At 56.2% G+C, this 115,343-nt stretch carries 99 protein-coding genes, 1 tRNA gene and 3 pseudogenes (2 of these 103 cut by a window edge); 68 read left to right on the top strand and 35 right to left on the bottom strand.

Annotated elements, in window-relative coordinates; translation table 11 throughout:
- From ada to mgtE, 4 genes are all read left to right on the top strand, one after another.
- Positions 1-851 carry the 3' portion of a bifunctional DNA-binding transcriptional regulator/O6-methylguanine-DNA methyltransferase Ada gene (ada, locus tag BJF97_RS20270; protein WP_014230212.1) on the top strand. It extends 214 nt beyond the left edge of the window, so only the last 851 of its 1,065 coding nucleotides appear in the window; its start codon lies beyond the left edge, outside the window; the stop codon is at positions 849-851.
- Positions 851-1,501, top strand: a complete 651-nt coding sequence (gene alkB / locus BJF97_RS20265; protein ID WP_014230211.1) for a DNA oxidative demethylase AlkB — start codon at positions 851-853, stop codon at positions 1,499-1,501. Before ada ends, alkB begins: the two co-directional genes overlap by 1 nt.
- Before the next feature lie 76 nt (positions 1,502-1,577).
- A complete protein-coding gene (locus BJF97_RS20260) occupies positions 1,578-3,221 on the top strand; it encodes a multidrug ABC transporter permease/ATP-binding protein (protein ID WP_014230210.1) in 1,644 nt (547 codons plus the stop codon).
- Positions 3,222-3,389: 168 nt separating this feature from the next.
- Positions 3,390-4,826: a magnesium transporter gene (gene mgtE, locus BJF97_RS20255; protein WP_014230209.1), complete on the top strand. Its 1,437-nt coding sequence runs from the start codon at positions 3,390-3,392 to the stop codon at positions 4,824-4,826.
- Here mgtE and BJF97_RS20250 read toward each other — a convergent pair.
- Positions 4,789-6,036, bottom strand: a complete 1,248-nt coding sequence (locus tag BJF97_RS20250) for a SulP family inorganic anion transporter (protein ID WP_014230208.1) — start codon at positions 6,034-6,036, stop codon at positions 4,789-4,791. The genes mgtE and BJF97_RS20250 overlap by 38 nt on opposite strands.
- A 279-nt stretch (positions 6,037-6,315) precedes the next feature.
- Between BJF97_RS20250 and mqo the strand changes: the two genes are divergently transcribed.
- Positions 6,316-7,950 carry a malate dehydrogenase (quinone) gene (gene mqo, locus BJF97_RS20245; protein ID WP_014230207.1) on the top strand — a complete coding sequence of 545 codons (1,635 nt, stop codon included), beginning with the start codon at positions 6,316-6,318 and terminating at the stop codon, positions 7,948-7,950.
- Positions 7,951-7,994: 44 nt separating this feature from the next.
- Here the strand turns inward: mqo and eco are convergent, their stop codons facing one another.
- Both eco and BJF97_RS20235 read right to left on the bottom strand, forming a co-directional pair.
- Entirely contained in the window at positions 7,995-8,486 is a 492-nt protein-coding gene (gene eco / locus BJF97_RS20240; protein WP_014230206.1) for a serine protease inhibitor ecotin, read from the bottom strand.
- A gap of 202 nt (positions 8,487-8,688) precedes the next feature.
- Positions 8,689-9,795 (bottom strand): AI-2E family transporter, encoded by a 1,107-nt coding sequence (locus BJF97_RS20235; protein WP_009653963.1) that lies wholly within the window; start codon positions 9,793-9,795, stop codon positions 8,689-8,691.
- 342 nt (positions 9,796-10,137) lie between these two features.
- Between BJF97_RS20235 and BJF97_RS34800 the strand changes: the two genes are divergently transcribed.
- The 23 genes and pseudogenes from BJF97_RS34800 to tssE all read left to right on the top strand — a co-directional run bounded on the left by BJF97_RS34800 (position 10,138) and on the right by tssE (position 35,390).
- Positions 10,138-10,464 (top strand): hypothetical protein, encoded by a 327-nt coding sequence (locus BJF97_RS34800; RefSeq protein ID WP_075208269.1) that lies wholly within the window; start codon positions 10,138-10,140, stop codon positions 10,462-10,464.
- A 312-nt stretch (positions 10,465-10,776) separates the two neighbouring features.
- Positions 10,777-11,274 (top strand): type VI secretion system contractile sheath small subunit, encoded by a 498-nt coding sequence (tssB, locus tag BJF97_RS20230; protein ID WP_014230205.1) that lies wholly within the window; start codon positions 10,777-10,779, stop codon positions 11,272-11,274.
- Positions 11,275-11,310: 36 nt separating this feature from the next.
- A complete protein-coding gene (gene tssC, locus BJF97_RS20225) occupies positions 11,311-12,861 on the top strand; it encodes a type VI secretion system contractile sheath large subunit (RefSeq protein WP_070082976.1) in 1,551 nt (516 codons plus the stop codon).
- An 18-nt stretch (positions 12,862-12,879) separates the two neighbouring features.
- Positions 12,880-14,217, top strand: a complete 1,338-nt coding sequence (gene tssK / locus BJF97_RS20220; protein WP_014839089.1) for a type VI secretion system baseplate subunit TssK — start codon at positions 12,880-12,882, stop codon at positions 14,215-14,217.
- Positions 14,214-14,867: a type VI secretion system protein TssL, short form gene (tssL, locus tag BJF97_RS20215; RefSeq protein WP_014839088.1), complete on the top strand. Its 654-nt coding sequence runs from the start codon at positions 14,214-14,216 to the stop codon at positions 14,865-14,867. Before tssK ends, tssL begins: the two co-directional genes overlap by 4 nt.
- Positions 14,868-14,870: 3 nt before the next feature.
- Positions 14,871-16,595 (top strand): OmpA family protein, encoded by a 1,725-nt coding sequence (locus BJF97_RS20210; RefSeq protein ID WP_171817012.1) that lies wholly within the window; start codon positions 14,871-14,873, stop codon positions 16,593-16,595.
- A gap of 4 nt (positions 16,596-16,599) precedes the next feature.
- Complete coding sequence (hcp, locus tag BJF97_RS20205) at positions 16,600-17,091, top strand: type VI secretion system effector Hcp (protein WP_014839086.1); 492 nt, start codon at positions 16,600-16,602, stop codon at positions 17,089-17,091.
- A gap of 341 nt (positions 17,092-17,432) precedes the next feature.
- A pseudogene (locus BJF97_RS20200) lies at positions 17,433-18,527 on the top strand (AAA family ATPase); the annotation flags it as partial.
- 174 nt (positions 18,528-18,701) lie between these two features.
- Positions 18,702-19,343, top strand: a complete 642-nt coding sequence (locus tag BJF97_RS20195; RefSeq protein ID WP_014230199.1) for a hypothetical protein — start codon at positions 18,702-18,704, stop codon at positions 19,341-19,343.
- Between the two features lie 291 nt (positions 19,344-19,634).
- A complete protein-coding gene (locus BJF97_RS20185; RefSeq protein WP_014839083.1) occupies positions 19,635-22,250 on the top strand; it encodes a type VI secretion system Vgr family protein in 2,616 nt (871 codons plus the stop codon).
- Entirely contained in the window at positions 22,243-22,782 is a 540-nt protein-coding gene (locus BJF97_RS20180; protein WP_014230196.1) for a hypothetical protein, read from the top strand. The genes BJF97_RS20185 and BJF97_RS20180 overlap by 8 nt, the downstream gene beginning before the upstream one ends.
- A gap of 8 nt (positions 22,783-22,790) precedes the next feature.
- The gene (locus tag BJF97_RS20175; RefSeq protein WP_014230195.1) at positions 22,791-24,695 is read left to right on the top strand and encodes a LysM peptidoglycan-binding domain-containing protein; all 1,905 of its coding nucleotides are present in this window, start codon (positions 22,791-22,793) and stop codon (positions 24,693-24,695) included.
- The gene (locus BJF97_RS20170) at positions 24,692-25,372 is read left to right on the top strand and encodes a hypothetical protein (protein WP_014230194.1); all 681 of its coding nucleotides are present in this window, start codon (positions 24,692-24,694) and stop codon (positions 25,370-25,372) included. Before BJF97_RS20175 ends, BJF97_RS20170 begins: the two co-directional genes overlap by 4 nt.
- A gap of 29 nt (positions 25,373-25,401) precedes the next feature.
- Positions 25,402-25,668 carry a PAAR domain-containing protein gene (locus BJF97_RS32875; RefSeq protein ID WP_014230193.1) on the top strand — a complete coding sequence of 89 codons (267 nt, stop codon included), beginning with the start codon at positions 25,402-25,404 and terminating at the stop codon, positions 25,666-25,668.
- Positions 25,669-25,671: 3 nt separating this feature from the next.
- Complete coding sequence (locus BJF97_RS20165; protein ID WP_014230192.1) at positions 25,672-26,832, top strand: hypothetical protein; 1,161 nt, start codon at positions 25,672-25,674, stop codon at positions 26,830-26,832.
- A complete protein-coding gene (locus BJF97_RS20160; protein WP_014230191.1) occupies positions 26,819-30,238 on the top strand; it encodes an ImcF-related family protein in 3,420 nt (1,139 codons plus the stop codon). Before BJF97_RS20165 ends, BJF97_RS20160 begins: the two co-directional genes overlap by 14 nt.
- Positions 30,238-30,594 (top strand): annotated as a pseudogene (locus BJF97_RS20155) (ImpA family type VI secretion system protein); the annotation flags it as partial. The gene BJF97_RS20160 and the pseudogene BJF97_RS20155, both read left to right, overlap by 1 nt.
- Positions 30,590-30,784, top strand: a complete 195-nt coding sequence (locus BJF97_RS20150) for a hypothetical protein (protein WP_014230189.1) — start codon at positions 30,590-30,592, stop codon at positions 30,782-30,784. The pseudogene BJF97_RS20155 and the gene BJF97_RS20150, both read left to right, overlap by 5 nt.
- A 64-nt stretch (positions 30,785-30,848) precedes the next feature.
- Positions 30,849-31,583 carry a hypothetical protein gene (locus tag BJF97_RS20145; protein ID WP_032693683.1) on the top strand — a complete coding sequence of 245 codons (735 nt, stop codon included), beginning with the start codon at positions 30,849-30,851 and terminating at the stop codon, positions 31,581-31,583.
- 23 nt (positions 31,584-31,606) lie between these two features.
- Positions 31,607-33,370: a type VI secretion system baseplate subunit TssF gene (gene tssF / locus BJF97_RS20140; protein WP_014839078.1), complete on the top strand. Its 1,764-nt coding sequence runs from the start codon at positions 31,607-31,609 to the stop codon at positions 33,368-33,370.
- The gene (gene tssG, locus BJF97_RS20135) at positions 33,325-34,428 is read left to right on the top strand and encodes a type VI secretion system baseplate subunit TssG (protein WP_032693684.1); all 1,104 of its coding nucleotides are present in this window, start codon (positions 33,325-33,327) and stop codon (positions 34,426-34,428) included. The genes tssF and tssG overlap by 46 nt, the downstream gene beginning before the upstream one ends.
- Positions 34,409-34,945: a type VI secretion system lipoprotein TssJ gene (gene tssJ / locus BJF97_RS20130; RefSeq protein WP_014230185.1), complete on the top strand. Its 537-nt coding sequence runs from the start codon at positions 34,409-34,411 to the stop codon at positions 34,943-34,945. The genes tssG and tssJ overlap by 20 nt, the downstream gene beginning before the upstream one ends.
- The gene (gene tssE, locus BJF97_RS20125) at positions 34,938-35,390 is read left to right on the top strand and encodes a type VI secretion system baseplate subunit TssE (protein ID WP_070082975.1); all 453 of its coding nucleotides are present in this window, start codon (positions 34,938-34,940) and stop codon (positions 35,388-35,390) included. The genes tssJ and tssE overlap by 8 nt, the downstream gene beginning before the upstream one ends.
- A 293-nt stretch (positions 35,391-35,683) precedes the next feature.
- Here tssE and BJF97_RS20115 read toward each other — a convergent pair.
- The 3 genes from BJF97_RS20115 to BJF97_RS20105 form a co-directional block, all read right to left on the bottom strand.
- Positions 35,684-35,760, bottom strand: a tRNA-Pro gene (locus tag BJF97_RS20115).
- A gap of 77 nt (positions 35,761-35,837) precedes the next feature.
- Positions 35,838-37,598 carry an LPS biosynthesis-modulating metalloenzyme YejM gene (gene yejM, locus BJF97_RS20110; protein WP_014230182.1) on the bottom strand — a complete coding sequence of 587 codons (1,761 nt, stop codon included), beginning with the start codon at positions 37,596-37,598 and terminating at the stop codon, positions 35,838-35,840.
- Between the two features lie 19 nt (positions 37,599-37,617).
- On the bottom strand, positions 37,618-37,845 hold the full coding sequence (locus BJF97_RS20105; protein WP_004133900.1) for a YejL family protein: 228 nt from the start codon (positions 37,843-37,845) through the stop codon (positions 37,618-37,620).
- A gap of 178 nt (positions 37,846-38,023) precedes the next feature.
- Here BJF97_RS20105 and yejK point away from each other — a divergent pair, with 178 nt between their 5' ends.
- Positions 38,024-39,031, top strand: coding sequence for a nucleoid-associated protein YejK (yejK, locus tag BJF97_RS20100; RefSeq protein WP_004122954.1), 1,008 nt, complete (start codon positions 38,024-38,026; stop codon positions 39,029-39,031).
- Positions 39,032-39,080: 49 nt separating this feature from the next.
- Here the strand turns inward: yejK and BJF97_RS20095 are convergent, their stop codons facing one another.
- Complete coding sequence (locus BJF97_RS20095) at positions 39,081-39,839, bottom strand: DeoR/GlpR family DNA-binding transcription regulator (protein WP_014230181.1); 759 nt, start codon at positions 39,837-39,839, stop codon at positions 39,081-39,083.
- 80 nt (positions 39,840-39,919) lie between these two features.
- Here BJF97_RS20095 and BJF97_RS20090 point away from each other — a divergent pair, with 80 nt between their 5' ends.
- The gene (locus BJF97_RS20090) at positions 39,920-40,513 is read left to right on the top strand and encodes an NUDIX domain-containing protein (RefSeq protein WP_032693687.1); all 594 of its coding nucleotides are present in this window, start codon (positions 39,920-39,922) and stop codon (positions 40,511-40,513) included.
- Positions 40,514-40,574: 61 nt separating this feature from the next.
- Here BJF97_RS20090 and rplY read toward each other — a convergent pair whose 3' ends face one another.
- Positions 40,575-40,859 carry a 50S ribosomal protein L25 gene (rplY, locus tag BJF97_RS20085; protein ID WP_004114143.1) on the bottom strand — a complete coding sequence of 95 codons (285 nt, stop codon included), beginning with the start codon at positions 40,857-40,859 and terminating at the stop codon, positions 40,575-40,577.
- 137 nt (positions 40,860-40,996) lie between these two features.
- Positions 40,997-42,754, bottom strand: coding sequence for a DEAD/DEAH box helicase (locus tag BJF97_RS20080; protein WP_032693688.1), 1,758 nt, complete (start codon positions 42,752-42,754; stop codon positions 40,997-40,999).
- A gap of 148 nt (positions 42,755-42,902) precedes the next feature.
- Between BJF97_RS20080 and rsuA the strand changes: the two genes are divergently transcribed.
- The 3 genes from rsuA (at position 42,903) to BJF97_RS20065 (ending at position 45,490) form a co-directional block, all read left to right on the top strand.
- A complete protein-coding gene (gene rsuA, locus BJF97_RS20075; RefSeq protein WP_014230178.1) occupies positions 42,903-43,622 on the top strand; it encodes a 16S rRNA pseudouridine(516) synthase RsuA in 720 nt (239 codons plus the stop codon).
- Positions 43,619-44,815 carry a Bcr/CflA family multidrug efflux MFS transporter gene (locus tag BJF97_RS20070; RefSeq protein WP_014230177.1) on the top strand — a complete coding sequence of 399 codons (1,197 nt, stop codon included), beginning with the start codon at positions 43,619-43,621 and terminating at the stop codon, positions 44,813-44,815. The genes rsuA and BJF97_RS20070 overlap by 4 nt, the downstream gene beginning before the upstream one ends.
- A 330-nt stretch (positions 44,816-45,145) precedes the next feature.
- Entirely contained in the window at positions 45,146-45,490 is a 345-nt protein-coding gene (locus tag BJF97_RS20065) for a YejG family protein (RefSeq protein ID WP_004122937.1), read from the top strand.
- A gap of 3 nt (positions 45,491-45,493) precedes the next feature.
- Here the strand turns inward: BJF97_RS20065 and yejF are convergent, their stop codons facing one another.
- The 10 genes from yejF to yeiP form a co-directional block, all read right to left on the bottom strand.
- Positions 45,494-47,083 (bottom strand): microcin C ABC transporter ATP-binding protein YejF, encoded by a 1,590-nt coding sequence (yejF, locus tag BJF97_RS20060; protein ID WP_014230176.1) that lies wholly within the window; start codon positions 47,081-47,083, stop codon positions 45,494-45,496.
- 1 nt (position 47,084) lies between these two features.
- Complete coding sequence (locus BJF97_RS20055; RefSeq protein ID WP_004852714.1) at positions 47,085-48,110, bottom strand: ABC transporter permease; 1,026 nt, start codon at positions 48,108-48,110, stop codon at positions 47,085-47,087.
- A complete protein-coding gene (locus tag BJF97_RS20050) occupies positions 48,110-49,204 on the bottom strand; it encodes a microcin C ABC transporter permease YejB (protein WP_004122930.1) in 1,095 nt (364 codons plus the stop codon). The genes BJF97_RS20055 and BJF97_RS20050 overlap by 1 nt, the downstream gene beginning before the upstream one ends.
- A 9-nt stretch (positions 49,205-49,213) precedes the next feature.
- Entirely contained in the window at positions 49,214-51,019 is a 1,806-nt protein-coding gene (locus tag BJF97_RS20045; protein ID WP_032693731.1) for an extracellular solute-binding protein, read from the bottom strand.
- Positions 51,020-51,089: 70 nt separating this feature from the next.
- Positions 51,090-52,652 (bottom strand): cyclic di-GMP phosphodiesterase, encoded by a 1,563-nt coding sequence (locus BJF97_RS20040; RefSeq protein ID WP_014839070.1) that lies wholly within the window; start codon positions 52,650-52,652, stop codon positions 51,090-51,092.
- A gap of 190 nt (positions 52,653-52,842) precedes the next feature.
- Positions 52,843-53,412: a bifunctional murein DD-endopeptidase/murein LD-carboxypeptidase gene (gene mepS / locus BJF97_RS20035; RefSeq protein WP_004122922.1), complete on the bottom strand. Its 570-nt coding sequence runs from the start codon at positions 53,410-53,412 to the stop codon at positions 52,843-52,845.
- A gap of 426 nt (positions 53,413-53,838) precedes the next feature.
- Complete coding sequence (locus tag BJF97_RS20030; protein WP_025106743.1) at positions 53,839-54,552, bottom strand: phosphatase PAP2 family protein; 714 nt, start codon at positions 54,550-54,552, stop codon at positions 53,839-53,841.
- Positions 54,553-54,587: 35 nt separating this feature from the next.
- Positions 54,588-55,565, bottom strand: a complete 978-nt coding sequence (locus tag BJF97_RS20025) for a CobW family GTP-binding protein (protein ID WP_014230172.1) — start codon at positions 55,563-55,565, stop codon at positions 54,588-54,590.
- 118 nt (positions 55,566-55,683) lie between these two features.
- Entirely contained in the window at positions 55,684-57,150 is a 1,467-nt protein-coding gene (locus BJF97_RS20020) for a mannitol dehydrogenase family protein (protein WP_014839067.1), read from the bottom strand.
- A 283-nt stretch (positions 57,151-57,433) separates the two neighbouring features.
- Complete coding sequence (gene yeiP / locus BJF97_RS20015) at positions 57,434-58,006, bottom strand: elongation factor P-like protein YeiP (protein ID WP_004122911.1); 573 nt, start codon at positions 58,004-58,006, stop codon at positions 57,434-57,436.
- A 148-nt stretch (positions 58,007-58,154) separates the two neighbouring features.
- Between yeiP and BJF97_RS20010 the strand changes: the two genes are divergently transcribed.
- Positions 58,155-58,406, top strand: coding sequence for a YkgJ family cysteine cluster protein (locus tag BJF97_RS20010; RefSeq protein ID WP_014230170.1), 252 nt, complete (start codon positions 58,155-58,157; stop codon positions 58,404-58,406).
- Between the two features lie 24 nt (positions 58,407-58,430).
- Here BJF97_RS20010 and setB read toward each other — a convergent pair whose 3' ends face one another.
- Complete coding sequence (gene setB, locus BJF97_RS20005) at positions 58,431-59,612, bottom strand: sugar efflux transporter SetB (RefSeq protein WP_014230169.1); 1,182 nt, start codon at positions 59,610-59,612, stop codon at positions 58,431-58,433.
- Between the two features lie 331 nt (positions 59,613-59,943).
- On the opposite strand from setB, the gene fruB reads away from it, so the two are divergent.
- The 6 genes from fruB to BJF97_RS19975 all read left to right on the top strand — a co-directional run bounded on the left by fruB (position 59,944) and on the right by BJF97_RS19975 (position 67,252).
- Positions 59,944-61,074 (top strand): fused PTS fructose transporter subunit IIA/HPr protein, encoded by a 1,131-nt coding sequence (fruB, locus tag BJF97_RS20000; protein WP_004852698.1) that lies wholly within the window; start codon positions 59,944-59,946, stop codon positions 61,072-61,074.
- A complete protein-coding gene (fruK, locus tag BJF97_RS19995) occupies positions 61,075-62,013 on the top strand; it encodes a 1-phosphofructokinase (protein ID WP_004103928.1) in 939 nt (312 codons plus the stop codon). It begins immediately after the preceding gene.
- Between the two features lie 16 nt (positions 62,014-62,029).
- Positions 62,030-63,718 carry a PTS fructose transporter subunit IIBC gene (gene fruA / locus BJF97_RS19990; RefSeq protein WP_014230167.1) on the top strand — a complete coding sequence of 563 codons (1,689 nt, stop codon included), beginning with the start codon at positions 62,030-62,032 and terminating at the stop codon, positions 63,716-63,718.
- A gap of 324 nt (positions 63,719-64,042) precedes the next feature.
- Entirely contained in the window at positions 64,043-64,978 is a 936-nt protein-coding gene (locus BJF97_RS19985; RefSeq protein ID WP_032693690.1) for a pseudouridine kinase, read from the top strand.
- Positions 64,971-65,906, top strand: a complete 936-nt coding sequence (locus tag BJF97_RS19980) for a pseudouridine-5'-phosphate glycosidase (RefSeq protein WP_004852691.1) — start codon at positions 64,971-64,973, stop codon at positions 65,904-65,906. The genes BJF97_RS19985 and BJF97_RS19980 overlap by 8 nt, the downstream gene beginning before the upstream one ends.
- 95 nt (positions 65,907-66,001) lie before the next feature.
- Complete coding sequence (locus BJF97_RS19975) at positions 66,002-67,252, top strand: NupC/NupG family nucleoside CNT transporter (protein WP_014230164.1); 1,251 nt, start codon at positions 66,002-66,004, stop codon at positions 67,250-67,252.
- A 31-nt stretch (positions 67,253-67,283) separates the two neighbouring features.
- Here the strand turns inward: BJF97_RS19975 and BJF97_RS19970 are convergent, their stop codons facing one another.
- From BJF97_RS19970 to BJF97_RS19960, 3 genes are all read right to left on the bottom strand, one after another.
- Positions 67,284-68,375: a sugar kinase gene (locus BJF97_RS19970; RefSeq protein ID WP_014839060.1), complete on the bottom strand. Its 1,092-nt coding sequence runs from the start codon at positions 68,373-68,375 to the stop codon at positions 67,284-67,286.
- Between the two features lies 1 nt (position 68,376).
- The gene (nfo, locus tag BJF97_RS19965; RefSeq protein ID WP_014230162.1) at positions 68,377-69,234 is read right to left on the bottom strand and encodes a deoxyribonuclease IV; all 858 of its coding nucleotides are present in this window, start codon (positions 69,232-69,234) and stop codon (positions 68,377-68,379) included.
- Positions 69,235-69,329: 95 nt separating this feature from the next.
- Complete coding sequence (locus tag BJF97_RS19960; RefSeq protein ID WP_014230161.1) at positions 69,330-70,379, bottom strand: YeiH family protein; 1,050 nt, start codon at positions 70,377-70,379, stop codon at positions 69,330-69,332.
- 173 nt (positions 70,380-70,552) lie between these two features.
- On the opposite strand from BJF97_RS19960, the gene yieE reads away from it, so the two are divergent.
- From yieE to cirA, 3 genes are all read left to right on the top strand, one after another.
- Positions 70,553-71,419, top strand: coding sequence for a DNA-binding transcriptional regulator YeiE (yieE, locus tag BJF97_RS19955; RefSeq protein WP_032693691.1), 867 nt, complete (start codon positions 70,553-70,555; stop codon positions 71,417-71,419).
- Positions 71,420-71,578: 159 nt separating this feature from the next.
- Positions 71,579-73,048: an amino acid permease gene (locus BJF97_RS19950; protein ID WP_004852681.1), complete on the top strand. Its 1,470-nt coding sequence runs from the start codon at positions 71,579-71,581 to the stop codon at positions 73,046-73,048.
- Between the two features lie 303 nt (positions 73,049-73,351).
- Positions 73,352-75,325: a catecholate siderophore receptor CirA gene (gene cirA, locus BJF97_RS19945; RefSeq protein WP_032693692.1), complete on the top strand. Its 1,974-nt coding sequence runs from the start codon at positions 73,352-73,354 to the stop codon at positions 75,323-75,325.
- Between the two features lie 119 nt (positions 75,326-75,444).
- Here the strand turns inward: cirA and fghA are convergent, their stop codons facing one another.
- Positions 75,445-76,281, bottom strand: a complete 837-nt coding sequence (fghA, locus tag BJF97_RS19940; RefSeq protein WP_014839058.1) for an S-formylglutathione hydrolase — start codon at positions 76,279-76,281, stop codon at positions 75,445-75,447.
- A 368-nt stretch (positions 76,282-76,649) separates the two neighbouring features.
- Between fghA and folE the strand changes: the two genes are divergently transcribed.
- The 6 genes from folE (at position 76,650) to mglC (ending at position 83,623) form a co-directional block, all read left to right on the top strand.
- Positions 76,650-77,318 carry a GTP cyclohydrolase I FolE gene (gene folE, locus BJF97_RS19935; RefSeq protein WP_004103895.1) on the top strand — a complete coding sequence of 223 codons (669 nt, stop codon included), beginning with the start codon at positions 76,650-76,652 and terminating at the stop codon, positions 77,316-77,318.
- A gap of 15 nt (positions 77,319-77,333) precedes the next feature.
- On the top strand, positions 77,334-78,491 hold the full coding sequence (gene yeiB, locus BJF97_RS19930; RefSeq protein ID WP_014839057.1) for a DUF418 domain-containing protein YeiB: 1,158 nt from the start codon (positions 77,334-77,336) through the stop codon (positions 78,489-78,491).
- Positions 78,492-78,646: 155 nt separating this feature from the next.
- Positions 78,647-79,669, top strand: coding sequence for an HTH-type transcriptional regulator GalS (gene galS / locus BJF97_RS19925; protein WP_014230155.1), 1,023 nt, complete (start codon positions 78,647-78,649; stop codon positions 79,667-79,669).
- A gap of 289 nt (positions 79,670-79,958) precedes the next feature.
- Complete coding sequence (mglB, locus tag BJF97_RS19920; protein WP_014230154.1) at positions 79,959-80,957, top strand: galactose/glucose ABC transporter substrate-binding protein MglB; 999 nt, start codon at positions 79,959-79,961, stop codon at positions 80,955-80,957.
- A 119-nt stretch (positions 80,958-81,076) separates the two neighbouring features.
- Positions 81,077-82,597: a galactose/methyl galactoside ABC transporter ATP-binding protein MglA gene (gene mglA, locus BJF97_RS19915; protein ID WP_014230153.1), complete on the top strand. Its 1,521-nt coding sequence runs from the start codon at positions 81,077-81,079 to the stop codon at positions 82,595-82,597.
- A 15-nt stretch (positions 82,598-82,612) separates the two neighbouring features.
- On the top strand, positions 82,613-83,623 hold the full coding sequence (mglC, locus tag BJF97_RS19910) for a galactose/methyl galactoside ABC transporter permease MglC (RefSeq protein ID WP_004122861.1): 1,011 nt from the start codon (positions 82,613-82,615) through the stop codon (positions 83,621-83,623).
- Between the two features lie 191 nt (positions 83,624-83,814).
- Here the strand turns inward: mglC and sanA are convergent, their stop codons facing one another.
- From sanA to BJF97_RS19885, 5 genes are all read right to left on the bottom strand, one after another.
- Positions 83,815-84,531, bottom strand: coding sequence for an outer membrane permeability protein SanA (sanA, locus tag BJF97_RS19905; protein WP_004852661.1), 717 nt, complete (start codon positions 84,529-84,531; stop codon positions 83,815-83,817).
- 124 nt (positions 84,532-84,655) lie between these two features.
- Positions 84,656-85,540: a cytidine deaminase gene (gene cdd, locus BJF97_RS19900; RefSeq protein WP_014839055.1), complete on the bottom strand. Its 885-nt coding sequence runs from the start codon at positions 85,538-85,540 to the stop codon at positions 84,656-84,658.
- A 127-nt stretch (positions 85,541-85,667) separates the two neighbouring features.
- The gene (locus BJF97_RS19895) at positions 85,668-86,363 is read right to left on the bottom strand and encodes a CidB/LrgB family autolysis modulator (protein ID WP_004122851.1); all 696 of its coding nucleotides are present in this window, start codon (positions 86,361-86,363) and stop codon (positions 85,668-85,670) included.
- Positions 86,360-86,758 carry a CidA/LrgA family protein gene (locus tag BJF97_RS19890; protein WP_014230151.1) on the bottom strand — a complete coding sequence of 133 codons (399 nt, stop codon included), beginning with the start codon at positions 86,756-86,758 and terminating at the stop codon, positions 86,360-86,362. The genes BJF97_RS19895 and BJF97_RS19890 overlap by 4 nt, the downstream gene beginning before the upstream one ends.
- Before the next feature lie 121 nt (positions 86,759-86,879).
- On the bottom strand, positions 86,880-87,797 hold the full coding sequence (locus tag BJF97_RS19885) for a LysR family transcriptional regulator (RefSeq protein ID WP_004852655.1): 918 nt from the start codon (positions 87,795-87,797) through the stop codon (positions 86,880-86,882).
- A 126-nt stretch (positions 87,798-87,923) separates the two neighbouring features.
- Between BJF97_RS19885 and mhbT the strand changes: the two genes are divergently transcribed.
- The 9 genes and pseudogenes from mhbT (at position 87,924) to ascB (ending at position 98,443) form a co-directional block, all read left to right on the top strand.
- A complete protein-coding gene (gene mhbT, locus BJF97_RS19880) occupies positions 87,924-89,282 on the top strand; it encodes a 3-hydroxybenzoate transporter MhbT (RefSeq protein ID WP_032693694.1) in 1,359 nt (452 codons plus the stop codon).
- An 11-nt stretch (positions 89,283-89,293) separates the two neighbouring features.
- On the top strand, positions 89,294-90,331 hold the full coding sequence (gene gtdA, locus BJF97_RS19875) for a gentisate 1,2-dioxygenase (RefSeq protein WP_014839053.1): 1,038 nt from the start codon (positions 89,294-89,296) through the stop codon (positions 90,329-90,331).
- A 23-nt stretch (positions 90,332-90,354) separates the two neighbouring features.
- Complete coding sequence (locus BJF97_RS19870; RefSeq protein WP_014230148.1) at positions 90,355-91,053, top strand: fumarylacetoacetate hydrolase family protein; 699 nt, start codon at positions 90,355-90,357, stop codon at positions 91,051-91,053.
- 8 nt (positions 91,054-91,061) lie between these two features.
- Positions 91,062-91,706, top strand: a complete 645-nt coding sequence (gene maiA, locus BJF97_RS19865; RefSeq protein ID WP_032693695.1) for a maleylacetoacetate isomerase — start codon at positions 91,062-91,064, stop codon at positions 91,704-91,706.
- Between the two features lie 8 nt (positions 91,707-91,714).
- Entirely contained in the window at positions 91,715-92,908 is a 1,194-nt protein-coding gene (locus BJF97_RS19860; RefSeq protein ID WP_014839052.1) for a 3-hydroxybenzoate 6-monooxygenase, read from the top strand.
- Between the two features lie 173 nt (positions 92,909-93,081).
- Positions 93,082-94,020, top strand: a complete 939-nt coding sequence (gene dusC, locus BJF97_RS19855; RefSeq protein WP_014230145.1) for a tRNA dihydrouridine(16) synthase DusC — start codon at positions 93,082-93,084, stop codon at positions 94,018-94,020.
- 152 nt (positions 94,021-94,172) lie between these two features.
- Positions 94,173-95,006, top strand: a complete 834-nt coding sequence (gene bglG / locus BJF97_RS19850) for a transcriptional antiterminator BglG (RefSeq protein WP_014230144.1) — start codon at positions 94,173-94,175, stop codon at positions 95,004-95,006.
- A gap of 53 nt (positions 95,007-95,059) precedes the next feature.
- Positions 95,060-97,031: pseudogene (gene bglF, locus BJF97_RS19845) on the top strand (PTS beta-glucoside transporter subunit IIABC).
- Between the two features lie 17 nt (positions 97,032-97,048).
- Positions 97,049-98,443, top strand: a complete 1,395-nt coding sequence (gene ascB / locus BJF97_RS19840; RefSeq protein ID WP_014230142.1) for a 6-phospho-beta-glucosidase — start codon at positions 97,049-97,051, stop codon at positions 98,441-98,443.
- A 63-nt stretch (positions 98,444-98,506) separates the two neighbouring features.
- On the opposite strand, the gene BJF97_RS19835 is transcribed toward ascB, so the two are convergent.
- Entirely contained in the window at positions 98,507-99,241 is a 735-nt protein-coding gene (locus tag BJF97_RS19835) for a class I SAM-dependent methyltransferase (protein ID WP_032693698.1), read from the bottom strand.
- Between the two features lie 119 nt (positions 99,242-99,360).
- On the opposite strand from BJF97_RS19835, the gene mdtQ reads away from it, so the two are divergent.
- Positions 99,361-100,800 carry a multidrug resistance outer membrane protein MdtQ gene (gene mdtQ, locus BJF97_RS19830; RefSeq protein ID WP_032693699.1) on the top strand — a complete coding sequence of 480 codons (1,440 nt, stop codon included), beginning with the start codon at positions 99,361-99,363 and terminating at the stop codon, positions 100,798-100,800.
- A 105-nt stretch (positions 100,801-100,905) separates the two neighbouring features.
- Here the strand turns inward: mdtQ and BJF97_RS19825 are convergent, their stop codons facing one another.
- Complete coding sequence (locus BJF97_RS19825) at positions 100,906-101,475, bottom strand: DedA family protein (protein WP_014230139.1); 570 nt, start codon at positions 101,473-101,475, stop codon at positions 100,906-100,908.
- Between the two features lie 155 nt (positions 101,476-101,630).
- On the opposite strand from BJF97_RS19825, the gene BJF97_RS19820 reads away from it, so the two are divergent.
- Both BJF97_RS19820 and pbpG read left to right on the top strand, forming a co-directional pair.
- Positions 101,631-102,218 (top strand): Yip1 family protein, encoded by a 588-nt coding sequence (locus tag BJF97_RS19820; protein ID WP_004122818.1) that lies wholly within the window; start codon positions 101,631-101,633, stop codon positions 102,216-102,218.
- A gap of 176 nt (positions 102,219-102,394) precedes the next feature.
- Positions 102,395-103,342, top strand: a complete 948-nt coding sequence (gene pbpG, locus BJF97_RS19810) for a D-alanyl-D-alanine endopeptidase (RefSeq protein WP_014230138.1) — start codon at positions 102,395-102,397, stop codon at positions 103,340-103,342.
- A gap of 94 nt (positions 103,343-103,436) precedes the next feature.
- Here pbpG and BJF97_RS19805 read toward each other — a convergent pair whose 3' ends face one another.
- Both BJF97_RS19805 and dld read right to left on the bottom strand, forming a co-directional pair.
- Positions 103,437-103,991 (bottom strand): GNAT family N-acetyltransferase, encoded by a 555-nt coding sequence (locus BJF97_RS19805; protein WP_004138576.1) that lies wholly within the window; start codon positions 103,989-103,991, stop codon positions 103,437-103,439.
- A 97-nt stretch (positions 103,992-104,088) separates the two neighbouring features.
- Positions 104,089-105,831, bottom strand: a complete 1,743-nt coding sequence (dld, locus tag BJF97_RS19800) for a D-lactate dehydrogenase (RefSeq protein ID WP_014839046.1) — start codon at positions 105,829-105,831, stop codon at positions 104,089-104,091.
- A gap of 194 nt (positions 105,832-106,025) precedes the next feature.
- Here dld and bglX point away from each other — a divergent pair, with 194 nt between their 5' ends.
- The 5 genes from bglX (at position 106,026) to BJF97_RS19775 (ending at position 112,233) form a co-directional block, all read left to right on the top strand.
- The gene (bglX, locus tag BJF97_RS19795) at positions 106,026-108,323 is read left to right on the top strand and encodes a beta-glucosidase BglX (RefSeq protein ID WP_071889449.1); all 2,298 of its coding nucleotides are present in this window, start codon (positions 106,026-106,028) and stop codon (positions 108,321-108,323) included.
- Positions 108,324-108,489: 166 nt separating this feature from the next.
- The gene (gene osmF, locus BJF97_RS19790; protein ID WP_032693700.1) at positions 108,490-109,407 is read left to right on the top strand and encodes a glycine betaine ABC transporter substrate-binding protein OsmF; all 918 of its coding nucleotides are present in this window, start codon (positions 108,490-108,492) and stop codon (positions 109,405-109,407) included.
- A gap of 7 nt (positions 109,408-109,414) precedes the next feature.
- Complete coding sequence (locus tag BJF97_RS19785) at positions 109,415-110,572, top strand: ABC transporter permease (RefSeq protein WP_032693701.1); 1,158 nt, start codon at positions 109,415-109,417, stop codon at positions 110,570-110,572.
- Positions 110,565-111,512 carry an ABC transporter ATP-binding protein gene (locus tag BJF97_RS19780; protein WP_014230133.1) on the top strand — a complete coding sequence of 316 codons (948 nt, stop codon included), beginning with the start codon at positions 110,565-110,567 and terminating at the stop codon, positions 111,510-111,512. Before BJF97_RS19785 ends, BJF97_RS19780 begins: the two co-directional genes overlap by 8 nt.
- Positions 111,496-112,233 carry an ABC transporter permease gene (locus BJF97_RS19775; RefSeq protein WP_014839042.1) on the top strand — a complete coding sequence of 246 codons (738 nt, stop codon included), beginning with the start codon at positions 111,496-111,498 and terminating at the stop codon, positions 112,231-112,233. Before BJF97_RS19780 ends, BJF97_RS19775 begins: the two co-directional genes overlap by 17 nt.
- On the opposite strand, the gene BJF97_RS32860 is transcribed toward BJF97_RS19775, so the two are convergent.
- Positions 112,208-112,321, bottom strand: coding sequence for a protein YohO (locus BJF97_RS32860; protein WP_004103838.1), 114 nt, complete (start codon positions 112,319-112,321; stop codon positions 112,208-112,210). The genes BJF97_RS19775 and BJF97_RS32860 overlap by 26 nt on opposite strands.
- A 179-nt stretch (positions 112,322-112,500) precedes the next feature.
- Here BJF97_RS32860 and BJF97_RS34310 point away from each other — a divergent pair, with 179 nt between their 5' ends.
- Positions 112,501-112,755 (top strand): hypothetical protein, encoded by a 255-nt coding sequence (locus BJF97_RS34310; protein WP_142394549.1) that lies wholly within the window; start codon positions 112,501-112,503, stop codon positions 112,753-112,755.
- A gap of 65 nt (positions 112,756-112,820) precedes the next feature.
- Here the strand turns inward: BJF97_RS34310 and BJF97_RS19770 are convergent, their stop codons facing one another.
- Positions 112,821-113,579, bottom strand: a complete 759-nt coding sequence (locus BJF97_RS19770; RefSeq protein ID WP_014839041.1) for a MerR family transcriptional regulator — start codon at positions 113,577-113,579, stop codon at positions 112,821-112,823.
- A gap of 210 nt (positions 113,580-113,789) precedes the next feature.
- Between BJF97_RS19770 and BJF97_RS19765 the strand changes: the two genes are divergently transcribed.
- Positions 113,790-115,343 carry the 5' portion of a sensor histidine kinase gene (locus BJF97_RS19765; protein WP_004852614.1) on the top strand. The gene runs 135 nt beyond the window's last position, so the window shows 1,554 of its 1,689 coding nt (coding positions 1-1,554); its start codon is at positions 113,790-113,792; its stop codon lies off the right edge, out of view.

Raw genomic sequence — 115,343 nt, 5'->3', positions numbered from 1 at the left:
GCCAGCCGGAAAAAACCGATCCGCAGCAGCAGAAGGTAGAGAAAGTGGCTGCCGCGTGCCGTCTGCTGGAGCAGGAGACGCCGTTAACGCTGGAAGCGCTGGCACGCCAGCTTGCGGTCAGCCCCTTTCATTTTCACCGCCTCTTTAAATCCGTCACCGGAATGACCCCTAAAGCCTGGCAACAGGCGTGGCGAGCTCGCCGTTTACGCGAAGCGCTGGGGCAGGGGGAGAAAATTACCGATGCGGCGCTCTCTGCCGGTTTTCCGGATAGTAGCAGCTACTACCAGCAGGCTGACGCCGCGCTGGGAATGACCGGCCGCCAGTTTCGCCGCGGCGGGGGGGATATTGATATTACCTGGGTATGCGGTGACGGTCCGCTGGGGCGCTGTCTGGTGGCTGAGAGTGAGCGGGGCGTGTGCGCCGTGCTGCCCGGAGAGGACGACGCCTTGCTCTATGCGGAATTAGCCAGCCTGTTCCCCAATGCGCGGCTGCATCCGGGCGACGAGATTTTTCGTCAGCGGGTGGCGCAGGTATTTTCCCATCTTGATGACCACCGGCAGCCGTTTTCCCTGCCGTTGGATCTGCGCGGCACGGCGTTTCAGCTTCAGGTCTGGCAGGCGCTGCGTCAGATCCCGGCGGGGGAGACCCGCAGCTATCGCCAGGTCGCGCAAAGTATTGGCCGCCCCCGCGCGGTGAGGGCGGTGGCAAGCGCCTGCGCTGCGAATAAACTGGCGCTGGTTATTCCCTGTCATCGGGTCGTTCGCGAGGATGGGGCGCTATCCGGCTATCGTTGGGGTACGGCGCGCAAGGCGCTGCTGCTGGCGCGAGAAGCGTCATCCGAGGAGAAATAATGCTCGATCTTTTTGCCGATACGCCGCCCTGGCAGGAGCCGCTGGCTCCGGGGGCGATAATTTTGCGCCGCTACGCCCGAGAGCGCGCGCCGGCGCTTTTGCAGGCAATCAGCGAGATTGCCTGCCGTTCGCCTTTTCGCCAGATGGTCACCCCCGGCGGCTATACCATGTCGGTGGCGATGACCAACTGCGGCGAGCTGGGCTGGACCACCAACCAGCACGGCTATCTTTATGCTGCCGACGATCCGCTGACGGGCAAGCGCTGGCCGCAGATGCCGTCGCTTTTCCGCGAACTGGCCGCAGAAGCGGCGGCGGCGAGCGGCTATGCGCGCTTTACCCCGGATGCGTGTCTTATCAACCGCTATCAGCCGGGAACGAAGCTGTCGCTGCATCAGGATAAAGACGAGCAAAACCTGCGAGCGCCGATTGTTTCCGTCTCTCTGGGGCTTCCGGCGATATTTCAGTTTGGCGGCCTGCGGCGTAACGATCCGCTGCGGCGGGTGCTGCTGGAGCACGGCGACGTGGTGGTCTGGGGCGGCGAATCGCGGCTGTTTTACCACGGTATTCAACCGCTGAAAGAGGGCATCCATCCGGCTACCGGCGGCTGTCGTTACAATCTCACTTTCCGCCTGGCGGGTAATAAAGAATAAAAATAAGAATTATTCTTGCTGTCATCGTCGAGCAGTTTAAACTGCTGGCTGTTTTTGCTTGCCCGGATTACGCGTTATGGAACTTCTTCTTCTTGTCTGGCGCCAGTATCGCTGGCCGTTTATCTCCGTCATTGCCCTGAGCCTGCTGAGCGCGGCGCTGGGTATTGGGCTTATCGCCTTCATTAACCTGCGCCTGATAACCCTTGTCGATACCTCCCTGACGGTCCTGCCGGAGTTTCTCGGGCTGTTATTGCTGTTGATGGCGGTCACCCTCGGCTCGCAGCTGGCGCTGACCACGCTCGGCCACCATTTCGTTTACCGCCTGCGCGGCGAATTTATAAAGCGCATCCTTGATACGCAAATCGAGAAGATCGAGAAAATCGGCAGCGCGTCGCTGCTGGCCGGGCTAACCAGCGATATCCGCAATATCACCATTGCCTTCGTGCGCCTGCCGGAGCTGGTACAGGGGATTATTCTGACCTTTGGCTCCGCCGCTTATCTGGCCTGGCTGTCAGGAAAAATGATGCTGGTTACCGCCCTGTGGCTGGCGTTGACCATCTGGGGCGGATTTATGCTGGTATCGCGGGTTTATAAGCATATGGCGTCGCTGCGCGAAAGCGAAGATAAGCTGTATCACGACTACCAGACGGTGCTCGAAGGTCGCAAAGAGCTCACTCTCAACCGCGAGCGCGCCGAATATGTGTTTACTCAGCTCTATCTGCCGGACGCGCGCGAATACCGGCACCATATTGTTCGCGCCGATACCTTTCATCTGAGCGCGGTCAACTGGTCGAATATTATGATGCTGGGCGCGATTGGCCTGGTCTTCTGGATGGCCAACAGCCTGGGCTGGGCCGATACGGCGGTGGCGGCGACCTACTCGTTGACCCTATTATTCCTGCGCACGCCGCTGCTCTCGGCGGTAGGCGCGCTGCCCACTCTGCTCAGCGCGCAGGTGGCATTCAACAAGCTGAATAAGTTTTCGCTCGCGCCGTACCGCGCTGAGTTCCCGCAGCCGCAGGCGCATCCCCACTGGCAGACGCTCGAGCTGCGCGACATCACCTTCCATTATCCTGACAACAGCTTTGCGGTCGGGCCGATCAACATGACCCTCAAGCGCGGCGAACTGGTCTTTCTCATCGGCGGTAACGGTAGCGGGAAATCGACGCTGGCTATGCTGTTGACCGGTTTGTATCAGCCCCTTTCCGGGCAGATCCTGGTTGACGGGCAGCCGATGGCGGCGGATAAGCCGGAAGATTACCGCAAGCTGTTCTCGGCGGTGTTTACCGACGTCTGGCTGTTTGACAGACTGCTGGGGCCGGAAGGGAAGGCGGCTGACCCGACGCTGGTGGAGAAGTGGCTGGGTTATCTGCAGATGAACCATAAGCTACGGCTCGACGATGGCAAAATCCTCGACCTGAAGCTGTCAAAAGGGCAGAAAAAGCGCGTGGCGCTGCTGCTGGCGTTAGCGGAAGATAGAGATATCATCATGCTGGATGAATGGGCGGCGGATCAGGACCCCCATTTCCGCCGTGAGTTCTATCAGGTGCTGCTGCCGCTGATGAAGGAGATGGGTAAAACCCTCTTTGCTATAAGCCATGACGATCACTACTTTCAGCACGCCGACAGGCTGCTGGAAATGCGCGGCGGTCAGCTTTCTGAGCTGACCGGAAATGAGCGCGAGCTGGCGACCCGCGACGCGGTCGCCCGTACCGCCTGATCGCTTTACGCCGTCCCGGAGGCGCCAGCCGACCTCCGGGCTTCCCGCAGGCTGCTGTTTTTTCCGTCGACTGAATTCATAGCGGTTATTATTTCCGCCTCCTCGCGCTATGCTTAAGGCTTCCGGCCTGCTGGTCTGACAGATATTTTTACAAGGATTGCCTGACCGATGTCCGTTTTGCATAAAAAAAGCGCCAGATTGCGTGACGAAGAGCGCGCCCGCCTCATTTGGCTCCTGAGCACCGATAAAGCCGTCACATCCTCGCTGCTGGGTAAATTAACCCTCGCTGAACGTTACGATGACAGCACGCTTGCCGACGATCTGGCGGAAGTGGAGATGCTGGTTTCCCACCTGCCGCCTCCGGACCTTGCCGATGCGCTCGAAGCGCTGCCTTACGATGCGCGCAACGCGCTCTGGCGGCTGGTCGCTGATGATAAGCGCGGTGAAGTGCTGCTGGAGGCATCGGAAAGCGTCTGGGGCGACCTCATCGAGGAGATGAGCGATCACGACCTGCTGTTCGCGCTGCAAAATCTCGATATTGATGAACAGGTCTACCTGCTGCAGCACCTGCCGCGCGATCTGACCGGACGTTTGCTGGCCACGCTGCCCGCGGATAAGCGCGCGCGTATTCGCCAGATGATGCGCTACGCCGACAATACCGTCGGCGCGATCATGGAGTTTGAAGTCATTACCGTTCGTCCGGAAGCCACTCTCGCGGCGGTACAGCGCTATCTGCGGCGACTAGGGAAAATGCCGGAGAACACCGACAAACTGTTTGTGACCACCCGCAATAAGCTGCTGCTCGGCGAACTCGAGCTGCAAACCATTCTGCTTAACGATGCGCAGAAGCGGGTGGGGGAAGTGATGGAAGGCGATCCGGTGACCTTCCAGCCGCACGAGGACGCGGAAAAAGTCGCGCGTACCTTTGAACGTGATGACTTACTCAGCGCGGCGGTGATTGATGCCGACGGCAAGCTGATGGGGCGCTTAACCATCGATGAGATCGTTGACGTGGTCTACGAGGAGACGGATAACGATCTACGCCGGATGGGCGGCCTGAGCAACGATGACGATGTGTTTGCCCCGGTGAGCAAAGCGGTGAAGACCCGCTGGGCCTGGCTGGCGGTCAATCTGTGCACCGCCTTTATCGCCTCCCGCGTTATCGATGGTTTCGAGCACACCATTTCGCAACTGGTGGCGCTGGCCTCGCTGATGCCGATTGTCGCCGGAATCGGCGGTAACACCGGTAACCAGACGATCACCATGATCGTGCGGGCGATGGCGTTACAGCATATTCAGCCGGGAAGCTTTTCGTTCCTGATCCTGCGTGAGATGGGCGTCGCGCTGATCAATGGGATCGTCTGGGGCGGGATTATGGGGGCGATCACCTGGTGGCTGTACGACGATCCGCAGCTGGGCGGCGTAATGACGCTGGCGATGATGCTCAACCTGTTGATGGCGGCGATGATGGGGGTGATTATCCCGATGGTGATGGTCAAGCTGGGACGCGACCCGGCGGTCGGCTCCAGCGTGATGATTACCGCTATTACCGACACCGGGGGATTCTTTATTTTTCTTGGGCTGGCGACGCTTTTTCTGATGTAGCCTGCGCTTGAGTGCGCAGACGGCGAGGGATCAGGGCCATTGAGAGCAGGCCTGCCAGAACGCCGATTGCCAGATTGCTGGTACCGACGGTCGCGCCGACGGTCACCAGCATCACCAGCGTTTCCGGCCACGGATTGCGCGCCAGCTCCGCCGGACGAATGCTGTGCCAGCTAAAGGTTTTTACCGCCACTATCACCATCACGCCGGCGAGCACGGCCATCGGGATTCTCGCCATCACTTCGCTTAACGCGGTTACCAGCAATAGCAGTACCAGGCCTGCGGCAACGGTCGAGACACGGCTGCGCGCTTTGCCCATTTCAACGTTAACGATGGTCTGACCGATCATCGCACACCCGGCGATGCCGCCGTAAAACCCGGCGAGAATGTTGGCGACGCCCAGACCGGCGCTCTCGCGCGCCTTACTGGAAGGGGTGTGGGTCAAATCGTCTACCAGCTTCGCCGTCAGAAGCGACTCCATCAGGCCGACAAAAGCGATGCTCAGCGCGCAGGGCCAGATGATGCGCAGCGTGGTTAAGTCGAGGGGCACCATCAGGCTGGTTAACCCCGGCAGTCCGCCGCTCATGGAGCCTTCGTCGCCGACGGTCGGCAGCAGCTGGCCGCTGAAAACGGTAAACAGCGTCAGCAGAACGATAGCAATCAGCGGAGAAGGGATCGCTTTAATAAAGCGCGGCGCCCACAGGACAATCAGCAGCGTCAATACGAACAGGCCGATAATCAGCGGCTGCTTGCTCCAGAAATGCGGTACCTGAGCAAAAAAGATGAGAATACCCAGCGCGTTAACAAAACCGGTCATCACCGGCTGCGGGATAAAGCGCATCAGGCGCGCCATGCCGCATAGGCCAAACAAAATTTGAATAACGCCTGCCAGCACGACCGCCGGCAGAATGTAGCCGACGCCGTATTGGTGCACCATGGGCCCGATAACCAGCGCCACCGAGCCGGCGGCCGCGGTGACCATCGCCGGCCGGCCGCCGAGGACCGACATCGCCAGGCACAGTACCACGGAGGCAATCAGGCTAACTTTCGGGTCAACGCCAGCGATGACGGAGAAGGAGATGACTTCGGGGATCAGGGCCAGCGCGGTGAGCACGCCTGCCAGCGTTTCACGCGTCAGCAGCGCGGGCGAGCGCAGTATCTGGCCTAATGCGCCAGCGTGACCAGAGGTAGCGGAATCGGAAACTGGGGGCATAAAAAAAGTTCGCAGAATTTAAAAAATTTTGGCCGGGATCGGTCGCTGCTTACGTGCGGTCGGTCACAAAACCGAGGATAATAGCGCGGATACATCGCTGACACCAGTACAAAATGTGATTTGTGATACACATTTATTAAACATTTTTATAACAGATCTCAAAACTCAACTTAAAATTTAAACAATATTTAAATTTTTTTTCTTCAGTGTTACCTTTGAAGCCGAGAATCGTTTCACCTGCGCTAAATAAAAAAGCGAGTAAAGTAAGGCTCAAATCCGATGAAGAAAAAGATGGCCGTACCCAGCTCACAGGCGGTTGGTTCCAATAACACTCGGACCAACACCCGCCATGAGCAAGAGACGGATGTATTGTTGATTGGCGGCGGCATCATGAGCGCCACGTTGGGAACCTGGCTGCAGGAACTGGAGCCGGACTGGTCTATTACCATGGTCGAGCAGATGTCCAGCGTCGCGGAAGAGAGCTCGAACGGATGGAACAACGCGGGCACCGGCCACGCGGCGCTGATGGAATTGAACTATACGCCGCAAACCGCTAACGGTATCAATATCGATAAAGCGGTTGATATCAACGAATCTTTCCAGATTTCTCGTCAGTTTTGGGCCCACCAGGTGACCCGGGGCATTCTGAAAAAGCCTAAATCCTTTATTAACAGCGTGCCGCACATGAGCTTCGTGTGGGGCGAAGACAACGTGAACTTCCTGCGCGCCCGCTATGCGGCGTTACAACAAAGCGAGCTGTTCCGCGGCATCCGCTACTCTGAAGATCATCAACAAATTAAAGAGTGGGCTCCGCTGGTGATGGAAGGGCGCGATCCGCAGCAGAAGGTGGCCGCGACCCGCTCGGAAGTCGGCACCGACGTGAACTACGGTGAAATTACCCGTCAGCTGATCGCCGGACTGCAATCCCATGATAATTTCTCGCTTCAGCTGGGTACCGTGGTCCGTCGCTTTAAGCGCAACGCCGACAAGAGCTGGAGCGTAACGCTGGCGGATGCGAACAATCGCCACCAGAAACGGGTTATCAGGGCTAAATTTATCTTTATTGGCGCCGGCGGCGCCGCGCTGACCCTGCTGCAGGAAACCGGTATTCCGCAGGCGAAGGAGTACGCGGGCTTTCCGGTCGGCGGTCAGTTCCTGGTTTGTGAGAACCCGGAAGTGGTGACTCACCATCTGGCTAAAGTCTACGGTCAGGCGGAAGTGGGCGCGCCGCCGATGTCGGTTCCGCACATCGACACCCGTATTATCGACGGCAAACGCGTGGTGCTGTTTGGGCCGTTCGCGACCTTCTCAACCCGCTTCCTGAAAAACGGTTCGCTTTGGGATCTGCTGGCCTCCACCAACACGTCGAATATCATGCCGATGCTCAACGTCGGGCTGGATAACTTCGATCTGGTAAAATACCTGATTAGCCAGGTGCTGCAAAAGGACAAAGATCGTCACGCGGCGCTGTGCGAGTACTATCCGGAAGCGCGCAAAGAAGACTGGCGCTTATGGCAGGCCGGCCAGCGCGTGCAGATTATCAAGCGCGACGCGAAGAAGGGCGGCGTTCTGCGCCTGGGAACCGAAGTCGTCAGCGATGATGAAGGCACGGTAGCCGCGCTGTTGGGCGCCTCGCCGGGTGCTTCCACCGCGGCGCCAATCATGCTGCAGCTGATGGAGAAAGTGTTCAAAGAGAAGATCAACTCAGCGGAGTGGCAGGCGAAACTGAAAGCGATTATCCCGAGCTACGGTACGCGTCTGGATGGCAACGCAGCGGAAATTGAAAAGGCGCTGGCGTGGACCAGCGAAGTGCTGGAACTGCGCTATGAGCCGCTTACCGAGGCTGATAACGTTCCGCAGGCGACGCTGAAGCCGCTGCCGGAAGGGAAACCTATCGCTGACATCGCGCTGTAAGCGCTTCTCCGGCGGCGCAGGCCGCCGGATTCACTCTTCAGGCATTAACGCTCAACCGCTACGCCGATGGTTTCGTCCGCTCTCCAGATACGATATTTCACGTCGATATTCGCCGGGGTATAAACCACGATGGGCAGCTTGCTGTTATAGCGCAGCATGCCCGCATCGCCCAGGCCTGCCATCACAAACTGCTTCTCTTTTTTACCATCCGGGCAGGCCATCATGGTTGAGACGGGCGACGTCACTTTATCAAATACGTAGTAGTCGTAGCCCCAGCCTTCCAGGGTTTTGCTTTCCAGCTGGCCGCCAAGGCGGTGGCGATTGCAGTCGACTTCCAGCGTCTGGCCAATCATCAGCTCGACTTTTAATGCGGATTCATCCTGCTGCTGCGGCAGCTGAATCACCTGACGCTTCATCCCTTGTTCCGCCTTTGGAAACGGGGCGATCTTCTCCAGCGGCTGCTCAGCTGCAGCGGCGCTGGTGGACATGCAGGCAACGGCCAGCAGGGAGGCAGCAAACGTAGTGATTTTTTTCACGTGGGTAATCCTTTGTTATCAATCATAAACAGCATAATGTTAGCATTTGTTACGTTGATAGGCAGTGGCGTTTACCAAAATTTTCACAAATACCAGTTATAAATGCTGCTTATGGGCGCGGGGGGAGGGGATTTCATCGCGGTTGAGCAAGGGGCATTCCCCCTGACCTCGCTGTCCCCGCGATGTTGTGCAATACCGCCCGCTACTCCTCGTGATTTTTACCCTCTTCTAAGAAATCCTCATCAAGCTCATCGATGTTTCCGGCGTGATCGCGTCCGGACAGCAGGTTCCAGCAGGCGATAAACAGGGCGGCGATCAGCGGGCCGATAACAAAGCCGTTGATGCCGTAGATTTCCATTCCGCCGATCGTGGTGATCAGGATCAGGTAGTCCGGCATTTTGGTATCTTTACCCACCAGTAAAGGTCGCAGAATATTATCAACCAGGCCTACGATGATCACAAAGAAACCGACGATAAACGCGCCCTGCCAGAGCTGACCGGTCGCGAAGAGATAGATCGCCGCAGGAACCCAGATAATCGCCGAGCCCACCGCCGGGATCAGCGACAGAAACGCCATCAGCGCGCCCCACAGGATGCTGCCATCAATGCCCACGATCCAGAACGCCAGTCCCCCAAGCGCGCCCTGGGCGAGCGCGACCGCCACGGTGCCTTTGACCGTCGCCCTGGCGACGGCGGCAAATTTGGCGAAAAGATGCTGCTTCACGTGATTTGATAGCGGCAGGGATTCCAGAATCAGCCTGACCAGGTAAGGACCATCTTTTAGCAGGAAAAACAGCAGATAAAGCATGATGCCGAAGCTGATGGTAAAACCGAACGTGCCTTTACCAATCAGGAATGCGCTACCGGCCAGGTACTGGCCTCCTTTAAGCGCAACGTCCGAAAGCTGCCGCTGAATCTGTTCCGCGCTATCAAGATTATGCTCTGAGAGGAAGCTCCTTGCCCATTCCGGCAGGTGAGCAAACAGGCTGGCTACCACGGTCGGGAACTGGGTATCGTTATGCTGCAGTTTGGTGTAAACCACGTTGAGCTCGAAGGCCAGCGACGAGAGAATGATCGCCAGCGGGGTAAACACGATCAGACAGATAATCACTATCGTCAGAAACGCCGCCAGGCCGTTACGCTCGCCGAGCCGATCGCGCAGCTTGTTCTTCACCGGGTGGAAGATCACCGCCAGAATGGCCGCCCATAAAATGGCTGAATAATAGGGGGAGAGAACGTCGAAAAAAGCAAGGGTGACGATCAGCACGATCAGGATGAAAAATCCTTTCGTAAGTCCATTAACTCTCATGTAAATCCTTCAGAAAAATGACGTGTACAGTCAAATAATAGAAGTTTTTCCGGGATTTACAATCAGAGTCGCGGTAGCGTTTCGCTTAGAACAGGGTGGAAATATGACATTAAAAAACCCGCAAACTCTGTGAGAGTGCGGGTTCTTAAGGGGTTACCGATTTAATCGGTGAATAATGATGGATATTACATTACCTGGCGTCAAAACAAGGAGAACAACAAGCGCGTCGAAGGTTGTGAAACCGGCGGGTGAAGAGGTTAGTAAATCCGACAAGCAGGGTCGGGCTGAGCGTAATGTACTGCGCCGTGAACAACTTAACGCAAAGACAAATGTCCGGTATATATGCTGGATGAAGGCTATCGCCCAGTACCCGCCGTCAAACAGATTATCTCCTTATCTGGAGAGAAAAAACGCCGTGTTGTCATTCATTCGCCGAATGACTTATGCACTTCGTCCAGGCACAAACCCGATATGGCTGGGCAAAAACTGCAGAAGCTTGCCACATTCCAGCCAGGAGATAATTTTTCTGTCGTCATACAGAGTGACCTCGTCAAACGAAGTGAACGGGGTTTTGTAGGTACTACATCTTCCATGCATCCAGTGGATGATTATCTTATATCCGATGCGCCGAAAAGAATAAATGGTATCTCTGGTTATCCCGAATTTTAATGATATGTCCAGTATTGGACAGTTTTAGGGCTTTTCAGTATTAAGCACTATCCTGTAACATTCCCGTGAAATGCTTAATTGGTCGGGGTTTTCATTTTAAATTAAGCGGACAGCCTGGCTCTTTAGCACTCAAAGCCAGTCAGGGTGCGGTAGTTAAGCCTGAATTAAATGTTAGTACATTTCACTGAAGTTAAATTCCCTATATTATCCGCTTTACCTTAACGCAAATCACTGGTTAAAATAAAAGCCCCTGTATTTATATGGTGATACTCAATCCAACAAGGGATTAATTTATTCAGGAGATAAATAACCATGTCTGAATCATTTCAGAACGAGATACCCCGCGCGCGCGTAAATATAAAACTGGATCTGGTCACGGGCGGTGCCAGGAAGAAAGTTGAACTGCCGCTGAAGCTGCTGACTGTCGGCGATTACAGCAATGGCAGGGCGGAGGGGACCCTTTCAGAGCGCGAAAAAATCAACATCAATAAAAATAACTTCAACAGCGTTCTCGCTGATCTCCATCCCGAAGTAAATATCACCGTTAAAAATACCCTGGCAAACGATGGCTCCGAAGAAAACGTGAAGCTGCTTTTTCAGAATATGAAGGATTTTGAGCCAGAGGCGGTGGCACGTCAAATACCTCAGCTCCGTGCGATGCTCGCTATGCGTAATTTACTGCGTGATTTGAAATCCAATCTTCTGGATAATGTCACTTTCAGGAAAGAACTGGAAACTATTTTAAAGGACCCGGCACTTACTGATGAACTTCGCCGCGAACTGAATGCGCTTGCCCCGGTACAGGGATAATTACCGGAACCCGTTAACGGAATAATCACGAGTAAAATGCTTATGTCAGTCAATAATGAATCCCAGAATTATACAGGCGGTGCGACAATTGAAAAGACGCTGCCACAGAATGGTGTTTATGCTTCCCTGTTCAATAAAATTAATTTAACACCGGTTGCTGAAATTGGTGACCTGAATGGTTTTGAAGATAATACCGTGATGGCGGAAACATCTGCTGATGCGCGCGTTACTGCCGCCGTTCAGGTCTTCATGCAGTGCCTACAGAAGTCTGGCCAGAAAGTTGAGAAACTCGATAAAACATTACTGGATCACCACATCGCAGAACTGGATTTCCAGATTAGCCGCCAGCTTGATAAAGTGATGCACAGCGATGAATTCCAGAAGACAGAATCCGTCTGGCGCGGCCTGAAATCGCTGGTTGATAAGACTGATTTTCGTCAGAACGTAAAAATCGAGATTCTTGACCTGTCCAAAGATGAACTGCGTCAGGATTTCGAGGACTCGCCGGAAATTATCCAGAGTGGCCTGTACCGCCAGACATACACGATGGAATACGACACGCCGGGTGGCGAGCCGATTGCTGCGGTGATTTCAGCGTACGAGTTTGATGCGTCCGCGCAGGACGTGGCGCTGATGCGCAATATTTCAAAAGTGTCTGCGGCAGCCCACATGCCGTTCATTGGCTCTGCAGGCCCGGCGTTCTTTTTAAAAGAGAACATGGAGCAGGTTGCCGCTATCAAGGACATCGGTAATTACTTCGACCGCGCCGAGTACATCAAATGGAAATCCTTCCGCGAGACGGACGATTCCCGCTATCTCGGTCTGGTGATGCCGCGCGTGCTGGGACGCCTGCCGTATGGCCCGGATACCGTACCGGTGCGCAGTTTCAACTACGTTGAAGAAGTGAAAGGCCCGGATCACGATAAATACCTGTGGACCAACGCCTCGTTCGCCTTTGCGGCCAACATGGTGAAGAGCTTCATCAACAACGGCTGGTGCGTGCAAATCCGTGGCCCGCAGGCCGGTGGTGCCGTCCAGGACCTGCCAATCCATCTGTTTGACCTCGGCACCGGCAAACAGGTGAAGATTCCGTCAGAAGTGATGATCCCGGAAACCCGCGAATTTGAATTTGCCAGCCTCGGCTTCATTCCCCTGTCGTACTACAAGAACCGCGACTATGCGTGCTTCTTCTCGGCGAACTCCACCCAGAAACCGGCGCTGTACGACACCGCCGATGCGACGGCCAACAGCCGCATTAACGCCCGTCTGCCGTATATCTTCCTGCTGTCGCGCATCGCCCACTATCTGAAGCTGATTCAGCGCGAGAACATCGGTTCCACCAAGGACCGCCGCCTGCTGGAGCTGGAACTCAACACCTGGGTGCGCAGTCTGGTGACCGAAATGACCGATCCGGGCGACGAGCTGCAGGCCTCACACCCACTGCGCGACGCAAAAGTGGTGGTGGAAGACATCGAAGACAATCCGGGCTTCTTCCGCGTGAAGCTGTACGCTATCCCGCACTTCCAGGTGGAAGGCATGGACGTCAACCTGTCACTGGTTTCCCAGATGCCGAAAGCCAAATCGTAAGGCGAGGGGAAATCAGGGATGAAAATTTACCGCCCACTTTGGGAGGATGGGGCCGCTCTGGCCCCGCAACAATTCCAGCAGCAGGCCCGCTGGAGTGAATACGTTGCCGACATGGTCGCCCGGATGGGGTTTTCTCATCCCTGGGGCGTGGTTGCGGCAGAATTTGATGATGCTGCACTGGCGCTCGCGCGCCTGAATGCCATCCGTCTGGTCGTACGTTTCCAGGATGGCACGATGGTTGATACGGATCTGGCGGATAATATTCCGCCGGTCTGTGATTTGTATGCCGCAAACGGCTCTGAGGCTGTTGAGGTGGTTGCCGCATTGCCGCTGCTGAGCGCCAGTGGTGGCAACCTTGATAACGGACAAGACAGCGAGCGCCCGCGTCGCTGGAAAGCTGAGCGTGTGGTGGTGCAGGAACTGGCCGGCCATGAAAGCGGGGAACTCGCGATCTTGCGTCATGCGCTGACCCTGCGTCTGTCCAGCCAGGAAAACACGGCATACCTGACCTGTCCGGTCGCTCGTCTGGTGCGTAATGCGCAGGGGCAGTGGAGCCGGGACCCGTCCTTTATCCCGCCAATGCTGTCTGTTGCTGCCAGTCCGTGGCTTGCCACCGAACTGGGTGACCTGCTGGTCCGTCTGCAGGCCCGCCGCCGTCGCCTGATGGCCATGCGTCGTGAGAGCAATGAGCGGATGGCAGACTTTGCGGTCGCGGATGTCTCCCTGTTCTGGCTGCTTAATGCCCTGAACAGCGCCGAGCCGGTGCTGACGGAACTGCTGCAGACACCGGATCGTCATCCGGAACTGTTGTACCGCGAATTGTCCCGTCTGGCCGGCAGCCTGCTCACCTTCTCTCTGGAACACGACGCCGGCGATCTTCCTGCTTACCAGCACGATGCACCGGAACGGGTATTTCCGCCGCTGCTGGCACTGCTCGATAAGCTGCTGGAAGCGAGCCTGCCGTCACGGGTGGTGAGTATCCACCTGGAGCACCAGGACCAGATCTGGAAAGGTGCCCTGCACGATGCGCGCCTGCGCGAAGGGGCGGACTTCTACCTTTCCGTACGCTCCTCCATGCCGAATTATGAACTTCAGACGAAATTCCCGCAGCTGTGTAAAGCGGGCAGCTTTGATGATGTTTCGGATGTGGTGAATGTGGCCCTGAGCGGGATGGTTATCAAGCCGCTGACCCATGTGCCGGCCGCTATCCCGTTACGTCTTGAGAACCAGTATTTCTCGCTGGATCTGAGTAGTGAGGCGGCGCGGGCGATGCTGGAAGCGGGAAGTTGCACCTTCTATACCCCGCGCTCACTGGGGGATGTGAAACTTGAACTCTTTGCGGTGCTGCGCACATGAATACATCAGAAATGAGTCAAATTGAGCGTATTTTCTACCCGGGCTGGCTGATGGCCAGCCAGCTGCGGGGCGGACAGGAGGTCCGTGACGGGGAAGGGCTCTATCGTCGGGCCTGCCGTCTGGTGCAGGAGGCGAAGGCTGCGCTCACAGAAGCCGGTTACAGCGACATCAGCCGTGACCATATGGTGTATGCCCTGTGTGCACTGCTTGATGAGAGCGTGATGAACCGGGGTACAACCGATGATGGCTATCTGACCTGGCACCGTGACCCGCTACAGGCACACTTCTTTGGTACCCTCAATGCCGGTGAGGAGCTGTGGGAAAGGATCCGAGATCTGCTGAAAGATACTACCCCTGACGCCGCCGTCCTGACCTGTATGTACCGGACCCTGCAGCTGGGGTTTGTGGGTCAGTATCGCGCCCAGGATGATGAGCGTCGGGAAGATACTGTTCGCGCGCTTGCAGAACGGGTGCCGGCCTTCACGCTGGCACAGGACGCCCCGATTGTGGCCCGGGCATCACGCCTGCGCAGCGGTCGTCGCGGGTACTGGCTGACCTGGGTTGTGGCCGTTGTCGCCCTGGCCGCGCTCTGGTTCTTCCTCTCGTCTTCGCTTACCGGGCTGGTAAGCCAGACCGTCAGGCCGGGGTAAGCGATGCGGGATGCGTACCGAAGTCTGTTAACTGTCCTGGGTGCCGTACTGGCGCTGTGGCTCATTCTGGGATTCTGGCCACTGTCCACGGGCAGCCGTGTGGCACTCAGCCTGCTGGTCGTTCTGGTCTCCGGGGTGATGTTCTGGCGTCAGCGCCGGGCTTCGCAGGCACGTGCGACCGCTATCCGGGAAATAGTGGATGAAAACCTGCCGCCGGAAGATTTTCAGGGGGCGGTGATCCTCGTCTGCGGCGACAACAGCCCGCTGTTTGTGTCCGGCTCCTGTCACCGGGAAACCCGGCAGGGCTGGTATCTGTGGGTAAAGGATGCGGAACAGCTGCCACTCCTGGCACAGCATCTGAGCCTGGTGCGTCCGGCTCTGGTGTCGCAAATCTCCGTCATGCTGGCGGTGGTACCTGAGCAGCATACCTTCGGGGATGATTTTACCCAGTCCCTGAGGGGCTGGCAGCGTGCTGTTGTCCGGTGCCGTGCGGCATTTGGCACTATCCCCCCGCTGTGGACCGTGACCTGGGTATCTCCTCCTGTGGTCTGTGCGGAGGCTGAGCCCGTCTGGTTTACCACGGTAAGCCCGCGAAGCGGTATTCAGGTGTATCAGTCCGGTCAGGGCAATGTGTCACTGACGGATTGGACCCAGGAAATCGGAACGGACGGGCGTCTTTCGCGTCTGAGCCATGGCCTGTGGCTGGACAGTCTGCTTGCCTGGCAAAACAGCGCGGTGAATGACCTGCTGTCGGTACGGCGAGGGGAGTTACCGGTGATGACGCCCTGCGTGCAGGGTATGTGCATGGTGCCGGTGAGTGGTATCGCAGGCAATCTCTGGCAACAGCACATCACTTCGATGACGGCGCTGCCACCGGATGCCGTTGTGAGCACAGAGCCACTGCCGCTGCCTGAACTGCTGCTGCCGGCGTTGCCGCGCCGACGTGGCGTGAGCCGCAGGATGGTGTTCTGGCGTTATGCCGGATTACTGGGCGGGATTTTTCTCGCGCTGGCTATGCTGGCGTCCTGGATGAACAACCAGCGCCTCATTCGTAATGTTAGCGATCACCTTGCGTTATATCACCAGCTGAAGGGGCAGCCTGTTGCCCCGAAACTTCGTGCGCAGCAGCGCCTGCGGGCCGATGGCGCATTGCTGGACGACTGGCAACGTCGCGGGGAGCCACTGCGTTATCGCCTGGGTCTGTATCAGGGACTGCGACTGATTCCGCCCGTTGAGGCCGCAGTCAGTGACTGGGCACCTCCGCCACCGCCGCCTCCGGTCATTAAGAAAATCATTCAGGGTCCGAAAACCCTTCGTCTCGACAGCATGTCGCTGTTCGACACCGGAAAATGGGCGCTGAAACCTGGCTCGACAAAGCTGCTGGTGAACTCTCTGGTGGGGATTAAGGCGAAGCCCGGCTGGCTGATTGTGGTGGCGGGCCATACCGACAGCACGGGGGATGACCAGTCTAACCAGGTGCTCTCCCTGAAACGTGCGGAGTCCGTGCGCGACTGGATGCGCGACACCGGCGACGTGCCGGAAAGCTGTTTTGCAGTGCAGGGCTATGGCGAAAGCCGTCCTGTCGCAACCAACGACACTCCGGAAGGGCGTACGCTCAACCGCCGTGTCGAAATCAGTCTGGTACCGCAGGCCAATGCCTGTCAGATACCCGGCAAATACCCGGCGTCATCGCAGGATGATGGCGCATCACAACACAATGGAGAGTAATTCCATGGCAATTCCTGTTTATCTTTGGCTGAAAGACGACGGCGGTGCGGACATTAAAGGATCTGTGGACGTTCAGGATCGCGAGGGCAGCATCGAAGTTGTCGCTCAGGAGCATAACCTGTACATCCCGACCGATAACAACACCGGCAAACTGACCGGCACCCGTATCCACACGCCGTTCCTGTTCACCAAGGAAATCGACTCGTCCAGCCCGTATCTGTACAAGGCGGTGACCACCGGTCAGACCCTCAAGTCTGCGGAATTCAAGTGGTACAAGATCAACGACGCGGGCCAGGAAGTGGAGTACTTCAACACCAAACTCGAAAACGTGAAGGTGGTGAAAGTGAGCCCTGAAATGTACGACATCAAGGATCCTTCTAAAGAGAAGCACAACCATCTTGAGCGCGTAGAACTGCGTTACGAAAAAATCACCTGGACCTACAAAGACGGCAACATCATTCATTCCGATAGCTGGAACGAACGCGCCACCGCGTAATTGCCCGTCATACTTCGCGCCGCAGGTGCGTTGGCTACATCCGCTCACCCCGGTTGCATAGTTATCTATGCTCCCGGGGATTCACGAACTTGCCGCCTGCCTGCAACACGAATTATTTAGGGCAATCGCCTGATGCGGGCGGGGTTTCCTGTCCACAGTTTTTTGCTGAGAGCCTGATATGCGGGCACTCAGCAAAGAAAAATACAATCTGTCTGCCTGACCTTATGCGCTTTGGTGAACAGCGAGGGGCGGTAGCGTGTCCAGGAACTGACAAAGAGAGAGATTCATGGAAAAATCCAGCCAGCCTGTTGCGACGTCTGAACCCTTACTGTGCCCGTGCGATGGAAGTGGCAGCTTCGCTCTGCCAGACCCGCGCTCACGCGGAAATCCTGCCTGAGCACTGGCTGCTGAAGCTGCTGGAGCTGGGAGAGGGGGACCTGACGGTGCTGGCACGGCGCTACGAATGGGATATGGACGCCATCTGGCAGGATTTGCTGGCATTTCTCGACACGCTGCCCCGTTCGGTGCGCAGCCGTCCGCAGCTCTCAGACAGTATTCAGACCCTGATGCAGGACGCCTGGCTGCATGCCTCGCTGGCGGGTGAAGAGCACATCCGCAGCATTCACCTGCTGATGGCGCTGGTCGATAAACCTAAACTGGCACACTGCGATGGACTGTGGCCGCTGCTGACCCTCGGGCAGGGCCAACTTGAGCGTCTTCGCCCGTTGCTGGATGCACAGTCAGATGAGCGCCCGGAAGTGCAGCAGGAAGCCGAACTGGCACAAAATCACGGTGGTGAAGTGGAATTTGTCGGCAGTCAGGTCGGCGCGGGGATAAAAGAAGGCGAGCTGACTCCGGCCCTGCAGAACGCACTGGATAAATTTACCATTGATGTCACCGCCAAAGCGAAAGAGGGCAAGATTGATCCGGTCTTTGGGCGCGATACGGAAATCCGCCAGATGGTGGACATTCTCTCGCGCCGCCGCAAGAACAACCCGATCCTGGTCGGTGAGCCGGGCGTGGGGAAGACCGCCCTGGTGGAAGGGCTGGCGCTGCGTATTGCCGAAGGCAACGTACCGGAATCCCTCAAGCCTGTAGTTCTACGTACTCTCGACCTGGGCCTGCTTCAGGCGGGGACTGGTGTAAAGGGGGAGTTCGAGCAGCGCCTGAAAAACGTCATCGATGCCGTACAGAAGTCACTGGTACCGGTTCCGCTGTTTATCGACGAAGCCCACACCATTATCGGTGCCGGCAACCAGGCCGGCGGGGCGGATGCGGCCAATCTGCTGAAACCGGCTCTGGCGCGTGGCGAACTGCGCACCATCGCGGCCACCACCTGGAGCGAATATAAGCAATATTTTGAACGAGATGCCGCACTGGAGCGCCGCTTCCAGATGGTCAAAGTGGACGAACCGGATGATGAAACGGCCTGCATGACGCGCTGACCGCCGCCTGCCTGCTCAATCAGCAGATTCTGCCGGTGCTGAGTCAGCAACTGCTGACGCATATGGCGGCGAAGCAGAAACCACACTTCCTGACTCTGGGGTGGAGCGAGGAAGAGGGCATAGGGCTGGAGTTTTATTAACAGGCTTATCTAAAGGGTAACAATTATGGACAGTGCAAAAGATATTGCCAGAGATATGCTTGAGGCTATTCATATCGATGGGTCCGGGTTTATCGGTGCCGTGGCAAAAGGCGTTATTTCCTTACCCGTCAGCCTTGCCTATCTTGGCTATGATTTTATAGACACTGAATACCGCAGAGAGAATCAGGATGATAAATTTCGGTTAGCTGCACTGGTTAAAAAAGTAACCTTTAACGATGAAACTATTTATAAAATTATTAAGCCATTTATAGATGATTTTGTTTCTTATGTAGATATGGGTAAAGTCGCACATTTTTCAAAAAATATATCTGGAAGTGTTATAGGTAAAGTAATGTTCTCCCAGCTTACGGGTGTTAACCTCGGAAGGGTGATTATATCTCAGGGGGTTGGTGCTTTTTTTTCTGGTTCTGCTGCTGGTGGTGTTTTGGGAATTGGTGCTGAAGCATCAAGATCTATTTACACATCACGGTACTTGCGTGAAAGAAACCCCATAATGTATGAGAAATTAAACAGTATGGGTGACTTTGATCTTTTTTATTATCTTGTTGAGGATATTGTTAGGCCTTATGAGACAGCTTGTGAAATTGCAAGGATAAATCCTGAGGAGTTTAATAATGTCTGCAAATACTTCTTTGGAGGTTTATGAATATAAAAGATTTTATACTTATCATTGTTTCACGGATCGTAGCCAGCATTGGGATGACGCTAGGAACTATCAGTATGGTTTACTCTTTCTACTGTTTCTTCTTTTCTGACAATCCTTACCGCTTTATTCTAGGAGGGGCAGGTATAGTCGCCTTTCTCATAGGTTATGGCCTTTATAAATTTGCCCTGAAATATATTTATGATGAGTGGGATCGTTATAGATGATATTCATCATATCTGTTGGGTTTGTTTTTATTTAATATCATTCTGACCTGGGACAGGAGTTATAGAAATGGAAAATATATTTAAAATGACAGGGGGGGTCCTTAATCGCTATAAACTAGATATTCCTTCCTGCCCTTATCCATTGGATGTGGAACGTTTTGATGGTTTAGAACAAATGAGTGCTCTATATCATTACACCATTCGTTTTACCAGTTCACATCCGGAGCTTACGGCTGAAATGATGTTAAGTAAAACCGCTACGCTGAGCATAGGGGTGGGAGAACTATTTAATTCTACTGTCGGTAAAATTGTTCATGGCGTGGTGACAAATTTCCGACGCCTGATCGGTTCACGCGATCAGGTTACGTATGAAATTATTCTGGAACCCTTTATATCCTTACTGGATAAGCAGTTTCGTACTCACCGTTTCTTCGTCAACAAATCAGTGCCGGAAGTGGTAGCGCAAATTCTTGGCGAGCATGGTTTGAAAGGGTGGGAATATGAATTCAAGCTTAAACAAACCTACCCAAAACGGGAACAGATAAACCAGTACCAGGAAAGTGACCTTGAGTTTATTGAACGCCTGCTGGCAGAGGTGGGGATTTTTTACTTCTTCACCCTGCAGCCTGACACTCAGACCGAAGTGGTGCACTTCGCGGACAAGCAGAGTGCCTGGACGTTTGGTAAGAAACTGCCGCTGAACAGCCCGTCAGGGGAGAATGACAATGCGGCCGACTCGGTGTGGGGCGTACAAGTCTGGCATAACGTGGTGGAGCGTTCGGTCACCGCCAGTGACTACAACCACCGCGAAGCCCAGAGCGTCCTGATGTCCGTACCGGCTGACATGACCCGCGGCGACGGCGAGGGGAACACCTACGGTGATGTGTACCATTATCGCCCGCGTCACCTTGAACGTGGCGACAAAATTACACCGCCGGCAGAAACCGGTAACTTCTGGGCGCGTCTGGAGCATGAACGCTTCCTGTCCACCCAGACCACGGTGACCGGCAGCAGCACCGACCACACCCTTGGACCGGCGCAGGTACTGACTATTACCGAAATGGCTATCCCGCCAACACTGCCCCGTGAAACGGAGAACGGTGTTGTTATTATCCGCACTGGCTACTACGCCAGCCGTAAGAATGCCCTAAAAGTGGCATGGGTAGCGATACCCTACTACGAAAACCGTTGCTGGCGCCCTGCGGCTAAAAAGCGCCCGGTGGTCAGCGGCACCCTGACGGCACGAGTGACCAGCGCCAAAGATAACGATATCTACGCCTGGCAGGATGCCTCGGGCATGTATCGGGTGAAATTTGATGCTGACCGCGATGACAAGCGTCAGGGCATGGAAAGTATGCCGGTGCGTTTTGCCAAACCTTACGGCGGAGACAAATACGGCTTCCACTTCCCGCTGATACAGGGCACGGAAGTTGCTATTGCATTCCACGAAGGCGATCCGGATCGCCCGTATATAGCTCACGCCCTGCATGACTCCCGTCACGTCGATCACGTCACTGAAGCCAACAGCACGCGCAATGTCATCCGTACCGCTGGCCTGAACAAGCTGCGGATGGAGGACAAGCGCGGCGAAGAGCACATCAAGCTCAGTACAGAGTTCGGGGGCAAGACGCAGCTCAATTTAGGTCACAATGTAGACGCTTCCAGGGAGCTTCGTGGTGAAGGGGCAGAACTGCGCACCGACCGGCATGTTTCCATTCGCGGTGGTGCTGGTGTGTTTATCACTGCAGATAAACAACCGTTTGCCGGGGACAAGATGCTTTCCATGCAGGAGGCGATAGCCCAGCTTGAGAATGCACTGAGTATTGCCCGCAGCATGTCAGACGCAGCTGAAACCGCGCAGGCGCTACCCGCTGATATTCAGAGTCAGGTGAAGTTGACTGATGCCCTCAAAGATCTGGTGCAGCCAGGAATGGTGTTGAATGCACCTGAAGGCGTGAGCATCACCAGCCCACAGGCGGTTCGCATGGCGTCAGGTAGTGCCAGCGTTGGGATCATGTCGCAACAGAATACAGACATTAGCGCACTTAAACGATTTACCGTAGCAGCAGGTGAAGCCGTGAGTATGCTGGCCCGAAAGGCCGGAATGAAACTTTTTGCTGCTAAGGGAAAAGTAGAAATTCAGGCTCAGGATGATGCGCTTGATGCGATAGCCAAAAAGGATGTGACCGTAACCAGTACAGAAGGGCGGGTTGAGATCACGGCGGCGAAAGATGTTGTGCTTAAAAATTTGGATGGGTCGTTCATCCAGTTGCAGGGTAAGAATATTATTCTGGGCTGTGAAGGTAATATCCTGTGGAAATGTGCCAATGCGCAGAAAATGGGTAGTGTAAGCATGAGTAGTGTTATGCCCCAGTTTCCATCTGGATATAGTGGGAAATTTACGGCATCGTCTGATGCAGGAGTTCCAGTTGCCGCTGCGGCATACATGTTGACATCGAGTAATGGGCAGAAATTATTTGGTAGAACAGACGAGAACGGTGAAACAGTTCCAGTTTACTCATCAAACCCGAATGAGCCTTTTGAAGTTGAAATGATTCAAAGTGATTATTGGTACGATAGTGAAAATATTGTGGAAAGAGTACATTGTTCATCATTTTCAGATATGTCATTCCAGGACGATGGTTGCCAATGCAGTGATTGTGAGGGAAATAAAAGTGCGTGATATTACTTTTAAGTTTAAATTTTTGTTATGCATGTTGCTTACTCCATTTTTTTCTTTTGCAAGTGGCACATGGAATGCTAAATCAGCACAAATGCAATGTGGCTCAGCTTTGGTAAAGGTCAGTGCTGAATGCCAAGTGAATGAAAAAAGCCCAACGGAGAATATATGCAAAAATTACCACTTGGGAATAAAGAACGGCACGAATAATAAAGAGTTTTCTTTGCCATACATCCCGAACAGCCAAAAAGCTCTCCTGGAAAAACAGGGTTATTCCTTCAATAATGTAGTTAAACCTGGTGATTGGACACCCTCCACAATGAAATGCTATGACAATGAAAATATTGTGATCGGATACCATCTCGGGCTGGATGAAGAGGAGAGCGTAAAGGGTTCATTGTTGTCCTATATTGACGCCCCATTTATTGATCTTTCAGGGAACTTTATCACAGGCAACAAACTTTCTGAGCTTAGATCTCGAGAAATGAAAAACCCCTACGACAATACACGCATAGACTTTATTAGCAATCGCTGAGGAATGGTATGTCTGATTTATATGAGTATTTGAATGCCAAAAAGGGAAAGACATATTTTGATGACCAGATTAAACCATTTTCTTTAATCTCACTCTATCCGGATATAGATACATCCCGAAAGCTAAGAGGTAACAGTCGTACAATAGGAGATGCTGATAAAGATGTCCAGGATGCTATTATAGATATGATAATTACCATAGCTGTCCGCTATGGATTAAGTTATAAAGAGATATCTTATATATTATTAACCACTAAGGTTGAGTCTGGATTTAACCCCGATGCGGCAGCGGGGACTACTAGTGCTGCTGGTTTAGCACAAGGAACGGTTGGTTTTATCAAAGATGCATTGACACAATCTGAAGACATTCTTGGTTTTCAGCTAGATCTTCGTAATGCGGAAGTTTTTGACGCTGAAAAAGGATGCTATGCGGTTATTTATTCCTTTTTACTTAACAAATCGAAGGTGATGGAGAGTTACACATCAGATCAAAGTGAATACTGGGAATGGCTTTATTTGTTGCATCATGATGGTGCCTATAGTTTAGGAAAATATCTCGATGGTACGCGTGAGAAAAGCGCAGATGGCGAGAAGTGGGCGCTTTATATAACTAAGCATTTATCAGTTGTGGAAGGGTTACTAAAAAATACTGAAGTTAATACTAAATTTAAACTGTCTACGGGAAATAATACAGCATTCAAAAACAAAAATTATATTGCTGCAATCTCTCCATTTCCAAGTTCAACATGCCCAAATTTAGTGTCAGATTATGAGAAAACTCTAGTTCTTATCAAAGGTGTGACTGATGAAAACGGGATGACTGAATCAGTCAATGCTATCGCAGGTTCAGAAGTTGTGTTTACTATTCTTGCTGATAATTACAAAGAATTAGCTAAAGCAACTGTTGAAAAAAATACCAATGAAAAGCATAAGACTCTAACTTATATCGTTAAGAAAGGTGACACCTTATCAGCAATAGCGAAGAAATATAGTGTATCAGTAGAGAAATTGGCAAGGATTAATAAGATCCATAACGTAAATATGTTGCGCATTGGTGCGAAATTAAAAATACCTGATAGTAATAAAAACCATGGATATGTTAGCCGCTATGTTTCTGAGCAGACCAAGAAAGAGATTCTCAAAAGCGTTGGGGTTGAAAATGCTAATGTTAAAGCAGCCATAGAGTATTCGAGAAGCCATATTGTTTTGCCAAAAGGAAGCAAGTCCGCAGACTCGGAAAAGGAAAGCAATGTAATTCATATTAAAACTACGACGACGGATCAGTCTGTTGCTGGTAGAAGTAAAAATGAACCAGAGAAGCATCAGACTACTTCCGAGGGGAAAGCTAAAAATGTTTCTGTTGATAAAAATTTTGAGCCGGTGGTGGATTTTTCTAAAGATATTCCTCTCAGCTTGAAAAATCTGGTAACTAATCATTCTCTTGATATTATGAAAGGGATAATGAAATCCGCAGGTGTCCATAAGATTATGATCACCAGTACGTTGCGCACCGCGGAAAAACAAGTCGATGCAATGTATATGAACATGAAAAACAAGGGGATACAATCCCAGCTTGATTATTATGCTGCTGCGGGACGGGAGGTTGTACAAGCAGCTATCGCTGTGGGTGGCATAGATAAAAGTAAGGAGAATCAGGTTAAAAAAGCCATGGTTGATAAAGTCAATTCTTTACAAAAAGATGGGCGTCTTGTTTCAAAACACTGCGTTTCTCTTGAATCGTATGCTCAGAGAAATGTATTTGATATAAGTAAAAAGTTATTGCCTGCCGCTTTGCAGCGGGCTTTTGATAAGGCTATTACAAAATATGCAAAAGATAACCCAAGTAAAATGAAATATATCAGCCCGTTTGAAAATCGCGGTGAGCCAGCATTCCATGTGGAGATTGTACAATGAAAAAAATATTGTTTTTTATTGTCGTTGTTCCTTTTTTTGCATTCTGCAATACTATTAAGGTAAAAGATGGACTGTATTATGGATATTGGGTTTATAAAGAACATGGTGCTATGAAAGAGTATGGCGTTTTAGCTAACAAACCCAGGAAAAATATGGGTAAATATATCTTAAGTCCTGTTCCTAAGTTTACTGATGATAATGAAATATATGTTGAAGTTAAAGGTGGTGTTCCGACTGTGTATTTTTATCAGAAAAGTGTTGAGTCTGATTTGAATACGGTTGGATGGGCTGGCGCTAGATTTGCTGAGGGGAATATGGTTATTTCTTCAAGCACTATTCGAATGGTCACAGAGGATACCACAGAAAATATATTTGTTGGTGAGAGAATTTCTGGGAAAAAGTTAAAGTTTGAAAAGGATGAGTTGGTCCCGTTGTCATTAATTGATGATAATGGATTTAACGTAAACTGCAATCAATACTTGGATGTTAACGCTTATAGAGAGAATGGCCTTCCCTATTATTCTGAGCCTGACCCTGAAGGGCGAAAGGGAATAGAAATAGGTTACCCTACAACGATTTTCGCAGTCGGTGAACTCGGTATTTGTTCTGCATTTCTCGATGATGATATTGTTCCTCAAATTAAAAACGGATGGATTCAGTTCCGTCGCCTCAATTAAAACGTGTAAACTAATTTGTTAGGTGTGCTATGTCCAAAGGATTTGTATTGCTTGGGGATAAAACTACTCACGGCGGTGAGGTTATATCTGCATCTTCGACCATGATTGTGAACGGAAAGAAAGTAGCTCTTGTTGGCGATGAGATTAATTGCCCTGTTGAAGGGCATGGTGTCAATGCCATTATAAAAGGATCACCAGAATGGATCTCTGATGGGAAGCCTGTTGTTGTGGATGGCTGCGAATGTGAATGTGGCTGCCATGTTATCTCCAGTGCGTCGGATTGTTCAGTAGGATAAGTTATGAGCTGGGAGCGTCAGAAAGCCACAATTGCTGCAGAACCTGATGAGCCTTCACTGGTCATCTGGCTGATTGCAGGCCTTGTTGCTGTTATTGCCGGAGTGTTGCTCTTTGTACTTCACGCCAATCAGTTTCTGGGTGAATTGCAAAAATTTAACCTCTGGATTGTTGCCGGAGGCCCTCTTTTTATCTGGTTCGTAACGATTTGTATTCGCGGCTGGATGTATAACCACGCAATGGATCTTCATCAGTTTGAATCCGATGAGGCAGACTATGCACAGCAGCAATGGACTTCATGGGCCGGTCGTTATCTGGCGGTTCTGTATAGCCGGGTAATCCTGCCTGATGAATTGACACCATCAACATTTCTGCAATCCCCCAAAGATCTCGAGCAGAGTAGCTCTCTTTCTCGGGGAATAACGTTACCTGCTGGCGAAGATGCTTTTTCAGCATTGATTGGGGGACTGAACATATCAGAATTACAGCGCTTATCAGACCTCCCTTTCCACGCAACCTTACTGACTGATTCACACGATCCTGATGAGACATTGCAGAGAGAATTTTCAGCATGCTGGCTCCAGTTAGTTGGAATGGCCTATCCCGTACCGTTACTGACGATTCTTAAAGGCCGGGCCTTCGATTGGGTGGGCGAACGCCTTAAAGCCCCGATTCTGGATGTTGAGCTTTTGTTGGTTCACCAGACTCAGGGAGGGAATGAATATAGTGATTCCCTCTCGGCTTTAATGCTGACTTCTGATGATGTAGCAACGAAGTATCAGCTAAACCATCACGCTCGCCTGCTTCGGCCTATGTCGCTTGAATCAACCCAAATGCTGAGTGAAGAGCTCGATATCTTTTTCTCGACCCAATCACAAGCGATCGCTGCGCGCGCAATTGTGGGCGACAGCATGGAGTGGGGGGAGGATTTATCCACTATTTTGGCCAGTGCAAAACAATATGAAGGCAGCTGGAAACCCCAGCAGTGCCATTGGCTGGAGAAATATGCCGGACTTAGCGGTCCTTTCTCACCGTGGATTATCGCCGCCGTCGTTAGTGACATAACCGCGCTCACAAAAGAAGATTGCCTGATGCTTTCGGGTGACAAAGAGCAGCGATTTGTGAATACCGTAACTACAGGGAGTCTGATGAATGGTGAAGGATAACTCAGTGTGGCGTGGTAACTGGGGACGCATCAGTATTACTGCACTGATTGCTGCCGCGATCGGATTAGCTATCTGGAAAAAGGGCGATGCGTTCGGACTTACCAGTAATAGCCTTAAACTGCTGGTATCTGTGGCGGTGATAATTCTTCTGCTACTTGTCCGCCATGGCAAAACTATTAGCCTGGCGATTAAACAACAGTGGTCGCGTTTTCAGGCGAAGCGTAAAAGTCTCCTGCCTGCTGATGAAGGTCGCGTTAAGCAGACACCGCCACGCAATGTCACCGTTGATACCATCCGTGCAGCCATGCGTAACCTCTATGGTCGTCGCTGGGGCCGTAAAACACGCATCCTGCTGGTCACTGGCACTGTATCTGAGGTGGAGCAACTGACCCCAGGGCTCACGACTCAGCTCTGGCAGGAAGATCGCGGCACGCTGTTACTGTGGGGCGGTGACCTCAGTACGCCAGCCGACAGTGCCTGGCTTACCGCGCTGCGCAAACTGCGCCGCCGTCCGGTGGATGGCATGGTATGGGTCACTTCAGCGTTTGACCAGCTCTCAGCGCCAGGGCTGGAGCAGCCGCTGCCGGTACCTTCAGACAGCACCATGGATTTCCTGTCTCACGCCATCAGCATACGTATGGAAGCGCTTGGCTGGCAGCTCCCGCTGTATGTCTGGTCCCTGCACCCACGCGCCGGTAAACCGGAAGGGCGCATTACGCAGGCAACCGGCTGTTTGTTACCTGCCGGTTGCAGTACCGAAGGGCTGGCAGAGCAACTGTCCGCCCTGACGCCAGATTTGACTTCACAGGGGCTGCAGCAGACCTGCGGTGAAGTGAAACATAACTTCCTGCTGACGCTTGCCGACCAGCTCATTCGTGAGCCGGAAAGCGTGACCGCACCGCTGTCGGTGATACTCAATCCGTACCGTCCGCTTCTACTGGCCGGCGTGGTGTTCAGTCAGCCTTCAGCCGGTGCCGAACGTGCCGTGCCGCACCACTGGGGCATGGATAAGCGCTGGGATGCCCTGCCGGAGTCTGTCCGGACACTCCCTGCCGGACTACGTCCGTACAAGCCCGGCATTCCGTGGCGCAGGGTGATGGCGTCTGTTGTTGCTCTTACGATGGTCGGCTGGGCTGCGTGGATGGGCATCGCGTATGTCACCAACCGCAGCCAGATTGACAGCGCTAATGTCCAGGCGGCACTTGCCGCCCGACAGAATCAGCCCCTGGAGCAGCGCCTGCACGCGCTGTCTGAACTGCAAAAAACGCTGTCCCGTCTGCAGTACCGCTCTGAGTTTGGCGTGCCGTGGTACGAGCAGGCCGGACTAAGCCAGAACAATGCGTTGCTGGACGCACTCTGGCCACGTTACCAGGACAGCGCATTGCCGCTGCTGCGGGATGCCGCCGCTGACCATCTGCAGAGACAACTTAATGCCTTTAATGTATTGCCAGCGGGCAGCCCGCTGCGTGAGCAGATGGCAAAAAACACTTATGACCAGCTCAAACTCTACCTGATGCTGGCGCGTCCGGAACATATGGACGCGGCCTGGTTCGGCTCTGCATTGCTGAATGACTGGCCGATGCGTGACGGTGTAAAAAACGGCGTCTGGCTGGGGATGGCGCCTTCTCTGCTGTCGTTTTATGGCGTGCAGCTGGTTGCGCACCCTGAATGGAAACTGCGTGCTGATGAAAATCTGGTCAGCCAGGCGCGTTCCCTGCTGGTTCGTCTGATGGGCGTACGCAACAGCGAATCGACCCTGTACCAGAAGATGCTCACTCAGGTGTCGCACCTCTATGTCGATATGCGCCTGGAAGACATGACCGGCGATACCGATGCATCCCGTCTGTTCAGCACCACGGAAGTCGTGCCCGGGATGTTTACGCGTCAGGCCTGGGAGCAGGCCGTGCAGCCCGCTATCGAGAAGGTGGTGAAGGCACGCCGGGACGGACTAGACTGGGTGCTGACTGACAGCAAGCGTCAGATGAATAAACAGGACGAGACCTCACCGGAAGCTCTGAAACATCGCCTGACGGAACGTTACTTTGCCGACTTCAGCGGGGCATGGCTTGAGTTCCTCAACAGCCTGCGCTGGAACCAGGCGACCACGCTGTCGGATTCCATTGACCAGTTGACCCTGATGGCCGACGTGCGTCAGTCACCACTGGTGGCGCTGATGAACACCCTGAATGTGCAGGGACGCACCGGGCAGACAGGCGAAGCCATTTCGGATTCGCTGGTGAAATCGGCGAAGAATCTGCTCGGCGGTGATAACCAGGATGCCATTGATCAGAGCGCTGGTGTTCACGGCCCGCTGGATGCAACCTTTGGTCCGGTACTGGCGCTGATGGACAAAAACCGGACAGGTGCACAGGAGTTGAGTCTGCAGTCGTTCCTGACCCGCGTGACGCAGGTGCGCCTGCGCCTGCAGCAGGTGACCAATGCCGCCGACCCGCAGGCGATGACACAGACGCTGGCGCAGACCGTATTTCAGGGTAAGTCGGTCGACCTCACCGAAACCCGTGACTACGGCAGCCTGATTGCCGCCGGTCTCGGCCTGGAGTGGAGCGGCTTCGGCCGTACCGTGTTTGTTCAGCCGATGGAGCAGGCCTGGCAGCAGGTACTGACCCCGGCGGCCGAAAGCCTCAATGCCCAGTGGCAGCAGGCCGTGGTTGCTGAGTGGAACAGTGCCTTCGGTGGACGCTATCCGTTTAACAATTCCAGCAGTGATGTATCCCTGCCGCTGCTGGCTAAATACCTCAATGCAGATTCCGGGCGTATTGCGCAGTTCCTGCAAACCCGCCTCAGAGGCGTGCTGCACAAAGAGGGCAACCACTGGGTGCCGGACAGCATCAACTCGCAGGGGCTGGCCTTTAATCCGGCGTTCCTCAATGCCATCAACACCCTGAGCCATATCTCGGATGTCGCTTTCACCGAAGGCAGTGCCGGCATGAACTTCGAGTTGCGTCCGGGCACTGCCGATGGGGTAATGCAGACTGACATGATTATCGACAGCCAGAAGCTGATCTATGTAAACCAGTTGCCGGCGTGGAAGCGCTTCGCCTGGCCTGCAGATACCGAGGCTCCGGGGGCGAACCTGAGCTGGGTAAGCACGCAGGCAGGAACCCGTCAGTACGCCGATATCCCTGGCGCCTGGGGCTGGATACGTCTGCTCGATAAAGCTGTGGTCAGTGCTTATCCGGGCGTTGGTAGCAGTTACAGCCTGAGCTGGAAAGCACAGGACGGGCGCACGCTCAATTACACCCTGCGTACAGAGGCGGGCGAGGGGCCACTGGCGCTGCTGAAACTGCGCAACTTCCGTCTGCCGGAGACGATTTTCAGCACGACTGGCGTGGCCGAATCAGGCCTGGTCGCCAGCGAGGCCAGCGAAGTAGAAGAGGTCTACTGATGAGCATGCTGAATACATTACTGAGCGCCTGCCAGACAGAACAGGAACCATTACTTGTAGCAACCCGTGAGCGAGTGGCGCAGTGGGACAGCTGGCTGCAGCCGCTGTCCGGGCAATCGGCCGCTGGCGAAGACCCGGGCTATGACGATGACTTTCAGCAGATGCGCGAGGAGGTCAACAAACTTTCCGGTGCGGATACAGAACTCATCTGCCGGCTGGCAGAGAAGCTGCTGACCACGACCGCGAAAGACATTCGCGTCGCGACGTACTACTGCCGGGCGAAGCTGCACCGCGAAGGTGAACAGGGACTGGCTGAAGGACTTGAACTGCTGGCCGGTCTGCTGGAGCGCTTTGGTCCATAGCTGCACCCTTACGAACTGGGAGTCTGAGCTGCTGTTTGAGGTACAGGCCCGCCATCTGAAGCTGCTGAGAATTAAAGCGGGTCGGGCTGAGTCGGACAAAGCTCGCCTGCACGCTGAAATGGACAGCCTGCTTGCTGGGCTAATTGCTATCGATCCTGCCCGCGCGGCAGTCCTGTGCGGTTAATGCAAAGAAATGTGTGCCGGAAATGATGCCGGTGATATTAATGATTTCAGGAATATAAACTTTCATGAAAATAACTAAATTTGTAGCATGCATTGTCATGGTGCTATTACTGTCCGGGTGTACTGCAATTTTGTGGGGAGGAAATAAAGTCTCAGGTAGTCATCGGGTGAATGTTATGAAAATGCAGGATAGTGTCACCGATATTTTTCAGTATGAAAATATCTCCGCTTCTGTTGTTCAGGATAAGACCAATATACCTCTGATTATTCCTTCGGAAGGTATCGCATTTTTAGGTGAAAGAAATGTCTATATTCTGACAAGGGGGGCTGATGAGTTACTGTCTTTAAACAAATTAACAGACAAAATCCCACTGATTGCAGGTAAAGAAGAAAATACGCTCAAGCTTCAGTTGGCTCGTTCTGTAAAAGGGGATGCTGTCTTTCGCTTTAAGGATTCGTTACGTGTCTGGGTTAATAAAAGCGAAGGTGAGCTTTCAGAATACGATATAGATGTCATTAAGCATTCAGGCTTCCAGAACTCGAAGGGGGGATACTGGAAAGATGTCAATATTGAGGGCATAGTTCTTCCAAGGAAAAGTCTCAATTATACATTCACCAATACCGAGTCACTGGGGCGAAAGTATAAAGTTGAATTTTACGCGACCGACAATGAAACCGATTTTTATCCGAAGAATCTTGCTACCAACATTGTGCTCACACCTGTGGCCCTTGCTGCAGATATCGTATTTTTCCCTGTCTCCCTCACATTTCTACGCTTAATCATCGGGCAACAACACTAGGGTTAACTCCTGCTGGAACGCATATGAAAGATCAGACCCTGCGCTATTTTGATGCAGAAATGCGCTACCTGCGTGAAGCCGCAAAAGAGTTCGCGCAAACCCATCCCGATCGTGCAGCGATGCTCGACCTGGATAAAGCTGGTACACCGGATCCGTATGTCGAACGCCTGTTTGAAGGCTTTGCTTTCTCGATGGGACGGCTGCGCGAAAAGATTGACGACGACCTGCCGGAACTCACCGAAGGGCTGGTCAGTATGCTCTGGCCGCATTACCTGCGTACCATTCCGTCGCTTTCGGTGGTGGCACTTACCCCAGCGCTGCATGCCATGAAAATGGCCGAAGTCGTGCCCGCGGGGTTGGAGGTGTACTCCCGCCCGGTGGGGCCGAAGAACACGGTCTGTCGTTACCGTACGACCCAGGATGTAATGCTCAATCCCCTGAGTGTCTCAGCGGTCACCATGACCACCGAACCTGACGGACGTTCGCTGTTGCGGATGCGCATGGCCTGCAGTAGTCAGGCGGACTGGTCGCATGCCGACCTCAGCCGCCTGAGCCTCTATCTCGGCGCAGATGCACCCGTCAGCAGTCAGCTGCACCTGATGCTCACGAAACGACAGGCTGCCCTGTATATGCGTCTGCCCGGGCAGACCGATCGTATTCGGCTTGACGGGTACTTCTCGCCGGGAGGATTTGCGGAGGAAGACGGGCTGTGGCCGAAGGGGGATACCGCCTTCAGCGGCTACCAGTTGTTGCTGGAGTACTTCACCTTCCGCGACAAGTTTATGTTTGTCCACTTTAATGGCCTGGACGGCATCACGCCGCCTGCCGGGACAGAGTACTTCGACATTGAAGTGGTATTCAGCACGCCGTGGCCGTCTGATCTGCCGGTCACCGATGACGCGGTTCGACTGCACTGCGTGCCGGTGATTAATCTGTTCACCCTGGAGGCGGACCCGCTCACCATTACGGGCCTGGAAAGTGAGTACCTGCTGCGCCCCAAACGGCTGCAGGACGGACACACCGAGATTTACTCCGTGGATTCGGTCACCGGCTCAAACCGGACGAACGACGCGGAGTATGTGCCGTTCAGCTCCTTCCGCCATAAAGGCGGGATGATGCGCCGCCAGGCACCACCGCGTTACTACCATACCCGCGTGAAGCGCAGTGTGACCGGGCTGTATGACACCTGGCTTATCCTCGGCGGTCACCAGTGGGAAGATGACCGCCTCCTTGACCGCGAAGCCGTGTCGCTACAAATCACCGGCACCAACGGTCAGTTACCACGCCGGGCATTGCAGAGCACGCTGCTGGATAGCTGTGAGCAGGTGGTCAGTACACCGCTTTCAGTACGCAACCTCTGCAAACCGACGCTGCCGGTCTACCCGCCTGCGGAAGACCGATTCCACTGGCGGGTGCTGAGCCACCTGGGCTCCGGATTCCTGAATATGCTGAGTACCGCTGAAGTGCTGCGCGGGACGCTTGCGCTCTATAACTGGCAGGAAGATGAACTGAACACCCGGCGTCTGGAGGCTATTCAGCATGTGGAGCATCACCGCCTTCAGCGCTTTGAGCAGGGCTACCTGCTACGGGGCCTGGATATCGAAGTGATCCTCGACAGCAATGGTTTTACCGGTGAGGGCGATATTCATCTGTTTGGTGAAATGCTTAACCGGTTTTTTGCGTTGTATGTCGATATGAACCAGTTCAACCAGCTTACCCTCATCGTTCAGCCAGAAGGAAAATGCATCCGGTGGAAAGAGAATCACAGTCCGCGCCTGCCAGGCTGATGGAGCGGCTGGGTGACCGGCTGCCATATATCAATTTTTACCGCTTCTGTCAGTTGCTGGAGCAGAGCCAGCCGGACAAACCGGTTACGGGCAGCACCTGGCAGGTACGTCATGAGCCGGTACGTTTTAGGCCGCACCCGGGGATGGGCTTCCCGGCTTCAGAAATCAGGTCATTCGACGCTGCTGAGTACCCGCATCTTCCGCCGACGGTACGTATCACCTTTATGGGGCTTTATGGCGTGGAGTCTCCGCTGCCGACGCACTATATCGATGATATCACCCAGCGGCGGGAAGGGTACGAAGCCACGGCGGATTTCCTCGATATCTTCAATCACCGGCTGATTGCCCAGTACTACCGCATCTGGCGGAAATATTCGTATCCGGCAACTTTTGAGGAAGGCGGTAAGGACAAAACTTCGCAGTACCTGCTGGGGCTGGCCGGGCTCGGGATTGACGGCTGTACAGACAGTATCGCCGCGCCAGCCTCACGCTTTCTGGCGCTGCTGCCGGTCATGATGCTGCCGGGGAGGACTGCAGAAGGCATGGCCTCACTGGTGCGTCTGCTGGCACCCGGCACGCAGGTAAAAATCTGGCACCACGACAAACGCCGCGTGCCGCTGAAGAAGCCCCTGACCATGAGCGTCAGCCAGCCCGTCACCCTGACAAACCGTCCGGTGATGGGTAACTATGCCACCGATGTGAATAGTCAGGTACTGATGCGTCTGACCACCACTGACCCGGCTGAAGTGCCGGGCTGGCTACCGGGCGGGGAGCTTCACACGGATTTAATGGCTCTGCTGCATGTGTATCTTGGCTCACGGCTCGATGTGCGCCTGCAGTTATGTGTCGACCGTTGCCTGCTGCCGGATGCGACGATGAGTACTAAACCCAAAGCTGGTGCAGTGCAGCTGGGCCGCACCGCCGTGATGCGGCCGCTGAATGCGACGAATACCGTCGTACACCCTCAAATTATAAACATCAATCTTGGCCGCTATGAGCGGGTCCAGGAAAATATTCACCGCAGGGAGACCGATGAAGATGGCGATTATCGCTGGTAATTTTCCTCAGATTGCGCTGGCCGCGGGTATCACACTGATACTCGCTGGCTGTGGGCTGACGCAAAAAGTGACAGACGGCACCGTTGCCGTGACTAAATCAATTTTTTATAAGCAGATAAAGACCCTGCATCTGGATATTCGCGCCCGCGAGGCCGTCAACAGCAATGCAGGCGGCGTGGCACTGTCGACGGTGGTACGTATTTACCAGCTCAAGGACCGAAAAACCTTCGACACGACGGACTACCCGTCACTGTTTAAGGCTGACAGTCAGGCTATTAAAGCAGACCTGATAGCGGAGAAAGATATTCGTCTGCAGCCGGGTGGGGCGGTGATGGTGGATATGCCGATGGAGGAAACCGCGCAGTATGTTGCGGTGGCTGGCATGTTTATGTCGCCGGACCAGGAGAACAACACCTGGCGGGTGGTGCTGAGCCGCGATGACCTCGATCCGGATAAGGCACGCGTCATCGAAGCGGGCAACAACCGGCTGACCCTGCAGGCGCTGAAAGATGAGTGAGTCACCCCGTCCGTCACTATATGAAACGCTCTACGGCAATTTTACTGGCGGCATTGATCTGTATCAGGTCAGCGAGCAGAACCAGACCATCATTTCTGTGCTGGACAATATGCAGCGTATCCTCAACTGCCGCGCCGGTACGCTGGCGCACCTGCCGGACTACGGTCTGCCGGATATGACTAAAATCCTGCAGGGGATGCCAGGGACTGCCTATGAACTGATGGGAGCGTTATCGGCTGTACTGCTGAAGTACGAGCCGCGGCTTAAGAAAATTGATGTGGTTCTGCTTGAGCAGACTATTCCGGGGGAATTGCGTTATGCCATTGATGCCGAACTCAGGGGCATCGGTCTGGTGCGTTACGGCACGGCGTTCATGCCTGAAGGGCGCGTGCTGATACGCTACCTTAAACAGCAGCAGTATCTTGATGCACAGACCCACCTCTAATTTCCTGACGGACAGTAAAAGTATGTCGGCAAAATCACGATTTTTTCAAAAACTACAGGACCAGCACTCCTGCAGCGAAGCCTTTGATACTAAGGCGGAAGCGGATATCGCGGCGTTTCGTCAGCGGATCAGCCAGCTCCAGGCGTCAATGGAAACGTGGCTTAGGGGAGTTTGATGATTGCCCGGTCATGTAGTTTTGTCGGGGTTTCACCCCAGTTTCACCCCATTAACTCCACGCGCAAAAAACAGGCATAAAAAAACCAGCCTTAAGAGGCTGGTTTTACTGGGATTTTTGGTCGGCACGAGAGGATTTGAACCTCCGACCCCCGACACCCCATGACGGTGCGCTACCAGGCTGCGCTACGTGCCGATTCGTGGGGAACAATATTACCCGTTCCCCAAGCGAATGCAAGCCGGGAAATGACTGATTGATTTATAAATAATCAATCAGTTAGCGATAAAGCGTTTTTCATCGGTCAGCACCTGCAGCAGCAAGCTGAGCTGCGGTTTTTGATCGTTAATTTTCTCGCCGTCGCTGTTCCACGTTCGGTAAGTGCCGTTGTGATTAAGCACAACCGTGAATTTCGGCGTGGTAATGGCCAGCGTATCGCTATTGGCCGCGGTGACCCAGGCACGACGGCGGGCGGCGCTAAACAGATCCTCACCTTGCGAATACTCGTTGGCCGGGGTAGAGACGTGGAGCAAACGCTGCATCAGCGTCGTCATCACGTCTTTATTATCGGTCAGCGTCGCGATCTCCTGAGCCGGCGTGCCCGGCCAATGGATCACTAAGGGAACCTGCAGCTGCTCGCGCGACCAGCCAAACTGCTCATGCTGCGGGTTCAGCGGCATTCCACGGCCCGCGGTCACGATAACCACCGTGTTGTCCAGCTTGCCCGCTTCCCGCAGCGCGTTCAGCACGCGGCCAATTTGCGTATCGACCGCGCCCGCGGCGTTACCGTAGCGGCGGACGAAGTTTTGCTGCTGCCCGTCGTCAAAGGTAGTGCCGTTGAGCGAAACCCACGAGAACCAGCGGTTTTCATCCTGGGCGTAGCGGTCCAGCCAGTTAATCCACTGGTTTGCCGTCTGCTCGTCGCTTTGCGCTTTCGCGACGGGCAGTGAGAAATCTGACAGCAGCGCCTGACGGTAGAGCGGGCTGCTAAAGCCATCTGATGAGAACAGGCCCAGCTGATAACCCTGCTGATTCAGCGACGTAATCAGCGCCGCAGGGATGCGCGCAGACAGAACGCCGTCCATATAGCTCGGTGAAATACCGTAGAACAGGCCAAACATGCCGCTGTCAGCGGTGTTGCCGGAGCTCATGTGCTGGGTAAAGTTCACGTTGTCTTTCGCGAACCCGGCCAGCGCCGGCATGTTTTTCTCAAAGCGCGAATAATTAAGGTTATCAACGGTAATCAGCAGCACGTTATAACCGGTACCGAGATCGCGATAACGCAGATCGCTCAGCGGATATTGCACCGAGACGGCTTCCGGCGCGCCTTGTTCCACCAGACGGCGCTGGTAGTCCTGCGCGTCGAGCAGGCCATGTTTTTCCAGGAAACGGCGCGCCGTCATCGGATAGGAGAGCGGCAGGTTGGCCCGCTGCATGGTGATCGGACGATAGAAGTTGGCATCCGCCCAGATATAGACCAGATGGCTACTGATAAAGGAGATAAAGAAGAACCAGGCAACGGGTCGGGCGTAGTGGCGGCGGCGCGTCAGGCTGCGCAGCTTCTGCCAGCTCCAGGTCGCGAAGAGCATTTCCAGGAGGAAAATGATCGGTACGCTGATAAACATCAGCTGCCAGTCGCGCGCCATCTCGTTCTGGTCGGGGTTGATAACCAGTTCCCAGACAAAGGGATTAAGATGCAGGTGGAAACGGGTGAAAACTTCGCTGTCGATCAGCAGCAGCGTCATGCCCACGGTCGCCAGAATAACCGAGATAAAGCGCATTAAGCGCTGAGAGACGACGATAAAAGTCAGCGGGAAAAGAATCAGCACGTAGCTGGTAAAGACCAGGAAGCTGAAGTGACCAACGAGGCTGACGTACGAAAAGAGGCGTCCGGCAAGCGTCGTTGGCCAGTCGGCGACAAACAGATAGCGACTGCCGAGCACCATAGCCAACAACATGTTGAAAAGGGCGAACCAGTGCCCCCAGCTGACCATCTGGGAGACTTTTTCTCGGTAGGGCTGACGAAGAGTCACCATATACTGTTGTTCGTTATCCTTAGTGCGCTGGATCGTCGTTGATAGATGACTGCAGCGCCTGGGCAAAAGAACGGGCGATGGCCTGACGCTGCGCCGGCGCGACGCTACTGTTGATCAGGTTAGTCACCATATTGCCCAGAACCATCAGTGAAAGGTCAACGGGCGCTTTATGTGTTTCCAGAACGCTCGTCAGCTCGCTGAGCAGCTGTTCGACGTGTTCATCGCTATAGCGGGATAATTGCGGCATAAACTCAAAATCTGTTTGTTCGTGAAAGGGCAACATATTACCGTAGCAGCAGCTTTTTTTCCGCATTTTTTCGCCACGACGCAAAAGCGCGCGGCTTCGCTCGCAAAGAGTCACGCGGCGGTTGCGTCGTTGCCCCCGCGGTGGTTGAATACCGCCCGGTCTAAAAGGAGAGTTTAACATGAGTCTGGATATCGACCAGATTGCCCTGCATCAGTTAATCAAACGTGATGAACAAAATCTGGAGCTGGTGCTGCGCGAATCGTTGCTGGAGCCGACGGCGACGGTTGTCGAGATGATGGCCGAACTACATCGTGTCTACAGCGCAAAAAATAAAGCCTACGGCCTGTTTAATGAAGAGAGCGAGCTGGCGCAGGCGCTGCGCGGGCAGCGTAAGGGCGAAGAAGCGTTCCTGCCGTTTAGCCGCGCCGCTACCGGGCGCCTGCGCGACGAACTGGCAAAATATCCCTTTGCAGAAGGCGGTATTGTGCTGTTTTGCCAGTATCGTTATCTGGCGGTGGAATATCTGATGGTGGCGGTGCTGAACAACCTAAGCAGCATGCGCGTCAACGAAGAGCTGGATATCAGCTCCACCCATTATCTGGACATCAATCACGCGGATATCGTGGCGCGTATTGATTTAACCGAGTGGGAAACCAACCCGGAGTCAACGCGCTATCTGACCTTCCTGAAGGGGCGGGTAGGGCGCAAGGTGGCGGATTTCTTTATGGATTTCCTCGGCGCCAGCGAAGGGCTGAACGCCAAAGCGCAGAACCGCGGCCTGCTGCAGGCGCTGGATGATTTCGCCGCCGATGCGCAGCTGGATAAATCTGAACGTCAAAACGTACGCCAGCAGGTATACAGCTACTGCAACGAACAGCTGCAGGCCGGTGAGGAAATCGAGCTGGAGTCGCTGTCGAAAGAGCTGGCGGGCGTCAGCGAGAAGACTTTTCAGGAATTTACCGCCGAACAAGGCTACGAGCTGGAAGAGAGCTTCCCGGCGGATCGCAGCACGCTGCGTCAGTTAACCAAGTTTGCCGGCAGCGGCGGCGGGTTAACCATTAATTTTGACGCTATGCTGCTGGGCGAGCGGGTGTTCTGGGATCCGGCTACGGATACCTTAACCATAAAAGGCACGCCGCCGAACCTGCGCGACCAGCTACAGCGCCGTACTTCTGGCGGAAATTAATGCGTAAAATCCCGACGTCGAGTCGGGATTTTTTTTGCCTGAACCCGCATTACAGGGCGTAGAGGATTTCTACCCCCGCCAGGGTTAGCTGCTGTCGCAGCGCCTCGTCCAGGGTCGTATCCACGATCAGCGTACTGGCTGCCCCCAGCTCGCCGATGGCAAAGGCCGACGCGGAGTTAAGCTTTTCTTGTGACGCCATCACCACCGTTTCGGCAGCCCGCGCCGCCAGCGCGCGTTTAATGCCCGCTTCTTCATAGTCACCGGTGGTGAATCCCGCCCGTGGGTGAACGCCGGTGACGCCCATAAAAAACAGATCGGCGTTGATACGGGAAATACTCTCGAGGGCCGCAGACCCGACGCTGACGACGGAATGTTTAAACAACCGGCCGCCGATCAAAATCACCTCGATGAGCGGTTTTTCCACCAGCGCGACGGCAATCCCCGGGCTATGGGTGACCACGGTACACGCGAGGTTATCCGGCAGCAGGCGCACCATCTCCCCGGTGGTGGTGCCGCCGTCGACAACCACTACCTGACCGGGCTGAATGAGCTCAACCGCGCGCTGGGCAATGCTCTGCTTTGAGGCGATTTGCACGTTCTTTCTTGTTTCAATAGGCGCGATGGCTTCGGAAACCGGCAGCGCGCCGCCGTGGACGCGCTGCAGCTTGCCTTCCGCGGCCAGCTCCCGCAGATCCCGGCGAATGGAGTCCTCTGATACGCTAAAGCGCTGGCTGAGATCCCCGGACATCACCTGTTTTTCCTCGGCGAGGATCTGCAAAATCTGCTGTTTTCTCTGGCTGGCGAGCATCAAAATACCTTCATGAGTGATCTTGTTTGTGCACGATTATGCATGTTATGTTGCTAACTGTCACCTAAAAGGGGAAAAACATGCACGCTGACGCACCGCGCGTTCGCCATATCCGCGAAACGCTGTTATCGGATAACTGGTACACGCTCAAGAAATATACTTTTGAACTATTGCGCCGGGACGGACGCTGGCAGGAGCAGAGCCGGGAAGCTTACGACCGCGGCAACGGCGCGGTGATCCTGCTCTACAATCGTGAAAAGCAAACGGTAGTGCTGGTTCGCCAGTTTCGCTTTCCGGCGTGGATTAACGGTCATGATGGATTTTTGATCGAAGCCGCCGCCGGACTGCTGGATAACGCTTCCCCGGAAGCGCGCATCGTTGCCGAAGCCGAAGAGGAGACCGGTTTTCGCGTCACGCGCATTGAGCCGGTATTCACCGCTTACATGAGCCCCGGTTCGGTGACGGAGAAGCTTTACTTTTTCATTGCCGAATACTCTGCCGACGATCGGCGCGGCGACGGTGGCGGACTGGCGACGGAAGGGGAAGATATCGAAGTGCTGGAGTGGCCGCTGGAAAAAGCGTTGCAGGCTATTCGCGAAGGGGAAATCGTCGATGCGAAAACGATTATGCTGGTGCAGCATCTTGCGCTGAACAGGTCAACGCTACTCGACTGATAAACAAAACGCCCCGAACCTTGCGGAGCGGGGCGCTTGCCATACAACTTTCAGTCGGCGATTAAGCGCGAACGAAGTCGATGTGAGTCAGCTTCGGCTTGAACGGGTGACGCTGAACAGCCTGAGCTTTAACTTTCTCTTCTTTGCCATCAACAACGATGGTCAGAACTTCGTTGTAGAACTCAGCGTTGGTCTGCATGTTCCACACTTTGTCGTGATCCAGTTCGATTGCTACTGGCGCAGCTTCGCCGCCATAGATGATGGCCGGGAATTTGTTAGCTGCACGCAGGCGGCGGCTCGCACCCTTACCCTGCTCTTTACGTACTTCTGCGTTGATAGTAAACATTGATGTCTCTCTATATATAAATCCTGCTACAGGCGACCCAGCAGCAGGCAGATTATCTGCTTTGCGAATGCAAAAGCGGGCGGCATTATAGCCGCCATAGGTGTTTGCAGCAACCAAAACCTCAGACGTGAGGACGATTAGCGTAGTTCGTTGGCCCGGCGGAATCGGCCCTGATAATCAAATACTTTCTCCCGCACCTGCCAGTATTGCCCCTTCATGCGCGCCACGACAAAGTCCGGATGGCGCAGAAGCGCCTGCTGGGCGAGGATATCGGCGGCCGTTATCCAGCGCAGCGGCACGCCCGGCGTTCGGGTATGCGGGCGGATAAAGAGCTGCTCAAAGGCGGTACGCTGGGCGGGCGTATGCAGGCGGAAGCGCTCACTAACATCCGCGCCATCTTCATCGTAATAGGTAATTTTTAGCCAGGCGCCTTTGTCATCCGCGCCGTGCTGCAGATCCATACCGCTACAGCGCAGCACCAGCGCATCTTTAAGCTTCAGCGCGGCTTTCAGCATGTCGTCGGGGTCGACCAGGATGGTATCGCACTCGCGGCAGCGGCGGGCGGCGATATCGTTTTCCGCGTTACACTGCGGGCAGTTTTTAAAGCGAAAACGAAAATCACACTGCTCGCGATGGCCTTCGTCATCCTCAAACCAGCCCTGGCAGCGGCGGCCAAAGTGTTCAATCAGCGTGCCGTCGGCGGTGGTTTTCCCCCAGAAGGTATTGGCGAAACCGCATGCCGGGCAAAAAACCTGGACCGGCACGTTGTCGCTTCTCCCCTTCGGCGTTCCCACTTCAGGCGCGTAAAGGTCGTGCGGATTCCCGGCGTAATCGAGAATCAGGCAGTCCGTCTTACCCGGCGCCAGGCGCAGGCCGCGGCCGACGATCTGTTGGTAAAGGCTCACCGACTCGGTCGGGCGCAGGATGGCGATCAGATCGACATGCGGGGCATCAAAGCCGGTCGTCAGTACCGCGACGTTAACCAGATAGCGGTACAGCTGAGCTTTAAACCCGTTGATGATGCGATCGCGCTCCGGCCCCGGCGTTTCACCGGTGATTAAGGCCGCTTCGCCCTGCGGAAGCAACCCGGTCACTTCACGGGCGTGTTCAACGGTGGCGGCGAAAATCATCACCCCCTTGCGCGTTTGGGCAAATTCAACGATTTGGCTGACGATATGCGGCGTGACGCGCTGCTGTTTTTTCAGTTCGTGGTTTAAATCAGCCTCGCTGAACAGGCCGTTACTTTGCGCCTGCAGGCGGCTGAAGTCATATTGAACCACCGGCATATCCAGCCGCTCCGGCGGCGTCAGGTAGCCGTTCTTAATCATATAGCGCAGCGGCAGCTCGTAGATGCAGTCGCGAAATAGCGCGTTTTCATCACCGCGCACCATGCCGTGGTAGTGGAACTGGTAAATCCACCCCTTACCGAGGCGAAAAGGCGTCGCGGTCAGCCCCAGCAGGCGCAGGTGCGGATTGACCTGCTGAAGGTGGCTGATAATCTGCTGATACTGGCTGTCATCATCGTCGCTGATGCGGTGGCACTCGTCGACGATCAGCAGCGAAAACTCGCCCTGAAACTGGTCGAGGTTGCGGGCGACCGACTGCACGCTGCCAAAGACCACTTTACCGTGGCTCTCTTTACGCTTGAGGCCCGCGGCGAAAATATCCGCTTTCAGGCCGAGCGCGCAATACTTGGCGTGGTTCTGCGCCACCAGCTCTTTAACGTGCGCCAGCACCAGCACGCGACCGCGCGCCAGGCGCGCAAGTTCGGCGATAACCAGGCTTTTACCTGCGCCTGTCGGCAGCACAATCGCGGCAGGTTCATGATGGCGGCGAAACCAGGCGAGCGTCGCGTCGACCGCCTCTTTTTGGTAGGGACGTAATGTAAATGTCATGAATTTATGGCGGTTAATTAACTCGCGAATAGTATGCCACGAATCTTTTCCCTTGAGTGGTGTTAATAGCCCGTTATACTACCCCATGAAATTCTTCTTTTTCGGGCGCGTTGCCCGCTCCAGCACTTGTACAGGCTAAAAAAATCTCATGCGACTTGATAAGTTTATCGCTCAGCAACTTGGCGTTAGCCGGGCTATTGCCGGGCGTGAAATCCGCGGCAGCCGCGTTACCGTGGACGGCGACATTGTAAAAGACTCCTCCTTCAAGCTTCTGCCGGAGCATGACGTCGAGTATGACGGCAATACGCTGGTTCAGCAGACCGGCCCGCGCTACTTTATGCTCAACAAGCCGCAGGGTTACGTTTGTTCCACCGACGATCCGGATCATCCGACGGTCCTTTATTTCCTCGACGAGCCGGTGGCGCACAAGCTGCATGCCGCGGGGCGTCTGGATATCGACACCACCGGACTGGTATTGATGACCGACGATGGCCAGTGGTCGCACCGCATTACTTCCCCGCGCCACCATTGCGAAAAAACCTATCTGGTGACGCTGGAAAATCCGCTGGATGAGTCCACCGCCGAGCAGTTTGCCAAAGGCGTTCAGCTGCATAATGAGAAAGACCTGACCAAACCGGCGGTGCTGGAAGTGGTGACGCCGACCGAAGTCCGCCTGACCATTAGCGAAGGGCGCTACCATCAGGTGAAGCGGATGTTTGCCGCGGTGGGGAATCATGTGGTTGGCCTGCATCGCGAACGTATTGGCGATATCGCGCTTGATGCGTCGCTGGCGCCGGGTGAATATCGTCCGCTGACGGCAGAAGAAATTGCCAGCGTTGGCGGCCAACATGCGCGGAGTAAAACGTGACGGCAAAGCAGAATTCTTCATTAGGGATTGTGTTTATTCTTGGCCTGCTGGCCATGTTAATGCCGCTGTCGATCGATATGTATCTTCCGGCGCTGCCGGTGATTGCGGCGCAGTTTAATGTGCCGGACGGCAGCGCGCAGATGACGCTCAGTACCTATATTCTGGGCTTTGCCCTGGGCCAGCTTTTATATGGCCCAATGGCGGACAGCATGGGGCGTAAACCGGTGATACTGGGGGGCACGCTGGTTTTTGCCGCGGCGGCGGTGGCCTGCGCGCTGTCGCAGACTATCGATATGCTGATCACCATGCGCTTTTTCCACGGCCTGGCGGCCGCGGCGGCGAGCGTGGTGATTAACGCCCTGATGCGCGATATCTATCCCAAGGAAGAGTTCTCGCGGATGATGTCGTTCGTCATGCTGGTGACCACCGTCGCGCCGCTGGTGGCGCCGATGGTCGGCGGAGCGGTGCTGGTGTGGTTTAGCTGGCATGCGATCTTCTGGATCCTCGCGGTGGCGGCGCTATTAGCCTCGGCGATGATCGCCTTCTTTATTAGCGAGACCCTGCCGCCGGAACGCCGGCAGAAATTTCATATTCGCACTACGCTCGGCAACTTCGCGACGCTGTTTCGCCACAAGCGGGTGCTGAGCTATATGCTGGCAAGCGGTTTCAGCTTCGCCGGGATGTTCTCGTTTCTGAGCGCCGGCCCGTTTGTCTATATCAATATCAACCACGTTTCACCGCAGCACTTTGGCTACTATTTTGCGCTGAACGTCGTCTTCCTGTTTGTCATGACCATGATCAACAGCCGCTTTGTGCGGCGGGTTGGGGCGCTGAACATGTTCCGCGCCGGGCTATGGATCCAGTTTGCGATGGCGGCGTGGATGGTCGTGTGCGCGCTGTTTGGCGTGGGGTTCTGGGCGCTGGTGTTTGGCGTGGCGGCGTTCATCGGCTGCGTTTCGATGGTCTCCTCTAACGCGATGGCGGTGATTCTCGATGAGTTTCCGCATATGGCCGGGACCGCTTCCTCGCTGGCAGGGACGTTCCGTTTCGGGATTGGCGCCATTGTCGGCGCGCTGCTGTCGATGGCGACGTTTACCACCGCCTGGCCAATGCTGATTTCTATCGCCTTCTGCGCCAGCAGCTCCATCCTCTTTTACCTCTACGCCAGCCGACGGCGCAAAGCCGCGCGCTAAGCGACTTTCAGGGGGCGATATCGCCCCTTTTTTTGATGCATGTCAACCAAATCTGGCTTCTCTGTTCAGCGATTTGTTTATTTTATGTAAAATCAAATCGTTTAAAAAGTCGCATGATTGCGATAAAAAAGTTGTTTTAGATCACAGAAACGGGTACATATAGCCCGAAGATGTTCCATCTGCACAATTATAAACTTTTACATTACAAACCAATAACACGGCTATGCCACTGGTGTAAGCGTTTTCTGTGCAGGAAGAGGACTGGTTGTCAATAATGTGTTAGTATTGATGTAAAATTATTGTGAAGTATTTTGCTTCCGGAGTAAACACGTGAATACACTGCAACTCTCTATCGTACACCGTCTGCCGCAGAGCTATCGCTGGCTGGCCGGTTTTGCAGGTTCAAGAGTTGAACCGATTCCGCAAAACGGCGCCCAGAGTGAAAACAGCCTCGTGGCGTTGAAATTACTCAGCCCCGATGGCGAAAGCGCGTGGCCGGTCATGCATAAGCTCAGCCAGGCGCTTAGCGACATCGAGGTCGACAGCTCTGTCGTTGAATGCGAAGGGGAACCGTGCCTGTTTGTTAACCGTCAGGACGAATTCGCTGCAACCTGCCGCCTGAAAAATTTCGGCGTGGCGATTGCGGAACCTTTCTCCGGCAACAATCCCTTCTGACCGTCAGCTTAACGCCAGCAGCTGACGGGTATATTCCTGCTGCGGAGCGGTAAATACGCGCTCGCACTCACCCTGCTCGACGACTTCCCCCTGCCGCAGCACCATCACCTGATGACACAACGCCCGCACGACGCGTAAATCATGGCTGATAAAAATATAGGCCAGCTGATGCTTTTGCTGTAACGCCTTCAGCAGCGCGAGGATTTGCGCCTGTACGGTTTTATCCAGCGATGAGGTGGGCTCATCCAGCACGATAAGCTGCGGTTTGACGACCAGCGCCCTGGCGATCGCGATGCGCTGACGCTGGCCGCCGGAGAAGGCGGCAGGGTAGCGATGCCGTGAGTGTGGATCGAGGCCGACCTCCTGCATCACCTGAATCACCGCCTGCTCCCGTTCGGCCGGCGTGAGCGTCGGTTGATGGACGCGCAATCCCTCTTCGATAATTTGCAGCACGTTGAGCCGCGGGTTTAGCGATGAGTTAGGATCCTGAAAGACCACCTGCATGCGACGACGCAGCGGCAGCATCTGCCGACGATTACGTCCCTGAAGCGCCTCACCGTCAAAGGCGATCGCGCCATCGGAATGAATCAGACGCAGAAGCGCCAGCCCGGTGGTGCTTTTGCCCGATCCGGACTCGCCGACCAGCCCCAGCGTTTCTCCCGCGCGCAAATGAAAGCTGAGGGCGTTAACGACCCGGTTATGATCGACAACTCGCCGCAGCAGACCTTTACGTATCGGGAAGGCGATAGTCAAATTTTCCGCCCGCAGCAACACCGGGGCATCGGGTGCGAGCGGGACGGGATCGCCCGACGGCTCGCTATCCAGCAGGCGGCGGGTATAAGGGTGTTCGGGGGCGGAAAACAGCGCCCGGCAGCCGTTTTGTTCCACGCAGCGGCCGTTCTGCATCACCGCGACGCGGTCGGCGAGCTGACGAACGATGCTCAGATTATGGGTGATAAACAGCAGCCCCATATTCAACTCTTGCTTCAGCTCCCGCAGCAGCGTGAGGATTTGCGCCTGCACCGACACGTCCAGCGCGGTGGTGGGTTCGTCGGCGATAAGCAGCTCCGGGCGGGTTAACAGCGCCATGGCGATCATCACCCGCTGGCGCTCGCCGCCGGAAAGCTGATGGGGATAGTCGGCCAGCCGCCGGGGCGCGCTGCGGATGCCGACGCGATCGAGGCAGTCGAGGATTTCCCCGCGCGCCGCTTCTTTGCGCATCCCGCGATGCAAAGAGAGCACTTCGTACAGCTGTTTTTCCAGAGTATGCAGTGGATTAAGCGAAACCATCGGCTCCTGAAAGATCATCGCGATGCGGTTACCGCGCACGCCGCGCAGGGTGCGTTCATCCGCGTGCAGCAGCGACTGGCCGTGAAAACGGATGTCGCCGGCAGGATAGCTGACCGGCGGCGACGGGAGTAGCCGCAGCACCGATAGCGCGGTCACGCTCTTCCCGGAGCCGGACTCGCCGACCAACGCCAGGGTCTCGCCGACGGCAATCTGCAGCGACAGTTCGCTGACGACGGGAGTTGTCTCACCCTGCTGGCGAAAGGCGATGGAGAGGTTATCGATATCTAACAAAGGTTGCGTCATGCTACACCGCCTTGCTTGGGTCAAAGGCGTCGCGAACCGCTTCACCAATAAAAATCAATAACGTCAGCAGTACCGCCACCGACAGAAAGGCGGCGATGCCCAGCCAGGGCGCCTGCAGGTTGTTTTTACCCTGCAACAGCAGTTCGCCCAGCGAAGGGGAGCCCAGCGGCAGGCCAAAGCCGAGGAAATCGAGCGAGGTCAGGGTGGTTATCGAACTGCACAGAATGAACGGCAGGAAGGTCAGGGTGGCGACCATGGCGTTAGGCAGCATATGGCGCAGAATAATGGCGCGATCGCTGACGCCGAGCGCCTGCGCGGCGCGGATATAATCATAGTTACGGGTGCGCAGGAACTCAGCCCGGACCACGCCGACCAGCGTCATCCAGCCGAACAGCACGGTAATGGCCAGCAGCCACCAGAAGTTGGCCTGTACAACGCTTGAGAGCAGGATAATCAAAAACAGCGTCGGCATTCCCGACCAGACTTCGATAAACCGCTGCCCCCAGAGGTCAATCTTCCCGCCGTAATACCCCTGAACGGCGCCGGCCATCACCCCCAGTACGCTGGAGAAGAAGGTCAGCAGCAGTCCAAAGAGAATGGAAATGCGCGTGCCGTACAGAATACGCGCCAGCACGTCCCCGCCGTTGGCATCGGTGCCCAGCCAGTTCTGTCCTGACGGCGGCGAAGGGAAGGGCGCGTCGGTGGCGAAATTAATGGTCGTCGCGCCGAAACGAACCGGCGCCCACAGGGCCCAGCCGTTATCCGCCAGCCGTTTTTGCAGCCACGGGTCCTGATAGTCGGCGGCGGTGGCAAAGCTGCCGCCGAAGGTGGTCTCACTGTAGTTTTTCAGGAGCGGAACGTAGAAGCTGCCGCGGTACTGAACCAGCAGCGGCTTATCGTTAGCAATAAGCTCTGCGCACAGGCTACAGGCGAAAAGCGCTAAAAAGAGCCATAGCGACCAGTAGCCGCGGCGGTTGTGGCGAAAACGCGCCCAGCGGGCCTGATTGACGGGACTAAAAAATGACATTAGCGGCCCTCAAAATCGATTCGCGGATCGACCAGCGTATAGCTGATATCGCTGATGATATTCAGCAGCAGGCCAATCAGAGTAAAAATATAGAGCGTGCCGAACATGACCGGGTAATCGCGAGATACGGTGGCCTCATAGCCCAACAGTCCCAGTCCGTTTAGCGAGAACATCACCTCAATCAGCAGCGAGCCGGTAAAAAACATACTGATAAAGGTGGCCGGGAAACCGGCAATCACCAGCAGCATCGCGTTACGAAACACGTGGCCCCAAAGGATCTGCTTTTCGCTGACGCCCTTGGCGCGTGCGGTAACCACGTACTGCTTGCGGATTTCATCAAGAAAGCTGTTTTTGGTCAGCATCGTGAGGGCGGCAAAACCGCCGATCACCGTTGCCAGCACCGGTAGGGTGATATGCCAGAGATAGTCGAGGATTTTTTGGTACCAGGGCAGGCTGTCGAAGTTGGCTGACACCAGCCCGCGCAGCGGAAAGAGATCGAAATAGCTGCCGCCGGCAAAGATAACGATCAGCAAAATGGCAAACAGGAACGCCGGGATGGCATAGCCGATAATAATCAGCGTACTGCTCCAGACGTCAAAATGGCTGCCGTTGCTGACCGCTTTACGGATCCCCAACGGAATCGACACCAGATAGATGATGAGCGTACTCCACAGGCCCAGGGTGATTGAGACCGGCAGGCTGTCTTTAATCAGCTGCAGTACCGATGAGCTGCGAAACAGGCTATCGCCAAAATCAAAGCGCAGATAATCACCGAGCATTTTAAAATAACGCTCGTGCAGCGGCTTATCAAAGCCGTAGCGGTGGGTTATCTCGGCAATCACCTCCGGGTCCAGCCCGCGCCCGCCGCGATAGTGCCCATCGCTGATGTTGCTGACCCCGGTACGCGCATGGCTGGCGGCCATGCCGCCATCTCCGGCGCCGGGCAAGCCGCCGCGGTCGCCGAACTCAATCGCCGCAATCGCCTGATCGACCGGACCGCCGGGCGCGATCTGCACAATAAAAAAGTTAATGGTGATAATCGCCCACAGGGTGGGGATGATGAGCAGTAGTCGGCGGAGCAGATATGCACCCATCTTAATTCCTTAGCGTCTGTCCGCGGGGAGTCTGGCCGCTTTGCTTGCGTCGTACCACCAGTTTTCGAAACCGGAGGAGTAGACCGCGCGGGTCTGCGGGAAGGAGAATTTGTCCCAGTATGCGGTTCGGTCCTGCGCCATATACCACATCGGCAGCATGTAATAGTTCCAGGTCAGCACGCGGTCGAGAGCCCGGCCCAGCGGCAGCAGCTTTTCTTTATTACCCTGCCAGCGAATAATCTGCGCGATGAGCCGGTCGACGGCCGGGCTTTGTACCCCTGAGGCGTTATAGCTGGAGTTAATATATTCGGAGTCCCAGGAGACTTGCAGGTCGGTGCCGGGCCAGGGCGTGGCGCGCCAGACGTTGGGCATCATGTCGTAATCCCGGCTGCGCTTGCGGTTACTGTACTGGGAGTTGTCGACCTGGCGAATATCCATGACGATGCCGAGCCGCTGGAGGTTGTGCTGGAAGGGCAGGACCCAGCGATCGCTGCTGCCGGAAGGAAGCAGCAGCTCAAAGCGTAACGGTTTGCCGCTTTTCGCATTAACCCGCCGCTGGTTTTTCACTATCCATCCCGCCTGGTTAAGGATGGCATCCGCCTTCAGCAAGTTTGCGCGTTCGAAACCATCGCCGCTGGAAACCGGGGGGCGGTATATCTGCGTGAAAACTTCGGCCGGGATCTCTTTTTTCAGCGGCGTTAACAGCGCCAGCTCGTCGGCATCCGGATAATCGCGCGCCGCGTATTCGGTATTCTGAAAGAAGCTGTTGGCGCGGCTGTAGGAGTGATAAAACAGCGCCTTATTCATCCATTCAAAATCAAAGGCGAGGGTAATGGCTTCGCGTACCCGGCGGTCGGAAAATACCGGGCGCTGAATGTTAAAGGCCAGCCACTGCGTATTCTGCGCCGAGGTGTTGGTGTATTCATCTTTAACGATATAGCCGTGGGTAAAATTGCGCCCGACGTAGCGGGTAGCCCAGTTCTTGGCAACGTTCTCTTCGCGACGGTCGACGGCGCCGGCCTTAAAGGCTTCGAAAGCGACGTTGTCGTCCAGGTAATAGTCGTAGCGCAGCGTATCGAAATTCCAGCGCCCGCGGTTGACCGGTAAGTCGGCGGCCCAGTAGTCCTTAACCCGCGAGTAGGTAATGTACTGGCCCATGCGCCAGGCGGTGATGCGATACGGGCCGCTGGCCAGCGGTGGGGCGGATAGCGGGTCGCTGAGTTTATGGTTTTTCCAGAATTTTTCCGGCATGACGGGCAGCGTCATCAGGCTAAGCATGTTCTCTTTGCCCGGTTTGGCTAAATCAATGCGTACGGTGAGCGGAGCGATGGCTTTTACGGTGGTGCCTTTATAATAGAGGCGAAACTGCGGCACCCCTTCGGTCATAAACTTCTGGAAGGTAAACGCGACATCGCTGGCGGTGACGGGGCTGCCATCGTGATAGCGGGCGCGGGGATTGAGCGCGATCTCCATCCATGAAAAATCATCGGCATAGCGCGTATCCTCGGCGATCAGCGGATAGTAGCTGCCGGGCTCATCATCAGAGGTGGTGAATAGCGTGTCGTATAAGCTTTCGGTACGAATACCGGGGTTGCCGCGCATGGCGTAGCGGTTGAAATTATCAAAAGTACCGATGGCCGCGAGGGTAATCGCCCCGCCTTTAGGCGCGGCGGGGTTGGCATAATCGTAATGGTCAAAGCCCGCGGCGTATTTCGGTTCGCCGATAATAGCGAACCTGTCGCTCTCTTTAATCGTTTGCGCCTGGCTCTGCAGGCTAAATAAGGTCAGCAGGATCAGGCTGATGCGTGCAAAAATAACCAGGATGTCGCCCTCCAATGCCAGACCTGAAGCGGTCTGACCTTTGATAGCAAATAATAAAGGACCCTTAGCGGCTTGTGAAATATTTCGCCGGTTCATCATGGGCGGCGATCAGCGCGTCCAGCGTCAGCGGCCGGCTTAACCAGTAGCCCTGTAAATAGTTTACCCCGTGGTCGCGCAGCCATTCCGCTTGTTCCTGCGTTTCCACCCCTTCAGCGACCGTGGTGAGCTTCAGGCGGCGGCTCAGGGTGATAACGGCATCAAGCACCGGCGAGGTGACGGTCTCAGTGCCGATAGCCTGCACGAAGCCGCGGTCTATCTTCAGGTAATCAAAGTTATAGCGCTCCAGATAGATTAGCGCGCTATGGCCGGTACCAAAATCATCAATCGCAATTTCAAAGCCCTGTTCGTGCAGCCAGTCGAAGTTCCCTAAGGAGCGATTCTTATCGATCATCGCGCGCTCGGTGATCTCCAGCACCACGCTAAAATGGCCGGCCGGCATGGCGGCGGCGAAGTGCTGAAGGTCCTGCTGAAAGCTGCCTGCGTGCAGATGAAGGGGGGAGATATTTATTCCCAGCTTGCTCCCTGCGGGCAGGAGCGTTTGCAGAACAGGCGCATCCTGCGCAATCAGTTTTAACAGATGGCGGGTGAGCGGAATAATGATCTGTTGGGTTTCAGCAAGGTTGATAAACACATCGGGAGGGATCTCGCCGGCCACGGGATGTCGCCAGCGCATCAGCACCTCAACGCCGCTGATGCGCAGCGTCTCTGACCTCACCACCGGTTGATAAACCACATAGAACTGATCGTTTTTGATCGCCAGCAGCAGCTCTTTGCGCGGGTCCGATTTAATCGTCAGGATGTAGTAGCTTAAAAGCCCGGCCAGCAGCCCGCACACGACGCCCAGCAGCAGAGCAAACTGCGTATTCTCCGCCAGCCAGCTGTTCGCGTAGAGATAAACCTTCAGCGGCAGGCCGTCGATTTGCGTCTGGCGAATGGGCGGCGAGAGCAGCGTCTGCGGGTCGATAAGTTGGTTGCTGAAGGTGGAAATGGCGGTGTCCTTAATGGCCAGCGCCAGGCCGCTGAAATCATTCTGTCGGGCTGAGTAGAGAATATAGGGCGTCAGGTTGGCATTAATCGAGACAAAAATACCGTCTTTCCCGCCGTGTGGGCTGCGGACCCACAGCGCCAGCGCGGCGCTTTTCGGCATCATTGGCGTCCCGGGCAGAATCGCCATATCGACCGCTTGAGTAAGATTAAGCTGCGGAATGAGCTGGGTTAAGGGCGTGTTCATAGCGCCTGTGGCGGAGGAGCAAAACGCAAGGCCATTTTTGACCAGCAGGATGGCGCGGACGTTCGGGCTGAATGCCGCATGGGCGGTTAAGCCTGAGGCAACGTTTTCACAGGGTTGATCGACCAGCGGCTGCATGCCCTGAATCGTCTGATTCAAATCGTGAAAGTAGTCCTGCAGATACGTATGAACGTTGTGAATAATGGCGTCGAAACGCTCCGCACGGTTGTGATAAATCACCATAAACTGGATGCTACCGGCCAGCAGGGCGACGGCTATTCCAACACATATGCTGGTCAGCCAGATTTTTCGCCGGGGAGCGAGATGACGGGTAGGCATAGGCTATATAGTCAGTCCGTATTGTTGATTTGCGCCAGGGGGCTGATAGAAATCGCTTTTTCTATCCCTGCTTAAAGACATCGCTTATTTTACGAAGTTTCCTGGCTGGCGAGCAAAAAAAAACACCGCCTCGGCAGTGTTTTTTTTATTTCTTTCGTTGGCCAAGGGATTAACCAACGGCAGAAGACGATTACGAACGGCTCAGAACGCGTCGCGCTTCGTTATAGCGCTTTTTCCAGTACGGCTCATCCATGCTTGAAATCGTCACACCGCTGCTGGTGGAAGCATGAACAAACTGATTGTTGCCGATGTAGATCCCTACATGGCGGCCCGTAGAACCTGCACGGAACAGAACTAAATCACCGGTGCGCAGCTGCGCGCGGCTGATCGATTTTCCGGAATCCTGCTGCTCTGAAGTCGAGCGCGGCAGTTCCAGGCCAAACTGTTCGCGGAAAGTCCGTTGCACAAAGGCGGAACAATCGATGCCTTTACGGGTGCTGCCGCCGAGGCGGTAACGCACGCCCTTCCAGCTGGCATATTGATCCATCAAGCGGGACTTAACGTCCAGGTTGCGGACCATTGTTTCAAATTCATCCTGAGAGGCTTGCAGTGATGATAAATCGCCACTACCCACAGCAAGCGTCTCAGAATGCATATTCCTGGCGGTACTATTTGAACTACACGCGGAAAGCAGAACCGCAACTGCAATCGCGGGGGCGACCCGCAAGATATATCTCAAAATCGGCTGAGATTTGACCATGCTGTGTGTTATCCCTTGTTGTCCTTAACGACAATGTCGTTATAAAAAATGCCAAACGTGTTAGAGCCTAATTACCTGGTCGCAATGAGACAATTCCGTAAGCATAAAACTGTGGACTGACGCACAAATTTATTCATTCTCTGAATTGATGTCGCTGACGAGGCAAAACGAGATTGAGGTTACCCGATCAACCGGGGGATGGCGAGCGGTTTTACGCATTTTCTTATAAGTATTTTTGCGACAAAAAGTGAATCATCGGCAAAGGGCAAAATAGCGACAGCAATGGGTAAAAAATACGCAATTTACTCATTTCTAACATGATTACTATGACGGGAAGATGATGCCGGATGAGAAAAAACGCGCGGACAAAAAAAGGGACCCAGAACGATCCCTTATGAATGATATTAATTAATTGTAAAGATAGATTTAATTTTTAGTTTTTCTACCCGGAAGATAACGCTCAAATAACGCAATGACATTATCACTCAGCGGGGTCATCAATACCCAGGGGGCGCCAATGAGTACCGCCGTTAATGAGCCGACGGCAATATCGGTAAACCAGTGAGCGCCAATCATTACGCGTGGAAAAGCGAACACCACGAATATGACCAGCGCGATGGCAAACGCCCGGCGACCAAAATAGCGCCACATAAATGAGGCAAAAATCAGCAGCATCATACCGTGATCGCCTGGAAAGCTATCTTTAGACGCATCTTTAGTGGGGAAGGAGATCACATCGCTCACTTTGGTGATATCGGTAAAAGAGAGCGAAGGGCTGGCGCGCTTAACCGGCATCAGGTGCTGGGCAAGCTGATTGATGATGACGGCGGCCAGCAGCATCGCCAGGCCGATGATAATCACCCGGCGGCGTCCGGCGCTCTGCTCTTTGAACCAGAAGCTTAGCATCAGGCTGCCCATTGCCAGTAGCGAGCAGGCATCAAATGCGCGGTTGTTGATAATCGCCAGCAGCCAGGTGTAAGCGGTGCTCACGCCAACCAGATGGTTAAAGAAATAGAAGATCGCTGAGTCCAGCGGATTCCAGAAACCATGGTTAACGGGAAGGTACCATGAACAAAAAAGCGCAACACCCGCCGCGTTCAGCAGCAGGATTAGGGGAATTCGATTTTTAATCATAACTATCGTGTGTTGGGTAAACGACGGCAACCATAGCCGTCTTAACTTAAACGAATCCTCAACAAGGAGGCCTGCAGTGCGTTCCAGTCCGTTTCGGTATCGGCAATCAGCTCGATACGGCTATCGGGGGGAGAAACGTTCTGCGTCTCAATATGCAGATCGCGCTGCTGGCGGTTGATGCGTACCACTCCTTCCGCGATGCGCATCACGCCTTTTACACGCCCGACCGGCGCCAGGCGCGCCCATTCGAGCAGGGCCACGGTGTCGAAAACGGTTTCGGCGTCAAAAATCCAGCCGCAGGCGTGATAGCCCTGGCCGCTATTGAGGCTGCGACGCCAGCGCTGATGGGCAGGGAGGCTCAGTGCCGCAAGGCCCTGTTTCTGCCCGTGGCCGTGCGCGTGTTCGGGGCTGGCGGGAAGCGGCGCAAGATTGCGGCGCGGCAAATCAAGCAGTGCCGGGTCGATATTCCCCCGCGTGGCGCTGACGAACCGCCGATCGCCGGCATAGGTCTGCCACCAGGCGGCGAATGCGCGTTGGCTTTCCTCCGTTGCGCGGTCGGCTTTATTACTGATAATGACGTCAGCGGCGGCCAGCTGGTCGCGAAAGTTGTCGTTGGTCACAATTTTTTCGTCCAGCAGCTGGCGCGGATCCAGCACGCATAAGGTGGCGCGCAGGTCGATCCACGGCTCGTATATTGCGGCGGTCAGCATATCGAGGATCTGTTTAGGATGGCCAAGCCCGGTGGGTTCAATCAGCAGGCGATCGGGTTTGCCCTGGCGCAGCAGGGTGTTGAGCCCGACCTGCATCGGCAGACCGTTCACGCAGCACATGCAGCCGCCGGGGATCTCTTTGAGCAGCGCGCCGCTTTCCGCCAGCAGCGCGCCGTCAATGCCCACTTCACCAAACTCGTTGACCAGCACGGCCCATTTTTCATCCGCGGGCTTATGGGCCAGCAGATGCAGAATCGACGTCGTCTTGCCGCTGCCGAGAAACCCCGTGATCAAATTGGTTTTGGTCACTTTTTCTCCAGGATAAATGTAATGTTGTAACAGTTACGCTATCCTGACGAAAAAAAGGGGAAAAGAGAAGTCCTACCGCGGACAGAAGGAGGATCTGTCCGCTAAAAGGCAGAAATTGTTAAGCGTTCAGCGTGCCGGCAATCGCCTGACGCGCGCCAAAAGCGGCGAGCTGATGCCATGCGGCGGTGATATGAGCGACAAACTGCGGGTTCTGCGGCAGGTCGCGGCCAAAGATCTCTTCCAGCGTAAGCAGGGCCGCCACGCGCTGGTGTTCATCGCTGGCAGCAACCCGTTTCTGCATCTTATCGGCCAGCGGATCGCGAATATCAATCGCATTTCCGGCATCGTCAATACCGCTGACGTAGCGCATCCAGCCGGCCACGCCGAGCGCCAGCAGCGGCCAGCGGCTGCCCCGAGCGAGATGGACGCGAATACCCTCAAGCATACGTTGCGGCAGCTTCTGGCTACCGTCCATGGCGATTTGCCAGGTGCGATGCTTCAGCGCCGGGTTGCTGAAGCGCTCGATCAGGCTGTCAGCGTACGCCGTCAGGTCAACGCCCTGAATGGATAAGGTCGGCGCCTGTTCGTCAAGCATCAGGCGGTAGGCGGCGCTGCGGAAAATCGGATCCTGCATGCAGTCGCTAATGTGCGCATGGCCAGCCAGATAGCCAAGCCAGGCGAGAAACGAGTGGCTACCGTTGAGCATCCGTAGCTTCATTTGTTCCCACGGTAAAACGTCATCGGTCATCTGGACGCCCGCGGTTTCCCAGTCCGGGCGACCGGCAACAAAGTTATCTTCAATGACCCACTGGATAAAGGGTTCGCAGCTGATTGCGCAGGGGTCTTCCACGCCTAGCGTCGCGCTAATTTCTGCCAGCGACTCATCGGTGGCGGCGGGCACGATGCGGTCAACCATGGTACCGGGAAAGCTGACGTGTTCGGCAATCCACTGCGCCAGCTCGGGGGCCCGTTTTTCGGCCATTCCCAGCACGGCGTTTTTTACCACATGTCCATTATCGGGAATATTATCGCAGGAGAGGACGGTAAACGGCGGTAGCCCCCGCTGTCGGCGGCGCGCCAGCGCTTCCACCAGAATGCCGGGAACCGATTGCGGCAGCGTCGGATTTTGCAGATCGTGAATAATGCGCGGCTGCGTCATATCCAGCTGGCCGCTGGCCGGATCGATGCAGTAGCCCTTCTCGGTGATGGTCAGAGAGACAATGGCGACCTGCGGTTCGCAAAATTTCTCAATAATGGCGGCCAGCGAATCCAGTTTCGCATTCAGACACTCATGAACGGCGCCGACAACAATCGGCTGATTGCCCTCGGCGCCTTTTTCCAGCACGGTAAACAGGTGGTCCTGCTGGCGAAGCTGGCTCATCAGCCGATCGCCGCTGAACAGGCTAATCTCACAAATCCCCCAGTCTCCGCCGCCGGCGTTGAGCACCCGATCGGTGAGAAGGGCCTGGTGCGCGCGATGAAACGCGCCAAAACCGAAATGCACAATACGCGAACGCAGCTGACTGCGATCGTATCGAGGAAGCTGTACGCCTTCCGGCAGCGTGACTGTCGCAATGGTTGTCATTCTTAACACACCTGATTAACCAATAATTAACATAGCCAGTGTAAAGATATATGACAACAAATTAAATTGGTGAGCCTTATTTATCCGCTTAATGTGAGCTTGATCATGCAATTCTGTCGCGGTAAACGGTCAGGTCGCAAAGTATGCGGAGAGAGCCGGTGAGATTAGTAGTAACCTCGCCATTATTGGTATAACAGCTTTTGGCGGAGGGGGAGATTGCGGATAAGGGGCTAATAAAAAGGACAGCCGCTGGCTGCCCTCCTGGATATTGCAAACGCGGAGTTTAGTCCGCGCGGCCCATGTAGCGGCTCTCTTCGATATGGATGCGGATACGCTCTCCCGCGCTCAGGTATTCAGGCACCTGAACAACAAGGCCGGTGCTCAGCGTCGCCGGTTTGTTACGGGCGCTTGCGGATGCGCCTTTGATACCCGGCGCCGTCTCAACGATTTCGAGATCCACGGTCTGCGGCAGTTCCAGCGCCAGCAGCTGGCCGTCCCAGGTCAGAACCTGCATATCCGGCATGCCGCCTTCCGGCATAAACAGCAGCTCTTCTTCGATCTGCTCTTTGGTGAAGATATACGGGGTGTAATCTTCTTTATCCATAAAGACGTATTCGTTGCCATCGATATAGGAGAAGTCAACGAAGCGGCGGGTCAGGGTGACGGTATCGACGATGTCGTCGCCTTTGAAGCGTTCTTCCACTTTCAGGCCGGTGCGTACATCGGAGAAACGCATTTTGTACAGCGTCGCTGCGCCGCGGGCGCTGGGTGACTGAATATCAATATTTTTAACAATCAGCAGTTTGCCGTTGTAATTCAGCACCATACCTTTTTTAATTTCATTCGCTCTTGGCATTGCGGTAATCCTGTCACTTAAAGGGTCGAAAATATCGCGTAAAACTACTCGCGCCGGGCCTTTCAGGCAAGTGGAATTCGTCGGTTTTGCTATCTTCAGGTAAAACGTTTAGGCTGGGCTGCTAAAAGCGTTATCGGAAGAGTCGATTATGGAATGCCGCCCTGAATGCGGAGCTTGCTGTATCGCTCCTTCTATCTCCAGCCCTATCCCGGGCATGCCGCAAGGCAAGCCGGCAAACACCCGCTGCGTGCAGCTATCGCAAAATAATCTCTGCGCTATTTTTGGCTCGCCGTTAAGGCCGAAAGTGTGCGCCAGCCTGAAGCCGGAAGCGGAAATGTGCGCCACCAATCGCGAAGACGCCATGACCTGGCTGCTTCATCTTGAGCTGAGCACTTCGTGACGGTGCAAGCCCGCGCGGATACCCTTAAACGTCTTTAATACGCCACAGACAGGCCTGAGTGACGACCCCCATCACCAGCGCAATCCAGAATACGGCGTGATAGCTCCAGACTTCCGCAACGACTCCCGCCAGCGAACCGGCGATAATCCAGCCAACGCGCGTGGTATTGGTATAAAGCGTGGTGGCCGCGCCCGCCTGTCCGGGCATCAGATCCTGAAAATAGAGCATGCCGATACCGGCCAGGATACCGATAAAAATGGCGTTCAGCGCCTGCAGGGCCAGCAGTAGTCCAGGGGTATGGACGGTTAGCATGCCAACGTAAAACAGCACGCCGGCCACCGCTGAGATGCGCATCAGGAAACGCTTGCCGAAGCGTTTGGCGTAGTAGCCCGCAATCAGCATGGTCGGGATTTCCAGCCCGGCGGCGGTGCCCATCATGACCCCGGCCAGCTTCTCCGGTAAATGCAGCTCATTGATGATAAACAGCGGCATATTAATGATGTACAGGCTGTTGATTCCCCACATCAGCGTACAGATGATAAACAGCAGCAGCGCGTCGCGGCGGTTGGTGCGCGGCGCTTCAAGATGGCCCGTAGCGATCTTCGGCTCTTTACGCATGCTGGGAAGAAAAAACCAGACCATCGCGCCGCAGACCACAAAGGCAACTGCCGCGCTGAGATACATCACCGTAAAGCCAAAACCCATGGCCAGCGCGTAGGCCAGCGGCGGTCCGATAACCCATGCCAGCGATACCTGAGCGCGCAGAATCGAGCTAAACATGACCGCCTCGCGGCCCGTTTTGTCCGCATGCTCGCGGGCGAGGGCAAACATCTGCGGGTTGGCGGTGGAGCCGAAGCTGCTGAGAAATACCCCGATGAACAGCAAAATAAAGTAGTTACGGTTCCAGGCGAAGAGCACGCAGGCCAGCACGCCCATCAGGCAGCAGAAGACAATCAGCCGCTTGCGGTCGCCTTTGCGATCCGAACGCCCGGCGAGGAACTGGCTCACCAGAATGCCGATCACCGCGCTACCGGTAAAAAAGAAGCCGACCATCGCCGGCCGTACGTGAACCTCGTTTGTCAGAAACAGGCTCAGCGTTGGCGTCTGGAGTGCCCCGGCGATACCCGTCAGGAAGGCGACGATCAGAAAGGCGGAAGAGGTGAAATCAAACCCGCGTCGTGGCAGGGCGGCGCTACTGTTTTGCATGTCGGCGTTCATCGGTTTTCAGGAGTCGCGGAGTTTACGCCGTCACTCAGAAAATGAACAGTACCAGGGCACGAATAAATCAAAAAGATGTTTCAAAATCAAACTTCAGCAGAAAGCTGAAGTTTTTCCGGCCTCGACGCTCCCGCTTCAGCAAAAGTGTGCTGTATCTCTAACTTCTGTTATCAGAAAACGAACTTTTCTTGCCTGGCGGCTAATAAAGGTACAGACTTCTTGAAACGTTTCAGCGTCATCGGGAGATTCTCCGGCAGGTAGATGACGCATTTTTTCTCAAAGTAGCTGAAACGATTCAATTCAGCAGGAGAGGAGAACCATGTTCCAGTTATCTGTGCAGGATATTCATCCCGGTCAGCAGGCCGGTAATAAAGAAGAGGCTATTCGTCAGGTTGCCTCCGCGCTGGTCAGCGCGGGCAACGTGGCAGACGGCTACATCAACGGGATGCTGGCTCGCGAGCAGCAAACCTCCACTTTCCTTGGCAACGGTATTGCGATTCCGCACGGTACCACCGACACCCGCGATCAGGTACTGAAAACCGGCGTTCAGGTGTATCAGTTCCCGCAGGGCGTGACCTGGGGCGAAGGGCAAACCGCCTACGTCGCCATCGGTATCGCCGCCAGCTCGGATGAACACCTGGGGCTGCTGCGTCAGCTGACCCACGTGCTGAGCGACGACTCCGTTGCTGAACAACTTAAGTCCGCGACGACCGCTGAAGAGCTGCGCGCCCTGTTGATGGGTGAAAAGCAGAGCGAAGCGCTGAAGCTGGATAACGAGACGCTGACCCTGGACGTTGTCGCCAGCGACCTGCTGACCCTGCAGGCGCTGAATGCCGCTCGGCTGAAAGAAGCCGGCGCGGTCGATGCTTCCTTTGTTAGCCGTACGATTAATGATAAACCGCTGAACCTCGGTCAGGGCATCTGGCTGAACGACAGCACCGAAGGCAACCTGCGCAGCGCCGTTGCCGTCAGCCGCGCGGCCAGCGCCTTTACCAGCGATGAGCAGCCGGTTTCTCTACTGATCACCGTCGCGATGGCCGATGACCAGCCGACCGCCGTGCTTAATCGCCTGAGCAATTTGCTGCTCGACAAAAAAGCTGACCGTTTGCTGAAGGCTGATGGCGCCACGCTGCTGGCGCTGCTGACCAGCGACGACGCGATTGCGGAAGATGTTCTCAGCGCGGAATACGTTATCCGCAACGAGCACGGGCTGCACGCGCGTCCCGGCACGATGCTGGTTAATACTATTAAACAATTCTCCAGCGACATTACCGTCACCAACCTTGATGGTTCGGGCAAGCCGGCCAACGGCCGCAGCCTGATGAAGGTCGTGGCGCTGGGCGTGAAAAAAGGTCACCGCTTGCGCTTTACCGCGCAGGGTGAAGATGCGCAGCAGGCGCTGGATGCGATTGGCGAAGCGATCGCCGCAGGCCTTGGGGAGGGCGCATAAATGAGCAGACGTGTCGCAACGATTACTTTAAACCCGGCCTATGACCTGGTGGGTTTTACCCCGGAAATTGAACGCGGTGAGGTTAACCTTGTTCGCACCACCGGTTTGCACGCCGCAGGGAAGGGGATCAACGTTGCAAAAGTGCTGAAAGATCTCGGTATCGACGTCACCGTTGGCGGTTTCCTCGGTAAAGACAATCAGGATGGTTTTCAGCAGCTGTTCAGCGAGCTGGGCATTGCTAACCGTTTTCAGGTTGTTCAGGGCCGTACCCGTATCAACGTCAAGCTGACGGAGAAAGACGGCGAAGTCACCGATTTCAACTTCTCCGGCTTTGAAGTCACGCCGGGCGACTGGGAGCGTTTTGTTAACGATTCCCTGAGCTGGCTGGGCCAGTTCGATATGGTTTGCGTGAGCGGTAGCCTGCCGTCTGGCGTCAGCCCGGAAGCGTTCACTGACTGGATGACCCGTCTGCGTAGCCAGTGCCCGTGCATCATTTTTGACAGCAGCCGCGAAGCGCTGGTTGCCGGTCTGAAAGCGGCGCCGTGGCTGGTTAAACCTAACCGCCGCGAGCTGGAAATCTGGGCGGGCCGCAAGCTGCCTGAAATGAAAGATGTGATTGAAGCCGCTCATGCGCTGCGTGAGCAGGGAATTGCCCACGTGGTTATCTCCCTTGGCGAAGAAGGCGCTCTGTGGGTTAACGCATCCGGTGAGTGGATTGCCAAGCCGCCTTCCGTTGAAGTGGTAAGCACCGTTGGCGCCGGTGACTCCATGGTTGGCGGCCTGATTTATGGCCTGTTGATGCGTGAGTCCAGCGAACATACGCTGCGCCTGGCAACGGCAGTTGCCGCGCTGGCGGTGAGTCAGAGCAATGTCGGTATTACCGATCGTACCCAGTTGGCCGCAATGATGGCGCGCGTCGACTTACAACCCTTTAATTAACAGCAGGAGAGGCATAATGAAAACGCTGCTGATTATTGATGCCGGGCTTGGACAGGCTCGCGCCTATATGGCGAAGACCCTGTTAAGCACTGCGGCGCAAAAAGCGCAACTCGAACTGATTGATAACCCGAACGACGCTGAGCTGGCGATTGTGCTGGGCACGGCGCTGCCGGCCGACAGCGCGCTGAACGGCAAAAAGGTCTATCTCGGCGATATTAACCGCGCCGTAGCGCACCCGGAGCTGTTCCTCGGTGAGGCCAAAAGCCATGCAACGCCTTACAGTGCCCCGGCCGCTGCCGCTGTACCTGCAGCGACCAACGGTCCGAAACGCATCGTGGCGGTCACCGCCTGTCCGACCGGGGTGGCGCACACCTTTATGGCGGCGGAAGCGATTGAAACCGAAGCCAAAAAACGCGGCTGGTGGGTGAAAGTTGAAACGCGCGGCTCCGTGGGCGCGGGCAATGCAATCACCCCGGAAGAAGTTGAACAGGCGGATCTGGTAGTGGTGGCTGCCGATATCGAAGTGGATCTGGCGAAATTTGCCGGTAAGCCGATGTATCGCACCACCACCGGTCTGGCGCTGAAGAAAACCGCTCAGGAGCTGGATAAAGCCGTTGTTGAAGCGAAACCGTATCAGCCTGCGGGTAAATCCCAGGCCGCGGCGGAAGGCAAAAAAGAGTCCGCTGGCGCCTATCGCCACCTGCTGACCGGCGTGTCGTACATGCTGCCGATGGTAGTGGCGGGCGGTCTGTGTATCGCGCTTTCCTTCGCTTTTGGTATTAAAGCCTTTGAAGTGAAAGACACCCTGGCCGCCGCGCTGATGCAAATCGGTGGGGGCTCAGCCTTCGCGCTGATGGTGCCGGTACTGGCGGGCTTTATCGCCTTCTCCATCGCTGACCGTCCGGGCCTGACGCCGGGTCTTATCGGCGGTATGCTGGCGGTAAGCACCGGGTCCGGCTTTATCGGCGGTATCATCGCTGGTTTCCTTGCCGGTTACGTGGCGAAAGCGATCAGTACGAAGCTGAAACTGCCGCAAAGTATGGAGGCGCTGAAGCCAATCCTGATCATTCCACTGGTTTCCAGCCTGATCGTAGGTCTGGCGATGATTTACCTGATTGGTAAACCCGTTGCCGGGATCCTCGAAGCGTTGACCCACTGGCTGCAAACCATGGGCACGGCAAACGCGGTTCTGCTCGGTGCGATCCTCGGCGGTATGATGTGTACCGACATGGGCGGTCCGGTGAACAAAGCGGCCTACGCCTTTGGTGTTGGCTTGCTGTCCACCCAAACTTATGCGCCGATGGCGGCCATTATGGCGGCGGGTATGGTTCCACCGCTGGCGCTGGGTCTGGCGACGCTGGTTGCGCGTAACAAGTTCGACAAAGCGCAGCAGGAAGGCGGTAAAGCCGCACTGGTTCTCGGCCTGTGCTTTATCACCGAAGGCGCGATTCCGTTCGCTGCTCGCGACCCGATGCGCGTCCTGCCCTGCTGTATCGTTGGCGGCGCGGTCACCGGCGCGATGTCCATGGCGGTCGGTGCTAAGCTGATGGCGCCGCACGGCGGTCTGTTCGTCCTGCTGATTCCTGGCGCGATTACGCCGGTACTCGGTTATTTGATGGCGATTGTCGTCGGTACGCTGGTCGCAGGGCTCTCCTACGCGGTGCTGAAACGTCCTGAAGTTCAGGTAGTCGAAAAAGCAGCCTGATCGACCTACTAAATCGTTCTCAAGGGCAGAGTCTTCTCTGCCCTTTTTTTATGCCTCATCTCCTCCCGCTCATCCTGCCGTATGTGCTCTCCTTCGCATTTTTAAACTGTTTAAAAACCATACGGGGCATTTTTTGTGATTTTGTTCATGTTCATATGAAATCCCTCTTGCTGACCTCTTTACTTTAAAAACATTGCGCTTAACATAAACACATGTTCACATTCAAACATGTGTTTATTGAGGGGTGATGAATGGGCGTATGATTATTTATTGATATTCAATAATTCCACTGCCATAGCATTTTTTATGCTGGAGGGTATTTTTATGCCTGAAAATGATTACGTTGTAATTATTGGATCGGCAAATATGGATGTTGCTGGTTATTCCAATGTATCGTTGAACTATGCGGATTCTAACCCCGGGAAAATAAAATATACTCCCGGCGGCGTAGGGCGAAACATTGCGCAAAACATTGCCTTGTTAAATAAAACAGCGTGGCTATTATCGGTTGTCGGTGACGATTTTTATGGCCACTCTCTATTAAAACAAACGGCACAGTCCGGGGTTCACGTCGATAAATGTCAGGTTATCCAGGGGGAAGGTACTTCAAGCTATTTATCGCTGCTTGATAATACCGGTGAAATGCTGGTGGCGATTAATGATATGAGCATCACTGAACATATTACGCCAGCGTTTTTAAGACAGCATCATGATTTTATCCGCAACGCTGCGGTGATTGTCGTTGATTGCAATATCAGCGAGGCCGCTCTCGCCTGGCTGATGGAGAATTGCGGCGCAACGCCCGTTTTTGTCGATCCGGTTTCAGCCTGGAAGTGCGTGAAAATCAGACAGCATCTGGGGCGTATTCACACCCTGAAACCGAACCGAATTGAAGCTGAAACGCTGAGCGGCATCGCGCTGTCCGGCACGGATGACGTCGCGAGCGTTGCCGACTGGTTTCATCAGCGTGGCCTGAAGCGCCTGGTGCTGAGCATGGGCGGCGACGGGGTTTACTACAGTGAGAAAGAGGGCGAACGCGGCTGGTCAGCGCCGCTGAAAACGCAGGTCGTTAACGTCACCGGCGCCGGTGACGCCATGATGGCTGGCCTTGCCTGCTGCTGGCTCGACGGCTGTTCATTTTCGCAAGCGGTGAAGTTTGCTCAGGGATGCTCTTCTCTGGCGCTCTCATCGGAATTCACCAATAACCCTGAATTATCTTACGCCAACGTAAAAAAGGTAGTGGAGAAAGAATATGTCTGAATTAAATATTTCCTCTGAATTATTACAGGTTTCTGCGGAAGTTCAGCAGGCGTTGAAAAATAATCAGCCAGTAGTGGCGCTGGAATCGACCATTATTTCTCACGGCATGCCATTTCCGGAAAATGCGCAAACGGCGCTGGAAGTAGAAGAAACCATTCGTCGCCAGGGGGCGGTGCCGGCAACCATTGCGATTATTCATGGCGTCATGAAAGTTGGCTTAAGCCGTGAAGAAATTGAACTGCTGGGCCGCGAAGGGCATAACGTCGCCAAAGTCAGTCGTCGTGATTTACCCTTTGTTGTCGCCGCGGGATTAAATGGCGCGACCACCGTGGCGTCCACCATGATTATTGCCGCAATGGCCGGAATTAAAGTCTTCGCCACCGGCGGAATTGGCGGTGTACATCGCGGAGCCGAGCACACGTTTGATATTTCCGCCGATTTGCAGGAGCTGGCAAATACCAACGTCACCGTCGTCTGCGCCGGTGCAAAATCTATTCTCGATCTCGGTTTAACGACCGAATATTTAGAAACGTTTGGCGTTCCGCTTATTGGTTATCAAACCTCTGCGCTGCCGGCATTCTTCTGCCGAACCAGCCCGTTTGACGTCAGCATTCGCCTCAATAGCGCCAAAGAGATCGCCAAAGCGATGGCGGTGAAATGGCAGTCGGGTTTGAATGGCGGCATGGTGGTGGCGAACCCCATTCCTGAAGCGTTCGCGATGCCGGAAGAGAAAATCAACGCCGCCATCAACCGGGCGGTGAAGGAGGCGGAAGAGCAGGGCGTGGTGGGGAAAGCGAGTACGCCGTTCCTGCTGGCCCGCGTTGCGGAGCTGACCGGCGGAGACAGCCTGAAATCCAATATTCAGCTGGTCTTCAACAACGCCATTCTGGCCTGCGAGATTGCCAAAGAGTATCAGCAGGTAGCCTGACGGCAGTTGCGGGCCGTTTGCGGTTGCCCGCCCCGATATCAACGATACCGAAAGCCTGGCCCACGCCGGGTTTTCCACCAGGTAAGGATATCATTATGGACATCATGAGAAGTCTTCTGGGGATGGTGGTGTTGCTGGCCATTGCCTTTGCGCTGTCAGTCAATAAAAAACGCATCAGCGTCAGAACGGTAGGGGCGGCGCTGCTGCTGCAAATCGTCATTGGCGGGGTGATGCTCTACTTTCCGCCGGGCAAGTGGCTGGTCGAGCAGGCCGCGCTTGGGGTACATAAAGTCATGTCCTATAGCGACGCCGGAAGCGCGTTTATTTTTGGTTCACTGGTCGGCCCGAAGATGGACGTGCTGTTTGACGGCGCCGGCTTTATCTTCGCCTTCCGCGTGCTGCCCGCCATCATTTTTGTCACCGCGCTGATAAGCCTGCTTTACTACCTCGGCGTGATGGGGCTGCTGATCCGGATTCTCGGCGGCATCTTCCAGAAGGCGCTGAATATCAGCAAAATTGAGTCTTTTGTCGCCGTGACCACCATTTTTCTTGGGCAAAATGAGATCCCGGCGATCGTCAAACCGTTTATCAACAAGCTCAACCGCAATGAGCTGTTTACCGCGATTTGCAGCGGGATGGCGTCGATCGCCGGGTCGATGATGATCGGCTATGCCGGTATGGGCGTGCCGATTGATTATCTGCTGGCCGCTTCGCTTATGGCTATCCCCGGCGGGATTCTGTTTGCCCGTATGCTGAGTCCGGCAACCGAAGCATCCCAGGTCACTTTCGACAATCTCTCCTTCACCGAGACGCCGCCGAAAAGCGTTATCGAGGCGGCGGCGTCAGGGGCGATGACCGGCCTGAAAATTGCCGCCGGGGTGGCAACGGTAGTGATGGCGTTTGTGGCGATTATTGCTCTGCTGAACGGTATTATCGGCGGCATTGGCGGCTGGTTTGGCTACGGTCACGCCACGCTGGAGGGAATTTTCGGCTTCCTGCTCGCGCCGCTGGCATGGATAATGGGCGTTGACTGGAGCGATGCGACGCTGGCGGGCAGCCTGATTGGCCAAAAGCTGGCGATAAACGAATTCGTCGCCTACCTCAACTTTTCTCCCTATCTGCAAGCCGGCGGCAATCTGGACGTGAAAACCGTTGCGATCATCTCGTTCGCGCTGTGCGGTTTCGCCAACTTTGGCTCGATCGGCGTGGTTGTCGGGGCGTTTTCGGCCATTTCACCGCAGCGCGCGCCGGAGATTGCCCAGCTTGGGCTGCGCGCCCTGGCGGCGGCCACGCTCTCTAACCTGATGAGCGCCACCATTGCCGGGTTCTTTATTGGCCTGGCATAACAGGCTGCGCGCACCGCGCCTGCGGTGCGCGCTACGCCACGCCGGGAAGTAAATTGAGCGCGTTATCAACGGACAACGAGGGGTTGTTGATACCGTCGCTGGCGCGGGTGATGGCGGTGCAGGCCATGGCGAAAGCGACGCTCTCTTTAAAGTCGCTACCGTCGAGATAGCTATAAAGTAGCCCTGCCATTAGCGCATCGTCGGCGCCGAAGCTGTCTATCGTCGTATGGTCCGGCAGACTCATCCGGAAGCGTTCACCCCCTGCTTCGCTACAGAAAACAGCGTCGTCTTCCGAGCAAATCACCACCCGCTGAGTTCCCCTTTCGTGCAGCCATGCTAGCGCCCGATCGCGATCCGCGTCGTTTTCGATAGCCTGTCCCCAGAGGATCTGGAGTTCGCGCAGCGTGGGTTTGAGGGTGTGGATCTTCCCCAGCCATGGGCGAATGCGGTGCGCTTTAAACTCGGACACGGTATCAACAAATACCGGAATGCCGTTAGCCAGGGTAAATACCCACTCCAGCGACTGCTCCGTCAAATTACAATCGACCAGAACGACGCCGGCATGCGTCAGCAGATCCCGGTACTGATTCAGCAGCTGGGGCGTGAGCGACTGTAAAATATGCGTATCGTTAATCGCCAGCACCGTCTCTTCCTGGGGGTTAGCGATGGAGAGGTAGGTGGCGGTGTTATGGCCGTGCAGGCGGATACAGCTTTGCACGTTAACGCCCGCCTGGCGGGTTTGCTCCAGCAGCGTTTCGCCGTAAAAGTCGCTGCCGACGGCGGAAATCAAATGCACATCGCGGCCCAGCAGCGCCAGGTTATGCGCGATGTTCCGCGCCACGCCGCCGGCGGAGCACTGGATATTCCCCGGGTTGGAGACCGGTTGAGGATAATGAATATCGGCAATTCCGCGGATATCCATATTCACCGCGCCCAGCGAGACGCAGTACTCCTGCTCGGTAAGGATGTAGCCTTTGCCCTTGATGGCCCCCTTACGCGTGAGGTCCATAATGTGCGCGGCCACGCGGGAGCGGCTAATCTGCAGAATATCGGCAATCTCATGCTGCTGAATTAGCGGATTGCGCCGCAAAATTTTGAGGATCTGCTTTTCCCTGTCGTTCATATCAGACCGTGGCCTCTTCCGTTTGCTGCGCCCGCAGCCAGGCGATCTCTTCCGCCCAGATATCAGGATTGATCGTTTCCAGAATCAGCGGGATACCGTCAAAGCGGCGGTCCTGCATAATCCAGCGGAAAGCATCATGGCCAATATTGCCTTCACCCAGGCTGTGGTGACGGTCAACGCGGCTGGCGAACGCGCTTTTCGCATCGTTCAGGTGCATACCGCGCAGATACTGGAAACCCACAATTCGGTCGAAATCAGCGAAGGTTTTTTCGCACTCTTCGGCGCTGCGCAGGTCGTAGCCGGCGGCGAAGGCGTGACAGGTATCAATGCACACGCCGACGCGTGATTTATCTTCCACACCGTCGATGATGGCCGCCAGATGCTCAAACTTAAAGCCCAGGTTACTGCCCTGGCCGGCGGTGTTTTCAATGACCGCCGTGACGCCTTCGGTTTTTGCCAGCGCGATATTGATCGATTCGGCGATACGCGCCAGACATTCGTCTTCCGGGATTTGCTGCAGATGGCTACCCGGATGGAAATTCAGCAGCGTCAGGCCGAGCTGCTGGCAGCGGGAGAGTTCATCAATAAAGGCATCGCGGGATTTTTCCAGCGCGTCCTCAACCGGATGACCGAGGTTTATCAGATAGCTGTCGTGCGGCAGAATTTGCCCCGGGCCGAACTGGTACTTTTCGCAGGCGGCTTTAAATTCAGCAATGGTTTCGTCGCTCAGAGGGGCGGCGCGCCACTGGCGCTGGTTTTTGGTAAAGAGGGCAAATGCGGTCGCGCCGATTTCGGCTGCGCGAATGGCGGCGTTGGCTACACCGCCGGAGGCGCTGACGTGCGCTCCAATATATTTCATAAAAAACTCCAGTTAAGCCGCTGGGGGGAGGGTAATGATAGCGGCTTAGCCGGAGAGTTACATCATCCTTAATACAACCTGAGTAGCGAGGGGCTTCAGGCCATCAGGCTATGAATGGCCAGATTAATCGCGCCGCCGCCGACAATCAGCCAGACGAAGAGCATCAGCGCCATCAGCAGCGGTTTGGCGCCGGCTTTTTTCAGCGCGCTGACGTGGGTGGTCAGGCCGAGGGCGGCCATCGCCATCGCCAGCAGTACGGTATCCAGCGTGACCAGCATATCGACAACCGCTTTCGGCAGCAGGTGGAAGGAGTTAAACACCGCCACCAGAATAAACAGGATCGCAAACCACGGAATGGTGATTTTACTTTTCTCACCGCCGTTTGCCGGGGCTAATTGCTTCACGCGCGCGGCGAGGAACAGCAGGAACGGAGCCAGCATCATCACGCGCAGCATTTTTGCAATCACCGCCGCGTTTTCCGCGTCCGGACCCACCGCGTGGCCTGCCGCGACAACCTGAGCAACCTCATGCATCGTCGAACCCATATAAATGCCGTAGGCTTCCGGCGTGAACCAGTGCGCCAGGAAGGGATAAATCGCCGGGTACAGGAAGATGGCAATGGTACCGAAAATCACCACCGTGGCGACGGCGACCGTGACTTTGCTGGCCTCCGCTTTGACGACCGGTTCCGTCGCCAGTACCGCTGCCGCGCCGCAGATGCTGCTGCCGGCGCCAATCAGCCAGCTGGTATGTTTATCGAGGCCGAAAACCTTTTGCCCAAGAAAACAGGCGATCAAAAAGGTGCTGGAAAGCGTCAGAACGTCAATCACGATACCGCCGACGCCGACGTCGGCAATCTGGGCGAACGTCAGGCGAAAGCCGTATAAGATGATGCCGAGACGCAGCAGGTGCTGCTTCGCAAAAATCACGCCGCCGTCGCAGGGCTGCCAGATTTTCGGGTAAACCGTGTTACCGATGACCATGCCGAATAAAATGGCCAGCGTGAGGGCGCTGAAGCCCGCGCCGGCGATAGCCGGAAAGCTACCGGCCCACAGCGCTGCGCCGGTGAGCAGGGCGGTGAGCGCCAGTCCAGGTGCAAAGTGCCGCAATGGGCGATGTTTAGTCGGTAAAGTGAGTGCTGTCATAACCTTCTCCTTTGTCTGGGAAAAGCATACGACTCGCTGGTTTAAATATAAAATTGATTATATATTTATAATTAATCGAAATAAGTGGTAAAAGCGCGGTTTCGCGGTTTGAGAACGATGGGCCTCAGCCTCACGCCGCGGATCGCGAGTCGTCTATAAAGGCAGGAAAAAATATGCATATCACGCTACGTCAGCTGGAAGTTTTTGCTGAAGTTTTAAAAAGCGGATCGACCACTCAGGCGTCGCAAATGCTGGCGCTTTCCCAGTCGGCGGTTAGCGCGGCGCTGACCGAACTGGAAGGGCAGCTGGGGGTGCAGCTCTTTGACCGCGTAGGGAAAAGGCTGGTGGTCAACGAGCACGGCAGGCTGCTTTATCCGCGGGCGCTGGCGCTGCTGGAGCGGGCGCTGGAGATAGAGCAGCTGTTTCGCGGCGACAACGGCGCGATCCGCGTCTACGCCAGCAGCACCATCGGCAACTATATTCTGCCGGAAATCATTGCGCGCTATCGACGCGATCTGCCGGATTTACCCCTGGAGCTGAGCGTGGGCAATAGCCAGGACGTGATCAATGCGGTGGCCGATCTGCGCGTGGATATCGGGCTGATTGAAGGTCCCTGTCACGCCGCGGATATTATCGCCGAACCCTGGCTGGAAGATGATCTGGCGGTCTTTGCCGCGCCGGATTCGCCGCTGCTGGCAGGGGAGGTGACGCTGCAACGGCTGGCGGAAGCGCCGTGGATTTTACGCGAGCACGGCTCCGGGACCCGGGAGATCGTCGACTATTTATTACTCTCGCATTTACCGGCGTTTCATCTTGGGATGGAGCTGGGCAACTCGGAAGCCATCAAGCACGCGGTGCGCCACGGTCTGGGCATTAGCTGCCTGTCGCGACGCGTGGTGGCGGAGCAGCTTGAAGTCGGATCGCTGGTGGAGCTGACGATTCCGCTGCCGCGCTTAACCCGTACCTTGTGGCGCATTCATCACCGGCAGAAGCATATTTCCAAGGCATTACAGCGATTTCTGCATTATTGCGACGTGTAAAAGCGGACGCCACGCGCGCTGGCGTTTTCGGGATTTCATGCTTTACTAATAATCCATGCTCGATCATGAAGCTCTCTTATAACTTTGCAATTGTATCGGATGGATCACAGACACTCTGCTACAATCTCGCCTCGTTTTTTGGATGGATAGCATTTTCACATGGTTTCGGATACTAAAACCACAGAAGCGCCCGGTTTACGTCGTGAACTGAAGGCGCGCCACTTGACCATGATCGCGATTGGCGGTTCCATAGGTACAGGTCTTTTTGTTGCCTCTGGCGCAACGATTTCTCAGGCGGGCCCGGGTGGGGCCCTGCTCTCTTATATTCTCATCGGCCTGATGGTTTATTTCCTGATGACCAGCCTCGGCGAGCTGGCGGCGTTTATGCCGGTGTCCGGCTCTTTTGCCACCTACGGGCAGAATTACGTTGAGGAAGGCTTTGGCTTCGCGCTGGGCTGGAACTACTGGTACAACTGGGCGGTGACCATCGCCGTTGACCTCGTTGCCGCTCAGCTGGTGATGACCTACTGGTTCCCCGATGCACCCGGCTGGGTCTGGAGCGCGCTGTTCCTCGGCATCATGTTCCTGCTGAACTGGATCTCGGTAAAAGGCTTTGGTGAAGCGGAATACTGGTTCTCGCTGATCAAAGTGGCCACCGTCATCATCTTTATTATTGTCGGCGTGATGATGATCTTTGGCATCTTTAAAGGCGCACAGCCGGCGGGCTGGAGCAACTGGGTTGTCGACGATGCGCCGTTTGCCGGCGGCTTTGCGGCGATGATTGGCGTGGCGATGATTGTCGGCTTCTCGTTCCAGGGAACCGAGCTTATCGGCATCGCGGCCGGCGAGTCGGAAAATCCGGAGAAGAACATTCCGCGCGCCGTGCGGCAGGTGTTCTGGCGTATCCTGCTGTTCTATGTGTTCGCCATCCTGATCATCAGCCTGATTATTCCGTATACCGACCCGAGCCTGCTGCGTAACGACGTGAAAGATATTTCCGTCAGCCCGTTCACGCTGGTCTTCCAGCACGCGGGGCTGCTGTCGGCGGCGGCGATTATGAACGCGGTTATTCTGACGGCGGTACTGTCGGCGGGTAACTCCGGGATGTACGCGTCCACCCGCATGCTCTACACCCTGGCCTGCGATGGCAAAGCGCCGCGTATTTTCTCTAAGCTGTCTAAAGGCGGCGTGCCGCGTAATGCGCTGTATGCCACCACGGTGATTGCAGGGCTGTGCTTCCTGAGCTCGATGTTCGGTAATCAGACCGTTTACCTGTGGCTGCTGAATACCTCCGGCATGACCGGCTTTATCGCCTGGCTGGGGATTGCTATTAGCCACTATCGCTTCCGTCGCGGCTACGTGCTGCAGGGGAACGATCTTAACGATCTGCCGTATCGTTCCGGCTTTTTCCCGCTGGGGCCGATCTTCGCTTTCGTGCTGTGCCTGATCATTACCCTGGGCCAGAATTACGAAGCGTTCCTCAAAGATACCATCGACTGGGGCGGCGTGGCGGCAACCTATATCGGCATTCCGCTGTTCCTGGTGATCTGGTTCGGTTACAAGCTGGCGAAAGGAACGCGTTTTGTGCGCTACAGCGAAATGAAGTTCCCGGAGCGTTTTAAAAGCTAAGGTCAGCTGACGCCGTAAGATAAAACCCTTTCATCGAGAGGGTTTTTTTATGTCTGCGATTCTTACATGTTGATACAGTTATTCATAATTTTATTGATAATTGTAATCATTATCTTTATCATTTCCGCCAAATTCAGGATGAAGCCAATCCCCGTATCTTGCAGAGGGTCAGACTGACAAGGGGCGACCAGCCACATCTACTGTAAAAAATTGCGCGCATACGCCGTTAGAGCGCTATGCCGACAGTACCTGTGAGCAGGACCTTTTTTGTTTGTTTTGTTGTACACCTCATGGAGATATGGAATGTTCAGGCTAAACCCTTTTGTCCGGGCCGGATTATGCGCGTCCGTCGTATCCCTGGCGTTTCCGGCGCTCGCCGACGTTAACGAAGAAACGCTGGTCGTCACCGCTGCGGCAACTGAACAGAGCGTCAAAGATGCGCCCGCCAGTATTAGCGTTATCACCCAACAGGATCTGCAGCGTAGACCGGTACAAAACCTGAAGGATGTACTGCGGGAAGTGCCGGGCGTGCAGCTCACCAACGAAGGGGATAACCGCAAAGGGGTGAGCATTCGCGGCCTCAGCAGCGGCTATACGCTGATCCTCGTTGACGGCAAACGCGTTAACTCGCGCAACGCCGTTTTCCGCCACAACGATTTTGACCTCAACTGGATCCCGGTTGATGCCATTGAGCGTATCGAAGTGGTGCGCGGGCCGATGTCTTCCCTCTATGGTTCCGACGCCCTCGGCGGCGTGGTTAATATCATCACCAAAAAAGTCGGTCAGCAGTGGACGGGCACCCTCAGCGCGGATACCACCATTCAGGAACACCGCGATCGCGGCGATACGTACAACGGTCAGTTCTTTACCAGCGGCCCGCTGATTGACGGCGTGCTGGGGATGAAAGCCTACGGCAGCCTGGCAAAGCGCGCCAAGGACGATCAGCAGGCTTCCAGCAACGCAGCTGGCGAAACGCCGCGTATTGAAGGCTTCACCAGCCGCGACGGCAACGTCGAATTCGCCTGGACGCCCACCGAGAATCAGGACATCACCGCTGGCTACGGGTTCGATCGCCAGGATCGGGATTCCGACTCTCTTGACCGCAACCGCCTTGAGCGCCAGAACTACTCCCTGAGCCACAACGGCCGCTGGGATGTCGGCAATAGCGAGCTGAAATTCTACGGCGAGAAAGTGGATAATAAAAATCCGGGCCAGGCCGGAACGATCACATCTGAGAGTAACTCGGTGGACGGCAAATACGTTCTGCCGCTGGGCATGATCAACCAGCTGCTGACCTTCGGCGGCGAATGGCGTCACGATAAGCTGAAAGATCCGGTCAACCTGAGCAGCGGCGGTAAATCCACTTCCGCCAGCCAGTACGCGCTGTTCCTCGAAGATGAATGGCGGATAATCGAGCCTCTGGCCTTAACGACCGGCATTCGTATGGACGATCACCAGACCTATGGCGATCACTGGAGCCCGCGAGCTTATCTGGTGTATAACGCCACCGATACCGTGACCGTGAAGGGCGGCTGGGCGACAGCATTTAAAGCGCCCTCCCTGCTGCAGCTGAACCCGGACTGGACCACCAACTCCTGCCGCGGCTCGTGCAGCATTATCGGTAACCCGGATCTGAAACCGGAAACCAGCGAAAGCTTCGAACTGGGTCTTTACTATCGCGGTGAAGAAGGCTGGCTTGAAGGCGTGGAAGGAAGCGTCACCACCTTCCAGAATAACGTTGACGATATGATCGATATCCTGCGTACTTCCAGCGCCAGCGAAGCGCCGGGCTACCCGAATTTTGTCGGCTGGAAAACGGTGAACGGTAAACGCGTGCCGGTCTTCCGCTACTTCAACGTCAATAAGGCGCGTATCAAAGGGGTAGAAACGGAATTGAAGGTGCCGTTCGGCGACGAATGGAAGCTGACGGTAAACTACACCTACAACGATGGCCGCGACCTGAGCAACGGCGGCGATAAACCGCTGCAAACGCTGCCGTTCCATACCGCTAACGGTACCCTCGACTGGAAACCGCTGGACGACTGGTCCTTCTACGTCACCGCCAACTATACCGGCGAACAGCGTTCGGTCAGCGCGACGGGCAAAACGCCCGGCGGCTACACCATGTTTGATATCGGCGCGGCCTGGAACGTCACCAAAAACGTCAAGCTGCGCTCCGGGGTACTCAACGTGGGCGATAAGGATCTGAGCCGCGACGACTATAGCTATACGGAAGAAGGCCGCCGCTACTTTATGGCCGTCGATTACCGCTTCTAACCGGGCGATAAAAGAGGGCTGGCGGATTTCCCTGCCAGCCCTCGCTAAAGGCGCTCAGGGTGAAGCCAGATGGAAAAGCATCAATGCGCCGGGAAGGTGATTCACGACGCATTGAAGGATCAGGAGAAGAGGTGCCGGGCATGGAAACGCAGGTGGTCCTCAATAAATGAGGCGATAAAGTAGTAGCTGTGATCGTAACCGGGCTGAATACGCAGGGTTAACGGCCAGCTTTTCTGACGCGCGGTTTCCGCCAGCACCGCCGGCTGCAGCTGTTCGGCGAGGAATGTATCGCTGTCACCCTGGTCAATCAGGGTTGGAATCGCATCTGACTCGCTGCTGGCCTGCATTAACGCGCAGCTGTCCCAGGCCTGCCAGGCCGCTTCATCCGCTCCCAGATAGGCGGTAAACGCTTTTTTGCCCCAGGGAACCTGGGTCGGGTTAACGATAGGCGCGAACGCGGAAACGCTGACGAAGCGGCCCGGATTCTTCAGCGCCATCACCAGCGCGCCGTGGCCGCCCATGGAATGCCCGCTGATGGCGCAGCGGCCGCTGAGATTAAACTCGCGGGCAATCAGCTGCGGCAGCTCGTCGCGAAGGTAATCGTACATGCGGAAATGCGCGGACCACGGCGCCTGGGTGGCATTGAGATAAAAGCCAGCGCCTTTCCCCAGATCGTAAGCGCTATCGTCGGCAACGTTATCACCGCGCGGACTGGTGTCCGGCATCACCAGCGCAATGCCCAGTTCGGCGGCGACGCGCTGAGCGCCCGCTTTGGTGGTGAAGTTTTCATCGTTGCAGGTCAGGCCGGAGAGCCAGTAGAGAACCGGCGGCGGCGCGTCAGCGGCGGCGGGAGGTAAAAAGATGCTGAAGGTCATTGCGCAGTTCAGCGTTGCGGAGTCGTGCCGCCAGCGTTGCTGCCGACCTTCAAAACAGCGGTGCTCTTCGAGCAGTTCCATGCAGGGCTCCTTAAGTGTCTCAGGCGTAATTTTCCATAATACAGATATTTCATGCCCTCGTGAGTAACTTTCACTTCCTCCTTTTCGGAACGTATTGCATCATTAATGCAACTTTTAACCAACATGCTGACCTTGCCGCAGCGGCAGGCGTCGCGCTATGGGTCGGCGATTGGCTTGGTTGCGGTAAGGTGAGCAGGGCGTTGCGTGACGCATCGTAGTGCGCTGGTCTGGCGGCGTGGAACGAGAGGTGACGCCAATTTCAACAATTATCGATGCGGCTACTGGATTCTGTGCGTCACCTCACGCACAATGAATACAAACTTTGCCCTCAGAAGAGCAAAGAGCGCCACACCTGCAGGAGAACAAAAATGTCATCACTGAGTAAAGAAGCCATACTCGTTCATGAAGCGCTGGTCGCTCGTGGGCTGGAGACGCCGCTGCGTCCGCCAGTACAAGAAATTGATAATGAAACTCGCAAGCGTCTGATCGCCGGACACATGACCGAGATTATGCAGCTGTTAAACCTTGATCTAAGTGATGACAGCCTGATGGAGACCCCGCATCGCATCGCCAAAATGTACGTCGATGAGATCTTCTCCGGACTGGACTACGCCCGGTTCCCCAAAATCACCGTCATCGAAAATAAGATGCAGGTTGATGAAATGGTGACCGTGCGCGATATCACCCTGACCAGCACCTGTGAACACCATTTTGTGACCATTGACGGCAAAGCTACGGTGGCCTATATCCCGAAAGATTCGGTGATTGGCCTGTCGAAAATTAACCGTATCGTGCAGTTCTTCTCCCAGCGTCCGCAGGTGCAGGAGCGGCTGACGCAGCAGATCCTCACCGCGCTGCAAACGCTGCTGGGGACCAGCAACGTCGCGGTTTCCATCGATGCGGTGCACTACTGCGTGAAAGCGCGCGGCATTCGCGATGCGACCAGCGCCACCACCACCACGTCGCTGGGCGGCCTGTTTAAATCCAGCCAGAATACCCGCCAGGAGTTCCTGCGCGCCGTACGTCACCACAACTAAAACGGAGCAGGGTACATGGAGAGAAATGTCACGCTGGACTTTGTCCGCGGCGTCGCCATCCTCGGTATCCTGCTACTGAATATCAGCGCCTTCGGTTTACCGAAGGCCGCTTACCTCAACCCGGCGTGGTCCGGGAACATTTCCGCCAGCGACGCCTGGACCTGGGCGATTCTCGATCTGCTGGCGCAGGTCAAATTCCTGACCCTCTTCGCCCTGCTGTTTGGCGCCGGACTTCAGCTTCTGCTGCCGCGCGGCAAGCGCTGGATCCAGTCGCGCCTGACGCTGCTGGCGCTGCTTGGCTTTATTCACGGACTGTTTTTCTGGGACGGCGATATTCTGCTGGCCTATGCGCTGGTCGGGCTGGTGGGCTGGCGAATGGTGCGCGACGCGCACGATGTCAAATCGCTGTTTAATACCGGCGTGGTGCTGTACGTTATCGGCGTGGCGGTACTGCTGTTGCTGGGATTGATTTCCGGCAATACGCCCAATCGTTCGTGGCTGCCGGACGCGGCAAATTTGCAGTACGAGCAGTACTGGAAGCTAAAAGGCGGCTTTGAAGCGGTGAGCAATCGAGCGGATATGCTGTCGGATAACCTGCTGGCGCTGGGCGCGCAGTACGGCTGGCAGCTGGCCGGTATGATGCTGATGGGCGCCGCGCTGATGCGCAGCGGCTGGCTCAAAGGGCAGTTCAGCCTTCGCCACTATCGGCGTACCGGCGGGCTGCTGATTGCGGCCGGAATGGTGGTCAACTTGCCCTCGATTATTGCCCAGTGGCATCTTGGCTGGGACTACCGCTGGTGCGCATTTTTGCTACAGGCGCCGCGGGAGCTGGGCGCGCCGCTGCAAACCATCGGCTACGCGGCGCTGGCCTGGGGCTTCTGGCCGCAGCTGTGTCAGAGTCGTCTGGTGGGGGCGATTGCCTGCGTCGGGCGCATGGCGCTAACCAACTATCTGCTGCAGACCCTGATTTGCACTACCCTGTTCTACCGCTTCGGCCTGTTTATGAAGTATGACCGCTTACAGCTGTTAGCCTTCGTACCGGCCGTATGGGCGGTTAATATTCTCTTCTCGTGGTTTTGGCTACGTCATTTCCGCCAGGGGCCCGTTGAGTGGCTATGGCGTCAATTCACCCTGCGTGCGTCGGGGACATCATTAAAAGATACATCCAGATAACGATCTGGATCACAATCATTAACAAAATGGATGTAACCGTTTCCATCCCTGTGACTTCACTCACGTAGCGTACGGCACGTCGCTGCCAGAATAGCCTCCTTGCTGAACACAGGAGGTGAGTGTGACGTACTGCAATGCTCTACAGGTCGGTGAGTATGATCACCATTCGTGATGTCGCCCGCCAGGCGGGTGTTTCCGTCGCGACGGTTTCGCGCGTGCTGAATAACAGCGCGCTGGTGAGCCCGGATACGCGAGAAGCGGTAATGAAGGCGGTAACGCTGTTGGGCTATCGGCCGAACGCCAACGCGCAGGCGCTGGCGACGCAGGTCAGCGATACCATCGGCGTGGTCGTGATGGACGTGTCGGACGCCTTTTTTGGCGCGCTGGTCAAAGCGGTTGATACCGTCGCCCAGCAGCATCAGAAATATGTGCTTATCGGCAATAGCTATCATGAAGCGGAAAAAGAGCGTAACGCCATTGAGGTGCTGATTCGCCAGCGCTGTTCAGCGCTGATCGTCCACTCTAAAGCGCTGAGCGACGCGGAGCTGGGGGATTTTATGGAGCATATGCCGGGAATGGTGCTGATTAACCGCATCGTGCCGGGATACGCCCACCGCTGCGTTGGGCTGGATAACGTCAGCGGCGCGCTGATGGCGACCCGCATGCTGCTCAATCATGGTCACCAGCGCATCGGCTACCTCTCTTCCAATCACGGCATTGAAGATGATGATTTACGGCGAGAAGGGTGGTTAAGGGCGTTACATGAACACGGCATTGTCGCTCCCGAAAGCTGGGTGGGATCCGGGTCGCCGGATATGCAGGGCGGTGAGGCGGCGATGGTCGAACTGCTGGGGCGCAACCTTGGTCTGAGCGCGGTTTTCGCCTACAACGACAGTATGGCGGCCGGCGCGCTCACGACGCTTAAAGATAACGGCATTGCCGTACCGCAGCATCTTTCACTGATCGGTTTTGATGATATCCCCATTTCCCGTTACACCGACCCGCAGCTGACGACGGTCCGTTATCCGATTATGTCGATGGCGAAACTGGCGACAGAGCTGGCGCTACAGGGCGCGGCGGGAAAGCTGGATCGTGACGCCAGCCACTGCTTTATGCCGACGCTGGTGCGCCGACATTCGGTGGCGCAGAGGCAAATTGTGGGGCCGATCACTAACTAATTATCTGCCTGATGTAACCGCTTTCAATATGTGAGTGATTTCACAGTTTGTTAACATTAAGCTGACTATGATTGCTGCGTTTACAAGTCTGAACATACTATGTCACGGTGATTAATCACTTTTACAGCAGTAATCGGCGGTTAAACGATTAATAAAGCCGTTTTTCAGGAGCGTTACCCTACACGGAAGACAGAATTACAGTCGTGAATGTCGCTGTGCAGTAACATAAATGTAACGCTCGCCAGCCATTTTCACACCAAAGACCCTGCATAATAAAACCGGAGATTCCATGAATAAGAAGGTGTTAACCCTGTCTGCTGTAATGGCTAGCATGTTATTTGGCGCCGCGGCTCACGCAGCAGATACCCGTATCGGCGTGACCATTTATAAATACGACGACAACTTTATGTCGGTGGTACGTAAGGCAATTGAAAAAGATGGCAAATCAGCGCCGGATGTTCAGCTGCTGATGAATGACTCGCAAAACGACCAGTCCAAGCAGAACGATCAGATTGACGTCCTGCTGGCAAAAGGGGTGAAGGCGCTGGCGATTAACCTGGTTGACCCGGCGGCGGCGGGGACGGTCATCGATAAAGCGCGTGGCCAGAACGTGCCGGTGGTGTTCTTTAACAAAGAACCTTCCCGCAAGGCGCTGGATAGCTACGATAAAGCGTACTACGTCGGTACCGACTCAAAAGAGTCCGGCGTGATTCAGGGTGACCTGATTGCCAAGCACTGGAAAGCGAACCCGAACTGGGATCTGAATAAAGACGGCCAGATTCAGTTTGTCCTGCTGAAGGGCGAGCCGGGCCATCCGGATGCGGAAGCGCGTACCACCTACGTTATTAAAGAGCTGAACGATAAAGGCTTCAAAACTCAGCAGCTGGCGTTAGATACCGCCATGTGGGATACCGCTCAGGCGAAAGATAAGATGGATGCCTGGCTGTCTGGCCCGAATGCTAACAAAATTGAAGTCGTCATCGCTAACAACGATGCGATGGCCATGGGCGCGGTAGAAGCGCTGAAAGCGCACAATAAGAGCAGCATTCCGGTATTCGGCGTCGATGCGCTGCCTGAAGCGCTGGCGCTGGTGAAATCCGGCGCCATGGCGGGTACCGTACTGAACGATGCCAACAATCAGGCGAAAGCCACCTTCGATCTGGCGAAAAACCTGGCCGATGGTAAAGAACCGGCTGCCGGTACTCAATGGAAAATTGATAATAAGATTGTCCGCGTACCGTACGTTGGCGTTGATAAAGATAATCTGAGCGAATTTATCGGTAAGTAATCGCTTAATAAGCTGCGGGCGTACGCGCTTGTACGCCCGATTATTCCTGATACAGAACCCGTCCCGGCTCGTCGTTAATGCGTCGGCTGGGGTATGCACGCACGCAGCCAGGTATAACTATGGTCAGCAATAATAGCGAACGGTCAGGCGAATATTTGTTGGAAATGAGCAACATCAACAAATCGTTTCCTGGCGTCAAGGCTCTCGATAATGTGAACCTCAAGGTTCGTCCCCACTCTATTCACGCGTTAATGGGGGAGAACGGCGCGGGCAAATCTACATTATTAAAATGCCTATTTGGAATCTATCAAAAAGATTCCGGCAGTATTCTTTTTCAGGGACAAGAGATCGATTTCCATTCGGCAAAAGAAGCCCTGGAAAACGGTATTTCAATGGTTCATCAGGAATTAAACCTGGTATTGCAACGTTCGGTAATGGACAACATGTGGCTGGGGCGTTATCCCACCAAAGGCATGTTTGTCGATCAGGACAAAATGTATCGTGATACCAAAGCGATTTTCGATGAGCTGGATATTGATATCGACCCGCGCGCTCGCGTCGGAACGCTATCGGTATCGCAAATGCAGATGATTGAAATTGCGAAGGCATTTTCCTATAACGCCAAAATTGTGATTATGGATGAGCCGACTTCTTCGTTAACCGAAAAAGAGGTCAACCATCTGTTTAAAATTATCCGCAAGCTGAAAGAGCGCGGCTGCGGCATAGTCTATATTTCCCACAAAATGGAAGAGATCTTCCAGCTGTGCGATGAAATTACCATCCTGCGCGACGGCCAGTGGATTGCCACCCAGCCGCTGGAAGGGCTGGATATGGATAAGATCATCGCGATGATGGTGGGCCGCTCCCTCAATCAGCGCTTCCCGAACAAGGAGAATAAGCCGGGTGAGGTAATTCTTGAGGTGCGCAATTTAACCTCACTGCGCCAGCCATCGATTCGCGATGTCTCTTTCGATCTGCACAAAGGCGAAATCCTGGGGATTGCCGGACTGGTTGGCGCGAAACGTACCGATATCGTGGAGACGTTATTTGGTATTCGCGAGAAGGCCGGCGGGACGATCAAGCTGCACGGTAAGAAGATTAATAACCATAATGCCAATGAAGCCATCAACCATGGCTTTGCGCTGGTGACCGAAGAGCGCCGTTCGACGGGAATTTATGCCTACCTGGATATCGGTTTTAACTCGCTGATCTCCAATATTAAGAAATACAAGAATAAGGTCGGATTGCTGGATAATTCACGCATGAAAAGCGATACCCAATGGGTGATTGATTCGATGCGCGTGAAAACCCCGGGGCAGCACACGCAAATTGGTTCGTTGTCCGGTGGTAACCAACAAAAAGTGATTATCGGTCGCTGGTTATTGACCCAGCCGGAAATTCTGATGCTCGATGAACCCACGCGCGGCATTGACGTTGGGGCGAAGTTCGAAATTTACCAGCTGATCGCCGAGCTGGCAAAAAAAGACAAAGGAATCATTATTATTTCCTCCGAGATGCCGGAGCTGCTGGGTATTACTGACCGTATTCTGGTAATGAGCAATGGTCTTGTTGCCGGAATTGTTGAGACTAAAACCACCACGCAAAACGAAATTCTCCGTCTTGCGTCGTTGCACCTTTAAGATCAGGGGCTCCTCATGAGTGCGTTAAATAAAAAGAGTTTTCTCACCTATTTGAAAGAAGGTGGGATTTACGTGGTTCTTTTAGTATTGCTGGCCATTATTATTTTCCAGGATCCGACTTTCTTAAGTTTGCTGAACTTAAGTAATATTCTGACCCAGTCTTCGGTGCGTATTATTATCGCTCTCGGCGTGGCCGGACTTATTGTCACCCAGGGAACCGACCTATCAGCCGGACGCCAGGTCGGCCTGGCGGCGGTTATCGCCGCCACGATGCTGCAGGCGGTGGACAATGCCAATAAGGTGTTCCCGGAGATGGCCACGATGCCGATCCCGCTGGTTATCCTGCTGGTGTGTGCGATCGGCGCGGTCATTGGTCTTATCAACGGTATTATCATCGCTTACCTGAACGTGACGCCGTTTATCACCACCCTCGGCACGATGATCATCGTTTACGGTATCAACTCCCTGTATTACGACTTTGTTGGCGCGTCGCCGATTTCCGGCTTCGATAGCCACTTCTCGCAGTTTGCCCAGGGGTTTGTGGCGCTGGGCTCATTCCGCCTGTCGTATATCACCTTCTATGCGCTGATTGCCGTGTTCTTCGTATGGATCCTGTGGAACAAGACCCGCTTTGGTAAAAACATTTTTGCTATCGGCGGTAACCCGGAAGCGGCGAAGGTCTCCGGCGTCAACGTCGCCCTGAACCTGCTGATGATTTATGCGCTCTCCGGCGTGTTCTACGCGTTCGGCGGGCTGCTGGAAGCCGGACGTATCGGTTCGGCGACCAACAACCTTGGCTTTATGTATGAACTGGATGCGATTGCCGCCTGCGTGGTCGGCGGCGTATCGTTCAGCGGCGGGGTCGGTACCGTATTTGGCGTGGTGACCGGGGTGATAATCTTCACCGTCATCAACTACGGTCTGACCTATATCGGCGTGAACCCGTACTGGCAGTACATTATCAAAGGGGCGATTATCATCTTCGCCGTGGCGCTGGATTCGCTGAAGTATGCGCGGAAGAAGTAACGATTAGTGAATGAAGGCAGGCGTCAGTTCAGGCGTCTGCCTTTTGCATTTTCTGGATGATAATTTGCCGCCTTCCTGCCACTCGAATTATTCAGGGTATCTATCCTCAGTATCCCGATACTCACTCGCGTAATCGGAAAAGTATTCCCGCTCGATAAGACGCCAGTTATCACGCTCACTTTATGGAGGCTTTACTTCTCTTTTTTCTGCAGCTCCAGCAGCTGCTGCGGCGTGACCGCCGGATAGGACTGCGCGCCGTCGGGAACTTCCTGCAGCGCGGGAATCGGGATCAGCGGGCCTAAAAAGCGCGGTTCGCGTTTAAAAATATAGAGATCCGCCAGCGCGCCGAAGCGGGCGCCGAACTCGCGCAGGCGAACGCTCCACATATCCTTCGGCGACGGCACCGCGTAGCACTGCGCCTGAATCCCCATATGCAGGGCAATAAACAGCGCGCGCTCGCAGTGGAAGCGTTGGGTAATAATAATAAAGTCGTTAGTATCGAAGACTTTACGGGTGCGGACAATCGAATCGAGCGTACGGAAACCCGCATAGTCCAGCACAATATCCGCCGGATCGACGCCGGCTTTAATTAAATCGCGGCGCATGGTCATCGGCTCGTTATAGCTTTGCAGCGCGTTATCGCCGCTGAGCAGCAGGTAGTTCACCTTGCCGCTATTGTAGGCGTTCAGCGCGCCCTGAATCCGGTAACGATAATATTGGTTGATAACCCCGGTACGGTAGTACTTGGCGGTACCGAGCACGACGCCGACCTGGCGGTAGGGCAGGTCCTGTAGCTCATCGTAAATATAGGGAGAGGTTTTCCAGCTCATCCAGCGGTCGAGTCCCAACACGGTTAACAGCAGCAAGCCGAACAGGACTAACAGGCTGTATAACACACGCTTTAACATGAACCTGGCTCAATAGTGGACGAAGGAAGCTTCAGGCTACTTTACCCGTCGGGCAAGCGCAAGAAACCGTCGTTTAATTGCGGGGATTTTCAACAGCGCGGGCCGTTTGGCCCGCAGAATGTGACTAACCTAACAGTACGCGATCGATATTATGGCAGCCCAGCGCCTTCAGCGTCGCCGCGGTGGCGTCCCACTGGATAAGCGCCGCATCGGCCTTCTCGGCCAGGATCGCGCGCTGGATATCCGGGTAATCGTATCCGTTGAGGCTCAGCAGATTCAGCGCACCCTGCAGCGGGGGCAGCGTCGGGTTAAAGGCGGCGTTTTCGGCATAGCTACCGGTGAAAAGGGTACCGTCTTTCAGCTCCAGCGCAACGCCGGATGGTGAGTTGCTGTAAGGCATATGGCAACGGTTGGCCGCCTGAATCGCCGCCTGAGCCAGCGCGTCGCCGCTGAGCGGGAAGCCGTGGTCCTGCTCATCCATCAGCAGGGTTTTTATGTCCAGATCTTTCGGGCCGAAAGCGTCCGGCAAATAGTGCTGCAGCGAATGCGCTTCGCGCCCGGGGAGGTGGATGCGCAGCGACAGGCCGCTGTTCAGTTCGTTCATAAACTGACGACAGTGGCCGCAGGGGGTGTAGTTCACGGTAATCGCCCGCAGGGATTTTTCGCCGCGCAGCCAGGCGTGGCTGATGGCGCTTTGTTCGGCGTGCACGGTTTGCTGCATGGTGGCGCCGAGAAATTCCATATTGCCGCCGAAGTACCAGGTACCGCTGATGCCGCGGGCAATCGCGCCGACGTTAAAATGCGACAGATCGGCCCGCGCGCAGGCCGCCGCCAGCGGCAACAAAGCAAAGGCCAGCGCGTCTTCATCCAGCCCCGTCGCGCTTTGCAGCGCTGCCACCTGGTCTGCATTCAGCAGGGCCGGGAAATGCGGGTCGGCCAGCATCGGGGCGATGGCCGCTTGCAGGTCCGCCGCCAGTTGGGGAAGAACAGCTTGAAAACGTGGGTGCATGGCGTTGCCTCATAACAATGTAATGGAAATCTAGTGTACGGGTGGTTACAACCTGTATATGTGATAAACATCTCATTGTCATTGCAACTAATTCGTGTTGCATTTAAAAATGTGACTTAAATCACATTTAACCAACCACTGCTAAAATGAGCGGAAACAAAAACGGCGCGACCAGCGAGGTAATAATCCCGCAAAGCACCAGCGCCAGCGAGCTGAACGCCCCTTCCTGATAGTCGAGCTCAGCGCAGCGGGCGGTCCCCAGGGCGTGGGATGCGGTACCCATCGACAGCCCGCGCGAGGCCTTGGTGCGGATGCGCATCACATTCAGCAGGGTGTGGCCAAAGACCGCGCCGAGAATGCCGACGAAAATAACGCAGACCGCGCTGATCGCCGGGATCCCGCCAATGCTGCTGCTCACCGCCATGGCGATCGGCGTCGTTACCGATTTCGGCAAAATAGAGGCGGCAATCTGCGGGGTTGCGCCCATCATCAGGGCAACGGTAGTGCCGGTGACCATCGCCACCACGCTGCCGATAAAGCAGATGGTGATGATTGACTTCCAGCGGGCGCGGATTTGGTGCAGCTGCTCATACAAAGGAAAGGCCAACGCCACCACCGCCGGCTGCAGCAGGTCGTTAAGAATTTTGCTGCCGAGGAAATAGCGCTCGTAGGAGATGCCGGTAATCAGCAGAAAAGGTATCAGCACCACCATCGCGACCAGCAGCGGGTTGAGAAGCGGAAATTTAAACCGCGCCGCCAGCCTGCGGGCAAGGAAAAAGACGGCCAGGGTTAACGGCAGCGACCACCAGATTTCATGGATCATTTTTCACTTCCTTTTTGCCCAACCACTTTGCGCTCACCGTGAACCAGGTGTGAACTCCAGCTGACCACTAAAAAGACCACCAGCGTGCTTATCGCGCAGGAGACCACCACCGGGCCAAACTGCGCGCGCAGTAAATCCCAGTACTGCATGACGCCGACGCCGATAGGCACAAACAGCAGCGCCATATAGCGAATCAGGATATTGCAGCCGGGGTTGACCCACTGTGCAGGCAAGATTTGCAGCGCCAGCAGAAAAAACAGAATCAACATGCCAATAATGCTGCCGGGAATCGCGATCGGCAGGAGCGAAGAGAGAAAAATGCCCGCATACAGGCAGGCGTAGATGAGCACGAAAGCGCGCAGATACTGCCAGATAATAATCAGTGATTTACTCATGGTAATAACCCTTGATGAACCGCATTCATCATACAATTAAAGCCAAAAATGTGCTACCGATCACATCATGAATTCTGCGCATACCTGCGATAGAGACCGTGAACACCGGACCGGGCGACGGTCAGAGTGAAGATTGCAGGGACAGGCAATGGAGAAATCGGCTCAGCGCCAGCGACGGCGCTTCACTTTTTCGCCAGAACACCCCAACGCTACCTTTTTGTTCAATGCGCGGCAAATTAAGAATCGCCAGCTGGTGCTGGGCCGCGTAGCGCTGTGCCAGGCGCAGTGAGAGAATCGAGACCATATCGCTGCTCTGCAGCAGATTGCTGGTGACGTTCATCGAGGCGGACTCAATGGTGTTTTCCGGCAGCATCACGCCGTTATCCACCAGCGCGTTGTCGATGCTCAGGCGAATTGGCGTGCCGGTGGGCCAGACGATCCAGCGCCACGGAGAGAGGTCGGCCCAGCTTAATCGCGATTTCTGGGCCAGCGGGTGATCGGGGCGGGCGACAAAGCAGACCGGTTCGGTGTAGAGCACCCGGTAGCTCAGCGGCAGCTCCAGCGCCCGCCCGCCGACGCGCCCGACGACGACATCCACCACCCCGGCGAGCAGGTCGTTAAGCAGCGGCGTCATCACTTTCTCTTCAATATTCAGGTGCAGGGTCGGCATCTCTTTCAGCAGTTCGAGGATCGCCTGTGAGACGCAGTCGGTCGCCACCGGCGAACAGCCGATCATCAGGCTGCCCACCTGTCCTCCCTGTTTAAAACGCTCGATTTCATACTGCGAACGCGACATATCGTTAATCAGCCGCTGGGCGTGCTGAAGCAGCAGCTTTCCGCCTTCGGTCGGGCGCAGACCTTTGCTGTGGCGTTCGAACAAAACCATGCCGACTTCGTCTTCAAACTGGCTGAGCCATTTGGAGAGCGCGGGCTGAGTAATGTTCATCATTTTCGCCACCTGCGTGAGATTGCCTTGCTCCCCCAGCGCCACCAGCATCTGTAAATGGTGCAGCTTCAGTTTCTGCGTCCAGTCTGCCATCAGCGATAACCTCCAGGTTATGTCTATGCCCGAAATACCATTGTACATTTCATTGCCACAGTTACAAACTCGCAACATAAAAGAAATAAATACAACATCTACCCCTACCTGCTCTGAGGCATAATCATGACTCAACGACTTGAACTACAAAAACTACTCAACGCTGCGCCGGTCGGCGCCCGGCAGTGGCGCGTGATTATCTGCTGTTTCCTGGTGGTGATGCTTGATGGCTTCGATACCGCCGCGATTGGTTTTATTGCGCCGGATATCCGCAGCCACTGGCAATTAACCGCCGGTGACCTCGCGCCGCTATTTGGCGCAGGGCTGCTGGGCCTGACCGCCGGGGCGCTGCTCTGCGGTCCGCTCTCCGACCGCTTTGGCCGCAAACGGGTGATTGAGTTCTGCGTCGCGCTGTTCGGCCTGTTCAGCCTGCTTTCCGCGTTTGCCCCCGATCTACAGATGCTGGTGTTCCTGCGTTTTCTGACCGGTCTCGGCCTCGGCGGCGCGATGCCTAATACCATTACCATGACCTCGGAATATCTGCCCGCCCGGCGGCGCGGGGCGCTGGTGACCCTGATGTTTTGTGGATTCACCCTCGGCTCGGCCTTCGGCGGCGTGGTCAGCGCGCAGCTGGTCCCGCTGATTGGCTGGCACGGTATTCTGGTGCTGGGCGGCGTTTTGCCGCTGCTGCTGGCGGTGGCGCTGATACCGCTGCTTCCCGAATCTCCGCGCTGGCAGATCCGTCGCCAGCTCCCGCAGGCGGTGATTGCCAAAAACGTTAGTGCCATAACCGGCGAACGCTATACCGATACCCATTTCTGGCTTGATGAGCCTGCCGCAGGGGCGAAGGGCAGCATCAGCCAGCTGTTCACCGGTCGCCAGCTGGCCATCACCTTAATGCTATGGGTGGTGTTCTTTATGAGCCTGCTGATTATCTATCTGCTCTCCAGCTGGATGCCGACGCTGCTTAACCACCGCGGGATTGATTTACAGCACGCTTCGTGGGTCACCGCCGCCTTCCAGATTGGCGGTACCTTTGGCGCGCTGCTGCTCGGCGCGCTGATGGATCGCTACAACCCGTATCGGGTGCTGGCGCTGAGCTACGGCCTGGGGGCGGTCTGTATCGTCATGATTGGCCTGAGCGAGAACGGCCTGTGGCTGATGGCGCTGGCGATTTTCGGCACCGGGATTGGCATCAGCGGCTCGCAGGTAGGGCTGAATGCGCTAACCGCTACGCTGTATCCCACCCAAAGCCGCGCGACTGGGGTGAGCTGGTCAAACGCGATTGGCCGCTGCGGAGCCATTGTTGGTTCGCTCTCCGGCGGCGTGATGATGGCGATGAATTTCTCTTTTGACACCCTGTTTTTTGTTATCGCAGTACCGGCCGTCGTTAGCGCCGTGATGCTTGTCCTGCTGACGCTTGCCGTCCGCAACCCAACATCTGTACCTGCCGCGTTGCCTTCTGCTGGCATCGTGAATAAATAAGGAGAACGCTCATGACTCAATCTTCAATGGAAATCAATAAAGACCGTCAGCAGTACTATCAGCATATTTCCGGCCAAAACCTGACGCCGCTTTGGGAATCGCTGCACCATCTGGTGCCGAAAACGCCGAATCCTACCTGTGCACCGGCCTACTGGAACTATCAGGAGATTCGTCCGCTGCTGCTGAAAAGCGGCGAGCTGATTGGCGCGAAAGAGGCGATACGCCGCGTGCTGGTGCTGGAGAACCCGGCGCTGCGCGGACAGTCATCGATTACCTCCTCGCTGTACGCCGGTTTACAGCTGATCATGCCCGGCGAAGTGGCGCCGAGCCACCGTCATAACCAGTCGGCGCTGCGCTTTGTGGTTGAAGGTGAAGGGGCATTTACCGCCGTCGACGGCGAACGCACCGCCATGCGCGCCGGCGACTTTATTCTGACGCCGCAGTGGCGCTGGCACGATCACGGCAATCCCGGCAATGAGCCGGTGGTCTGGCTCGACGGCCTCGACCTGCCGCTGGTGAACTATCTGGGCTGCGGCTTCGCTGAGGATTACCCGGAAGATCAGCAGCCGGTGACCCGCAAAGAGGGAGACTACCTGCCGCGCTACGCCGCCAATATGCTGCCGCTGCGCCATCAGGTCGGTAACTCTTCGCCCATCTTTAACTATCGCTACGACCGCAGCCGCGAAGCGCTGCACGACCTGACGCGTATGGGCGATGCCGACGAGTGGGACGGCTATAAAATGCGCTACGTTAACCCGGTTACCGGCGGCTATCCGATGCCGTCGATGGGCGCCTTCCTGCAGCTGTTACCGAAAGGGTTTACCTCACGCGCGGCGAAAACCACCGACAGCACTATCTATCACGTGGTGGAAGGCAGCGGCCAGGTCACCATTGGCGAACAGACCTTCGCCTTCCAGGCAAAAGATATCTTCGTGGTGCCGACCTGGCACGCCGTCTCTTTTAACTCTGCCGAAGATACCGTGTTATTCAGCTTTTCGGACCGTCCCGTGCAGGAAGCGCTCGGCCTGTTCCGCGAAGCGCGTTATTAAAAATGAAGAATAAGGAATCCATCATGACTCAATACGTTTTTGCACCCCAGGCCCCGATTAGCGTTCCGGTTGTCGGCAGCGATGAGCAGTTCCCGGTGCGCCGCGTTTACTGCGTGGGCCGCAACTACGCCGCTCACGCGCGTGAAATGGGCTTTGACCCGGATCGCGAACCGCCGTTTTTCTTCTGTAAGCCAGCCGATGCGGTGGTGCCCGTCGCTGCGGGAGAGACGCTGGAGTTACCGTATCCGACGCAAACCGACAACTATCACTACGAAATTGAACTGGTGGTGGCGATTGGCAAGCGGGGAAGCGATATCCCGCTGGAGCAGGCCCATGAGTATATCTGGGGCTATGCCACGGGGCTGGATATGACCCGCCGCGATCGCCAGATGGAGATGCGCCAGATGGGCCGTCCGTGGGAGATTGGTAAAGCTTTTGACCTTTCCGCGCCGATTGCGCCGCTGCATAAAGCGGATACGGCGGACGTGAACCAGGCCGGAATTTGGCTGCAGGTAAACGGGGAAGATCATCAGCGCAGCGATATTCGTCACCTGATCTGGTCGGTCAATGAAACCATCAGCTATCTTTCCGGCTTCTTTGAGCTGCAGCCCGGCGATCTGATTTTCACCGGCACGCCGGAAGGCGTCGGCGCGGTGGTGAAAGGCGATGTCATCACCGGCAACGTAGATGGACTGACGCCAATCGCCGTGCGCGTGGTGTGAGGTGAATGATGAAGCTGTACAGTTTTTTCAATAGCTCAGCCTCCTACCGCGTGCGCATCGCGCTGGCGCTGAAAGGCATCGACTACCAGAGCGTGGGCGTCAATATCCGCATCGGTCAGCAGAACGCGCTGGAGTACCGGCGGCTGAATCCGGTTGGCCTGGTGCCAACGTTGATTACTGATGATGGTGAATCTCTCGGCCAGTCGCTGGCGATTGCCGACTGGCTGGATCGGCACTATCTGCAGCCGCTGCTGCTGCCCCAGGAGGACAGCGCGCGGATGCGGGTCCTGGAGATTGTTTACGCCATCGCCTGCGATATTCACCCAATAAACAACATGCGCGTTTTACGCTACCTCAGCGACGAACTGAAGGTGAGCGAAGAGGAGAAAAAGCGCTGGTATGCGCACTGGATCCAGCAGGGATTCAGCGCCGTCGAGCAGCTATTGCGCCACGCGAAATCCGGCGATTTTTGCGTGGGCGATGCGCCCACGCTGGCAGACTGCTGTCTGGTTCCGCAGTGGGCCAACGCGCTGAGAATGGGCTGCGATCTCAGCCACTATCCGCGCTGCCAGGCGGTCTATGACGTCTGCACCCGGCTACCGGCGTTTATCGCCGCCGCGCCGGAAAACCAACAAGATAAGATCCCGGCTTAGGAGGCAACATGGCAAAAGTGATGCGAGCAATTATTGTCGGCGGTGGTATTGGCGGAGCGGCCACGGCGCTCTCTCTGGCGCGCCAGGGCATCAAAGTGATGCTGCTGGAAAAGGCGCATGAAATCGGCGAAATCGGCGCGGGGATCCAGCTTGGCCCTAACGCGTTCTCGGCGCTGGACAGCCTCGGCGTCGGCGCAGTCGCCCGGCAGCGGGCGGTATTTACCGACCATATCACCATGATGGATGCGGTAAGCGGCGAAGAGGTGGTGCATATTGAGACCGGACAGGCGTTCCGCGACCATTTTGGCGGGCCGTATGCGGTGATCCACCGGGTAGACATCCACGCCACCGTCTGGGAGGCGGCGCAGAGTCATCCGGGCGTGGAGTACCGCACCTCGACCCAGGTGGTGGATATCCGCCAGACCGCCGACGACGTGACGGTTTTCGATGACAAAGGCAACAGCTGGACGGCGGATATCCTGATCGGCTGCGACGGCGTGAAGTCGGTGGTGCGCCAGAGCCTGCTGGGCGATACGCCGCGGGTGACCGGCCATGTAGTCTATCGCGCGGTGGTCGACGCCGCCGATATGCCGGACGATTTGCGCATTAACGCGCCGGTGCTGTGGGCCGGTCCGCACTGCCACCTGGTGCATTATCCGCTGCGCGGCGGCAAGCAGTACAATCTGGTGGTGACCTTCCACAGCCGGGAGACAGAAGAGTGGGGCGTGCGCGACGGCAGTAAAGAAGAGGTGCTCTCCTACTTTAAAGGCATTCACCCGCGTCCCCGGCAGATGCTGGATAAGCCGACCTCCTGGCGGCGCTGGTCCACCGCCGACCGCGAGCCGGTAGAGAAATGGGGCAACGACCGCATCACGCTGGTTGGCGATGCCGCTCACCCGGTGGCGCAGTATATGGCCCAGGGGGCCTGTATGGCGCTGGAAGACGCGGTGACGCTGGGTAAAGCCCTGGCGCAGTGCGACGGCGACGCCGCCCGCGCTTTCGCGCTGTATGAGTCGGTACGTATTCCGCGTACCGCGCGGATCGTCTGGTCGACGCGTGAAATGGGGCGGGTCTATCACGCCGCCGGCGTTGAGCGCCAGGTACGCAACCTGCTGTGGAAAGGCAAGACCCAGAGCGAGTTTTATCGCGGCATCGAGTGGCTGTACGGCTGGAAAGAGGATAACTGCCTGGAACCACGTTAAGCGGCTGTGCATTTCCCGGGGCGCAGACAGAGGTGACCTTGTAGCCCGGCTAAGCGCAGCGCAAGCCGGGAAGCAGCAGCGCCGCCGCCGGGAAAACCGATCTTGGCCCCTTTCAACCCGCATCCAGAGGCGCTAACATAGCGCCTCTTTTTTCCGGGCAATGAAAAAACAATATGCGTGTATTACTGGCGCCGATGGAAGGCGTGCTCGATTCGCTGGTGCGCGAGCTGCTGACCGAAGTGAATGATTACGATCTCTGCATCACCGAATTCTTGCGCGTGGTGGATCAGCTCCTGCCGGTAAAATCGTTCTACAGACTGTGTCCGGAACTGCATAACAACAGCCTGACGCCGTCCGGCACCCGCGTGCGCGTGCAGCTGCTCGGGCAGTATCCGCAGTGGCTGGCGGAAAACGCCGCTCGCGCGGTCGAGCTCGGTTCCTGGGGCGTTGACCTTAACTGCGGCTGCCCGTCAAAGCTGGTGAACGGCAGCGGCGGCGGGGCGACGCTGCTCAAAGATCCCGAGCTTATCTATCGCGGCGCCAAAGCGATGCGCGAGGCGGTTCCCGGCCATCTGCCGGTCACGGTAAAAGTGCGGCTTGGCTGGGACAGCGGCGAGCGGCGGTTTGAAATTGCCGATGCGGTCCAGCAGGCGGGCGCCAGCGAGCTGGTGGTTCACGGCCGCACCAAAGAGGATGGCTATAAAGCGGAGCGCATTGACTGGCAGGCTATTGGCGAAATCCGTCAGCGCCTGACTATCCCGGTGGTGGCCAACGGTGAAATCTGGGACTGGCAAAGCGCCCAGGATTGCCTGGCCGCGACCGGCTGCGATGCGGTGATGATTGGCCGCGGCGCGCTGAACGTTCCAAACCTGAGCCGGGTGATAAAATATAACGAACCGCGTATGCCCTGGCCGCAGGTGGTCGAACTGCTGCAAAAATACACCCGTCTGGAAAAGCAGGGCGACACCGGCCTTTATCACGTCGCGCGGATAAAACAGTGGCTGAGCTATTTGCGTAAAGAGTACCTCGAAGCGGCTGACCTGTTCAGCGCGGTACGCACCCTACAGGATTCAACCAGCATAGCGCGCACGATTAACGACTGGCGTAGCTAAACTATCTGACCGGCATCACATTTTTTAGCTTGTCCCATTGAGATTACCCGGGGGACAGTGAAATACTCACTACCGATTGTTACTGCTCCGGCAGGCAAAACCTGATTTCCTGGCATCCGTCGGGGTCAGGTTTTTTTGTTTTTGGGGTTCATATGCAAATCGCCAAAGTACTTAATAATAATGTAGTGGTGGTTGTTGATGAGCAGCAGCGCGAACAGGTGGTCATGGGCCGAGGACTTGCCTTTCAGAAACGCGTTGGTGACTCTCTTGATGAAAGTAAAATTGAAAAGGTCTTCGCGCTGCAGAGCGATGAACTGGTTGGCCGTTTAGGTGAATTACTCAGTCAGATACCGTTAGAAGTGATGACGACCTGCGATCGGATTATCGATCTGGCGCGCGGTCGTCTCGGGAAGTTACAGGATAGTTTGTACATTACCCTGACCGACCACTGCCACTTTGCGATTGAGCGGCAGAAGAAGGGCATCGCTATTCGTAATGTGCTGCTGTGGGAAATAAAGCGGCTGTATCCGAAGGAATTTGAGTTAGGGCAGGAAGCGCGGGCGATTATCGCCAAACGGCTCGGGGTTGAACTGGCCGAAGATGAAGCGGGTTTTATCGCCCTGCATCTGGTCACGGCGCAGCTCAACAGCGAAATGCCGGAAGTGATGCACGTCACCCGGGTCATGCAGGAGATCCTGCAGCTGGTGAAGTATCAGCTGACGCTGAACTACGACGAAGAGTCGCTGAGCTACCAGCGCTTTGTCACCCATCTCAAGTTTTTCGCCCAGCGTATGCTGACGCGAACGGTGGTCGAAGATGATGATGTGACGCTGCACAGCGCGGTAAAGGATAACTACCCTAAAGCGTGGAAGTGTGCGGAAACCGTCGCCCGGCACCTGCAAAAGAGCTACCAGCGGCCGCTGACGACGGAAGAAATTATGTTTCTCGCCATTCATATTGAGCGGGTGAGAAAAGAGGGACGCTAAGCGCCGATCGGGCCTGGCGCATAGCTCCCGCGCTACAACTGGATTGTTACTGCATTACGCAGGCAAAACCTGAGCGCAACGCCTACACGGCGTTGTTCTCGGGTTTTTTTATTTTTAATACTCAGTTAACGATGCCTGCGGGCAGCGGAAGTAAGGAAAAACAGCATGGAATATAAAGCACTCGCGCAGGATATTCTCAGCCGGGTTGGTGGCAAAGAGAATATTGTGAGTCTGGTTCACTGCGCAACGCGGCTGCGTTTTAAGCTCAAAGATAGCAAGAAGGCGGATGCCGAAGGACTGAAGGCGAATCCTGGCGTCATCATGGTGGTGGAAAGCGGCGGCCAGTTTCAGGTGGTCATCGGTAACCACGTGCACGATGTCTGGCTGGCGGTGCGCAGCGAAGCCGGACTGACGGATGACAGCGAGCCGGTGGCGGTGAAAGGCGAAAAAGTGTCGATTATCGGCCAGCTTATCGACGTGGTTTCCGGTATCTTCACCCCGTTTATCGGCGTCCTGGCGGCCTCGGGGATCCTCAAAGGGCTGCTGGCGCTGGCGGTGGTTTGCGGCTGGTTAACGACGCAGCAGGCAACCTACAAAATCTGGTTTGCCGCCAGCGATGCGCTGTTCTTCTTTTTCCCGCTGTTTCTCGGCTATACCGCCGGTAAGAAATTTGGCGGCAACGCCTTTATTACCATGGTGATCGGCGGCGCGTTAACCCACCCGCTGATGATTCAATCTTTTGAAGCCAGTATGGCGCCTGACGCCGCGACGGAGTATTTCCTTGGGATTCCGGTGACCTTTATCAATTACAGTTCATCGGTCATCCCGATTATCCTCGCCTCGTGGGTGAGCTGCTGGATTGAGCGGCGCAGCAACGCGATACTGCCCTCGTCGATGAAGAACTTCTTTACCCCGGCGATTTGCCTGGCCGTGGTCGTCCCGCTCACGTTTCTGATTATCGGCCCGGTTGCGACCTGGCTGAGCCAGCAGCTGGCCAACGGCTATCAGCTTATCTATCAGGTTGCGCCCTGGCTTGCCGGCGCGGCGATGGGGGCGCTGTGGCAGGTGTGCGTCATCTTTGGGCTGCACTGGGGCCTGATACCGTTAATGATTAACAACCTTGCCGTGCTTGGCCATGATTCGATGATGCCGATGCTGCTGCCGGCGGTGATGGGGCAGGTTGGCGCCGCGCTGGGGATTTTCCTGCGCACCCGCGATGCGCGGCAAAAAGTGCTGGCGGGCTCGGCGGTATCCGCGGGGATCTTCGGCGTGACCGAGCCGGCGATTTATGGGCTGAATCTGCCGCTCCGCCGTCCGTTTATCTTCGGCTGCGTCGCTGGCGCCATCGGCGGCGCGATTGTCGGCTTTAGCGACAGCCACGTCTATTCTTTCGGTTTCGGTAATATTTTCACCCTGGCGCAGATGATCCCGCCGCAGGGCATTGACGCCACGGTATGGGGCGGCGCGCTGGGGACGGTTGCCGCTTTAATTATCGCCTGCGTTCTCACGTTAGTCGCCGGGCTGCCGCGCAGCACCGCTGAACAGGCGGCCGTTGTGGTGGCTCCGGCCTCGGAAAATGACATCCTGGCGCCGATGACCGGCAGCGTACTGGCGTTGGATCAGGTTCCCGATAGCACCTTCGCCAGCGGTTTACTTGGCCAGGGCGTGGCGATTATCCCCTCAGTGGGCAAAGTTATTGCGCCGTTCTCGGGCGAGGTCGCCTCGATTTTTCAGACGAAACATGCCATCGGTCTGCTGAGCGATAGCGGAATCGAGCTGCTCATCCACGTGGGCATCGACACCGTCAAGCTCGATGGCGCACCGTTCACCGCCCACGTTAAAGAGGGCGACAAAATCAAAGCGGGCGATCTGCTGCTGGAGTTTGACCGTCAGGCGATTCTGAACGCCGGTTACGATCTGGCGACGCCCATTATTATCAGCAACAGCGACGATTTTCGTGCTCTCGACATCGTATCCGCCAGCGCGGTGGATGCCGGTCAGCCGCTGTTGTCCGTAAGCCGTTAATCACAGGAGAGAGATGAATGAAGACATTCCCACAGGCGTTTTTATGGGGCGGCGCGACCGCGGCAAACCAGGTTGAAGGCGCTTATCTGGAAGACGGGAAGGGATTAACCACTTCTGACGTCCAGCCGCGCGGCGTATTTGGCGACGTCGTAGAACGCGTGCCTGGCGATAGCGGTATAAAAGATGTTGCTATCGATTTTTACCATCGTTATCCGGAGGATATCAGCCTCTTTGCCGAGATGGGCTTTAACTGCCTGCGCGTATCCATTGCCTGGGCGCGTATTTTCCCTGAGGGCGATGAGGCGCAGCCAAACGAAGCCGGGCTGGCCTTTTACGATAAGCTGTTTGATGAAATGGCGAAGCACAATATTACTCCGCTGGTGACCCTGTCCCACTATGAGATGCCGTGGGCGCTGGTGAAAAACTACGGCGGCTGGGGCAATCGCAAAGTCATTGGCTTCTTCGAACGCTACGCCCGTACGGTGTTTGCGCGCTACCAGGCGAAGGTCAAACTGTGGCTGACCTTTAATGAAATCAATATGTCCCTGCACGCGCCGATGACCGGCGTCGGTCTGCCGGCCGACAGCAGCAAAGCTGAAGTCTACCAGGCCATTCATCATCAGCTGGTGGCGAGCGCGCTGGCGGCTAAGGCCTGCCATGACATCGTGCCTGAGGGCAAAATCGGCAACATGCTGCTCGGCGGCCTGATGTATCCGCTGAGCTGCAAACCGGACGATATTTTTGAAACCCTGCAGCAGAACCGCAGCTGGCAGTTCTTTGGCGATGTCCAGTGCCGCGGCGCTTACCCGGGCTATATGCTGCGCTATTTCCGCGACAACGGCATTAGCCTTGAGATCGCCGATGCCGATCGCGAAGCCCTGAAAGAGACCGTTGATTTTATCTCCTTCAGCTACTATATGACCGGCTGCGTGACCGCCGACGAAGAGCTGAACAAAAAATCGCGCGGCAATATTCTCAGCATGGTGCCGAACCCGCACCTGGCAAGCTCGGAGTGGGGCTGGCAGATTGACCCCCTTGGCCTGCGCACGCTGCTGAACGTGCTGTGGGATCGCTATCAGAAGCCGCTGTTTATCGTGGAAAACGGCCTGGGCGCAAAGGATAAGGTGGAAGCCGACGGCAGCATCAACGACGATTACCGGATCAGCTACCTTAACGACCATCTGGTGCAGGCTCGTGAGGCAATAGAGGACGGCGTTGAGCTGATGGGCTATACCAGCTGGGGGCCTATCGACCTGGTGAGCGCGTCGAAGGCGGAGATGTCCAAACGCTATGGCTTTATCTACGTCGATCGCGACGATGAAGGCAACGGCACCCTGGCGCGCAGCCGCAAGAAAAGCTTCTGGTGGTATAAAGAGGTAATCGCCACCAACGGCGGCAGCTTAAAAGAGTAATGCCCTGAGCACGAAGCTAACATCAGCCTTATGGCCCGGATAACTTCCGGGCCTTTTTGCCTATTACGCCGGCTTGCGCGCGCGCAGGAGAAAAATCATCGGCCGCTCTTTTTCTTCATCCAGCGCCGGCTGAGCGGCAATCTGCTCCGCCGTCGGTCCCCACTCATCCAGATGCTCGATGATAAAACCGGCGGCGATCAGCTGGTTTATCCAGCTGGAAAGCTTGCGGTGCTGCTTTTTCACCCCGTCGGCAAACCAGTTGCTGATGCGCTCGCCCTCCTGCTGGTAGTGGCTCACTGGCCAACTTTTCTGCCCGTTCTCATCCACCTGCCAGCCCTGACGCGGCGGGGCGGTATAGATGGGATGCTCGGCGGAGAACAGCAGCGTGCCGCCGGGCGTCAGCGCCCGGTAAACGGTGGTGAACAGCGGCGCCACGTCGGGCAGATAGTGCAGCGCCAGCGAGCTATAGACCAGCTCGCAGCTATCGGCGGGCAGGGTAAGCGTCTGAAGATCTTCGCAGCGATAGCGGATACCTTCGCCCTCCGTCATTTCGCGGGCGCGCTCCAGCATTCGACTGGAGAGATCCAGCCCGTCCACCTGCGCGGCGCCCCGATCGCGGGCCCAGCGGCAAAACCAGCCGTAGCCGCAGCCAAGATCGACGACGCGTAAACCGGATAATGGCGGAAGCATTTGCTGAAGGGTCGGCCATTCGGGCGCGCCTTCCAGCCCTTTGACTGAACGGTCGAGGGTGGCGTATCCGGCAAAAAAAGCGGGATCGTCATAGATGTTCTGACTCATTGTCACTCCATGAGAAGTTTATTTTTAGTCTGCTAATAGTTACGGCACACGCTTTACTAAACGGCTAGGATGCAAGTAGCTTAATATACCCGACCTTATTTAATCATCTGACCGATTTCATGAACCTGACTTTGAGCATACGCGCGTTGGCTGGCCTGCCACTGGTTATCGCGCTGGCGGGCTGCGCGCCATCGCACGATACTGGCAAGCCGCTCCAGCAGCAAACCCCGGCATCCCACGTCGCAACGGAACTGCCCGCCGCCGTGAAAAACGGCTGGCCGCAGAGCAGCTGGTGGCTGGATTACCATGACCCTCAGCTCAATAGCCTGATTCAGCGTGCCTTAGCCAATGCGTCGGATATGCAGATTGCCGAACAGCGCATCAGGCTGGCGGAAGCGCAGGCGCGGATGTCGCAATCCAGCCTGGGGCCGAACCTGGATTTTTCCGCCGATATTGAACGGCAGAAAATGTCCTCCGAGGGGCTGATGGGGCCGTTTGCCACCGATACCGACGGCAATACCGGGCCGTGGTACACCAACGGCACCTTCGGACTGACCGCCGGATGGGATCTGGACCTGTGGGGTAAAAACCGCGCGCTGCTCAAAGCGCGCATCGGTGAAGTCAAAGCCCAGGTCGCCGAAGAAGCCCAGACCCGCGAACTGCTGGCCGGCAGCGTCGCCCGCCTTTACTGGCAGTGGCAGACCGAAGCGGCCATTAAAAACGTGCTGACGCAGGTGAAGCGCGAACAGAATAATGTCGTTACCGTGGATACTGCGCTGTATCAACGCGGGATCACCAACTCGGCCGAAGGGGCCGAGAACGATATTAACGTCAGTAAAACCGATCAGCAGCTCGCCGACGTGGCGGGCAATATGAAGGAGATTGAAGCGCGGCTGATGGCGCTGACCAACAGCCAGAGCCAGGCGCTGAATCTTCATCCGGCGGATTTACCCGCCGTCAGCGCGCAAATGCCTAACCAGCTGGGCTATGAGCTGCTGGCGCGACGCCCGGACCTGCAGGTCGCGCACTGGTATATCGAGGCTTCATTAAGCGAAGTTGATGCCGCGAAAGCCGCGTTTTATCCGGATATCAACCTGATGGCCTTCCTGCAGCAGGATGCCCTGCATCTCAGCGATCTGTTCCGCCACTCTGCCCAGCAGATGGGCGTCACCGCCGGGCTGACCCTGCCGATCTTTGATAGCGGCCGCCTGAACGCGAATCTGGATATCGCCAGCGCGCAAAATGCCCTGTCGATAGCGAAGTACAACAAAGCGGTGGTCGATGCGGTTAATCAGGTGGCGAAAACCGCCAGCCAGATGGAAACGCTGATGGCGAAAAATCAGCAGCAGCAGCAGGTTGAAAAAGATGCTCAGCGGATGGTCGCGCTGGCGCAGGCGCGGATGAACGCCGGGATTATTTCCGGCTCGCGCGTCAGCCTGGCGAAGCTGCCGGCGCTGCAGGAGCGCGTCACCGCGCTGCGCCTGCACGGCCAGTGGCTTGATGCCAGCATCCAGCTGACCTCCGCGCTGGGCGGCGGGTATCATCAGGCGGCGAAGTAGTTCTGTTTCCCCGGCTCGCGCTGCGCTTAGCCGGGCTACAGGCCCATGCGATCTGTGGGGTTGTCGCCCGGATAAGGCGTTTACGCCGCCATCCGGGAACTCTCGTCACTCTTTCTTCTTTGCCTCGCGGCGCTTTAGCCACCAGTGCGCCGCAACCACCAGCACCACCGCCAGAATCAGCCAGATCCAGTGCTTCAGATGCGCATCCAGATGATGCAGCCACGGGCCAATCGCTTCCCCGCCGAGATAGCCGAGCGTGGTAAAAATTAACGCCCAGATAATCGCGCCGACAATATTCAGCGGCAGAAACACCTTCGGCGGCAGGCGGCTGGCGCCAATCAGCAGCGGGCCGATAACCCGAAAGCCGTACATAAAGCGGGTGCCGATGACAAACAGGTAGGGGCGACGCTGGATCATCCGCTGGGCCTTTTGGATCCGCTTTTTCTGGCGTGCGAATCGCCGCAGAATCCGTCCGCCAAAGCGCCTGCCGAGTAAATAAAGCAGCTGATCGCCAATCATCCCCCCCAGGGCGACCGAGATAACCACCAGCCAGAACTTCAATAATCCCTGATGTGCCGCCACGCCGCCGAGCAGCGTGATGGTTTCGCCTTCCGCCACGCTGCCAATGACCAGCGCCGCGTAGCCGTACTGGGAAATCAGGTTATTGATATCCATATAAAGATTAACTCCATAAAACGTCAGTCCCTTAATCATACACCCTGATGATAAAAATGCGGGGGAAGCGCATTTTTCTCGCTGTACACAAAATAATCTATAAGGTGAATTATACTTGGATCAGTGCTGTACCACGCCGTGACAAGGGGGACGCTATGAACCATGTCTGGGGGCTCTTCTCTCATCCTAATCAAGAGATGAGCGTTATTAAAAGCGAAAACGAAACCGTTTCGCATCACTATACGCACCATGTGCTGGTCATGGCGGCGGTTCCGGTTATCTGCGCCTTTATTGGCACCACGCAGCTGGGCTGGAACTTCGGCGACGGCACGGTGGTAAAACTGTCGCTGATGACCGGGCTGGCCCTGGCGGTGCTGTTTTACGCCGTGATGCTCGCCGGGGTTGCGGTGATGGGGCGGGTTATCTGGTGGATGGCACGAAGCTATCCGCAGCGGCCTTCCCTTAAGCGCTGTATGGTTTTCGCCGGCTATGTCGCCACGCCGCTTTTCCTCAGCGGGCTCGTGGCGCTCTATCCGCTGGTGTGGCTGTGCGCGCTGGTCGGGACCGTCGCGCTGCTTTACACCGGCTATCTGCTGTATCTCGGTATTCCCACGTTCCTGGGGATCAACAAAGAAGAGGGGTTGAGCTTCGCCAGCTCGACTCTGGCGATAGGGGTGCTGGTGCTGGAAGTGCTGTTGGCGATTACCGTTATTCTCTGGGGATACGGATATAGGCTCTTCTGATTTAACTCATTGCCGGCATAAATAGATTTTTATGTCGGCAATGCAGCATTTGTTCACGATTCTTATTAGCCAGCTCGCGTTCTGACAAGGTATGATGATTTTTGCCAGCGGCGTCATCACCCCAGCGCCGCGGCGTACGTTCATAACGTGCAAAAATACTTTTCAGAATGTTCACGATGACCAAATTTCGAGTTTCTTTGCTCAGCCTGACGTTGCTGCTGGCTGTGCCTTTTGCGCCCCAGGCGTTGGCTAAAACCTCCACGGCGGTGACCGCCTCCCAGCCGGATATCGCTTCCGGCAGTGCGATGATCGTCGACCTTGCCAGCAAAAAAATCATCTATGCCAGCCAGCCGGACCTGGTTCGCCCGATGGCGTCGATCACCAAGGTGATGACCGCGATGGTGGTGCTTGATGCCCATCTGCCGCTGGATGAGATGCTGACCGTTGATATCAGCCAGACGCCTGAAATGAAAGGGATCTATTCACGGGTGCGTCTGAACAGCCAAATCAGCCGCCGCAATATGCTGCTGCTGGCGCTGATGTCGTCGGAAAACCGCGCCGCCGCCAGCCTGGCGCACCATTATCCGGGCGGCTATGACGCCTTTATCCGCGCGATGAACGCCAAGGCGCAGGCGCTGGGGATGACCCGCACCCGCTACGTTGAGCCCACCGGTCTGTCGATTCATAACGTCTCTACCGCCCGCGATCTGACTAAGCTGCTGATCGCCAGCGAGCAGTATCCGCTGATTGGCCAGCTGAGCACCACCAAAGAAGATATGGCGACATTCGCCCATCCGGCCTATACGCTGCCGTTCCGCAATACTAACCATCTGGTCTACCGCGATAACTGGAATATTCAGCTGACCAAAACCGGCTTTACTAACGCGGCGGGCCACTGCCTGATTATGCGTACGGTGATTAATCAGCGCCCGGTGGCGCTGGTGGTGATGGATGCGTTTGGCAAATATACCCACTTCGCCGATGCCAGCCGCCTGAGAACGTGGATTGAAACGGGAAAAGTGATGCCGGTTCCGGCTTCCGCGCTCAGCTATAAAAAGCAGCGTGAAGCGCAGATGGCCGATGCGATGCTGAAAGGCGGCGCGCAGACCGCGCAGAACGATTAACCCCCATTTCCCCGGATTACGGCGTAAACGCCTTATCCGGGCTACCGAACCGCGCTGTACCGTAGCCCGGCTAAGCGCAGCGCGAGCCGGGGGGTTACTCCGGCAGCGTCCAGTCGCCATCGCCGAGCGGGCGTTGCATAATCAAGGTATCCCGCCAGTCGCCCATCTTATAGCCGACGCTGCGCAGCTGACCCGCCACGCTAAAACCGAACTTTTTATGAATCGCAATCGACCCGGCGTTACTGTGGCCATCGCCGATAATCGCCAGCATTTGTCGCCACGGTCCCTGTTCGCATTTCTCAATTAACCGCGAGAGCAGGGCGCTGCCGATACCGCGTCCCCCCATTCCCGCCTCAACGTAAATCGACTCTTCCAGGGTGTAGCGGTAGGCCGGACGCGGGCGGTAAAAGGTGGCGTAGCAGTAGCCGACGATGGTGCCGCGCCACAGGGCAACCAGCCACGGCAGCCCGCTATCGCGCACGGTTTTGATTCGCTTGCGCATCTCATCCACGGTTGGCGGGATCTCTTCAAAAGAGGCGCGTCCATTGAGCACGTGCCAGACGTACAGCGCGGCGATAGCGTGGGCGTCATCGGGCAGCGCTTCGCGGATCTCTAAGTCAGCGTCGTGTAGCTTATCCACTGCGGACATGATGGATTAATTCCTTAAACGGGTTTGCCGGAGAGGAAATTTCTCCGGCGTGCAGCGTAATACAGAAGCCCCGCGGCTGAACAGTCCCCCGTGCGGATTATTGCGGTTCGGTCGCGCTCGTCGGTTTATCCTGCGCTTCTCCCCAGTATTTTTGCTTACTGGTTTTGCCAATCCCCGGGTTCATGCTGTTGGTGGGATCGTTTTCGCGATAGAAGCGTTTTAAGCTTTCCGGCGCTTCATACAGATGGCCGACGTTATGCTCGGCCGGATATTGGGCGCCCCGCTCCTTCAGCAGCACCAGCATTTTCTCTTTCAGTTCGTGGGCATCGACGCCTTTTTTCACGATGTAATCCTGATGGAAAACGTGGCACATAAAGTGGCCGTAATAGAGCTTATGCACCAGCTGGCTATCGATATCGGCGGGAAGATGCTCAAACCATTCGGTGTCGTTACGGCGCAGGGCGATGTCCAGCGCCAGAATATCTTCCACCTCATCGGCGTGAACCGCCTGGTAGCGGATCGCCGCACCCGCGGCGGCAAAGCGGTGCAGGAAGGCTTTGCTGCCTTCTTCTGCGGTGCAGACGAAGAAATCCCCTTCGGCATTCTGGAAATATTCCCCGAGCCAGGCCTGAGCCTCTTCGATGCCGTCGCCCGCCATTTTCAGCAGCAGATGGTGTTCGTATTTATCGCGCCAGGTTTTCATTCGCTCCGGCAGATGCGACGGGAAGACGTGACCCAGCTTTTGCATAAAGCGGTCGGTGAAGTGCGGCTTAAACAGCGACACTTTCTCCAGCATCGCGTCGGTGCGGCCCTTCATGGTAAAGAAGAACGGCATTTTATCGGTGCCGAGCTTGTCGATCATCAGGAAGGTGTCTTTCCCGTACTGCTCGGCGATGTCGTAAATATCGCGGTGCATATACTCGCCCGCCACCGGCAGATGGTTGAACTCGGCGAGAATATGGCGGCGAATTTCGGTCAGCACGTCCGGGCGGTTGGTACCGATGTAGAACACCTGCTGGCGTTTTTCCGCCGGGAAGGTATCGAGGCGCACGGCGAACACCGCCAGCTTGCCGGCGCAGCCCGAGGATTCAAACAGGCGGTCCGGGTCGGCGTTGTAGCGCGCCGGGGTATCGGCATTCACGTCGCGCACGCGGGTGACGTAATCATGATCGTGGGCGTGGCGACCGTCGTGGCGGACATCTTCATCTTTAACCCGTTCGTCGTCGAGGCGGCTGAGGATTTGCTCCGGCGTGGTGCCGAGGTCAATGCCGAGGTGGTTCACCAGCGTCAGCTTGCCGTTTTCATCAATTTGCGCGTACAGCGACATTTCGGTGTACGCCGGGCCGCGCTGTACCAGCGAGCCGCCGGAGTTGTTGCAGATCCCGCCGACCACCGATGCCCCGATACAGGATGAACCAATGACCGAGTGCGGTTCGCGACCCAGCGGCTTCAGCGCTTTTTCCAGCGAATAGAGCGTCGTGCCGGGATAAGCCAGCACCTGCGCGCCTTTATCCAGCAGATGCAGTTTATCCAGGCGCAGGGTGCTGATAATGACGATATCGCGGTCATAATCGTTACCGTTCGGCGTTGAGCCTTCGGTCAGGCCGGTGTTGGCCGCCTGCATCAGAATGATTTTATCGGCGTTGACGCAGGCGTTCAGCACGCGCCACAGCTCCAGCAGGGTACCGGGAAAGACCACCGCCAGCGCGTCGCCCTGGCCGGAGCGAAAGCCTTTACGGTAGCGCTGGGTTTTAGCCGGGTCGGTGAGCAGATGGGACGAGCCGACCAGACGGGCGAGTTCAGCCAGAAAAGCGTTGTTATAGGTTGTTGCAGATGACATGTTCCACTCCTTGTGGTGGTACAAAATTATCAAAAATAAGAATAGCGCTTTGTATGACAATTTGATGCATCAATGTTTCGAAAAATCAGAGAACAACGCGCGCTTTATTCAGGCGTCTCGTTTATGTTTATGGCAGACTTCGATTTTTGCTATCTTTTCGCCGATCTGGTCGACTGGAACAATGAGGGATAAAAATGAAATGGCTTTGTACTGTAGGCGTCGCTGTGAGCCTGGCGCTGCAACCGGCGCTGGCGGATGAATTGTTCGGCAATCATCCCCTAACGCCGCAGGCGCGGGATGCGTTTGTGACGGAACTGCTGACGAAAATGACGGTGGATGAAAAAATCGGTCAGCTGCGCTTAATTAGCGTCGGCCCGGATAACCCGAAAGAGGCCATCCGCGAGATGATCAAAGAAGGCCAGGTGGGGGCGATTTTTAACACCGTGACCCGCCATGATATCCGCATTATGCAGGATCAGGTGATGGCACTCAGCCGCCTGAAAATCCCGCTCTTTTTCGCCTATGACGTGCTCCACGGCCAGCGTACCGTCTTTCCGATTAGCCTTGGCCTGGCCTCCTCTTTTAACCTCGACGCGGTGAACACCGTCGGGCGGGTGTCGGCTTACGAAGCGGCCGATGATGGCCTGAACATGACCTGGGCGCCGATGGTCGACGTCTCCCGCGACCCGCGCTGGGGCCGCGCTTCGGAAGGGTTCGGGGAAGATACCTACCTGACCACCGAGATGGGCAGGGCGATGGTGGAGTCGATGCAGGGGAAAAGCCCGGCGGATCGCTACTCGGTGATGACCAGCGTCAAGCACTTTGCCGCCTACGGCGCGGTCGAAGGCGGCAAAGAGTACAACACCGTTGATATGAGCCCGCAGCGCCTGTTCAACGACTATATGCCGCCCTACAAAGCGGGGCTGGATGCGGGCAGCGGCGCGGTTATGGTGGCGCTCAACTCGCTCAACGGTACCCCGGCGACCTCCGACGCCTGGCTGCTTAAGGACGTGCTGCGCGACCAGTGGGGCTTTAAAGGCATCACCGTCTCAGACCATGGCGCTATCAAAGAGCTGATCAAACACGGCGTGGCGTCTGACCCGGAAGACGCGGTGCGCGTGGCGTTGAAGTCCGGCATCAATATGAGCATGAGCGACGAGTACTACAGCAAGTATCTGCCGGGACTGGTGAAGTCCGGTAAGGTGACGATGGCGGAGCTGGATGACGCGACCCGCCACGTGCTGAACGTGAAATATGATATGGGCCTGTTTAACGACCCGTATAGCCACCTGGGGCCGAAAGATTCCGATCCGCAGGATACCAACGCCGAAAGCCGCCTGCATCGCAAAGAAGCGCGCGAAGTGGCGCGTGAAAGCCTGGTGCTGCTGAAAAACCGCCTCGATACGCTGCCGTTGAAAAAATCGGGCACTATCGCGGTAATCGGCGCGCTGGCCGACAGCAAGCGCGACATGATGGGCAGCTGGTCGGCGGCGGGCGTGGCCGATCAGTCGGTCACCGTGCTGACCGGTTTGCAGAACGCGCTGGGCGACAAAGGCAAGATTATCTATGCCAAAGGCGCTAACGTCACTGACGATAAAGGCATCGTCGACTTCCTCAATCTGTACGAGAAAGCGGTGCAGGTTGACTCGCGCTCGCCGCAGGAGATGATTGACGAAGCCGTGGCGGCGGCGAAGCAGTCCGACGTGGTGGTTGCCGTGGTGGGCGAGGCGCAGGGCATGGCCCACGAAGCCTCCAGCCGCACCGACATCACCCTGCCGCCGAGCCAGCGCGCCCTGATTAGCGCGCTGAAAGCGACCGGTAAACCGCTGGTGCTGGTGCTGATGAACGGTCGCCCGCTGGCGCTGGTGAAAGAGGATCAGCAGGCTGATGCGATCCTCGAAACCTGGTTTGCCGGTACCGAAGGCGGCAACGCCATTGCCGATGTGCTGTTCGGCGACTACAACCCGTCTGGCAAGCTGCCCATGTCCTTCCCGCGCTCGGTGGGGCAGATCCCGACCTACTACAGCCATCTCAACACCGGTCGCCCGTACAATGCGGATAAGCCGAACAAGTACACCTCGCGCTACTTTGATGAAGCCAACGGCCCGCTCTATCCGTTTGGCTACGGCCTGAGCTACACCACCTTTAGCGTTTCCGACGTGAAAATGTCGGCGCCGACCCTGCAGCGCGACGGCAGCGTGACCGCCAGCGTGCAGGTAACCAATACCGGCAAGCGCGAAGGGGCGACGGTGATTCAGCTTTATCTGCAGGACGTTACCGCCTCCATGAGCCGTCCGGTGAAAATGCTGCGCGGCTTTAAAAAGGTGACCCTCAAGCCGGGTGAGACGCAAACCGTCAGCTTCCCGATTGACGTTGAAGCGCTGAAGTTCTGGAACCAGCAGATGAAGTACGACGCCGAGCCGGGTAAATTCAACGTCTTTATCGGCGTCGACTCCGCCCGCGTGAAGCAGAGCGAGTTTGAACTGCTGTAATGGTGATTTGTCGCCCGGGTGAGGCTGCGGCCGCCACCCGGGAACAGGCATTCCTTACCCCAAAGGCCGATTTATCGGCCTTTTCTTTTTCCGCTCCGCCCCAAATGAACTACGCTTTTTGCTTAAGCTCCTGTTAATGGAGCGCAAATTAAAGAGGGACGCGAGGATGATTAAGGCAAGTATGTGGTCCGGCACGCTGGCGCTGGCGGCCCTGATAAGCCTGCCGCTGCAGGCGGCGGAGCCGGTTAAGGTCGGCTCAAAAATTGACACCGAAGGGGCGCTGCTCGGCAATATTATTTTGCAGGTTCTGGAAAGCCATGGGGTGAAAACCGTCAATAAAATCCAGCTCGGCACCACCCCGGTGGTGCGCGGGGCGATAACCGCCGGTGAGCTGGACATTTACCCGGAATATACCGGCAACGGCGCGTTCTTCTTCAAAGAGGAGAACGATCCGGCGTGGAAAAACGCGCAGCAGGGATATGAAAAAGTTAAAAAGCTGGATGCGGAAAAGAATAAGCTCGTCTGGCTTACCCCGGCTCCGGCCAACAACACCTGGACTATCGCCGTCCGTCAGGATCTGGCGGAGAAAAACCACCTCGCCTCATTAAGCGACCTTGCCGGCTATCTGAAAAAGGGCGGTGACTTTAAGCTGGCCGCCTCGGCGGAATTTATTGAACGGCCGGACGCGCTGCCGGCGTTTGAAAAAGCCTACGACTTCACGCTCAAGCAAAATCAGCTGCTGTCGCTGGCGGGCGGCGATACGGCGGTCACCATCAAAGCGGCGGCGCAGCAAACCTCCGGCGTGAATGCGGCGATGGCCTACGGTACCGATGGCCCGGTCGCCGCGCTGGGTCTGCAAACCCTGAGCGACCCGAAGGGCGTGCAGCCGATTTATGCGCCCACGCCGGTCGTACGTGAAGCGGTGTTAAAAGCGTATCCGCAGATAGCCGACTGGCTACAGCCGGTCTTCGCCAGCCTGGATGAAAAAACGCTGCAAAAGCTGAACGCCAGTATTGCGGTTGAGGGCCTGGATGCGAAGAAAGTCGCCGCCGACTATCTGCAACAGAAAGGGCTGCTGAAGTAGGGCGCGCGTGACCACTCGTTGCTGTAACCGGGTTGCGCTGCTGCTGGCATTCCTCCTGCTGCTGGCGATGGCGCTGCCGTTTATCAACTATGCGCCTAACCGGCTGTTATCCGGCGAGGGGCGCTGGCTATGGCAGGTCTGGCCGTGGCTGGCGGGCGTACAGGGGGCGGCAGGGCTGCTGATAGCGCTGCTGAGCTGGCGTCCCGGGCGTCTCCCGCTGCTGGTTATCTTCCTGCTGGCGGATCTGCTGCTGCCTTTATTGCTATGGGGAGCCGGCAGTGCGGCGGTACAGCTGGCTCAGAGCGGTTCTCCGCTGGCCCGCACCTCGCCGGGAAGCGGCCTGTGGCTGGCGCTGGCCCTGTGCCTGCTTATCGCCAGCGATGCCGTTCGTCGCCTGACGACCCGAGCCCTGTGGCGCTGGCTGCTGAACGCGCAGGTCTGGCTGCTGCTCGCGCTGCTGCTGGGACTCGGCGCGCTCGATGGCCTCTCTTTGCTGAAAGAGTATTTCAATCGCCGCGAGGTGTTTGACGATGCGCTGTCCCAGCATGTGACGCTGCTGTTGGGGACCCTGCTGCCGGGGCTGCTGATTGGCTTGCCTGTTGGCGTCTGGCTCTGGCGCTACCCCCGCTGGCAATCGCCGGTTTTTGCCGTTCTCAACGTGATTCAGACCGTTCCCTCCGTCGCGCTTTTTGGCCTGCTTATCGCGCCGCTGGCCGGGCTGGCGCGCCAGTTTCCGTCGCTGGCGCAGCTCGGCGTTTCCGGCACCGGCATCACGCCGGCGCTGATTGCGCTGGTGCTGTATGCGCTATTGCCGCTGGTGCGCGGGGTGACGATCGGCCTTCAGCAGGTGCCGCGCGAAGCGCTGGAGAGCGCGACGGCGATGGGGATGAGCGGCGGGCAGCGCTTTCGTCAGGTACAGCTACCGCTGGCGTTGCCGGTGTTGTTGCGCAGCCTGCGGGTGGTCAGCGTACAAACCGTGGGTATGGCGGTGGTGGCGGCCCTGATTGGCGCGGGCGGCTTCGGCGCGCTGGTTTTCCAGGGGCTGCTCAGCAGCGCGCTGGACCTGGTGCTGCTGGGGGTTATCCCGACCATCGCGCTGGCGGTGGTGGTGGATGCGTTATTCGCGCTGTGGGGCGCATTACTGAAAGGAGAGGCCCGTGATTGAGTTCGACGGCGTCAATAAAGCCTTTGCCGGAGAGCCTGCGGTGAAAAACCTCAATCTGCATCTGCGCGAGGGGGCATTTTCGGTGCTGATTGGCACCTCCGGCTCGGGGAAGTCGACCACGCTGAAGATGATTAATCGCCTGGTGGAGCACGACAGCGGGACGATCCGTTTCGCCGGGCAGGATATTCGCCAGCAGCCGGTGCTCGAACTGCGCCGCAGAATGGGCTACGCCATCCAGTCCATCGGCCTGTTCCCCCACTGGACGGTGGCGCAGAACATTGCCACCGTCCCGCAGCTGCAAAAGTGGTCGCGGCAGAAGACCCAGGCGCGGGTCGATGAGCTGATGGCCTTGCTGGGGCTGGAGCCGGGCCTGCGCGAACGCTACCCGCATCAGCTTTCCGGCGGCCAGCAGCAGCGCGTCGGCGTGGCGCGCGCGCTGGCCGCCAACCCGGAAGTGCTGCTGATGGATGAACCCTTCGGCGCGCTCGATCCGGTGACGCGCGAAGCCTTGCAGCAGGAGATGATCCGCATTCATCGTCTGCTGGGACGCACGATTGTGCTGGTGACTCACGATATCGATGAGGCGCTGCGGCTGGCGGACCATCTGGTGTTGATGGACGGCGGCGAAGTGGTACAGCAGGGCGAGCCGCTGCAGATGCTGCTGGAGCCAAAAAATGCGTTTGTGGAGACGTTCTTTGGCCGTAGCGAACTGGGCGTGCGCCTGCTGTCGCTACGCGGCGTGAGTGATTATCTGCGCCGCGATGAGCGCCTGGCGGGGGACGCGTTGAACGTGACGATGACCCTGCGCGAGGCGCTGTCGCAGTTCGTTGCTCATCGCCGCGAGGTGCTGCCGGTGGTCGATGAGCAGGGAGAGGCCTGCGGGACGCTGCATTTTGCCGACCTGCTGCGCGAGGAGGCCCGGCGTGAAGGTGCTGCGTGATCCGCTGCTGTGGCTCAGCGCCATGTTTATCGCGCTGCTGCTGGCATTGCCCTACAGCGCGCCGCTGTTCAGCGCGCTGTTTCCCGAACTGCCGCGTCCGGTTTATCAACAGGAGAGTTTTGTTTCTCTTACCCTGGCGCACTTTTGGCTGGTGGCGCTCTCCAGCCTCGCGGCTACGGTGGTGGGCGTCGTCGCCGGGATTGCGGTCACCCGTCCGGCGGGGCATGAGTTTCGCCCGCTGGTGGAGACGATTGCCGCAATGGGGCAGACGTTTCCGCCGGTCGCGGTGCTGGCGATTGCGGTTCCGGTGCTGGGGTTTGGCTGGCAGCCCGCGCTTATTGCGCTGGTGCTGTACGGCATCTTACCGGTTTTACAGGGCACGCTGGCCGGGATTGGGGCGGTACCGTCCGGTGTTTTAGCTATCGCTCAGGGAATGGGGATGACCGGCTGGCAGAGGCTGATAAAAGTTGAGCTGCCGCTGGCGGCGCCGGTGATGCTGGCCGGGATTCGTACCTCGACCATCGTCAATATCGGTACGGCGACCATTGCTTCAACCGTCGGCGCGAATACGCTCGGCACGCCGATTGTTATCGGCCTCAGCGGATTTAATACCGCTTATGTGATTCAGGGGGCGCTGCTGGTGGCGCTGGCGGCGATTATCGTCGACCGGGGGTTTGAACGGCTGAACCGGCGAATCAGCCGACACCACCGCGAACAATAAATGAATAACCGGCCAGCATCACGCCGCCGATGCCGCTGATGGCCATAAATAAGAACAGGGTAATCACCGCAATTTTCGCTGGCTTCATAATAGGCTCCTGATGTTAACGCAGGGATTATACGGTGAAGCGCAGGTGTTAATAAAACATTAATTGCTTTTTAGCTACGACAACCCCCCCGGTTTGCGCTGCGCTTAGCCGGGCTACGGTTCATCACCGTCTGCGGGCCGGTAGCCCGGGTAAGGCGTTTACGCCGCAACCCGGGGAATATGCCGCGACGTAGCATTGCTGCTGCTTCTACCCGGCTTGCGCTGCGCTTAGCCGGGCTACGGTTCATCAACGTCTGCGGGCCGGTAGCCCGGGTAAGGCGTTTACGCCGCAACCCGGGGAATGTGCCGCGACGTAGCATTGCTGCTGCTTCTACCCGGCTTGCGCTGCGCTTAGCCGGGCTTCGGTTCATCACCGTCTGCGGGCCGGTAGCCCGGGTAAGGCGTTTACGCCGCAACCCGGGGAATATGCCGTGACGTAGCATTGCTGCGGCTTCTACCCGGCCACAGATTGCCGGTAACCCGTAGCCCGGACAGGCGCGTCAGGCGCCGCCTCCGGGAGACGTGGCGGTGGCGTGATTCAGCCAGATAATCTGCCCCTGCTGCTCCCAGAGGCGCATTTGATTGACCTGGGTGCTACAGGGCGCTTCTCCACACCAGACCATCAGCGTACTCTCCGGGAAAAGCTCCGGTCGGAGCTGGTTCAGCGAATGGGCGAGAATGTCCACCCGCCAGCCCTGTTCGCTGGCTATCCAGCCCTCCAGCCATAGCCGAGTGATATCGTTCACATTCCAGCCGATAATCAGCGCATGGCTGCCGGGATATTTTGCCGTGGATGAAAGAGTGCGGGCGATATGATTAATCAGAATACCATCAAGGATGCCCCGCAGCGCCAGCAGCGTGGGCTGCGGGCTAAGCAGGCGCTGGCGTAAAGGATTAATCAGGTGCTTCACCAGAATTTGCGCTGACTCGCTGTGGTTGCGCTCCTTAAGCCACATACGCAGGCGATGATAGCTACCGTTTTGCAGATAACCGAGCAAAATTTCCTGCTGCTTGCGCCAGCCGTCGGCCACCTCCTGCTCATTATCCATCAGCAGCGTTTTCACTTTCCCCACCTGCACGCCGGAGTCAATCCAGCGTTTAATTTCGCGAATCCGGTCTATCTCATATTCGTTGAACAGGCGGTGGCCGCCGTCGGTACGCTGGGGTTTCAGTAATCCGTAGCGCCGCTGCCAGGCGCGTAACGTCACGGGATTGATATCGCAAAGCTGGGCCACTTCGCCGATTGTATAAAGCGCCATTTTCTCCTCCCGCTGTGTTCTCCTCCATTAACTGTAGAAGCTGTTTGCCGAAGCGGGAATTTTTGTCTGTTTTTTGTACAAATCTGGGCCGGCGAGACGCGAAGAAATGTGATCCTGAACATGAATTATCATTTTCATGTATTGCTTCAAAGAAAGTTATAAGCAAGCAGTGTATGTTACGCGCTTTCAAATGAAGTGTGGTCTGCGGGTATGTACGAGTTTGATCTGGTGTTGCTGCTGCTTCAGCAGATGTGCGTGTTTTTGGTCATTGCGTGGCTGATGAGCAAAACGCGGCTGTTCATCCCGTTAATGCAGGTCACCGTCCGGCTGCCGCATAAGCTCCTGTGCTACGTAACCTTCTCCATTTTCTGCATCCTCGGTACCTACTTCGGGCTGCATATCGAAGACTCGATCGCCAATACGCGCGCCATCGGCGCGGTGATGGGGGGGCTGCTGGGCGGGCCGGTGGTTGGCGGCCTGGTGGGGCTGACCGGCGGGCTTCACCGCTACTCGCTGGGCGGCATGACCGCGCTGAGCTGTATGGTATCCACCATCGTAGAAGGGCTACTCGGCGGGCTGGTACACAGTATTCTGGTCAAACGCGGGCGGCCGGACAAAGTCTTCAGCCCGCTCACCGCCGGCGCGATCACCTTTTTCGCCGAGATGGTGCAGATGCTGATTATTCTGCTTATCGCTCGCCCGTTCGAAGATGCCCTGCATCTGGTACAAAGCATCGCCGCGCCCATGATGGTCACCAACACCGTCGGGGCGGCGCTATTTATGCGCATCCTGCTGGATAAGCGAGCAATGTTTGAAAAATACACCTCGGCCTTTTCGGCTACGGCGCTGAAGGTCGCCGCTTCGACGGAGGGGATCCTGCGCCAGGGGTTCAACGAAGAGAACAGCATGAAGGTCGCGCAGGTGCTGATCCAGGAGCTGGATATCGGCGCGGTGGCGATAACCGATCGCGACAAGCTGCTGGCGTTTACCGGGATCGGCGACGATCACCACCTCCCGGGCAAACCCATCTCTTCGCTCTATACCCAAAAGGCGATCGATACCGGCGAAGTCGTTTACGCCGACGGCAACGAGGTGCCTTACCGCTGCTCGATTCATCCGAACTGCAAGCTGGGCTCGACGCTGGTTATCCCGCTGCGCGGCGAAAATCAGCGGGTCATCGGTACCATTAAACTCTATGAAGCGAAAAACCGCCTGTTTAGCTCCATCAACCGCACGCTGGGGGAGGGGATTGCGCAGCTGCTGTCGGCGCAGATCCTGGCCGGACAGTATGAGCGGCAAAAGGCGCTGCTGACGCAGTCGGAAATCAAGCTGCTGCACGCCCAGGTGAATCCGCACTTCCTGTTCAACGCGCTGAATACCCTGAAAGCGGTGATTCGCCGCGATAGCGACCAGGCCGGGCAGCTGGTGCAGTATCTGTCGACCTTTTTCCGCAAAAATCTGAAGCGGCCAGCGGAGATCGTGACCCTGGCGGATGAGATCGAACATGTGAACGCCTATTTGCAGATTGAGAAAGCGCGTTTTCAGACCAATTTGCAGATTCATATGCTGGTGCCCGAGGCGCTGGGGCAGCATCAGCTACCGGCGTTTACCCTGCAGCCAATCGTCGAAAACGCGATTAAACACGGGACTTCGCAGCACCTTGGGGTGGGCGAAATCACTATCCGCGCCAGTCAGCAAGAGCGCTGGCTGCAGCTGGATATTGAAGATAATGCCGGGCTGTATCAGGACAAACCCAGCGCCAGC

It is taken from the genome of Klebsiella sp. LTGPAF-6F, from assembly GCF_001753185.1.
GTDB classification, from domain to species: Bacteria; Pseudomonadota; Gammaproteobacteria; order Enterobacterales; family Enterobacteriaceae; genus Klebsiella; species Klebsiella michiganensis.
The sequence above is the reverse complement of the archived record's forward strand: the minus strand, read 5'-3'. Positions and strand labels throughout refer to the sequence as shown.

Bases quoted from the DNA above. Each gene is read 5' to 3' on its own strand.
- alkB (WP_014230211.1), top strand. From the start codon at position 851: ATGCTCGATCTTTTTGCCGATACGCCGCCCTGGCAGGAGCCGCTGGCT.
- BJF97_RS20260 (WP_014230210.1), top strand. From the start codon at position 1,578: ATGGAACTTCTTCTTCTTGTCTGGCGCCAGTATCGCTGGCCGTTTATC.
- mgtE (WP_014230209.1), top strand. From the start codon at position 3,390: ATGTCCGTTTTGCATAAAAAAAGCGCCAGATTGCGTGACGAAGAGCGC.
- BJF97_RS20250 (WP_014230208.1), bottom strand. From the start codon at position 6,036: ATGCCCCCAGTTTCCGATTCCGCTACCTCTGGTCACGCTGGCGCATTA.
- mqo (WP_014230207.1), top strand. From the start codon at position 6,316: ATGAAGAAAAAGATGGCCGTACCCAGCTCACAGGCGGTTGGTTCCAAT.
- BJF97_RS20235 (WP_009653963.1), bottom strand. From the start codon at position 9,795: ATGAGAGTTAATGGACTTACGAAAGGATTTTTCATCCTGATCGTGCTG.
- BJF97_RS34800 (WP_075208269.1), top strand. From the start codon at position 10,138: ATGCTGGATGAAGGCTATCGCCCAGTACCCGCCGTCAAACAGATTATC.
- tssB (WP_014230205.1), top strand. From the start codon at position 10,777: ATGTCTGAATCATTTCAGAACGAGATACCCCGCGCGCGCGTAAATATA.
- tssC (WP_070082976.1), top strand. From the start codon at position 11,311: ATGCTTATGTCAGTCAATAATGAATCCCAGAATTATACAGGCGGTGCG.
- tssK (WP_014839089.1), top strand. From the start codon at position 12,880: ATGAAAATTTACCGCCCACTTTGGGAGGATGGGGCCGCTCTGGCCCCG.
- tssL (WP_014839088.1), top strand. From the start codon at position 14,214: ATGAATACATCAGAAATGAGTCAAATTGAGCGTATTTTCTACCCGGGC.
- BJF97_RS20210 (WP_171817012.1), top strand. From the start codon at position 14,871: ATGCGGGATGCGTACCGAAGTCTGTTAACTGTCCTGGGTGCCGTACTG.
- hcp (WP_014839086.1), top strand. From the start codon at position 16,600: ATGGCAATTCCTGTTTATCTTTGGCTGAAAGACGACGGCGGTGCGGAC.
- BJF97_RS20195 (WP_014230199.1), top strand. From the start codon at position 18,702: ATGGACAGTGCAAAAGATATTGCCAGAGATATGCTTGAGGCTATTCAT.
- BJF97_RS20185 (WP_014839083.1), top strand. From the start codon at position 19,635: ATGGAAAATATATTTAAAATGACAGGGGGGGTCCTTAATCGCTATAAA.
- BJF97_RS20175 (WP_014230195.1), top strand. From the start codon at position 22,791: ATGTCTGATTTATATGAGTATTTGAATGCCAAAAAGGGAAAGACATAT.
- BJF97_RS20170 (WP_014230194.1), top strand. From the start codon at position 24,692: ATGAAAAAAATATTGTTTTTTATTGTCGTTGTTCCTTTTTTTGCATTC.
- BJF97_RS32875 (WP_014230193.1), top strand. From the start codon at position 25,402: ATGTCCAAAGGATTTGTATTGCTTGGGGATAAAACTACTCACGGCGGT.
- BJF97_RS20165 (WP_014230192.1), top strand. From the start codon at position 25,672: ATGAGCTGGGAGCGTCAGAAAGCCACAATTGCTGCAGAACCTGATGAG.
- BJF97_RS20160 (WP_014230191.1), top strand. From the start codon at position 26,819: ATGGTGAAGGATAACTCAGTGTGGCGTGGTAACTGGGGACGCATCAGT.
- BJF97_RS20145 (WP_032693683.1), top strand. From the start codon at position 30,849: ATGAAAATAACTAAATTTGTAGCATGCATTGTCATGGTGCTATTACTG.
- tssF (WP_014839078.1), top strand. From the start codon at position 31,607: ATGAAAGATCAGACCCTGCGCTATTTTGATGCAGAAATGCGCTACCTG.
- tssG (WP_032693684.1), top strand. From the start codon at position 33,325: ATGCATCCGGTGGAAAGAGAATCACAGTCCGCGCCTGCCAGGCTGATG.
- tssJ (WP_014230185.1), top strand. From the start codon at position 34,409: ATGGCGATTATCGCTGGTAATTTTCCTCAGATTGCGCTGGCCGCGGGT.
- tssE (WP_070082975.1), top strand. From the start codon at position 34,938: ATGAGTGAGTCACCCCGTCCGTCACTATATGAAACGCTCTACGGCAAT.
- yejM (WP_014230182.1), bottom strand. From the start codon at position 37,598: ATGGTGACTCTTCGTCAGCCCTACCGAGAAAAAGTCTCCCAGATGGTC.
- BJF97_RS20105 (WP_004133900.1), bottom strand. From the start codon at position 37,845: ATGCCGCAATTATCCCGCTATAGCGATGAACACGTCGAACAGCTGCTC.
- yejK (WP_004122954.1), top strand. From the start codon at position 38,024: ATGAGTCTGGATATCGACCAGATTGCCCTGCATCAGTTAATCAAACGT.
- BJF97_RS20095 (WP_014230181.1), bottom strand. From the start codon at position 39,839: ATGCTCGCCAGCCAGAGAAAACAGCAGATTTTGCAGATCCTCGCCGAG.
- BJF97_RS20090 (WP_032693687.1), top strand. From the start codon at position 39,920: ATGCACGCTGACGCACCGCGCGTTCGCCATATCCGCGAAACGCTGTTA.
- rplY (WP_004114143.1), bottom strand. From the start codon at position 40,859: ATGTTTACTATCAACGCAGAAGTACGTAAAGAGCAGGGTAAGGGTGCG.
- BJF97_RS20080 (WP_032693688.1), bottom strand. From the start codon at position 42,754: ATGACATTTACATTACGTCCCTACCAAAAAGAGGCGGTCGACGCGACG.
- rsuA (WP_014230178.1), top strand. From the start codon at position 42,903: ATGCGACTTGATAAGTTTATCGCTCAGCAACTTGGCGTTAGCCGGGCT.
- yejF (WP_014230176.1), bottom strand. From the start codon at position 47,083: ATGACGCAACCTTTGTTAGATATCGATAACCTCTCCATCGCCTTTCGC.
- BJF97_RS20055 (WP_004852714.1), bottom strand. From the start codon at position 48,110: ATGTCATTTTTTAGTCCCGTCAATCAGGCCCGCTGGGCGCGTTTTCGC.
- BJF97_RS20050 (WP_004122930.1), bottom strand. From the start codon at position 49,204: ATGGGTGCATATCTGCTCCGCCGACTACTGCTCATCATCCCCACCCTG.
- BJF97_RS20040 (WP_014839070.1), bottom strand. From the start codon at position 52,652: ATGCCTACCCGTCATCTCGCTCCCCGGCGAAAAATCTGGCTGACCAGC.
- mepS (WP_004122922.1), bottom strand. From the start codon at position 53,412: ATGGTCAAATCTCAGCCGATTTTGAGATATATCTTGCGGGTCGCCCCC.
- BJF97_RS20020 (WP_014839067.1), bottom strand. From the start codon at position 57,150: ATGACAACCATTGCGACAGTCACGCTGCCGGAAGGCGTACAGCTTCCT.
- yeiP (WP_004122911.1), bottom strand. From the start codon at position 58,006: ATGCCAAGAGCGAATGAAATTAAAAAAGGTATGGTGCTGAATTACAAC.
- BJF97_RS20010 (WP_014230170.1), top strand. From the start codon at position 58,155: ATGGAATGCCGCCCTGAATGCGGAGCTTGCTGTATCGCTCCTTCTATC.
- setB (WP_014230169.1), bottom strand. From the start codon at position 59,612: ATGCAAAACAGTAGCGCCGCCCTGCCACGACGCGGGTTTGATTTCACC.
- fruB (WP_004852698.1), top strand. From the start codon at position 59,944: ATGTTCCAGTTATCTGTGCAGGATATTCATCCCGGTCAGCAGGCCGGT.
- fruK (WP_004103928.1), top strand. From the start codon at position 61,075: ATGAGCAGACGTGTCGCAACGATTACTTTAAACCCGGCCTATGACCTG.
- fruA (WP_014230167.1), top strand. From the start codon at position 62,030: ATGAAAACGCTGCTGATTATTGATGCCGGGCTTGGACAGGCTCGCGCC.
- BJF97_RS19985 (WP_032693690.1), top strand. From the start codon at position 64,043: ATGCCTGAAAATGATTACGTTGTAATTATTGGATCGGCAAATATGGAT.
- BJF97_RS19980 (WP_004852691.1), top strand. From the start codon at position 64,971: ATGTCTGAATTAAATATTTCCTCTGAATTATTACAGGTTTCTGCGGAA.
- BJF97_RS19975 (WP_014230164.1), top strand. From the start codon at position 66,002: ATGGACATCATGAGAAGTCTTCTGGGGATGGTGGTGTTGCTGGCCATT.
- BJF97_RS19970 (WP_014839060.1), bottom strand. From the start codon at position 68,375: ATGAACGACAGGGAAAAGCAGATCCTCAAAATTTTGCGGCGCAATCCG.
- nfo (WP_014230162.1), bottom strand. From the start codon at position 69,234: ATGAAATATATTGGAGCGCACGTCAGCGCCTCCGGCGGTGTAGCCAAC.
- BJF97_RS19960 (WP_014230161.1), bottom strand. From the start codon at position 70,379: ATGACAGCACTCACTTTACCGACTAAACATCGCCCATTGCGGCACTTT.
- yieE (WP_032693691.1), top strand. From the start codon at position 70,553: ATGCATATCACGCTACGTCAGCTGGAAGTTTTTGCTGAAGTTTTAAAA.
- BJF97_RS19950 (WP_004852681.1), top strand. From the start codon at position 71,579: ATGGTTTCGGATACTAAAACCACAGAAGCGCCCGGTTTACGTCGTGAA.
- cirA (WP_032693692.1), top strand. From the start codon at position 73,352: ATGTTCAGGCTAAACCCTTTTGTCCGGGCCGGATTATGCGCGTCCGTC.
- fghA (WP_014839058.1), bottom strand. From the start codon at position 76,281: ATGGAACTGCTCGAAGAGCACCGCTGTTTTGAAGGTCGGCAGCAACGC.
- folE (WP_004103895.1), top strand. From the start codon at position 76,650: ATGTCATCACTGAGTAAAGAAGCCATACTCGTTCATGAAGCGCTGGTC.
- yeiB (WP_014839057.1), top strand. From the start codon at position 77,334: ATGGAGAGAAATGTCACGCTGGACTTTGTCCGCGGCGTCGCCATCCTC.
- galS (WP_014230155.1), top strand. From the start codon at position 78,647: ATGATCACCATTCGTGATGTCGCCCGCCAGGCGGGTGTTTCCGTCGCG.
- mglB (WP_014230154.1), top strand. From the start codon at position 79,959: ATGAATAAGAAGGTGTTAACCCTGTCTGCTGTAATGGCTAGCATGTTA.
- mglA (WP_014230153.1), top strand. From the start codon at position 81,077: ATGGTCAGCAATAATAGCGAACGGTCAGGCGAATATTTGTTGGAAATG.
- mglC (WP_004122861.1), top strand. From the start codon at position 82,613: ATGAGTGCGTTAAATAAAAAGAGTTTTCTCACCTATTTGAAAGAAGGT.
- sanA (WP_004852661.1), bottom strand. From the start codon at position 84,531: ATGTTAAAGCGTGTGTTATACAGCCTGTTAGTCCTGTTCGGCTTGCTG.
- cdd (WP_014839055.1), bottom strand. From the start codon at position 85,540: ATGCACCCACGTTTTCAAGCTGTTCTTCCCCAACTGGCGGCGGACCTG.
- BJF97_RS19895 (WP_004122851.1), bottom strand. From the start codon at position 86,363: ATGATCCATGAAATCTGGTGGTCGCTGCCGTTAACCCTGGCCGTCTTT.
- BJF97_RS19890 (WP_014230151.1), bottom strand. From the start codon at position 86,758: ATGAGTAAATCACTGATTATTATCTGGCAGTATCTGCGCGCTTTCGTG.
- BJF97_RS19885 (WP_004852655.1), bottom strand. From the start codon at position 87,797: ATGGCAGACTGGACGCAGAAACTGAAGCTGCACCATTTACAGATGCTG.
- mhbT (WP_032693694.1), top strand. From the start codon at position 87,924: ATGACTCAACGACTTGAACTACAAAAACTACTCAACGCTGCGCCGGTC.
- gtdA (WP_014839053.1), top strand. From the start codon at position 89,294: ATGACTCAATCTTCAATGGAAATCAATAAAGACCGTCAGCAGTACTAT.
- BJF97_RS19870 (WP_014230148.1), top strand. From the start codon at position 90,355: ATGACTCAATACGTTTTTGCACCCCAGGCCCCGATTAGCGTTCCGGTT.
- maiA (WP_032693695.1), top strand. From the start codon at position 91,062: ATGAAGCTGTACAGTTTTTTCAATAGCTCAGCCTCCTACCGCGTGCGC.
- BJF97_RS19860 (WP_014839052.1), top strand. From the start codon at position 91,715: ATGGCAAAAGTGATGCGAGCAATTATTGTCGGCGGTGGTATTGGCGGA.
- dusC (WP_014230145.1), top strand. From the start codon at position 93,082: ATGCGTGTATTACTGGCGCCGATGGAAGGCGTGCTCGATTCGCTGGTG.
- bglG (WP_014230144.1), top strand. From the start codon at position 94,173: ATGCAAATCGCCAAAGTACTTAATAATAATGTAGTGGTGGTTGTTGAT.
- ascB (WP_014230142.1), top strand. From the start codon at position 97,049: ATGAAGACATTCCCACAGGCGTTTTTATGGGGCGGCGCGACCGCGGCA.
- BJF97_RS19835 (WP_032693698.1), bottom strand. From the start codon at position 99,241: ATGAGTCAGAACATCTATGACGATCCCGCTTTTTTTGCCGGATACGCC.
- mdtQ (WP_032693699.1), top strand. From the start codon at position 99,361: ATGAACCTGACTTTGAGCATACGCGCGTTGGCTGGCCTGCCACTGGTT.
- BJF97_RS19825 (WP_014230139.1), bottom strand. From the start codon at position 101,475: ATGGATATCAATAACCTGATTTCCCAGTACGGCTACGCGGCGCTGGTC.
- BJF97_RS19820 (WP_004122818.1), top strand. From the start codon at position 101,631: ATGAACCATGTCTGGGGGCTCTTCTCTCATCCTAATCAAGAGATGAGC.
- pbpG (WP_014230138.1), top strand. From the start codon at position 102,395: ATGACCAAATTTCGAGTTTCTTTGCTCAGCCTGACGTTGCTGCTGGCT.
- BJF97_RS19805 (WP_004138576.1), bottom strand. From the start codon at position 103,991: ATGTCCGCAGTGGATAAGCTACACGACGCTGACTTAGAGATCCGCGAA.
- dld (WP_014839046.1), bottom strand. From the start codon at position 105,831: ATGTCATCTGCAACAACCTATAACAACGCTTTTCTGGCTGAACTCGCC.
- bglX (WP_071889449.1), top strand. From the start codon at position 106,026: ATGAAATGGCTTTGTACTGTAGGCGTCGCTGTGAGCCTGGCGCTGCAA.
- osmF (WP_032693700.1), top strand. From the start codon at position 108,490: ATGATTAAGGCAAGTATGTGGTCCGGCACGCTGGCGCTGGCGGCCCTG.
- BJF97_RS32860 (WP_004103838.1), bottom strand. From the start codon at position 112,321: ATGAAGCCAGCGAAAATTGCGGTGATTACCCTGTTCTTATTTATGGCC.
- BJF97_RS34310 (WP_142394549.1), top strand. From the start codon at position 112,501: ATGCCGCGACGTAGCATTGCTGCTGCTTCTACCCGGCTTGCGCTGCGC.
- BJF97_RS19770 (WP_014839041.1), bottom strand. From the start codon at position 113,579: ATGGCGCTTTATACAATCGGCGAAGTGGCCCAGCTTTGCGATATCAAT.